The sequence below is a fragment of the Enterobacter wuhouensis genome, assembly GCF_004331265.1.
GTDB lineage: Bacteria > Pseudomonadota > Gammaproteobacteria > Enterobacterales > Enterobacteriaceae > Enterobacter > Enterobacter wuhouensis.
This window is the reverse complement of record NZ_SJOO01000005.1, coordinates 170,946-281,637: the sequence shown is the minus strand read 5'-3', so window position 1 is coordinate 281,637 and position 110,692 is coordinate 170,946. Positions and strand designations below refer to the sequence as shown.

Genomic DNA, 110,692 nt, shown 5'->3' with positions numbered 1-110,692 from the left:
CGGTGACATCGACCGCCACTAACGCCCTGGGGCTGGGGCTGGCAACCACGCTGGTGTTGACCCTGACCAACCTGTCCATCTCCGCACTGCGCCGCTGGACGCCTACGGAAATCCGTATTCCGATTTACGTCATGATCATTGCGTCGGTGGTGAGCGTCGTCCAGATGCTGATTAACGCCTACGCGTTTGGTCTGTACCAGTCGCTCGGAATTTTCATTCCGCTTATCGTGACCAACTGTATAGTGGTCGGGCGCGCAGAAGCCTTTGCCGTGAAGAACAGCCCGGCGATGTCGGCCCTCGATGGTTTCGCCATCGGTATGGGCGCAACCTGCGCAATGTTCGTGCTGGGGTCGCTGCGCGAAATTCTGGGCAACGGCACCCTGTTTGACGGTGCCGATGCGCTGCTGGGCAGCTGGGCTAAGGTATTGCGCATCGAAGTTTTCCACACCGACACGCCGTTCCTGTTGGCGATGCTTCCACCCGGCGCTTTTATTGGCCTTGGCATGATGCTGGCGATAAAATACCTCATTGATGAAAAACGTAAGCGCCGCGCGGCCGAGCGCAGCGTACAGGAAGGGATACCCGAGAAGGCTTCATGAATAAAGAGAAACGCATTGCGATCCTGACCCGTCTGCGGAATGAAGATCCACATCCCACGACGGAGCTGAATTTTAACTCACCGTTTGAGCTGCTGATCGCGGTGCTGCTTTCTGCCCAGGCCACGGACGTGAGCGTCAACAAGGCCACTGCCCTGCTCTATCCGGTGGCTAATACGCCGAAGGCGATGCTGGAGCTTGGCGTTGACGGCGTGAAGTCGTACATCAAAACCATTGGCCTGTTTAACAGCAAGGCCGAAAACGTGATTAAAACCTGCCGTATCTTGCTGGAACAACACGGTGGCGAAGTACCGGAAGATCGCGCGGCGCTGGAAGCTCTGCCGGGCGTTGGCCGCAAAACGGCCAACGTGGTGCTGAACACGGCCTTCGGCTGGCCGACCATCGCCGTTGATACGCACATTTTCCGCGTCTCTAACCGCACGAACTTCGCCCCCGGCAAAAACGTTGAGCAGGTAGAAGAGAAGCTGTTAAAAGTGGTTCCCGCCGAGTTTAAGGTCGATTGCCACCACTGGCTGATCCTGCACGGGCGCTATACCTGCATCGCACGCAAGCCCCGCTGCGGCTCGTGCATCATTGAAGATCTCTGCGAATTTAAAGAAAAAGTGTACGCCTGACGCGCGTTGCCTTTCTTTCCATGCATTCAATCCCTTATAAAAGGAAGGCCTAACTGCAGACCTTCCTGTTGACCCATTATTGTCCGCCAGGCACGCTAGTTACCTTATCGATTGTTCGGTTATTTAACACTCAAACAGGTTAATTGTTTTTTCATCACCAAAAATTTCTATACATATGTGATCAAGATCACTCTGATAACGTCATGTTGAATTTTTGTTGTTAAAAGCTTTGTAAAGCCTTTGCCAGACAAGATTTAACCGATCATACGCCGCAGATAAGACCAGTCATTTTTCAGAATATGGGCTATATCACTGCCTTTAAGGGTAAATAGCAGAACATATCGCCATACAGCCACTTTACAGGGGCTTTCGTAGTGAAAAAAACCAACAATACTCAACCAATGAGATTTAACGCTAAATAACATTTGCATGTTCGGATGATTATACCACCTCAGTTATATGTAACAGAGTATTACAAACGTATTGCCAGACGAGTCAGGATAGTGAACATTACCCGCCGTTTCCCCTCCCAATATAACTATAAAGCGGATGGACTACGGTCATCACGCTATGAACACCCCCGTTAATATGGGATGTAAAAAAAGAGGTATATGTGTCTACTGCAAACAATAAACCAACAGATGAAAGCGTGAGCCTTAACGCTTTTAAACAACCAAAAGCGTTCTATCTGATCTTCTCCATCGAGTTATGGGAGCGTTTTGGTTACTACGGCCTGCAAGGGATCATGGCTGTTTACCTGGTTAAACAACTGGGTATGTCGGAAGCGGATTCCATCACACTGTTCTCTTCTTTCAGTGCACTGGTGTACGGCCTGGTTGCCATCGGCGGCTGGCTGGGCGATAAAGTCCTCGGGACCAAACGCGTCATTATGCTGGGCGCTGTTGTCCTGGCAATTGGTTATGGTCTGGTTGCATGGTCCGGGCACGATGCGGCTGTGGTCTATATGGGTATGGCGACGATTGCCGTCGGTAATGGTCTGTTTAAGGCAAACCCTTCCTCCCTGCTCTCTACCTGCTATAACAAAGATGACCCACGTCTGGACGGTGCATTCACCATGTACTACATGTCCATCAACATTGGTTCATTCTTCTCTATGCTGGCAACACCATGGCTCGCCGCGAAATTCGGCTGGAGTGTGGCGTTTGCGCTGAGCTTCGTGGGTATGCTGATCACCGTGGTGAACTTCCTGTTCTGCCGCAGCTGGGTTAAAGACTACGGTTCCAAACCTGACTTCGAGCCGGTTCACATGGGTAAACTTCTGGCCACCATTGTGGGCGTTGTGGTCCTCGCTGCAATCGCGACCTGGCTGCTGCATAACCAGGGTGTTGCTCGCGCCGTTCTGGGTGTGGTTGCGCTGGGTATCGTCTGCATCTTTGCGAAAGAAGCCTTCGCCATGCAGGGTGCTGCTCGTCGTAAGATGATTGTGGCGTTCATCCTGATGCTGGAAGCGATTATCTTCTTCGTTCTGTACAGCCAGATGCCAACCTCTCTGAACTTCTTTGCCATTCGTAACGTTGAGCATTCCATTCTGGGTATCGCGTTCGAACCTGAGCAGTTCCAGGCATTGAATCCGTTCTGGATCATGATTGGCTCCCCTATCCTGGCCGCAATCTATAACAAGATGGGCGACCGTCTGCCAATGCCGCACAAGTTCGCAGTGGGCATGGTGCTGTGTTCTGGCGCGTTCCTGGTGCTGCCGCTGGGGACCAAATTTGCGTCCGACGCGGGTATCGTCTCCGTTAACTGGCTGATCCTGAGCTACGCCCTGCAGTCTATCGGTGAGCTGATGATCTCCGGCCTGGGTCTGGCGATGGTTGCACAGCTGGTGCCGCAGCGTCTGATGGGCTTCATCATGGGTAGCTGGTTCCTGACCACCGCCGGTGCGGCCATCATCGCTGGTAAGATTGCTAACCTGATGGCGGTTCCGGAAAACGTCACCGACCCGCTGCTTTCCCTGAACGTGTACGGCACCGTGTTCATGCAGATTGGTATTGCTACTGCGGTAATCGCAGTGCTGATGCTGCTGACTGCTCCGAAGCTGAACCGTATGACTCAGGACGACGACAAATCCGCAAAGGCGAACGAAACCGCAACCGCGTAACGTCATCGGGAAACGACTGAAAAGAAAAAAGCCGCTAATGCATTAGCGGCTTTTTTTTTATTCGAACGCACACTAACATAGCTGGAACCTCAGCAAAAAGGAGTTACCGATGAAACTGTTCTATAAACCGGGCGCCTGCTCTCTTGCTTCCCATATCACCCTTCGCGAGAGCGGCAAAGATTTCACGCTGGATGGCGTTGATCTGATGAAAAAGCGCCTCGAGAACGGCGATGACTTTTTTGCGATCAATCCCAAAGGACAAGTTCCGGCTCTGCTGCTGGATGACGGTACGCTGCTGACCGAAGGCGTGGCGATTATGCAGTTCCTCGCGGACAACGTGCCGGATCGTCAACTGCTGGCACCCACCGGCAGCATTTCCCGCTACAAGACGCTGGAATGGCTGAACTACATTGCCACCGAACTGCACAAAGGCTTCACGCCGTTGTTCCGCCCGGATACTCCGGAAGAGTACAAGCCGACCGTGCGTACGCTGCTGGAGAAAAAGCTCCAGTACGTTAACGAATCGCTGAAGGACGAACAGTGGATTTGCGGCGCGCGTTTTACCATTGCCGATGCGTATCTGTTTACCGTTCTGCGCTGGGCGCGCGCGGTTAAGCTGAATATGGAAGGTTTAGACCACATTGCATCTTACATGCAGCGCGTAGCGGAACGCCCTGCCGTCGCAGCGGCGCTGAAGGCGGAAGGATTGAACTAACCGAGCGGCCTGTATTGCCGGGCGGCGCTGCGCTTACCCGGCCTACAAAATCGTTGCTCTTACAGTTGCGTGGCGCTGAAATAATGCTCCGGCTTCGCGATACGATCCTGCGCCGCGACCACCTGCAACTCATATTCCTGCATATTTTTCGTTGCAATCATGACCTCATAGACTGCCGCTGTGACGTGCTCAAGGGCATCGCGCAGGCTCGCCCCCTGCAGCAGCTTCACCAGCAGCAGGCCGCTGGTAACGTCACCGACACCCACAGGCTGACGCACGCCAAAATCCACCAGCGGGCGGCTGATGTGCCACGCCTCGTCTTTGGTGACCAGCAGCATCTCAAAACGGTCCTTGCTCAGCCCTGCACGCGCAAGATGCTTGACCAGCACAATCTCCGGCCCCTGCGCAATTAACTCACGAGAAGCGCTTATAGCCTCTTCAACGCTGTTAACCGCATGCTCGCAGAGGATTTCCAGCTCGATCAGGTTTGGCGCAATGATATCGCTGGCCGGCAGCGCATGGCGGACGTGAAACTCTGCTACGCCAGGCGCAACGATGCAGCCCTTCTCCGGATGCCCCATGACGGGATCGCAGAAATACTTTGCCTCGGGGTTCGCCGCCTTCACCTGACGCACGATGCCGAGGATATGCTCCCCCTGCTCTGCGGAGCCGAGATAACCGCTCAGCACCGCGTCACAGCGCTTCAGCTGGTCGATATCCGCAATCCCCTGAACGATTTCCGTCAGATGCGAGGGCGGCATGACGCAGCCGGTCCATTTGCCGTACTGCGTGTGGTTGGAAAACTGTACGGTATTTAAGGGCCAGACGTTGGCACCGAGGCGGCGCATCGGGAATTCCGCTGCGCTATTGCCAGCATGTCCAAACACAACGTGGGACTGAATGGCGAGGATGTTCTTCATTTTTTGCTTACCAAACCCTGAAAAAACAAAAGGGGCGTGGTTTCCCACGCCCCTGAGCACTTTTATTTACTTCCAGCAGACGAGACAGTAATTTTTCTTACCGCGACGCAGCAGGGTGTAACGTCCGTACAGACGATCGCCGTCGACGAAGGTGTATTCCGGGTCAGCCTGCTTTTCACCGTTGATGGTGATCGCGTTGGAGGCGATGGTTTTACGCGCCTGGCCGCGAGACGGTTGCAGCTCGGAGTCCACCAGCGCCTGCATAAGATCTGCGCCTTTTTCCATCTCAACCATTGGCACGCCGTCCTGCGCCAGCTGTTCGAAGTCCGCTTCGCTTAAGTCGCTCAGCGTACCGTTGAACAGGCTCGCGGTGATGCGTTTTGCCGCAGCCAGCCCTTCCTCACCGTGAACCAGTTTGGTCACTTCGTCCGCCAGCACATACTGCGCGCGCGGGGCTTTACCGCTGTTTTTGTCTTCTTCTTCCAGAGCATTGATGGCCTCAATGTCCATAAAGGTGAAGAACTTGAGGAAACGGTAAACGTCGGCATCCGCCGTGTTGATCCAGAACTGGTAGAACTTGTACGGGCTGGTTTTCTTCGGATCGAGCCACACCGCGCCGCCTTCGGTTTTACCAAACTTGGTGCCGTCAGCTTTGGTGATCAGCGGTACGGTCAGGCCGAAGACCTGATTCTGGTGCAGACGGCGGGTTAAGTCGATACCGGACGTAATGTTGCCCCACTGGTCGGAACCGCCAATCTGCAGGGCAACGCCGTGCAGTTTGTTCAGACAGGCAAAGTCATAGCCCTGCAGCAGGTTATAGGAGAACTCGGTAAAGGAGATGCCCTGGTCGTCACGGTTCAGACGCTGCTTAACGGCTTCTTTGTTAATCATCTGGTTAACAGAGAAGTGCTTGCCGATATCACGCAGGAACGTCAGTACGTTCATACCGCCAAACCAGTCGTAGTTGTTTGCGGCAATCGCAGCGTTATCGCCACAGTTGAAGTCGAGGAACGGAGCCACCTGCTTGCGGATTTTATCTACCCACTCCTGCACGGTGTCTTCGGTGTTCAGTTTACGCTCAGCGGCTTTGAAGCTTGGGTCGCCAATCAGACCGGTCGCGCCGCCAACCAGTGCAACAGGCTTATGGCCCGCCATCTGGAAGCGTTTCAGGCATAACAATGGAACAAGATGCCCCAAATGCAAGCTGTCAGCGGTGGGGTCGAAGCCGCAATAGAGCGCGATCGGGCCTTGCGCCAGTCGCTCTGCTAACGCTTCCTCGTCCGTCACCTGAGCCACGAGGCCCCGCTCTTGCAATTGTTTAATCAAGTTACTGCTTGCCATCCAATTCTCCATGTATAAACGACTGCACCTTTGCCGGTACACGACTTTTCGCCTGATGCGAAAGGACCATAGAATAAAGCGCTGGCGCACGTAGCGCTAGCGCTTAACACAACAAATTTCGGGGATTAGGGTGCCAGTCTGTCGATTTTCCAGCCGCTGTTCTCGCGCTGGTATAAAAAGCGGTCGTGAAGGCGATGTTCGCCCCCCTGCCAGAACTCCATCTGTTCAATCGGGATGCGGAAACCGCCCCAGAAGCTGGGCAGCGGAACCTCACCCTGCTGGAATTTCTGTTTCAGCTCGAGGAATTTGCTTTCCAGCACGCCGCGGGCCGAAATGCGGCTGGACTGTTTTGACACCCAGGCGCCAATCTGGCTGTCGCGCGGGCGGCTGTGGAAATACTTCACGACTTCCAGGGTGGAGAGCCGCTCGGCTTTGCCCGTCACCATGACCTGACGCTCCAGCATATGCCACGGGAACAGCAGGCTAATGCGCGGATTGTTTTCCAGGTGGTGTGCTTTGCGGCTGCCGAGGTTGGTGTAGAACACCAGCCCTTTCTCATCATAGTGCTTGAGCAGCACGATACGCTGATAGGGTTGGCCGTTTTCATCAACCGTTGCGACGACCATCGCCGTGGGATCGGCGAGCTTCGCTTCACAGGCCTGTTTCAGCCAGCGTTCAAAAAGCACCAGCGGTTCGGCGGGAAGATCCTGGCGACGCAGGCCGCCTTTGGTGTATTCACGGCGCAGATGCGCAATTTGCTGCAGTTCGTCGTTATCTGACATGGCGTTAGCTGAAATTGACATTGGGTGGCGCTATTGTGCGCCGCCCCTGTGAAAATCTCAACGCTTCGGGTTTTCTAACTGGCAATTGTTCAGCACGATGCGGTCGCGTTTATAGACCGTTGCGCTGTCGCCTTTAGACCAGAACACGTAGATACCGTCCGTATAGCGAGCGCCGGAGGCCGACATCCCCTGCTTAAGGGTCAGCAGTTTGTTGTCATAGACAAAGCTTGCTTCCTGACGCGGATTATTCACTTTTACGGTCAGCGGCTTTTCATCGCAGCGATACGCCAGGGTATCGGTCTGCATGCGCTCAACGAGTTGGTTATAGGCGCTGCACCCTGTCATCAATAGAGGGAGAGCAAGAAGAAGATATTTTTTCATGGGCGTATTCCGAAGACTATCCTGGTCCTGGAGGACATTCCTGCCCTCCTGTTTTTGGTCCATTTTAACGGCAGAAAGCGGTCCTGAATTTCAGTTAACTCTGATTATGGCGGGGGTTTGCCGGGAAAATAGCGCCCAGCACGCTGGCATCACGCGCGCCGGTGACCGAAGGAAGGTTGCCGGGCAGCCCGGCTACGGTACGCCAGGCAAGCCATGCGAACGCCAGCGCTTCCATATCATCACCGCTGATCCCGGCGTCGTCCGTGGTGGTCACTTCGGTACCCGGTAGTAACCCCGCCAGGCGCGCCATCACCAGTGGGTTTCGGCTTCCGCCGCCGCAGACCAGCAGGCGCTCGCATCCTCCGCTCAGGAGAACCTGTTCCGATATGGACACCGCGGTTAACTCGGCAAGCGTGGCCTGCACGTCCTGCGGCGCAAGCGCGGGGAATGGCGCAAGCTGGCGTTCCAGCCAGCCATAGTTGAAATATTCTCGTCCGGTGCTTTTCGGTGCCGGCAGAGAAAAATAGGGGTCGCTAAGCATGGACTGCAGTAAAGGAATGATCACTTTACCTTCGCTGGCCCAATCAGCATCTTTATCGTAGGGCTTACCGCACTGCCGCCAGATCCACGCATCCATCAGCATGTTACCCGGGCCGGTATCGTAACCGCGCACCGGCTGGCCGGGGATCAGCATCGACAGATTTGCAATGCCTCCTATGTTGAGCACCATTCGGCGCTCAACCGGGTGCGCCAGCAGCGCCTGATGGAATGCGGGCACCAGCGGCGCTCCCTGCCCCCCAAGGGCGATATCACGACGGCGGAAATCCCCCACGACCGTAACACCCGTTTTCGCCACAATCTGGTTGTTATCACCAATCTGCAGGGTATGCGGCGCGTCACCGGTGGGTTCATGCCAGACGGTTTGCCCGTGGCAACCGATGGCGACCACGTCCTGCGGCTGCAGGTTTTCTTTGCGCATCAGCGCCAGCACCGCGTCAGCAAACAATGCCCCCAGTCGTACATCAAGCTGGCCAAGTTGAGAAAGCGTAAGTTGCTGGCCCTGACAGATACTCAGGATGTCCTCTTTCAAGGAGACGGGTATCGGCCAGGTCAGGCTCGCCTGCTGTGCCACCATGTTTTCATCTATGGCGGCCAGAACAACATCGACCCCATCAAGACTGGTACCTGACATCACACCAATGTAGCGACCCGATTTCATGCGCTTTCCTTACGTTATGTGGGCTTAAGATAAACACTCCAACATAAACAGCGCCGCTTTGCTATGCGGAGATAATATTTTTTAACAATGTCAGGGAGGTCACAGCGGAATTTTTGTTTATATCTCGTTAAGCCAAATTCAAGTACACTTTTCCTATTGTTAGTGCAAAGGTAGGAATGATGGCCGTTAATGCCATATAATTTAGCCATAACGGATGCCCGAACCGGGCGTTTTTGGTGAACAGGAGATTCAAATGATTTTACGTGTACTGGGCGTTTCGCTGATTGGTTTAACACTGGCTGGTTGTGTGAATGACAGTTCACTTTCTGGCGACGTTTATAGCGCTTCTGAAGCTAAACAGGTTCAGAACGTGACTTACGGTACTATTGTTAACGCGCGTCCTGTTCAGATCCAGGGTGGCGATGAAAACAACGTTGTCGGCGCTATCGGCGGTGCTGTGCTGGGTGGCTTCCTGGGTAACACCGTAGGGGGTGGTACAGGTCGTTCTTTGGCAACGGCGGCAGGTGCGGTTGCGGGTGGCGTTGCGGGCCAGGGCGTTCAGGGTGCGATGAACAAATCCCAGGGCGTAGAGCTGGAAATCCGTAAAGACGACGGTAACACCATTATGGTCGTGCAGAAACAAGGTAACACCCGTTTCTCTGCCGGTCAGCGTGTTGTTCTGGCGAGCAACGGAAGCCAGGTCACCGTTTCCCCACGCTAATCTCTTTCTGGATGTGGCCTCCGGGCCACATCCATTTACATTATCAATCATTTTAAAACATTGTTTTACAAAAATCCTAACTGAGCAATTAATAAACCCTTCCGACATTGTTCGCGCGCAAGGTATTCATTTGTTAACGCATTAAACTATTCGAATTCAACTTACCTATTAATGCAACTTTAGTGCATTGTTAAAAACATGTATGAATCCGATTAGCTCTTATTTAAAAAACCGTTATATCTCTTTCTGCCTGGGTTGCATTGCAGTGGTTGGGCTGATGCAGGGTTTATTTCTCCATCTTGTTGAAGCCATCCCATCCTTTTCCCCATTATTATTCCCAACGCTGACCATTTTTTTACTCGTCTTTCATATGTTTATTGCCTGCTTTATGGCAATGAAATACTGGTGCGACCGCAAGCGATTATATTTGGTCGCGATTGCATTTGCGTTTGCAGGTTCAATGCTCCTGATGGTCGGTACGCTTTTAAGCTTCCCGGCATGGCTTCACCTGTACTCCTTCAGCATGGTGGACTATAACGATGCGATGATCTTCTTTATGTTCCGCCACCTGTTGATGGCGGTGCTGTTTATCATTTCAGGGCTGCTGTATACCCTTCGGGACTACCCGCTCTCGCGCTCTGGCCACATTTTTTCCGTCATCGGTATGTTTGTGTTCACCGTCGTTATGGTTGTGCTGGCCTGGCTTTATTCCGGCCACTCCTCGCTGCTCTCGTTAGATCTGGTGGATAATGAAACGCGGGAGTTTATGGTGCTCTGGCACCAGTTTATCAATATTATTTTAATTATCTTCTGGGTCGTAACATTAGCTGTTCTGATGTTTATTACGCGATTGCGGAATCTTTTTTGGGTTGGCGGTAACTTTTTATGCGTCTGTTATGCGGTGACGCTGACAATGCTGCTGATGGGCGGTCACGCAGAAGATATTGCCTGGTACCGTGCCCGTTTGTTTGAAACCACGGCAACCCTGCTTATTATTTTCGTGCTCCTGTATGACGTATTTAATCTTTATCGTGACTCGCATTTAAAGTACCAACAGTCTTATCAAAACTCGATTCGCGATCCGCTGACGCGCCTCTACAATCGCAGTTATTTTTATGACGCATTAAACCAGGCGCTGAGTCATGCTACCGCGAGCAGGCCTGTTTCAATTATCGTTAGCGATCTCGACCGCTTTAAGCGCATCAACGATAACTACGGCCACCTGCAGGGCGACAAAGTGCTGCAGTTTGTTGCCAATCTGCTGATGGATTCCGTTCGTCCACAGGACATTGCGGCGCGTATTGGCGGCGAGGAGTTTGTCCTGATGCTGGCGAATACCCCTTCAGACGCCGCCCTTCAGGTCGCGGAGCGTATAAGACTGCACTTAAGCAGTTTCGATAAATCAAGCAGCGCAGGACACCTGCCCGAGCAGATCACCATCAGCATGGGCGTCTTTACCGCAGCGTCACCAGAAATTACCGCCGAAACCTGCGTGGAGAGCGCCGACAAGGCAATGTACGAGGCAAAAGAAACCGGTCGAAACCGGGTGGTCGTCTTTGGTTGAAAAAAAGGCCTTGCAGATGCAAGGCCTTTTTATGATATCAATCGCGCGACTGCAGCTCATGGATATTTTGCTCAAGGCGGGCGATGAGGCTGATGAGCAGTTCAAGCTCCTCAGGCGAAACGCCAGAAAGAATTTCGCCCCGCGTTTTACTGATGACAGCTTCCATCTCAGTGATGATTGGAGCCGCTTTCTCCGTGAGTTTAATGCGCTTAGCGCGACGATCGCTGGCGCAGGTTTGCCGGGAGATCAGTCCCTTCTCCTCCAGCTGATCGAGCGTACGCACCAGCGACGGCTGTTCAATTCCGATCGCTTTTGCCAGTTGGATCTGCGACTGTTCGGGCGGAAGCTGATGAATGTTATGCAGCGTAACCCAGTGCGTCTGTGTCAATTCCAGAGGTTTCAGGCGATGGTCAATCAGAGCACGCCAGACGCGTACTAACCTTGCCAGATCAGAACCTAATGGCGATTCCAATTTCATCTCCTTATAATTAGCTTGCTAAGTTATTATACTGATTTTAGAATAGTGTGCAGCATTTATATTGCCAAAACAAATGTAATACTGCATCCAACGTTGTTAATAGGATGATTTACACTGAGTAATGATGTTTCATCATTTTAACAACAGGCCATCGTGGCTATGTGTTCACTGCAAAGGATCTCTGCTCGTGAAGTTCTCTTTAAGCTCCGCGGGGTTACCCCTTCAAGACCTGATCTTTGGTGCATCAGTCTACTTTCCTCCCCTGTTTAAAGCCGTTCTGGTGGGCTTTATGATCTGGCTTGTCGCACATCGACTACTCCGTGACTGGATGTATTCCGGCGAGATCTGGCACCCTATGCTTATGGATCTCTCCCTGTTTGCCCTCTCCGTGAGCCTGGGCCTGGCCATTTTGATTATGTGGTAAACATGTCGCTAAAAACAGTAAAGTACTTTTCCACCCTTTTTGTCCTTGCCCTGGCGCTGATTGCCGGATGGTGGCTCTGGAATTTTTATATGCAGTCCCCCTGGACGCGTGACGGAAAAATCCGCGCGGAGCAGGTCAGCATCACGCCACAGGTTTCCGGAAGCATCACGACGCTTTTAGTTAAGGATAACCAGTTCGTTAAAAAGGGTGACGTTTTATTCCGCATTGACGAAACGCCCTTTCATATCGCCGTGCTCAACGCGCAAGCTCAGCTGGCGAAAGCCCAGTCCGATTTAGCGAAAGCGAACAACGAAGCAAACCGCCGCCGCCATTTGTCGCAAAACTATATTTCCGCTGAAGATTTAGATACGGCCAATATCAACGTAAAAGCCATGCAGGCCAGCGTAAACGTGGCGGAAGCCTCGCTCAAGCAGGCGCAGTGGGAACTGACGCAAACCGTGGTCGCCGCGCCGGTAGACGGGTGGGTGACTAACCTCACTGCCCGCGTGGGCAACTATGCCAGCACCGGACAGCCCGTCTTTGCCCTCGTCGACAGTCACTCCTTCTACGTCGTGGGGTATTTTGAAGAGACCAAGCTGCGTCATATCCGCGAAGGCGCTCCCGCCACCATCACGCTTTACAGCGGCTCGCAGACGTTACAGGGTCACGTTTCCAGCATTGGCCGCGCTATCTACGATCAGAGCGTTGAAACCGATTCTGGTCTTGTCCCGGACATTAAGCCGAACGTGCCCTGGGTTAGACTGGCGCAGCGCGTACCGGTTCGCGTGGAATTCGATCGCTTGCCGCAGGATATCACCCTGGTATCCGGCACCACCTGCACCGTCTCTGTCGGAACACGCTGATGAACCTGCAGGCGTTTTCCTGGCGAAACATGCCGTGGATTAAAGCAACGCGCCCGCAGTGGCGGTATGCGCTGCGAAACGGTATTGCCATGTGCCTGGCGCTGAGCATCGCCTACTACCTGAATCTGGACGAGCCATACTGGGCGATGACCTCTGCGGCGGTGGTGAGCTTCCCGACCGTCGGCGGCGTAATCAGCAAGAGTCTGGGCCGCGTGGCCGGCAGCCTGCTGGGCGCCACGGCGGCGCTGATCATCGCGGGCCACACGCTGAACGATCCCTGGCTTTTTTTGCTGAGCATGGCGGCGTGGCTTGGGTTTTGCACCTGGGCCTGCGCCCACTTTACCAATAACGTCGCCTATGCATTCCAGCTGGCCGGGTATACCGCCGCCATTATCGCCTTTCCGGTCGTCAACGTCCTGGACACCACCGAGCTGTGGGATATCGCCCAGGCCCGCGTCTGCGAAGTGATTGTCGGCATTCTTAGCGGCGGATTTATGATGATGATCCTGCCCAGCACGTCAGACGGTACGGCGCTTATCACCGCCCTCAAGACCATGCATGCCCGACTGCTGGAACACGCCAGCCTGCTCTGGCAGCCAGACATCAACGATGACATCCGGCTTGCGCACGAGAAAGTGATCGGTCAGATCCTGACCATGAACCTGTTGCGTATTCAGGCCTTCTGGAGCCACTACCGCTTTCGTCGCCAGAATACCCTGCTTAACTATTTGCTGCACCAGCAGTTACGGATGACCAGCGCCATCTCCAGCCTGCGCCGAATGCTGCTGAACTGGCCGACGCCGCCGGAAAACACCCGCGCAATAATTGAAACGCTGCTCGCAGCCCTTGCCCGTCCAGATGCGGACATCTATACCGTGGCGCGAATTATCGCCCCCCTGGCCCCAGCGGATGAGTACGACTACCGCCATCGCGCCTTCTGGCAGCGGCTGAACTATTTTTGTCGCTTATATCTGCGCAGCAGCCGCTGGATCGAAGCGGTTGAGAACGCGACGCCGATTACCGAATTCAACGTTCCGGGCAGCCCCGCGCTGACGCGGCATACAGATTATCTTGAAGCGCTGTGGAGCGGTTTTCGCACCTTCTGTGCCCTGATGCTGGTTGGCTCCTGGGCCATCATCACGCAATGGGATGCCGGCAGCGCGGCCCTGACGCTTGCCGCCATCAGCTGCGTGCTTTACTCCGTCGCCGCATCGCCCTTCAACTCCCTCACGCTGCTGCTGCGCACGCTGGTCCTGCTGTCCCTGTTCAGCTTTGTGGTGAAATTTGGCCTGATGGTGCAGATAAGCGATCTGTGGCAGTTCCTGCTGTTTCTGTTTCCTCTCCTGACGACCATGCAGTTGCTCAAGCTGCAAATGCCCAGGCTGGCCGGCCTGTGGGGACAGCTGATCGTCTTTATGGGGTCGTTTATTTCGGTCACCAATCCGCCCGTTTATGATTACGCGGACTTTCTAAACGATAACCTGGCGAAAATTCTGGGCGTGGGCCTGGCGTGGCTGGCCTTCGCCGTGCTGCGCCCCGGTTCGGATGCCCGTAAAAGCCGCAGACATATTCGGGAGCTACGCCGCGGTTTTGTCGACCAGCTCAGCCGTAAACCCCATCTTCGGGAAAATGAGTATGAATCGCTGGTGTATCACCATGTCAGCCAGCTCAATAACAGCCAGGACTCCCTTTCCCGCCGTTGGCTGTTGCGCTGGGGCGTCGTGCTGTTGAACTGTTCACACGTGGTGTGGCAGCTTCGCGCCTGGGAAACGCGTTCCGACCCGCTGTCGCAGGTGCGAGATGTCTGTATCGCCCTGCTGCGTGACGTCATGAGCGAGCGCGGAGTCCAGCAACGACCGCTGGAGGCCACGCTGACTGAACTTCAGCGCATCTGCGATACCCTCGCGCAACACCATTTGCCTGCCGCGCGCGATCTCGCCTCAATCATCTGGCGACTGCACTGTTCACTGTCGCAGCTGGAGCAGGCGCCGCCGCCGGGTACGATTGGCGATCAGATAACGCCGCAGGCATAGCGTGCCCCGCCGCCGCCGAGCGGTTTGGGCCGATCGGACATGTTATCGCCGCCGACGTGGATCATCAGCGCTTTGCCTTTGACCTCTTCAAGCTTTTTGAGGCGCGGGGCAACGACCGGATCGGTAGCTTTGCCATCGTTGTTCACCACCAGCACCGGCAGGTCGCCAAGATGTCCCATACCTTCAGGGCCTTCGTGTTTGCCGGAGTGCTGTGGATCGAGGTGGCCCCCCGCCGCTTCTGCCGCTGAGGCCTTACCCTCTTTCAGCGCGGGCTGACAGCTGCCTTTTGCATGAATATGAAAGCCATGTTCGCCGGGAGGGAGAGCTTTAAGATCGGGGGCAAACTCCAGCCCCTTATCGGTTTCAGTGATTTTCACCGTACCAATGGACTGGCCCACACCCTGAGAGGTGACAAGATTGATTTCCACTTCATCGCTGGCCGCCTGCGCCCCTGCGCAAACAGCCAGCGTAATAACTGCCAGAGCAAAACGCTTCATATGACCTCCGTTGGTTATTTTTTGCCCCTTAAGTGTATACCAGGGGCAGAGATTTCACCGGAGAGGCCTCTTTTTGCGGATTAAGGCACGTCGTAGCCCAGCGCGGCTTTGCGGATGCGGAACCACTGCTGGCGGGTCATCTGCAGCTCTTCGGCCGCCAGCGCGGAACGGACGCGCTCAATTTTACCCGAACCAATAATCGGCAGCGGTTTAGACGGCAGGCGCAGGATCCACGCGTAGACAACCTGCTCGATGCTCTCGGCATTGAGCTCGCGGGCGACGGTTTCAAGCTCGTCGCGCAGCGGCTGGAATTCATCATCGTTGAACAGACGACCGCCGCCCAGACAAGACCAGGCCATCGGGCGGATGCGCAGCTGCTGCAGCTGATCGAGCGTGCCGTCCAGCAGCAGAGGCTGGTGCACCGGGGAAATTTCAACCTGATTGGTTGCCAGCGTAAACGGCAGACGCGACTGCAGGAGCGCAAACTGCGCGGGTGTGAAGTTAGACACGCCGAAATGGCGGACTTTGCCGCTCTGGTGAAGCTCCAGGAAGGCTTCTGCCACCTCATCGGCATCCATCAGCGGATCGGGACGGTGAATCAGCAGCAGGTCGATGTGGTCCGTCGCCAGGTTCACCAGAGATTGCTCAGCGCTTGTGACGATGTGGGCACTGTCGGTGATGTAGTGTCCGAGCGCGTGCTCGGGTTTTGCCGTGGTGGCGATACCGCATTTGGTGACGATCTCCATACGCTGGCGAAGCGCAGGAACCAGCTTGAGCGCTTCCCCAAACGCGGCTTCGCAGTGATAACCGCCGTAGATGTCAGCATGATCGACAGTGGTAATGCCTAAGTCGAGATGCTCTTCAATGAAGCTCGCCAGCTGAAGGGGGGACATATTCCAGTCCATCAGACGCCAGTAGCCCATGACGAAGCGGGAGAACTCAGGGCCCTGGGGGGCAAGGGTAATACGCTGAACCATAACAAATTCCTCAAGGAAGTGATGTTATGAGTATACGCAATTACCGGCCTAAAACAGTGAAGGTTGCTGCGGTTCTTCCGATTCATCCGCTTTGTTTGCGCGGATTTTGCGCAGGAGCCGCTGTCGACAGAGACGAAGTACGTCCTGCTTTTGCGTATCGCTAAAGTTTTGCCAGTTGAAACGCTCGTCGCGGGTACGCATACACCCGCGACAATATCCGCGCTCGTCCACCTGACAAATACCCCGGCACGGGCTCTGGATGGGGAAAAACTCCAGCTGCTCTGCCACACACACCTCCAGAAACCGACTATCACCTACAGTGAAGACGCTAAATGCCCTATGCGCAAGGGCTTTACCACAGATTTATGGCATTAAGGTTTCACTAATCTTGCGCCTCTATACTCGCTTCATCATTAGAATGACGGGTTTATTAATCGATGTGGTCAATCAAGAAGTTACAGTGTAACGACATAAAATTCACTCTGGGCTGCGCGCTTTTCTTTACGCTCTTAAACGCGCTGTTTATTCAGCGCAGCTGGGCCATCATCGCCCCGGCACGCTTACACGACATGCTCTTTGCCGCATCCGTACCGCTGGTGCTGTTTTGCGGCTGGGTGATTGTCTTTAGCGTGCTTAATATCCCCTTTATTCGCAAGCCGCTGCTGATTGTCCTGACCGTAGGCTGCGCCGCCGCGACTTACTTTATGTATACCTATGGCGCGGTTATCGATCAGAACATGATTGTGAACGTGTTTGAGACAAACTCTCAGGAAGCGACCGCGCTGGTCACGCCGCAGATGATTCTGTGGATAGCCGTCGCCGGTCTCGTTCCGTCCGTGGTGCTTGCCCTGACGCGCATACGCACGGGAAAATGGTGGTATGCCCTGCTGATGCGCTTTGCCGCCATGCTCGGCGCGCTGCTGGTGATTATTTTGGTTGCGGCGGTGTTCTATAAGGATTACGCCTCGCTGTTCCGTAACAACAAAAGCATCGTCAAGATGGTCACCCCGGCCAACTACGTCAGCGCCGTGGTGAAATACAGCAAAATGCGCTGGTTTGCCGGCGACCAGACGCTGGTACGTATCGGCGAAGACGCCCATAAAGGCCCGCTGATTGCCGGGCAGCAGAAAAAAACCGTTCTGGTCCTGGTTGTGGGCGAAGCGTCGCGCGCGGCGAACTACTCCCTCAACGGTTATGGCCGCGAAACGAACCCTGAGCTGAAAAAGCAGGATGTCATTAACTTCCCGAAGGCGTCCTCATGCGGAACGGAAACGGCGGTCTCCGTTCCGTGCATGTTCTCCGGCATGCCGCGTAAAAAGTACGATGCCGATCTGGCCCGCCATCAGGAAGGCTTGCTCGACGTGCTTAAGCACGCAGGGATTAATCTGCTGTGGCGCGACAACGATGGCGGCTGTAAGGGTGCCTGTGACCGCGTACCGCATACGGACATGACCCAGTGGAAGCTGGATCAGTTTTGCAAAGACAAATCGTGCATTGACGACGTGAACCTTTACCGTCTGGATAACGTGCTGGACGGTCTGAAGCAGGACACCGTTTTGGTGATCCACCTGATGGGTAGCCACGGCCCGGCCTACTACAACCGTTATCCGGGTACGTTCCGCAAGTTCACCCCGACCTGTGATACCAACGAAATTCAGGACTGCGATCATCAGGCGCTGATGAACACCTACGACAATTCCATTCTGTATACCGACAGCGTGGTCAGTAAAACCATCGACGCGCTGAAAGCCCGTCAGGCCAGCATGAATACGGCCCTGATCTACCTTTCCGATCACGGGGAGTCGCTGGGGGAAAGCGGTATTTACCTGCACGGCACGCCGTATATGCTCGCCCCAGAGCAGCAAACGCATATTCCGTTTATGTTCTGGCTATCGCCGGACTACACCAAAAACTTCGGTGTTGACGAACGGTGCATGCGCGATTTTGCTGCAAAAAATGCGGTTTCACAGGACAATCTTTTCTCGACCGTGCTTGGCATGATGGACGTAAAATCAACGGTTTATAAACAGCAGCTGGATATCATGAACGCGTGCCGCCGCTAAACCTGCTTGCATTAGACCGAACGGTCTATTAGAGTACGGCCATGAGCAGAAATACTGAACACGATACGCGCGAACATTTACTGGCGACCGGCGAGCGTCTTTGCATGCACCGTGGATTCACCGGTATGGGTCTGAGCGAGTTACTGAAAACCGCTGAGGTGCCGAAGGGCTCTTTTTACCACTACTTCCGGTCTAAGGAAGCCTTCGGTGTGGCCATGCTGGAGCGGCACTATGCCGGATACCACCAGCGGCTGGCCACCCACTTCGCCAGCGGTGAAGGTAACTACCGCGATCGTGTTCTGAATTACTATCAGGAAACGCTGACGCAGTTCTGTCAGCAGGGCATCATCAGCGGTTGCCTGACGGTAAAACTGTCCGCTGAAGTGTGCGATCTGTCAGAAGATATGCGCACGGCAATGGATAAAGGAGCCACCGGCGTAATCGCGCTTCTGGCGAAGGCGCTGGAGAAAGGACGCGACGAAAAAACGCTGGCCTTTATCGGCGAGCCGTTAACGCAGGCGCAGGTGTTGTACGCCCTCTGGCTGGGCGCTAACCTGCAGGCCAAGATTTCTCGCAGTGCCGTGCCGCTTGAAAGCGCGCTGGCACATGTGAAAAGCAGCATTACAGCGCCTGGCGTGTAGCAGGCGTTTTTATTTACTTAATCACTAGTCGACTGGTCTACTCAGGAGTCTTTATGTCCGCTGAAAAATTATTTACCCCACTGAAAGTAGGCGCCGTAACCGCGCCAAACCGCGTGTTTATGGCTCCTCTCACCCGCCTTCGCAGCATTGAGCCGGGTGATATTCCGACCCTTCTGATGGGTGAATATTACCGTCAGCGCGCAAGTTCTGGCCTGATCATCTCTGAAGCCACCCAGATTTCCGCCCAGGCGAAAGGCTATGCGGGTGCGCCAGGGCTGCACAGCCCGGAACAGATTGCCGCGTGGAAGAAAATCACCGCGGGCGTGCACGCTGAAGATGGCCGCATTGCGGTACAGCTGTGGCATACCGGCCGTATCTCACACAGCAGCATCCAGCCTGGCGGTCAGGCGCCGGTTTCAGCCTCAGCCCTGAGCGCGAATACCCGCACCTCTCTGCGTGATGAAAACGGCAACGCCATCCGCGTCGATACCTCCATGCCGCGTGCGCTGGAGCTGGACGAGATCCCGGGCATCGTTAACGATTTTCGTCAGGCGGTCGCCAATGCCCGTGAAGCCGGCTTCGACCTTGTTGAGCTGCACTCTGCCCACGGTTACCTGCTGCACCAGTTCCTGTCGCCGTCTTCCAACCATCGTACCGACCAGTACGGCGGCAGCGTTGAAAACCGCGCGCGCCTGGTGCTGGAAGTGGTCGATGCGGTATGTAAAGAGTGGAGCGCAGACCGTATCGGTATTCGCGTCTCGCCAATTGGTTCTTTCCAGAACGTGGACAATGGCCCGAACGAAGAAGCCGACGCCCTGTACCTGATCGAAGAGCTGGCGAAGCGCGGTATCGCCTACCTGCACATGTCCGAGCCGGACTGGGCTGGCGGCCAGCCTTACACTGAAGCCTTCCGCCAGAAGGTGCGCGAGCGCTTCCACGGTGTGATCATCGGTGCGGGTGCATACACTCCAGAGAAAGCCGAAGATCTGATCGGCAAAGGCCTGATCGACGCGGTAGCGTTTGGTCGTGACTTCATTGCCAACCCGGATCTGGTTGCTCGTCTGCAGAAAAAAGCCGAGCTAAACCCACAGCGTCCGGAAAGCTTCTACGGCGGCGGCGCAGAAGGCTACACCGACTACCCTTCTCTCTGATCCCCGTTTGTCATTGATAGCGGCGACATTTCGCCGCTATACTAAAACATCGTTTCTGTTCAAAAAGATAATCCATTCCATTGGTTAATGAGGAAATTATGCGCCTACTTCACACCATGCTGCGCGTTGGCGACCTGCAACGTTCTGTCGATTTCTACACTAACGTCCTGGGCATGAAGCTGCTGCGCACCAGCGAAAACCCGGAATACAAATATTCACTGGCATTTGTTGGGTACGGTCCGGAGTCTGAAGAAGCGGTTATCGAGCTGACCTACAACTGGGGCGTTGACAGCTACGAGCTGGGCACCGCGTACGGCCATATCGCGCTGGAAGTGGACAACGCAGCGGAAGCCTGCGAGCGTATCCGCAGCAACGGCGGCAACGTCACGCGTGAAGCGGGTCCGGTAAAAGGCGGCACCACCGTGATTGCCTTTGTTGAAGATCCAGACGGCTATAAAATCGAGCTGATTGAGGCCAAAGACGCCGGTCGCGGCCTGGGCAACTGATCCCACCGGGCGCAATATGCGCCCGTCGTTTTACTTCCCCTCTCAAAATTTGCCATAATGCGCACTGCTTTTTCCCCTTGTAAGAGACCCTGATGTCCGATAACGCTCAACTTACCGGTCTGTGCGACCGTTTTCGTGGTTTTTATCCCGTTGTCATTGATGTAGAAACAGCCGGATTTAACGCTAAAACCGATGCGCTGCTAGAAATTGCCGCCATCACGCTGAAGATGGATGAACAGGGCTGGCTTATACCGGACACCACGCTGCATTTCCATGTTGAACCCTTCGAAGGGGCAAACCTGCAGCCAGAAGCACTGGCCTTTAACGGTATCGACCCGAAAAACCCGCTGCGCGGGGCGGTGAGCGAATATGATGCGCTTCACGCCATTTTCAAAATGGTGCGCAAAGGCATGAAAGAGAATGACTGTAGCCGCGCGATCATGGTGGCCCACAACGCCACGTTCGATCACAGCTTTACGATGGCCGCCGCCGAGCGTGCGTCGCTCAAGCGTAACCCCTTCCACCCGTTTGTCACCTTTGACACCGCGGCGCTGAGTGGCCTGGCGCTGGGACAAACGGTCTTATCAAAAGCCTGCATCACGGCAGGTATTCCGTTTGACGGCACGCAGGCGCACTCGGCGCTCTACGATACCGAGCGCACGGCAGAATTGTTCTGTGAAATCGTGAACCGCTGGAAGCGCCTTGGCGGCTGGCCGCTGCCGATGGGCGATGAGGCCGATGGCCAATCGTAGGCCGGTAAGCGCAGCGCCACCCGGCAAAAAAAAGCGACCACGCTAAGCGGGTCGCTTTTTTATTTCCGCAGAAAATTACTCTGCGTCCGGCTCTTCAGTTTTGTACTTTGCCGCCGTCTCTTTGATCAGCTGCTGCAGTTCGCCACGCTGATACATCTCGATCAGGATGTCGCAGCCGCCAACCAGTTCGCCGTCAACCCACAGCTGCGGGAAGGTCGGCCAGTTGGCGTATTTTGGCAGCTCAGCGCGAATATCCGGGTTCTGCAGGATATCGACGTAAGCAAAACGTTCACCACAGGCAGAAAGCGCCTGAACCGCTTGTGCGGAGAAACCGCAGCTTGGCAGCTTTGGAGAACCTTTCATGTACAGGAGAATCGGGTTTTCTGCGATCTGGGTCTGAATTTTTTCGATAGTGGTGCTCATGTCTTGCTTCCTTTAACTTCTGTTACGGCATTCGTCTGACATTGTAGCGGGTCAGAGCGACATCGGAAAATAACATTTTTGTCACGTCTATATATTCTAACGTTTGGCACCATAAGTTGCATTGTAAATATAGCTTAACCCTATTCCCGATAAGGTTTTGCTTAGGGAGTGAACAATTGTGCGTCAGAACGATGCATTTTTTTGCACTTGCTAACGAAACAGGTTTTTAGATTGAAAAATGCTATTAACTTCCAGGCTTTTTATAGATTAGAATCGACGGGCTTTGTAAATCATACGCGGGTATTAGCGATAGCCTGCATTAATCAGGGGAATGCCCAGTGGCGCGGATAAATAAAATCTCGATCACGCTCTGTGCTTTACTGTTTACATCATTTATTTTCACGCCAGCGGCGAACGCCTCACAGCAGGCGCGGCATTCTGCCGTACAAAAAACGCATCTGGCGAAAACCACAGAACGTAAGAAAAAAACCTCCAGCAAGACCGTAAAGAAAAAAACAACGACAGAAACGAAAAAGACCGTCTCCAGCAAAACAAAAACGAAATCTTCCCGCACCGCCCACGCCACCCGGAGTAAAGCCTCGCAAACCGCCGCTAATCTCGTTACTGAAAAATGCACCCCGCGGAAAGGCCATAAGGCGAAATGCACGAAAGTCACGAAAATAGCGGAAGTGCATAAGGTTCGCGTGCAGAAAGCGCAAAAAACGGCGATGAATAAGCTGATGGGGCAGATTGGTAAACCGTATCACTGGGGAGGAACTTCCCCACGTACCGGTTTCGACTGCAGCGGCCTGGTCTATTACGCCTATAAAGATTTGGTCAAATTCCGCATTCCGCGTACCGCGAACGAAATGTATCACCTGCGTGATGCGGCGCCGGTCAACCGCGGCGAGCTGGAAAACGGCGATCTGGTCTTCTTCCGCACCCAGGGACGCGGCACGGCTGACCATGTCGGCGTCTATGTCGGTAACGGGAAATTCATCCAGTCGCCGCGCAGCGGTCAGGATATCCAGATCACCTCCCTCAGCGATGATTACTGGGTGCGCCACTATGTCGGTGCACGCCGCGTCATGACGCCGAAAACCATTCGTTAACCCCTGCCCTGCCGCATCCGTGGCAGGGTAAGTTCCTCTTTTGCATACCCTTTCAATTTGCTATTCTGTCCTTGTTGTCTGTAGGGTTATTGGCAACGTAAATATAATAAGGAGAGAAGCAATGTCGTTCGAATTACCTGCACTACCGTATGCAAAAGACGCCCTGGCACCCCACATTTCTGCAGAAACCCTGGAGTACCACTACGGCAAACATCACCAGACCTACGTCACCAACCTGAACAATCTGATTAAAGGCACCGACTTTGAAGGCAAAACGCTGGAAGAGATCGTACGCAGTTCAGAGGGTGGCGTGTTCAACAACGCCGCGCAGGTGTGGAACCATACCTTCTACTGGCACTGCCTGGCCCCGAATGCGGGTGGAGAACCAACCGGTGAGCTGGCTGCCGCCATTAGCGCCGCGTTCGGCAGCTTCGCTGATTTCAAAGCGAAGTTTACCGATGCCGCCATCAAGAACTTCGGTTCTGGCTGGACCTGGCTGGTAAAAGAAGCCGACGGCAAGCTGGCTATCGTCTCTACCTCTAACGCGGGTACGCCGCTGACCACCAGCGCAACGCCGCTGATGACCGTAGACGTGTGGGAACACGCTTACTACATTGATTATCGCAACGCGCGTCCTAACTATCTGGAGCACTTCTGGGCGCTGGCAAACTGGGAATTTGTAGCGAAGAACTTCGCTGCGTAAGAGACTCGCAGAAGGGTTCGCCCTTCTGCGTTTTGATTTACTCTGCGGTGCACACCGCGTCAGGCTGATGACGGCCCGACGCCAGCACCAGCAGCAGACCCAGCGCGGCAATGACTGCCCCCATCACCGGCACAACGCTGTACCCCAGACCGCCAGAGATCACCGCCCCACCCGCCGCGGCACCCAGGGCATTGCCCAGGTTGAATGCACCGATATTGACAGAAGACGAGAGGCCCGGCGCTTCGTGCGCGACGCGCATCACGCGCATCTGCAGCGGAGGCACCACCGCGAAGGTCGCCGCGCCCCAGACAACCATCGCCACTGCCGCACCGACTTCGCTACGCGCCAGCCAGGGGATCGCCACCATAATGACGATCAGCAGCATTAAGAAGCCTTTGAGCGTGCCGCTAACAGAGCGGTCGGCCAGCCTGCCGCCCAGATAGTTACCGAGAGAGAAGCCCACGCCTATCAGCACCAGCATCGCGGTAATAAAGAGCGGCGTTGCATGAGTGATATCGTGCAGCACAGGGGAAATATAGGTGTAGAGCGTAAACATCGCCCCTGCGCCGAGAACGGTAGTCAGCAGTGCGGAGAGCACCTGTGGGCGTACCAGCACCGACAGCTCTTTACGCACGTCAGGGCGTTCGCCTGCGCTCCCTTTTGGCAGAGAGAAGAACAGCGCCACCATCGCCACCACGCCCAGCCCGGCGGTCGCAAGGAATGACATACGCCAGCCGATCGCTTCCCCAAGCCAGGTAGCCGCAGGTACGCCGCCGATGTTGGCTATCGTCAGCCCCATAAACATGGTGGCAACCGCGCTGGCCTGCTTGTGCTTTGGCACCACGCTTGCGGCTACAACGGAGCCCAGGCCAAAGAACGCGCCGTGATTAAGACTGGTCAGGATACGCGACAGCATCAGCGTGGTGTAATCCGGCGCAATGGCGGAGAGGACGTTGCCCAGCGTAAAAATCGCCATCAGAAATATCAGCGCGTTGCGGCGCGCGCGGTGAGAAAGCAGCAGCGTCATCAAGGGAGCCCCCACCATCACGCCGATCGCATAGGCGCTGATCAGCATACCAGCAGCCGGGATTGAGACGTCTACGCCCCGGGCGATAACGGGCAGTAACCCCATAGGGGAGAATTCAGTGGTGCCGATCCCAAAAGCGCCAATCGCCAGGGCCAGCAGAGGAAAATTGATTTTCATGGGTCAACTCCGGATGCCGTGTCGGAGTGCGACACAGGAATAAGAAGTCAAAAGCATGACATCAATCACAAAAAATGAGAAGTTAACATTTTGGCAAAATATTTTTGCCGGAGGAGTAACAATCGGGGCAAGTTCGGAGAGAGCAAGCGCTCCCCCCGATTAAATCAGTGCAGTACAGCCGTCAGACCCGCAGCAACAATCAGAGCCAGCACGATAACGGTGGTGGTCAGCGAAAACTTAAGATCGGTACTCATCAATTTTTCTCCTTTTAATCACCCTACGAAAAGTGAGCCTGCTCATTTTTACACAGTTTACGTCAAAAATCTTCCAGGATTTAAACTGATATCCACTTTAGCTCTTCCCCTTTTCATCAAGATAGGACAAAATTCCACGCTAAATTTATTAGCGTACCGGCCATTGACCCCCTCCTGACGTCCTGTGTCGTTTTCCCGGCGTGTCGCAATTCCAGATTGCGTAATAAGGGTGAGAGAAGGCAAACGTTTACCTTCATGTTTTTCAGGAGCTTAGGATATGGTCTGGAGTGACATTTAATGGCAACAATAAAAGACGTAGCAAAACGCGCAAACGTTTCCACTACAACCGTATCACATGTAATTAACAAAACCCGCTTTGTTGCTGAAGAGACGCGCAATGCGGTCTGGGCCGCTATCAAGGAACTGCACTACTCGCCGAGTGCGGTGGCGCGCAGCCTGAAGGTGAATCACACCAAATCTATCGGCCTGCTGGCTACCAGCAGCGAAGCGGCCTATTTTGCCGAGATTATCGAAGCGGTTGAGAAAAACTGCTTCCAGAAAGGCTATACCCTCATTCTGGGGAACGCGTGGAACAACATTGAAAAACAACGTGCCTATCTGTCGATGATGGCGCAAAAGCGCGTCGATGGCCTTCTGGTCATGTGTTCCGAGTACCCGGAGTCCGTGCTTTCCATGCTGGAAGAGTACCGCCACATTCCGATGGTGGTGATGGACTGGGGCGAAGCGCGCGCCGACTTCACCGACTCGGTGATTGATAACGCGTTTGAAGGCGGCTACATGGCGGGCCGTTACCTGGTGGAACGCGGCCACCGCGAGATTGGCGTGATCCCGGGCCCGCTGGAGCGAAATACCGGCGCAGGCCGTCTGGCCGGCTTTATGAAAGCCATGGAAGAAGCGCTCATTACCGTGCCGGAAAACTGGATCGTGCAGGGTGACTTTGAGCCAGAATCGGGCTATCGCGCCATGCAGCAAATTGTCTCCCAGCAGCACCGCCCGACTGCGGTCTTCTGCGGTGGGGATATCATGGCAATGGGTGCCCTCTGCGCGGCGGACGAGCTGGGTCTGCGCGTGCCGCAGGATATTTCCGTGATCGGGTATGACAACGTGCGTAACGCCCGCTTCTTTACGCCGGCGCTGACCACTATCCACCAGCCGAAAGATTCGCTGGGCGAAACGGCCTTCAACATGCTGATGGACAGGATCGTCAACAAGCGTGAAGAATCCCAGTCCATCGAGGTCCACCCGCGCCTTATCGAGCGCCGTTCCGTTGCGGATGGCCCGTTCCGCGACTACCGTCGTTAATCCTTTACGGAGCCAGCTACGCTGGCTCCCGTAACCACTCCCGATTAAGCGTTTCGCTGTCGCCCAGGTAATCCAGCAGCCAGGCCATCGCGGGCGACACGTCATTTTGCTGCCAGGTCAGGCAGCAGGCCGCATCCGGGAACGGGTTCTCCAGCGTAAGCGCCACCCATTCTCCGGTATCGATACGCGGACGCGCAAAATGAACCGGCACCATTCCCACGCACAAACCGGCGGAAAGGCAGGTTGCTGAGGATCCCCAGTCAGGGGCAACGACGCGACGCTGGTTGTCCAGCAGCCAGGTAATACGCTTCGGCAGCGAGCGCGACGTATCCTCAAGCACCAGCGACGGCCAGCTGCGCAGCGTGTCGTCGCTCAGCGGCCCTTCCATCGCCGCCAGCGGATGATGGCTCGCCACCACGCAGTTCCAGCTCAGCATGCCCATATCACGAAACGCATAGCGTCCGCCCACGGGGATCGCCTGCGTTGCGCCAATCGCCATCTCTGCCCTGCCGTCTGCCAGCGCGTCCCAGACGCCGTTGAACACCTCCTGCGACACGCGCAGCTCGACGTCCGAAAAATGGCGATAGAAATCAACAACCATCTGCCGCGTACGTTCGGGTTTGACGATGTTATCCACGGCGATTGAAAGATGCCCCCGCCAGCCATTGGCAATCTGCTGGCACTGTTCGCGGGTGATCTGCATTTTTTTGATAACAGACCGCCCTTCTTTCAAAAACCACGCGCCGGCTGGCGTTAACTCAACGTCCCGATGCCGTCGTTCAAACAGGGGAACCGCCAGCCACTCCTCCAGCTGACGCACGGTGTAGCTGATGGCCGAAGGGACGCGGTGTAGCTCCTGCGCCGCGCCGGTAAAGCTGCCGTTGCGCGCAACGGCATCCACCACTTCAAGAGAATAATCTGACCACATTTTCTGCCTGCAAAAAATTTGAATGCACTTTCCAAATATTAGCGTTTCACAAGCCGCTTTGCACTCCCTACACTCTGCGCCAACGTACACCTGCCTCCTCAGGAGAAAAAAAGAATGCAACCCAGGAAAGGATTTTTAGTCTGGCTCGGCGGCCTCAGCGTGCTGGGCTTTTTGGCGACCGATATGTATCTGCCCGCGTTCGCCGCGATGCAGGAAGATTTGCAAACCCCTGCTGCCGCCATCAGTGCCAGCCTGAGCCTGTTCCTTGCCGGCTTTGCCTTCGCGCAGCTGCTGTGGGGCCCCCTCTCCGACCGCTTTGGTCGTAAACCGGTACTGCTGCTCGGCCTGGCTATTTTTGCCCTGGGCTGCGTAGGGATGCTGTGGGTACGCGATGCGACCTGGCTGCTGGTGCTGCGCTTCGTGCAGGCCGTCGGCGTGTGCGCCGCCGCCGTGACCTGGCAGGCGCTGGTGACCGATTACTATCCGGCATCGCGCACCAACCGGATCTTCGCCACCATCATGCCGCTGGTGGGCCTGTCGCCTGCCCTCGCCCCGCTGCTGGGCAGCTGGATACTGGCACACTTCGACTGGCAGGCGATTTTCGCCACCCTTTTTGCCATCACTCTGGTGTTGATGCTGCCTGCGTTCTTCCTTAAGCCAGCGCATAAGAAGGAGATGCCCCCGGAAGCGAAGCCAATCACCTTTACCTCCCTACTGCGTACCCAGGCGTATCGCGGCAACGTGCTGATTTACGCCGCCTGCTCCGCAAGCTTCTTCGCCTGGCTGACCGGTTCGCCGTTCATCCTGCACGATATGGGCTACAGCCCGGCGGCCATCGGCCTGAGCTATGTGCCGCAAACCATCGCGTTTCTGGTAGGCGGTTACGGCTGCCGCGCGGCGCTGCAGAAATGGGAAGGCCAGCAGATGCTGCCGTGGTTGCTGGTCCTGTACGCGTTCAGCGTAATCGGAACCTGGGCGGTGGGCTTTATTCCGGGCGCAGGCCTGACGGAAATTTTGATTCCATTCTGCGTGATGGCGATCGCTAACGGCGCTATTTATCCTGTCGTTGTGGCTCAGGCCCTGCGTCCGTTCCCTCAGGCAACGGGCCGTGCGGCTGCGCTGCAAAATACGCTCCAGCTGGGTCTGTGCTTCCTGGCAAGCCTCGTGGTATCCGCCCTTATTGCCACGCCGCTGCTGACCACAACCAGCGTGATGCTGGTGACGGTTGCCCTGGCAGGCCTGGGATACCGCATGCAATCCTCCGCCCCGAGCGCGGAGAGGCAGACGGAAACCTCGCACGCATAATCGCGCGGGGGATTATGTTGCATTTCAGTGATTAGGTTGCTAACAATTTTCTATTGAATCACCAAATTTTGAGGCCTATACTAAATTTGGTTCGATTAAATACGATAAATATTATGTGTTAACGGGAGCCGGAGTGCTCCCGTTTTACCATGGAAGGCTTTTCGGCAAGGGTTATCTCCCTTCCTCTGTTCTACGTCGGATATTAGCCTCGCGGGCATTTACCGTGAGATTTCTCACAAACCAAAAAAAGCGTCTACGCTGTTTGAAGGTTCTGATCACAGCAAGGTGATGGAGAAGCTATGAGTTCATCGTGTATAGAAGAAGTCAGCGTTCCGGACGATAACTGGTCCCGGATCGTCAGTGAACTGTTAGGTCGAGCAGGCATCACTATTAACGGATCATCACCATCCGATCCGCAGGTCAAACATCCCGACTTTTTTAAACGCGTGTTGCAGGAGGGATCGTTAGGGCTGGGCGAAAGCTATATGGATGGCTGGTGGGACTGCGAACGGCTGGATATCTTTTTCGCCAGCGTTTTGCGTGCGGGTCTCGAAAATCAACTTCCTCGTCATTTCAAAGATACGCTGCGCGTGGCCTCCGCCCGCCTGTTCAACCTGCAAAGTAAGAAGCGGGCATGGATTGTCGGCAAAGAGCACTACGACCTTGGCAACGATCTGTTCAGCCGCATGCTGGACCCCTTCATGCAATATTCCTGCGGCTACTGGAAAAAAGCCACCACCCTTGAAGAGGCACAGCAGGATAAACTGCGTCTGATCTGCGAGAAACTCCAGCTACAGCCGGGCATGCGCGTGCTGGACATTGGCTGCGGCTGGGGCGGCCTGGCCTATTTTATGGCGAAACACTACGGCGCCAGCGTTGTGGGCGTAACCATTTCAGCCGAACAGCAAAAAATGGCGCAGGCGCGCTGCGAGGGTCTGGACGTCGACATTCGTCTGCAGGATTACCGCGACCTGAACGAACAGTTCGATCGCATCGTGTCGGTGGGGATGTTTGAGCACGTGGGGCCGAAGAATTACAAGACTTACTTCCAGGTGGCCGATCGTAACCTGAAGCCTGACGGCATTTTCCTGCTGCACACCATTGGTTCCAAACGTACCGACAACAACGTAGACCCGTGGATCAACAAATACATCTTTCCGAATGGCTGTTTACCGTCCGTTCGCCAGATTGCCAACGCCAGTGAACCTCACTTCATCGTGGAAGACTGGCATAACTTTGGGGCGGATTACGACACCACGCTCATGGCATGGCACTCACGTTTTCAGGAGGCCTGGCCCGAGATTGCGGACAACTATTCCGAACGATTCAAACGGATGTTTAGCTACTATCTGAATGCCTGCGCAGGTGCGTTCCGCGCGCGCGATATTCAGCTCTGGCAGGTTGTTTTTAGCCGCGGGATTGAACACGGCCTGCGGGTTGCTCGCTAAAAAACTAACCCCGGATATCCGGGGTTAGTTATTATTCTTCCTCAACCGCTTTAATTATTGCAGCCTCTTTCGCTGCCAGCACGCGCTCGACGGTATCCACCACCGCCTGAGTTTGCGGATCAATTTCAATATTTACGCGATGCCCCAGTTTTTTCGCCCCCAGCGTGGTGCGCTGAAGCGTCTCCGGAATTAAATGCACGCAGAAACGCGTTGGCGTAACTTCCCCAACGGTCAGGCTAATCCCATCAATACCAATAAATCCTTTATACAGGATGTATTTCATTAATGCCGGATCCTGAACCTTAAACCAGATTTGACGGTTATTTTCAGAGGTCACGATTTTCGCAACTTCAGCGGTGGTCATAATGTGGCCCGACATCAGATGTCCGCCGATCTCATCGCTGAATTTGGCCGCGCGCTCAACGTTGACGGTGTCTCCGACCGCCAGCTCGCCCAGGTTCGTGATGCGCAACGTTTCCTTCATTAAATCAAAGCCAATCTGATTGCCGTTAATCTCTGTCACCGTCAGGCAGCAGCCGTTATGCGCAATCGAGGCCCCGGTTTCGATACCGTCGAGCATATAGTCGGGCAGCTCAACCACATGGGTGCGGAAATTGGGTTTTTCATCAATTGACACCACCTTGGCGGTGCCTTGCACAATACCAGTGAACATGCTTACAACTCCTGTTTTTTCCGGACGGTGGCGACACCGTTTAATCCCATCACAATAACAGTTGGAAAAACAGGTTGCCAGCGGAGCGCATTTTCTGGCGATTTTTTCACTAGATAATTAGTTAAACCCCGCTACAATAGCTGGCACCCCTCTGCTTTTTCTTCTTGCTGCCAGTTTGGCGGCTTTTTTAGTCTCTCAAATAACAACAAAATATAGGTGTTCACGTGCAGAAGTACATGAATGAAGCGCGCCAGCTATTGGCACTGGCTATACCAGTGATCGTCGCGCAGGTGGCCCAAACCGCAATGGGATTTGTGGATACGGTCATGGCGGGTGGCTACAGCGCCACCGACATGGCAGCCGTCGCCATCGGAACCTCCATCTGGCTGCCAGCTATTCTCTTCGGGCACGGCCTGCTGCTGGCGCTGACGCCGGTTATTGCACAGCTAAACGGTTCAGGACGACGCGAGCGTATCGCGCACCAGGTCCGTCAGGGCTTCTGGCTTGCAGGCTTTGTCTCTTTGCTGATTATGGTCGTGCTCTGGAACGCCGGGCATATCATCCGCGCCATGCATAACATCGATCCCGCGCTGGCGGACAAGGCCGTGGGCTATCTGCGCGCCCTGCTTTGGGGAGCGCCAGGCTATCTTTTCTTCCAGGTCGCGCGTAACCAGTGCGAAGGTCTGGCCAAAACCAAGCCCGGCATGGTGATGGGGTTTATCGGTCTGTTGGTCAATATTCCGGTGAACTACGTCTTTATCTATGGTCACTTTGGGATGCCCGAGCTTGGCGGCGTAGGCTGCGGCGTGGCAACGGCGGCGGTTTACTGGGTGATGTTCTTCAGCATGATCACCTTCGTTAAGCGCGCCCGCTCGATGCGCGATATTCGGAACGAAAACCGGTTCAGCACGCCGGACTGGAGCATCATGAAGCGTCTGGTGCAGCTAGGGCTCCCTATCGCACTGGCGCTGTTCTTTGAAGTGACGCTGTTTGCCGTTGTGGCCCTGCTGGTTTCGCCGCTCGGGATTATCGACGTGGCAGGCCACCAGATTGCGCTAAACTTCAGCTCCCTGATGTTCGTTCTGCCGATGTCGCTGGCGGCAGCCGTGACGATCCGCGTGGGCTTCCGCCTGGGGCAGGGATCTACGCTTGATGCGCAAACGGCTGCGCGCACGGGTTTAGGCGTTGGCGTGTGCATGGCCGCCTGCACCGCGCTCTTTACCGTCGCGCTGCGCGAGCAAATTGCCCTCCTTTATAATGACAACCCGGAGGTGGTTATCCTGGCGTCGCACCTGATGCTGCTGGCCGCCATTTATCAGATCTCTGACTCCATCCAGGTGATCGGCAGCGGCGTGCTGCGCGGGTATAAAGATACGCGTTCGATCTTCTTTATCACCTTCATCGCCTACTGGGTGCTGGGCCTGCCGACGGGTTACGTGCTGGCGCTCACCGACCTGGTGGTCGATCGTATGGGGCCAGCCGGATTCTGGATGGGCTTTATCATCGGCCTGACCTCGGCGGCCATCATGATGATGCTGCGCATGCGCTACCTGCAGCGCCAGCCATCGACGGTGATTTTGCAGCGCGCCGCACGTTAAATATGCAGTAGCCGCCAGCTGGCGGCTACTTTCTCTTCACTTTGCGCGGTAATGAAGCAATCGCGTGAAATCAGAGAGAAAAATGCATTTTGCCTCTTGCCTGTTCGAGGCTCTGCCGCTAATATTCGTCCCCGTTGTCACCGACAACACGTTGCGTTCATAGCTCAGTTGGTTAGAGCACCACCTTGACATGGTGGGGGTCGTTGGTTCGAGTCCAATTGAACGCACCATTCTGCGTCCGTAGCTCAGTTGGTTAGAGCACCACCTTGACATGGTGGGGGTCGGTGGTTCGAGTCCACTCGGACGCACCATTTCAGTCCTGAAATGGTGCAAATCCTCTCTTAGTATCCTGAATAATCTCAATATCCTGATTTCCTGGCGTTTCACCTGCTACGCTTTTCTCATGGAAAAAATACAGGAAGACTGTCGATGAAGAAGATAGCGATTATCGGCTCCGGCCCCACAGGGATTTACACCTTTTATTCACTACTGAAAAACCGCACCCCTCTCGCCGTCTCGGTATTTGAAAAAGCAGAAGACGCCGGCGTGGGTATGCCCTATAGCGACGATGATAACTCTCGTCTGATGCTGGCGAATATCGCCAGTATTGAAATTCCGCCTTTATTCATGACCTACCTCGACTGGCTGAAAGGCCGGAGTGACGCCCATCTGGCGCGCTTTAAGGTGGATAAAGCCAGCCTGCACGACCGACAATTTTTACCGCGAATTTTGCTGGGCGAATACTTTCGCGACAGCTTTCTGACCGTTGTCAAAGAGGCCAAAAAGCGGGGGTTTCAGGTCACAACCCACGAGTCCGCGGAAGTCACCGATATCGACGCCGCCGAAAACGGCGTAACGCTTTCCGTTAACGGTGCCCCGCACCCCGAGCGGTTTGATCTTGCCATTGTCGCCACGGGGCACGTCTGGCCGGACGAAGAGGAAGCCACGCGAACCTTCTTCCCAAGCCCCTGGTCCGGGCTGATGTGTGCCCGCATTCCCGCCTGTCGCGTTGGAATAATGGGAACCTCCCTAAGCGGGCTGGACGCCGCCATGGCGGTGGTTATGCAGCATGGGGATTTTACAGACGGCAAGTTCATTCTCGATAAAGGCAGCGAAGGCTTAAGCATTGTGCTGATGTCCCGGACGGGCATTCTGCCCGAGGCCGATTTCTACTGCCCTATTCCTTACGAGCCGCTCTCGGTTTTGACCGAGACCGTGGTTGAAAACGAGATAGCAAAAGGCGCTGATGGCCTGCTTGACCGTATATTTGCCCTGATCGTTAAGGAGCTGGAGCTGTCCGACACGGCCTGGTGCAAGAAGGTATCGCTACATACGCTGACCGCAGACAGCATCCGCGACGCATGGTTTGAGGAGCGCAAACAGCACGGGCCCTTTACCTGGGCCGAAGAGAACCTCAGGGAGGTTGAGCGTAACAAGCGCGAGCGCCGCACCGTGGCCTGGCGCTATACCGTCCTTCGGCTCCATGAGGTGATTTCCGGGATCGTTCCGGTCCTCAACGAGCGCGACAGGGAGCGGTTCAAAACGGGGCTGGAGCGCGTGTTTATTGATAACTATGCCGCCATTCCGCCGCAGTCTATACGCCGATTACTTGCGCTTCGCGAAGCCGGTATCATCAGCGTGGCGGCACTCGGCGACGACTACGATCTGGATATCGGCACCGCTCAAACCGTGATTACCAGCAATGAGCAAACCTGGCGCTTCGACGTGTTCATTGATGCGCGCGGGCAAAAACCGCTCAAAACGAAGGATCTGCCCTTCCCTACGCTGCGCAGGCAGCTGATGGAAACGGGAGAGGATTTACCCGATCTGGGAGAGGATTACACCTTAAAGGCCCCCGATAAGCTGCGTGGGCGCATCGCGTTCGGCGCGATACCCTGGCTGATGCACGATCAACCCTTCGTTCAGGGGCTGGAAGAGTGCGCCGTAAGGGGGGAAGCGATGGCCAAAGCGGCGGAAAGACCCGCCTCCCGGTCGCGCAGAAAACTGCCCTTCGTGGAGGACTGACGGGGCTTCCGTGCCCCGCCGGGTCTGATTATTCGAAGAATACGTCAGGATTTTCAGACAGTGAAATGAAGGTTTTCGTCTCTTTATCCAGCGCGCGAATGTCGCCGCTTTCAATGTCATACACCCAGCCGTGCAGGCGGATCGCGTTGTTGCGCAGGCCAACCGCAACGGACGGATGGGTTTTGATGTTGCTCAGCTGCGCAAACACGTTTTCCTGGACCATCGCGTTCACTTTGTCGATTGGTCGATCCCAGGTTTTCTTCTCAACCACGGCCTTCGCCGCATCGGAGTAGCGCAGCCAGTGGGAAACCGCGGGCATCGGCTCAAGGTTGGCGTTGTCGGCAATTGCCTTCATCGCGCCGCAGTTGGAGTGGCCGCAGATGACGATGTCGGTCACGCCCAGCGCCACCACCGCGTACTCAATCGTCGCCGAGACGCCGCCAGGCTCTGGCCCGAACGGTGGCACAATGTTACCAGCATTTCGAATGACAAAGAGCTGTCCCGGCTCTTGCTGGGTTACCAGCTCTGGCACGAGACGGCTGTCGGAGCAGGAGATGAACAACGCTTTGGGATTCTGGCTGGACGCTAAACTGCGGAAGAGCTCTTTACGTTGCGGGAAAATCTCTTTTTGAAAGCTGAGAAAACCTTCAATGATATGTTGCATAGCAATTTCTCTTTTATCTGTTTTAGTTTAGGCATGATCAAGATCACGCTCCTGAAGTTTACCCACCGTACTTTACCCGAGACAAGCAATATATTTCTGGCCCGACCGCTGCACAACGTCATCGGCGTTGCTCAGGATGTTCTGCCCTTCAAATGCGCCGTACAGGCGTGAAAATCTCATGCCCCGCAGGCAGCCGGTCATCCGTTCAATTTCACTGGCCGGCAGCGGAAGCATATTAGGATAGCTCCACATAAACGAAACGGCATTTTTACCCGGCGTGACCTGCAGGATATCGCCCGCCAGCAGCGCGCCCTCCCCCTCCTGCCAGTGTAGTACCGTTCCACCCGCAAAGTGTCCGCCAAGACGCAGGAGCGTCACCGCCGGCGCGAGCTCCAGCGAATCTCCCTCCCAGAAGCGTATTGCCGGGCTGTCGCGCATCACCCACTCCCGATCGCTGGCATGAAGGTAAACCGGCGCGTCAAACGCCTTCGCCCAGTCCTGCATCGTGCTGTAGTAGTGCGGGTGAGAAATCGCGATCGCGCGAATGCCGCCCAGCGCAGCCACCAGCGACTGGGTTGCCGGATCGAGATTGGGAATGCAGTCCCACAGGATATTGCCCTGCGGGGTTCGCAGGAGTAGCGCACGCTGGTTAATGGCAAACGAGGGAACCGTTTTGATGCTCAGCAGCTGCGGCTCAAGCTGTTGCCATTTATTGACGTGCGTGGCGGTGAGGGCGTCAAAATCAATCCACGCCTGGCCGGTGATAGGCACATACTGACGATCGTCTTCACAAACCGGGCACGCTTCTGGCCGCTTCGCATACGAGGTACCGCAGGTTTTACAGAGTGTAATCATGAGCTTTCCTCAGCAATAAAGCACTGAGTATGGCAGGGATTATCCTTATGTGCTGCGAGGTGCATTGCGCGGTTTTTTTGGCTTATACTGTGCCAGTATCACAAACTGAATAACGCAGGTAACACATGGAAATTGATCTCGATAACCTGGTCTTTAACGGACTGGATGAAGCGGAAGAGCGTAACGCGGAACGTCTGGACGATGCGGACAAAAAAGCGCAGGCGATTATCGCCGATGACGACTGCGGCGATGCCTGCAAGATCTGATTACGAAGCACCGGGCATCCCGGTGCTTTTTTTATGCCCTATTTTTTCAACCCGTCAATGGCCGCCTGAGCGCAGGCTTCATCAAGATTGCCGCCCGGCGCTCCGCCAATACCAATCGCCCCGATAACCTCGTCGCCCTCTTTCACCGGCAGGCCACCGGCCAGCAGCAGGAAGCCCGGCACGTCACGCATATTCTGCGCGCCCGGGTTGCCCTGCGCCGCTTCCATCACCTTGCCTGAGGCATTTTTTGTACTGAGCGCGGTATACGCCTTCATTTCACTGGCTTTTACCGTATGCGGACCGGCGTTATCCGTTCGCTGCACCGCTTTAACGACGCCCGCCCGGTCAACCACCGTCACCGTGACCTGATAATGTTTAGCCATGCATGACTGAATGGCGGAGGTAGCCAGGGCATTTGCCTGCGCCAGAGAGAGCGTTTTCTGGCTCAGCGCGTCGGCCTGCGCATTCAGCGTTACGCCGCCTGCGACCAGCGCCGCAGCCATCATTAATTTTTTCATCATATATCCTCGAGAAGGGGGAGACATCCCGAGGTTACCGTGATGCGCAACGACAGGTAATTCGGATGACTACGCAATCGTCCAGGTAGTTATACGGATTGCAATTTGTCGTATTCGCGTATCGCCTGAACCAGGCTGCTGACGCCAAGCTTTGAAAATGCCGCAGCGCGATGGGCTTCCACCGTTCTCGGCGACAGGTTGAGCTTCGCCGCCACCTCTTTGTTGCTCAAGCCTTCCATCAGCACGGTCAGCACCTCGTGCTCCCGCGCGGTGAGCTGTTCAAAACGCGCCGTTACTCGCGACGTTTCCTGCCAGGCAACGAACCGCCGCTGACTCTCCTCAAAGGCCAGCCCCACCGTTTCGATCAGTTTGTCAGCATCCAGCGGCTTGGTGAAAAACTCGAATACGCCGCTACGAAATGCCCGGCGGCAGGCGTCGACGGTACCGTGCCCGGTCATGATGATGACGGGAAGCATCGGCCACCGCCATTTCCCCTCTTCGAGCCACGTCAGCCCGCCCTTGCCCGGCATACGCATATCCAGCAGCAGGCAGCCGACTATCCCCGTGCTCTCACCCTTCGCGGTTACGAAGGCCTCAATACTTTCATACGCCTTCACCTCCCAGCCCATCCCCGAGAGTAAAAAAATCATCGATTCTCTGATAGATTCATCGTCATCAATCAGCCAGATCGTATTAACCATGCGGCGCCTCCCTTCCGTTTGCCAGTTGAAGAACGATTTGCGCCCCGCCCTCCGGAGCGTTGCCCAGGGTTATCGACCCGTTCATGCGCGTCATCAGCGACTCGATTAAGGTCATGCCGAGGCCAATCCCCGCCTTACGTCCGCTGTAAAACGGCATAAACGCGTGCTGGAGCGCCTCCTGGCTAAAACCGGGGCCGCCGTCGGTAACCGTAATGCAGACGCCATCGTCACTCTTTTGGCTTTCAATCCGAATCCAGCCCTTAGCGCACGTCTGCTGCGACTGAATCGCGTTGCTGAGCAGGTTATGCAGCACCTGCTCAAGCCATAGCCTGTCGGCCAGTACGGTGCTCGCCCCGGCGGCAAAAGCATGGCTAACAGCAATATGTTCGGCTTTGCGCTCATGCTCCAGCAAATTCACCACGTGCTGCCAGCACTGCGCCAGATCGGTCTCGCGCAGCGTCACTTTCTCCTGCACGACGTGCTCGCGGAAACGGGTGAGTAACGCGCCGATACGCTGCGTTTGCGTCAGCGCTGCCGCCAAAGCCTGCGATACCGCCTGCGGATTGTCCTGCTGAAGCTGGCGCTGTGCCCCCTGCACCCAGGTCTGTACGGCGGTGAGCGGCTGGTTGATTTCGTGCACAATCCCTGCCGTGATCTCGCCGAGCGTGTTGAGCCGGGCGTGCTGATAATAAAGGGCGCGCTGTTCCGCCTCTTTGCGCGCTTGACGCTGCCACAGCGCCGCGCTGGCCACGGCGATTGCCATCGCCCATCCCAGAAAGAGTAGCGGGAAGCTAAGCCAGGCGACGCCGAGCCAGTCGGGTTTTGCATCCGCCGTCAGCGTGAAGGGTTGAGTATGCTGGGGGAAGGAACGCTGCCAGTACCAGAAGTCTGCTGCGGATTTCTCCTCGCGGCTGCCCGTCAGCAGAAGGCTCAAGTGCGCGAAACGATGAGGAGGCGCGAGCAGAGGCGTCAGGTCGATAAGGACGCGGATTTGCCGCCAGGGGTTATACAGCCAGTACTGCAGGTCGCGGTAGGGTTCAACCCGCGCGGCATCCAGCGCGCGCCCGCTCGTTTTCTCAAGCATCAGAATATGCGGGAATTTTTTGCGCAGGGCAGAGAGATCTTCGTCGCCGTTCAGCAAAGGAAGCACGGACTCATTTTGCGTCAGAACGGCGCTAATACCCGAGTAAAGCGCCGAAAATTCGCGGTCGCGCTCCCAAAACTGGCGACGAATATTCTCGGCGTACAGCAATGCACCGCTCGCCAGGCAGACCATCGCCCAGATCGCGACGCTGCGCCTAATCATTTTTTTGATGCTCATGTCGTTAACGGGGGCAGTCATTCGGGCTGTCGACATTACCAGCTAACGACGATGAGGACAAAATAACGCGCGTGTTATCAGATCTCTGGCGTCTTTTTGAATCCGGTCAGCATCAGGATCAGGCTTTGAGGCGAAGCTGAGGTCTCAAATTGATAATGGTTTCCCTGACGATCGCCGCCGATGTACCATGAAATCTCGGTTTTACCTTCCGCCAGCGCCCTGCGAACGGCTTTGTCCACGTCCACCATGCGGTACTCCCGGGAGTGGTTCAGATACAGCACGGCATCCGATTTATAATTGCACGCCGGGCGGGTAGCCCAGCTGACCGTCGCGGGGTTCCAGTCGCTGCGGGCCGGATAGAAGAAGATTTGATCGGCACCGTTAGTTTCTACCTTACCGCCGTAGAGGCGTACGCGATATTTAAACAGAGAAGGATCCTGCCCTGCCGGTAATGGCGGGATTTTAAACTTCACCAGCGAGAGGGTTTCACTGTTTTTGCTACGGCCTCCGGTCTGCCAGTTATCCTGCACCAGCAACACCTGCGGCTGCGGCTGAGCGTGGTCAGGCTCCAGGCTGCTTAGCCAGACGTTCGCCTGCGCTTTCGAGTAACCGTAAGGCACGGTCGTGCCGCAGTCTATCCCCCGGTTCATGCACAGGTCGGTCATAAAGCGCGCCGCATCGTCGGTCCAGCCGTTCATAAAGTCAGCATGCGCGGTATAGAGGCTTCCCCAGCGCTCTTCGCGTTCGTCCCCATGCATAATGGGATCGAGCGAAAGCTGGGCTTTGGCGGTATCCAGCGACGAGACCGTCGGGAGCACGTAGGCGATATTCATGTTCACCGTTGGGATTTTCACCGGAAACGCCGTCGGGCATTGCCCATGGGTATCGTATGCCGCGTTGGTCATGCCGTGAGCGGGCTTGAGGTTCACGCCGTCCCAGCAGTTGGGGAACTGGATCCCGATATTAAACTGCACGGCATCTCCCGCCTTACGTAACCTGCAAATTTCACCCGTTTTGGTGGTGTAACCTTTGCCGTTGGCACATAAGAAGGAGATGTGCGGGTTAGGCGCGGTGCCGTGGTGATCGCCCGCCAGCAGCGATAGCCCCGCCGGGAACGGCTGCAGCGGCCAGGTTTCCACGTTCGAAGCCTGATAATAGGTTTTTTGATACGCCGGTTTTACGACGGTGCCGTCAGGCAGCCGCAGCGAAGGCGCCCAGTATGCCGAGCTGTCCGCTTTGTTATCACAGGTTGTGTCTTCAAGCTTGCGCAGGCTTTCACGGCCTGAACCCGCGTCGGTGTGCGCGTTGCCGAAGAAGTCATGCAGCATGGCCTCGTTGGGCATGCCGAACATCATGATGGCGTCATCGCCAAGGGTGTGGGAATAGCCGCAGACAACATGTGCCTGAGGCGCGGCATAGGCCGCATGAAGTGCAAAAAATAGCGCGGGGGTCGAAAGTGCCGTTGCTAACGTGGTCCGTTTCATCATTTTCTCCATGAGTGAAAGGACACATTGGTAACAAAAGCAGGTTGGTTAACCGAATGATTTGCAGCGTACTTTTCCGTTTATCGTCACTTTACATACGTAACGCACAGCTCATTCCAGTAAATTTTGCGCGTGAGGCGCAGTTCAGCGTGACGTTTTATCATGGAACCACTCCGGGTCGATGTTGGCAACGTCCACGCCGTAAAGGCTGGCGACTGGCAGGACAGACTCAAGAACACGTTGCGCGCTGTTCTCCGCGTTGACCTGCCGGGTCGCAAAAAACCGCCGTAACGTGCTGATCCATTTTTTCATCGTCTTTACCCTCTTCGCTTCACCTGTCCTCAGTAAAGCACCCAACGTATCCGTCTGGAAATATCAATATCGACTGTTGATGTGCAGGATCTGCAAATAGCAGCCCCTGTCATTAACCTGTTGGTAACACCTTGTTCACTAATGCTTTTTCTCTCATAGCAAAGAACGATTTGGTATTTGTCGATAGGGTTTGCTTATGGGAGCGTAACGGGACACAACAAAAATGACGGGATGACCTATTACTATGGCAGCAGACAAAAAATCGTATCAAAAACTGGCGCTGGCGCTGGGCTTACTGGCAGCAGGCGGCATGCTTTCGACGACGGTCCAGGCGGACCAGCTGGCGGATATTAAGGCCGCGGGCGTGGTTAAAGTCGCCACCTTCGACGCCAACCCGCCGTTTGGCTCCGTTGACGCAAAAACGCATGACATTGTGGGCTATGACGTCGACTTTGCCAGGGCGCTGGCAAAAGCGCTCGGCGTGAAGCTGGAGCTGGTTGCGACCAATCCGGCCAACCGCATCCCGCTGCTGCAGTCCGGCAAAGCGGATCTGATCGTGGCCGATATCACCATTACGCCGGAGCGTGCCCAGGTGATTGATTTTTCCACTCCCTATTTCGTGACCGGGCAGCAGTTTCTGGTACCGGCGAAATCCCCTGACAGGCTGGATGAGTACAGCCGTGCGCGCATTGGCGCGGTAAAAGGAACAACGGGCGAACAGGCGCTGCACCAGCGTTTCCCGCAGTCTCGCGTGCTCTCCTATGACGACATCCCGCTGGCGCTAACGGCGCTGCGCAACGGCAACGTCCAGGCCATCACCCAGGACAGCACCATTCTGGCCGGCCTGCTGGCGCAGGCCCCGGATAAGGCGAACTTTAAAATCCTGCCCGATCTGCTCAGCAAGGAAGAGATCGGCGTTGGGGTGAAAAAAGGCGAAACGGCGCTGCTGAAGGTTGTGAACGATGAGCTGGTTAATCTCGAGAAGAACGGCCAGGCGGCAAAAATCTACGATGTCTGGTTCGGCCCAAACACGCCCGCTCCACAGCCTCGCGCCTTTGAAATAGAAGCCCAGTAATATGCTCTCAGGTTTATTTTCACACTCCGCGGCCGGTGCCGCGGATTTTTCACATCTGGAACAGGCCAGCGTCGAGTTTCGTGACGTCGTAAAACGCTACGGCGACCATGAGGTATTAAAAGGCATTAACCTCAGCATTGCGCCTGGCGAAGTCGTTGCCATCCTCGGCCCGTCCGGTTCAGGGAAATCAACGTTGATCCGCCTGATCAACCAGCTTGAAACCCTCAGTGACGGCGACATCCTGATCGATAACAAACCCACCGCCCGGCTTGCCACTGCGGCACTGCGCCAGCTCCGCAGCCGCGTCGGCTTTGTGTTCCAGCAGTTCAACCTTTACGCCCACCTCACCGCCAGCCAGAACATCACCCTGGCGCTGGAGCATGTGCACGGCTGGAAGCCGCTGCCCGCGCAGGAGCGCGCGCTGGCGCTGCTGGAGAAGGTCGGGATGCTGGAAAAAGCCCATCATTTTCCCGCGCAGCTTTCCGGCGGCCAGCAGCAGCGCGTGGCGATTGCCCGCGCGCTGGCCTCGTCGCCGCAGATCATTCTCTTCGATGAGCCAACGTCAGCCCTCGACCCTGAGATGATTGGTGAAGTGCTGTTTGTGATGAAGGCTCTCGCCCACAGCGGGATCACCATGATTGTGGTGACGCACGAGATGCAGTTTGCCCGGGAGATTGCTGACCGGATCGTCTTTATCGACGGCGGGCACATTCTCGAAACCGCCCCGCCTGCGCAATTTTTCAATCAACCGTCGCATCCGCGCGCGCAGCGGTTCCTGCAAAAAGTGCTCGACCCGCTTCACCAGGAGCAGCCGTGATGCCCGCGCTCGACTGGCAGGGAGTGCTGACCGGGCAGCCCCTGCAGTGGATAGTATCCGGCTTCATCACTACCCTGTGGGTTACGCTCGCGGGGATAATGCTTGCCAGCCTGCTGGCGCTGCTGTTTCTGCTCCTGCGCCTCTCCGCAGGACGGTTCGGGCATGCCGTCGTCAGCGGCTGGGTTTCGCTGTTTCGCAATACGCCGCTGCTGGTACAGCTCCTGTTCTGGTACTTCGCCGCCTGGAACGGGCTGCCGCTCGGGTTTCGGGACGTCGTGAATGCCGATCACGCATGGTCGATTTTGCCCGGCGACGTCTGGTGGTTCACGCCGGAATTTTTATGTTCTGCCTGGGGTTTAGGGGTGTTCACTTCGGCCTTTTTGATTGAAGAGGTGGCGTCCGGGCTACGCTCGGTGCCCGCCGGACAGCAGGAAGCGGCGCTGGCTCAGGGGTTTTCCACATGGCGACGCTTTCGCTACATCCTTCTGCCGCAAGGGCTGGCCAATGCCTGGCAGCCCGTCGTCGGGCAGTACCTTAACCTGATGAAGCTCTCCTCGCTCGCCAGCGGCATTGGTTTTGCCGAACTCACCTATCAGGTGCGGCAGATCGAAAGCTACAACGCGCACGCGCTGGAGGCCTTTACCGTAGGCACCGCCCTGTACCTGCTTACCGGCGTGGTGCTTGGGATGGTACTGGCGCGCTTCGGCCCCCACGCAGGGAAGAACATATGATTGCCGGACTGCATGTGATTACTGAAAACCTGGACTACCTGCTGTGGGGACGCATGGCAAGCGGTGAGCCTGGCGGGGTATTGCTCTCGTTGATGATGGCGGCAGGTGCGGCGCTGCTGGCCCTGCCCGGCGGGTTTGCCCTTGCCTGCCTGGCATGGCGATATCCAGGACTCGTGCGCAGAGCGCTGTTTCTGTGGGCAGAGTTGATACGCGGCATTCCGCTCATCTTCGTGATTTTCTGGATGTGGTATCTGCTGCCGCTGATAACGGGCGGCGATCTGCCGGGTGCCCTTACCGTGACGCTGGCGCTGGCCTGGTTTACGGCAGCGTCGGTGATGCACACCGTGCTCGCCGGGCTAAACGCCTTGCCCAGAGGCCAGTACGAAGCGGCACTGACGCAAGGGTTCAGCACCGGGCAAACCCTGTGGCGCGTGCTGCTGCCGCAGGTGATGCGCAATATTCTGCCGTCACTGGTGGGGATTTTTATCAGCCTGCTGAAGGATACGTCGCTGGCGTTTATCGTGAACGTGCCGGAACTGACGACGGTGGCGGGTCAGGTGAACAACCGGGTGCAGATTTACCCGGCGGCCATTTTTATCTTTACGGGCGTGGTCTATTACCTGCTCTGCTGCTCGCTGGAGCAGCTGGCGAAACGCCTGCGGTTCAGCCAGCCAGCGCCTTAACCACCGTTTCCATCGCTTCGGTTGTCAACTCACTGCGCTTAACGCGCTGGTTCGCCAGCGCGGTACGCAGCACGCCGGCAATGACAATATGCTTTGGCTCCTGCCCTAAATCACGCATCTCAAGCACCACCTTCCCGACGACCCGGCACATCTCCTGGTACAGCGCTTCGTCTTTAGTCACATTGCCCATTGCCTTCACTCCATTGCCCTAAAGCATTCAGCTTAAATGATTCATCGGCCGGATACAAAAAAGAAGCCCGGCGAGAGACTCACCGGGCTTCGTCTGTTAAATCAATTAATTAGTTGTTTACGGGAATGACCGCGCCTTTGTATTTGGTGCGGATCCAGTCCTGAATCTCTTTAGAATGCAGCACGTTCACCAGCGCGACGATATCTTTTTTCTTCTCATCACCGCGGTGCACGGTAATGATGTTGGCGTACGGGTTGTTTTCACCGCTTTCTACCGCAATCGGATCGTGAACCGGGTCCAGACCGGCATCAATCGCGTAGTTGGCGTTGATCACCACCGCCGCGCCTTCGTCGTTGTTGTACATCTGCGGCAGCAGAGAGGCTTCAACGTTAGGCGTGAACTGCAGCTTTTTCGGGTTCTCAACGATATCGCTGATGCGCGCGGTCACTTTATCGATGCCCGGCTTCAGCTTGATGACGCCCTCTTTTTCAAAGATGGAGAGAATACGGCCCTCTTCGGAAACGGCGTCACGCATGATGATCTTGCCGCCTTCAGGCAGATCCTTCAGCGACTTGTATTTTTTGGAGTAGATGCCGATAGGCTCAATGTGGATCGCACCGGCGCTGACAAAATCGTAGTCCTTGTCGCCCGCATGATCTTTCAGCACGCTGTTCAGGTAAGGGATGTGCTGGAAGTAGTTGGCGTCAATGTCACGGCCTGCCAGCGCGGTGTTGGGCAGAATGTAGTCCTGGAACGGTTTGATCTCCAGATCGATACCCTGCTTCGCCAGAATCGGCTTCGCCTGCTCCAGAATTTCGGCATGAGGCGTGTTGGACGCGCCTACGGTCAGCGTGTCGGCCCAGGAGGCAAAGCTCAGGGCGCTCAGGGTTGCGGCGGCGATCAGCGTCAGTGTCTTTTTCATGATGTGGTTCCTGTGTGTATTTATTAGCGTTTATCTAACAGTGAAGTAATGACATCGCCGCAGAACTGGATAATGAAAACGATGATTAAAATGGTCACCGTTGCCACCAGCGTGACGTCACCATGGTTGCGCTGGAATCCTTCCAGATAAGCCAGATTTCCCAAACCGCCGGCGCCAATCACCCCCGCCATTGCGCTGTAGCTCACCAGCGCAATCAGCGTCACCGTAATACCTGAAACCAGTGCAGGTGATGATTCCGGCAGTAAAACCCGAAACACGAGCGTGCTCAGTCGTGCGCCCATCGAGCGCGTTGCCTCAATAACCCCTTTGTCCACTTCACGCAGGGCGATTTCCACCAGGCGTGCGTAGAACGGTGCTGCGCCCACAATCAGCGCTGGCAGAGCCGCGTTTGCCCCGAGGATGGTCCCCACGATGGTTTTCGTGAACGGGATCAGCAATACGATCAAGATGATGAACGGAATGGAGCGGAACACGTTCACCACAATCGAAATGACGCTGTAGACCGTTCGGTTGTGGAACAGGCCGCCGCGCGCGGTCAAAAACAGCGCCAGGCCGAGCACAATCCCAAGAACGAACGTCGCTACGCCGGAGAGCGCGGTCATGTACAGCGTCTCGAGCGTCGCCGCCCAGAGCTGATCCCACTTGAGATGCGGAAAGAGATTCTCAGCCATGTTTAATCACCTCGCCTTCAATATCGCTTTGCTGCAGGTCGGCGAGGATATTGTTCAGTTGTTCATCGGATGCCACGACGTGCACCCAGAGCAGCCCAAAAACGCCGTGGGCGGTTTGCGTCATCTTCCCGTGCAGGATGTTAAACGGCAGGCCGTAGCGCAGCGTTAGCTCTCCGACAATCGGCCTGTGCGTGCTGTGTCCGGTAAAGGTCAGCTTGATCACCGCGCCTTCCAGCTCGGTTGCCAGCTCGGTATTAAAGGTTTCGTCTTCGGCGTACTGGCTCACCTGACGCACAAACTGTTGCGTAATGGGCTGCTGCGGATGGGTAAAGACGCTCAGCACGTCGCCCTCTTCCACGACTTTTCCGTTTTCCATCACCGCCACGCGGTCGCAGATTTTGCGCACCACGTGCATCTCGTGGGTGATCAGCACGATGGTGAGTTTGAACCGGCGGTTAATGTCCAGCAGCAGATCGAGGATCTGATCGGTGGTCTGCGGGTCAAGCGCGGACGTGGCTTCGTCGCAGAGCAGCACGTCCGGGTTATTCGCCAGCGCGCGCGCAATGCCGACGCGCTGTTTTTGCCCGCCGCTCAACTGGGACGGGTAAGCATTCTCACGCCCCGTCAGGCCAACCAGCTCCACCAGCTCGGCAACGCGGGCCTGAATGTTGGCCTTTGGCACGCCCGCGATCTGCATCGAGAACGCGATGTTCTCGTTGACCGTGCGTGACCACAGCAGGTTGAAGTGTTGAAACACCATGCTGATTTTCAGGCGCGCCTGACGTAAGGCTTCGCCCTTAGCGGCAGAAATATTCTGCCCGTTGATGGTTACGCTGCCGGTAGTCGGTTTTTCCAGACCGTTCAGCAGGCGGATAAGCGTACTTTTACCGGCGCCGCTGTAACCGATAATCCCGTAAATTTGTCCCTGTGCGATCGTCAAATTGACGTTATCAACGGCTGTGAGCGCCACCTTTCCGTTGTCAAAAACCTTAGAAATATTGCTCAGTACAATCATTCTTATTCGTTATCCGTTCCGCACATGGCGGTTTAGCAGTATGGATGTCCAAATGAGTGTAAACAGGCGTTATCAGGTTTTAAATGAACAAAAAAGAATTTGTTATAACTTCCAGAAATAAACAGCGGATTTAACGGGCGGCAAGCATTTAGATCATTTTCAGCAATGATTATCTGCCCTACGCATATTCATTGGCTGACACTCTAAAAAAATGGTTATTTTTGCAGCATTTTATCCCGATATAGCCATCCCCACATCCAGACAACTTTACGTCTTGCTGTCCTTACATCCGAAAACAGGCTGAATATTCCTTTCTGTTCTAAAAGGCAGTGAAACGTTCTTTATTGAGAAATTTTCATGGTCCTATCATCCGGTCATGACCTCACCAAAGGAAATGACCATGACGATCTATCACTCCGTCACCGAACTGATTGGCCGCACGCCGCTTATCCAGCTGCACAAACTGGATACCGGTCCCTGCTCCTTGTTTCTGAAGCTGGAAAACCAAAATCCCGGCGGCTCGATTAAGGATCGCGTTGCGCTGTCGATGATTAACGAAGCCGAGCGCAAGGGCCTGTTGCAGCCGGGCGGCACGATTATTGAAGCAACCGCGGGGAATACCGGTCTCGGCCTGGCGCTGATCGCCGCCCAGAAAGGCTACTCGCTGATCCTGGTGGTGCCGGACAAAATGAGCCGCGAGAAAATTTTCCACCTGCGCGCGCTGGGTGCCCAGGTGGTGCTGACCCGCTCCGACGTGAATAAGGGGCATCCGGCCTATTACCAGGACTACGCTCAGCGCCTGGCCAACGAGCTGCCCGGCGCGTTTTACATCGACCAGTTCAATAATGAGGCCAACCCGCTGGCGCACAGCACCACGACGGCACCGGAACTGTACGAGCAGCTTGACGGCTATATCGACGCCATCGTGGTGGGGGTGGGTTCAGGCGGTACGCTGGGCGGCCTGCAGGCGTGGTTCGCCGAGCACTCACCGCATACCGAATTCGTCCTTGCCGACCCGGCGGGATCCGTGCTGGCCGACCAAGTTGAGACCGGGCAGTACCGGGAGGCCGGTTCCTGGCTGGTGGAAGGGATTGGCGAAGACTTCATTCCGCCGCTGGCGCACATCGAAAGGGTGAATCGCGCCTGGCGCATCACCGACCGCGAAGCCTTCACCACCGCGCGCGATCTGCTAAAAACGGAAGGCATTCTGGCGGGCTCCTCCAGCGGCACCCTGCTCGCGGCGGCGCTGAAGTACTGCCAGGCGCAGACCACGCCGAAACGCGTCGTCACCTTCGCCTGCGACAGCGGTAACAAGTATCTCTCAAAGATGTTTAACGACGACTGGATGCGCCAGCAGGGGCTGATTACGCGCCCGCAGGCGGGCGACCTCTCCGACTACATTGCCCTGCGCCACGATGAAGGCGCCACCGTCACCGCCGCCCCGGACGATACGCTTTCCACCGTGCTGGCGCGCATGCGCCTGTACGACATTTCCCAGCTGCCGGTGCTGGATAACGGCAAGGTCGTTGGCATCGTTGACGAATGGGATCTGCTGCGCCACATCGGCGGCGACGGCGATCGCTTCTCGCGTCCAGTAACGGCGGCCATGACGCGTCAGGTGGAGTTCCTTGATAAACGGGCACCGGAAAGCGCCCTGAACGCCATCTTCGACCGCGGCCTGGTGGCCGTGATTAATGACAATGACCGTTTTCTCGGTCTGATTACGCGCAGCGACGTCCTCACCGCCTGGCGCAACCGTCTACAGCAATAAAGGAATAGATGATGAAAAACCTGGCTACCCTGAGCGTACACAGCGGCGAGTTCAACGACCAGCACGGCGCGGTGATGCCGCCGATATACGCCACCTCGACGTTTGCGCAACCCTCGCCGGGGGAACATACCGGCTACGAGTATTCCCGCAGCGGCAACCCCACCCGCCACGCGCTGGAAACGGCGATTGCCGAGCTGGAGGGCGGCACGCGCGGCTACGCCTTTGCCTCCGGCCTGGCGGCCATCTCCACCGTGCTCGAGCTGCTGGACAAAGACAGCCATATCGTCGCCATTGATGACGTTTACGGCGGGACGTACCGCCTGATTGAAAACGTGCGCAAGCGCAGCACCGGCCTGCAGGTAAGCTGGGTTAAACCGGACGATTTAGCCGGGCTGGAGGCCGCCATACGCCCGGATACGCGTATGGTCTGGGTGGAAACGCCAACCAACCCGCTGCTGAAGCTGGCGGATCTGGCGGCAATTGCCGACATTGCCCGTCGTCATCACGTCATCAGCGTGGCGGACAATACCTTCGCCTCGCCGGTCATTCACCGTCCTCTGGCGTCGGGATTTGATATCGTCGTGCACTCCGCCACCAAATACCTGAACGGCCATTCCGACGTGGTGGCCGGGCTGGCGGTTGTCGGGGATAGCAAGGAACTGGCGGATAAGCTGGGCTATCTGCAAAACGCCGTCGGCGGCGTGCTCGATCCCTTCAGCAGCTTCCTGACCCTGCGCGGGATCCGCACCCTTGCCCTGCGCATGGAAAAGCACAGCGCTAACGCGCTGGAGATTGCGCAATGGCTTGAACAGCATCCTCTGGTCGAAAAGGTTTTCTATCCCGGCCTGGAATCGCATCCGCAATATCAGCTTGCCCGCACGCAGATGGCGCTGCCCGGCGGCATGATTTCCGTCGTGGTAAAAGGTGATGCGCAACGCGCCACCGAGGTGATCCGCAACCTCAAGCTGTTCACCCTCGCAGAAAGCCTGGGCGGCGTGGAGAGCCTGGTGAGCCAGCCCTACAGCATGACCCACGCGTCTATTCCGCTTGAGCAACGGCTGGCAAACGGCATTGTGCCGCAGCTAATCCGCCTGTCCGTGGGCATCGAAGACGCAAAAGACCTGATCGCCGACCTTAGCCAGGCGCTGCAAAAATAAGCAAAACGCGGCAGGTCACTCCCCTGCCGCCATAAGTTGTCATTATGCCTTAACGCCTTGATAACAATATTATGTGAAACTGCACAGATTATTTCTGAAACACCGTTTCCATTTTCCTTTTATCTTAAAATCAGCGTATAATGCGCGCCAAATCCCTGGTGAATGGTTTCAGCGCTTGGAATACAAAAAACAACGTACAACTTCTCCACTCCTTCGTTGGGCTGTCACTCAGGCACACTTTCTTCTGCACGCTCATTTGATGTCTCCTATCCTTAGTGCGTGTCATATACTCTTTTGCAACACAGGTTTGACTCCGCGGCACTGCGCCCCTGGAGCGAGATTTCCATATCCTTCCCAACTTAAAGACTAAGACTGTCATGAAAAAGACGAAAATTGTTTGTACTATCGGCCCGAAAACCGAATCTGAAGAGATGCTGACCAAAATGCTGGACGCTGGCATGAACGTGATGCGTCTGAACTTCTCCCACGGCGACTATGCTGAGCACGGTCAACGTATCCAGAACCTGCGCAACGTGATGAGCAAGACCGGTAAGAAAGCAGCGATCCTGCTGGACACCAAAGGTCCTGAAATCCGCACCATCAAGCTGGAAGGCGGCAACGACGTTTCCCTGAAAGCGGGTCAGACCTTTACCTTCACCACCGACAAGTCTGTTGTGGGCAACAACGAAATCGTTGCCGTGACTTACGAAGGCTTCACCAGCGATCTCGCCGTTGGCAACACCGTTCTGGTGGATGACGGCCTGATCGGTATGGAAGTTACCGCTATCGAAGGCAAAAATGTTGTTTGTAAAGTGCTGAACAACGGCGACCTGGGCGAGAACAAAGGCGTTAACCTGCCGGGCGTTTCCATCGCACTGCCGGCGCTGGCTGAAAAAGACAAACAAGACCTGATCTTCGGCTGCGAGCAGGGTGTTGATTTCGTTGCGGCATCCTTCATCCGTAAACGTTCTGACGTCGTTGAAATCCGTGAGCACCTGAAAGCACACGGCGGCGAAAACATCCAGATCATCTCCAAAATTGAAAACCAGGAAGGCCTGAACAACTTCGACGAAATCCTCGAAGCGTCTGACGGCATCATGGTTGCGCGTGGCGACCTGGGCGTTGAAATCCCGGTTGAAGAAGTGATCTTCGCGCAGAAGATGATGATCGAGAAATGCGTTCGCGCGCGTAAAGTGGTTATCACTGCAACGCAGATGCTGGACTCCATGATCAAAAACCCACGCCCGACCCGCGCAGAAGCAGGCGACGTGGCTAACGCCATCCTCGACGGTACCGATGCCGTGATGCTGTCCGGCGAATCCGCAAAAGGTAAATACCCGCTGGAAGCCGTGTCTATCATGGCGACCATCTGCGAGCGTACTGACCGCGTGATGACCAGCCGTCTGGACTACAACAACGACAGCCGCAAACTGCGCATCACCGAAGCCGTGTGCCGCGGTGCGGTAGAAACTGCTGAGAAACTGGAAGCACCGCTGATCGTGGTTGCCACTCAGGGCGGTAAATCTGCGCGCGCTATCCGTAAATACTTCCCGGATGCCACCATCCTGGCGCTGACCACCAACGAAACCACCGCGCGTCAGCTGGTGCTGAGCAAAGGCGTGGTTCCACACCTGGTGAAAGAGATCGCGTCTACCGATGATTTCTACCGTCTGGGTAAAGAAGTTGCCCTGCAGCTCGTTGACCAGGGTCTGGCACAGAAAGGTGACGTTGTGGTGATGGTTTCAGGTGCACTGGTACCAGCCGGTACAACCAATACCGCATCTGTTCACGTGCTGTAATAATTCCCGAACGAATTAATTTTTGATAAAAAGCGTCCTGCGGGGCGCTTTTTTTATTCCCGGCATTAGCCAAATCTATTCAAAAAGCAAATCGGGTTTTTCTATTTAATCGCGATTTATCTAAGATGAATCCGATGAAAAATGCCTTTTTTAACATAGCTTTTTCGACAAAAATGCCGAATTCGTTGTTTCTTTGAGCGAACGATCAAAAATAGGCGTATTCCCATCAAAAAAATATTCTCAACCTAAAAAAGTTTGTGTAATACTTGTAACGCTACATGGAGATTAACTCAATCTAGAGGGTATTAATAATGAATCGTACTAAACTGGTACTGGGCGCGGTAATCCTGGGTTCTACTCTGCTGGCAGGTTGCTCCAGCAACGCTAAAATCGATCAGCTGTCTTCTGACGTTCAGACTCTGAACGCTAAAGTTGACCAGCTGAGCAACGACGTGAACGCAATGCGTTCCGACGTTCAGGCTGCTAAAGACGACGCAGCTCGCGCTAACCAGCGTCTGGACAACCAGGCTACTAAATACCGTAAGTAATAGTACCTGTTAATAAAATGGCGCACATTGTGCGCCATTTTTTTTGCCTGTCGTAAACCGCTACTGCGTCACCCTCTCCCCTTCGTCTTCAGCTACCGCGGCTGACGCCCTACTGTTCTGTACCGACAACACGCTATTGCTGGCTGACGGGCCGCTACCGGCCGATACCGCAACCGGGATCCCCGCGCGACGTGATAAGGCTTTTTCAATGAGCGCTTTATCGCTGCCCGCCTGGGACACAAAGGTCGCAAAGTCAGCGGAATGGGTTATTGGCGAGATTTGCGGGTTTTCGCCTTCAACCTGCGCCAGCGGACGATGGACTTCGATATAACGTTTACCGTCCGGCTCGGTGGCGTATTTCACCGGCTCGTTGATAATCTGTACCCGCGTCCCCACGCGCACCTGTTCAAACAGGGCTTTGATATCCGGCGCGTTCATGCGCATACAGCCCGAGCTGACCCGCAGGCCCACGCTGTCCGGTGCACTGGTCCCGTGAATAAGATATTCCCCATTACCGATGCCTAAACGCAGTGCAAAGCGCCCTAACGGGTTATTGGGCCCTGCGGGTACTACTGGCGGTAATTTTATTCCCTGCTCCAGCGAGCGGGCTCTGATGCCCGCTGTCGGCGTCCAGGTAGGATTGGGGATTTTCTGACTCACGCGCGTGGTGCTGACCGGCGTTTCCAGCCCAAGCTGCCCGATACCGAGCGGGAACACCTGAACGATATTCTCCCCGGGCGGGAAATAGTACAGCCGTAGCTCCGCGAGATTGACCACGATGCCTTCACGCGGCGTGTCCGGCAGCAGCATTTGTGAAGGGATGGTAATGACGGTACCCGGCGCAGGGTTGACCGGTGCAATAGTATTATTGGTTTCAAGGATAAGCTGCGCTGCAGTATTAAACCGCCGGGCGATGGCCTGCAGCTTATTGTCGCCTTCCTGGATCGTGTAGGTCTGATTTTGCCCAATCAGGCGGCTGCCTGCGGGCGGCAAGGGATAATCTACCGCTCTGGCCGAATTAAGAGCACCGAGCGAACCAAGGAGTAATAGAGTTATTAGAGACGCGCGCTTCATGCTGAGATTCCTTATTCACTGACAGGACGCCAGAAAGCTGAAAAACCAGCGAGGCGGGAACCACCTCGCGAAACAGAATGAATGCTGTCCTGTAAGTCTAGCTAATGATTGCGGCTTTAGCGCGAATGCCGCGAATCATCGCTTCCAGACCCTGCGACCGGGAGGGAGTGAGGTGTTGGGCCAGCGCCATTTTTTCAAACCACGGGCGAACGTCAAACGCGACGATATCCTGCGCCGACATCTGGTGATAGAGAATAAACACGACGGCGATAAGCCCTTTTACAATGGCGGCATCGCTGTCGCCCTGCAGCTCAATCACGCCGTCTTGTCCCTGCTCCATCACAATCCACACCTGGCTCTGGCAGCCCTGAATAATATTCTCCGGGCTGTGCGCCGCTTCGCTGAGAGGCGGCAGGCGTTGCCCCAGCTCAATAATGTAGAGGTATTTTTCTTCCCAGTTTGCGCAACGCCCAAAGTTGCGCAGCAGTTTGTCTCTGTCCGGCAGTTCTGCCATCGTGTGCCTCTCCGTTAGCCCAGCAGCTGGTGAATACGCTTCAGTCCCGCCACCAGCCGATCGACCTCTTCCGTTGTGTTGTACATCACCAGCGATGCGCGGCACATTGCCGGCACCTGGTAAAACGCCATTAGCGGCATCGCGCAGTGGTGGCCCGTACGCACGGCGACGCCGTAGTTATCCAGGAAACTGCCCACGTCATAGGCGTGGTGTTTGCCCAGGTTGAAGGCAATAACGCCCTGCCTCTCGGCCGGACCGTAGAGCGTCAGATCCGGCACGCCGGCAAGCGCCTGCAGCGCATAGCGCATCAGCTGCTGCTCGTACGCCTGAATGGCATCCAGGCCAATGGACGTAACATATGAAATTGCCGCGCCCAGCCCGATGATACCGCCGGTATTGGGCGTGCCGGCTTCGAAGCGCCACGGCGCGCGCGCGTAGGTTGTCCCTTCCGACAGGCTGACGGTGGCAATCATCGAACCGCCCCCTTCCCACGGCGGCATTGCCTGCAGGATATCTTCCTTCACATACAGAACGCCAATCCCGGTCGGCCCGTACAGCTTGTGGCCAGAGAAAACGTAAAAATCACAGTCCAGCACCTGGACGTCAACCGCGTGGTGCATCACCGCCTGAGCGCCATCAATCAGCACCTTCGCGCCCGCCCGGTGCGCCTTCTCGATAATCTCCGCTACCGGGTTTTCCGTGCCCAGCACGTTAGAGACGTGCGTCACCGCCACCAGGCGCGTCTGCGCATCCAGCAGGGCGTCCAGCTGCTCGAGCTGCAGGGTTCCGTCTACATTTAGCGGGATCACCCGCAGCTGGGCACCCACGCGCTCACAGAGCATCTGCCACGGCACGATATTGGCATGGTGCTCCATCTGGGTGATGACGATGTTATCGCCCGCGCGAACCTGCGCGTTGCCCCAGCTGTTCGCGACCAGGTTGATCCCTTCGGTGGTGCCGCGCACGAACACCAGCTCTTCCGGCGAGCGAGCATTCAGGAAAGCGGCCACCTGCGTGCGCACGTTCTCCATACGCTGGGTCGCCTCGGCGCTCAATGTATGAATACCGCGATGCACGGCGGCGTAGCCGTGGCGATAGAATTCTGCCTCGGCGTCCACCACCTGATTCGGTTTCTGAGCGCTGGCAGCGCTGTCGAGATAGGCCAGCGGCAGACCGTTCACCTCACGGGTCAGAACCGGAAAACCTGCCCGTACTTTCTCTACGGGAAAACTCATGCTTCGCCTCCAAGACGCTGGCCTATGCGCGCCAGCACCTGCTGTTTTAATACGCCATCGTGCAGCGCTTCCGTCAGCTCGGCGGCAAACGCGTAGATAATCATCTTCTGCGCCGCCTGCCGATCGATGCCGCGGGAGCGCAGGTAGAACATCTGTTCGTCATCGATCCGCCCAACCGTTGCGCCGTGGCTGCACTTCACGTCATCGGCATAGATTTCCAGCTGCGGTTTTGTGTCCACCTCAGCCAGACGCCCTAACAAAAGATTGTTGTTGGTCATCTGCCCGTCGGTTTTGATCGCGTGCTGGGCCACGTTTATCAGGCCGTTAAACACCGCACGACCTTTATCGCTGACGATAGTTTTGTGCAGCTGGCGGCTGTTGCAGTAGCCTTTGTTGTGTTCAAGCCAGGTGCGGGTATCGCACACTTCCGATTTCACCGGCATCGCCAGGCTGTTGATGCGCAGCGTGGTGTTTTCGCCGTTAAGCTGGGTGCTGGTGTTGTGACGCAGCACCGCGCCGCCGAGCAGAAAGCTGTGGCTAAAGGCCGCCGCATCCTGCCCAAGCAAAATATCGTTATGGGCGAAGTGGTGGCTGACCGGATTCTCAAACGCCAGCTTGATATGGTGAAGCTGGGCATTGGCGGCCACGTTCATCGTCAGGCGCGCCCCGGTAAAGTGACGGGTCTCGTTGAGGCTGACGTAATGCTCCAGCACCGTCGCTTCCGCGCCCTCTGCCAGCTCAAGGTGATGACGATAGTGCGCCGTGTTGATCTCATCCCCGTCCAGCCCCTGGGTGATGTGCATCAGCAGCAGCGGTTTTGCGGGGCGCTGATTACGCTTCACGCGGATATGGGTTACGGACCGCGCCAGGCTTTCGGTAAGGTGAAGAAACACGTCTGGCTGGACTGCCGTAGTCAACCCCTGGCGCTCGTCGTTAACGGCGATCTCAAACCCGCTCTCCTGAGCGTCGTCGCTCAGCTCCGGGCGGTACGCACCGTCAACGAACACCAGACGCACCGCGTCCACGGTCAGCGCCAGGGCGTCACGCTGGCTTTGACCAATCATCGCCGTGCGGGTAACAAATTCGCCGTTCAGCAGGCCGTCAAGCGGCGTATATTTCCAGTTCTCGTGCTTGCGCGTTGGCAACCCCAGGCGCAGCACCTGCTGAAGATGCTGCTGAGCCTGTTCAGACCGGTTTTCACCCTGCGCTTCAAACAGACGATGCCACTGCTGGAGCGCATTACTGCTGTTCGGTAAGCCAGCCATAACCCTGCTCCTCCAGTTGTTTAACCAGCGTGAAATCGCCGGATTTCACAATACGCCCCTGGTAAAGCACGTGGACGTAGTCCGGCTTGATGTAGTCCAGAATACGCTGGTAGTGCGTCACGATAATGAACGAGCGCTTGCCGTCGCGCAGGGCGTTCACCCCGTCGGCGACAATTTTCAGGGCGTCGATATCCAGCCCGGAGTCAGTCTCATCGAGAATGCACAGCTCGGGCTCAAGCACCGCCATCTGCAGAATATCGTTACGCTTTTTCTCGCCGCCAGAGAAGCCGACGTTAACGGAGCGGGTCAGCAAATCTTCCGGCATTTTCAGCAGCTTGATCTTCTCTTCCATCAGGTCCTGGAAGTCGAAGCGGTCCAGCGCGTCCAGGCCGCGATACTTCCGCACCGCGTTCAGCGCCGTCTGCAGGAAGAACTGGTTGCTGACGCCCGGGATTTCCACCGGATACTGGAAGGCCATGAAGATGCCCTCACCGGCGCGATCTTCCGGCGACATGTCCAGCAGGTCTTTGCCGTTAAACTCGACCGTGCCGCTCGTCACTTCATAATCTTCACGTCCTGCCAGCGTCGCCGAAAGCGTACTTTTCCCGGAGCCGTTTGGCCCCATGATGGCGTGAACTTCACCCGGCTTGACCTCAAAATTGAGACCGCGCAGGATCTCTTTGTCTTCCACGCTAACCTGTAAATCTTTAATACTTAACATGTACTTTCCTTAACCGACGCTGTGTTCAAGACTAATGGCGAGGAGTTTTTGTGCTTCAACGGCGAATTCCAGCGGCAGCTCAGAAAATACGTCCTTACAGAAGCCGTTCACAATCATTGAAATGGCATCTTCTTCGCTGATCCCGCGCTGCAGGCAGTAGAAGAGCTGGTCTTCACCGATGCGCGACGTGGTCGCCTCGTGCTCAAGCTGGGCGCTGTTGTTGCGGCATTCCACATACGGGAAGGTATGCGCGCCGCAGTCAGCGCCTATCAGCATGGAGTCACACTGGGTGAAGTTACGCGCGTTGGTCGCCGTCGGCATGATTTTCACCAGCCCGCGGTAGCTGTTCTGGCTATGCCCGGCTGAGATCCCTTTCGAGATGATGGTCGATTTGGTGTTTTTACCGATGTGGATCATCTTGGTGCCGGTATCGGCCTGCTGATGTCCGCTGGTCAGCGCCACCGAGTAAAACTCGCCGATAGAGTTATCCCCGCGCAGAATGCAGCTCGGGTATTTCCAGGTGATGGCGGAGCCGGTCTCGGACTGCGTCCAGGACATCTTGCTGTTTTCGCCTTCGCACAGCGCGCGCTTGGTGACGAAGTTCAGGATGCCGCCGGTATTACCATCGCCCGGGAACCAGTTCTGCACGGTGGAGTATTTTACTTCAGCATCCTTGTGAATGATGACCTCCACCACCGCCGCGTGCAGCTGATAGCTGTCGCGTACCGGAGCGGAACAGCCCTCGATATAGCTGACGTAGCTGCCTTCATCGGCCACCAGAATGGTGCGTTCAAACTGGCCGGTTTTTTCCGCGTTGATGCGGAAATAGGTCGACAGCTCCATTGGACAGCGCACGCCTTTGGGCACGTAGATAAAGGTTCCGTCGGACGCCACCGCCGCGTTGAGCGCCGCAAAGAAGTTATCGTTGCTCGGTACGACGGTGCCGATGTACTTTTTCACCAGTTCCGGGTGGTCGTGGATGGCTTCACCGAAGGAGCAGAAAATGATCCCCTGCTCCGCCAGCTTCTCGCGGTACGTTGTTGCCACCGAGACGGAGTCAAAAATGGCGTCAACCGCCACCTCTTTCCCCTCTCGTACGGGCACGCCAAGCTGGTTAAAGGCCTCTTCAACCTCTTTGCTCAGGAAGCTGTTGTCGGCTCCGGTTTGCTGCACCGCGCCGGGCTGCGAGGCGCAGGTGTCGTCACAGCTGCCGCAGGACGGCGCGGAGTAGTAGCTGTAATCCTGATAGTTCAGCTTGTCATAGTGCGCCTTCAGCCAGTGCGGCTCGTCCATTTCGAGCCAGGCTCGGAAAGCGCTCAGGCGAAATTCGAGCATCCACTCTGGCTCGTTGCGTTTAGCCGAGATGGCGCGCACGACATCTTCGTTGATGCCTTTCGCCAGCTCGTCGGTCTGCAGCTGCGTGAAGAACCCTTCTTTGTAATTAAGGTGTCCGCCGCCCCAGGTATTTACATCACTCGTTGCTTCAGTATTACGAGACATAGTACCGCCTATACCCCAAAGCTTTCGCCGCAGCCGCATTCGTTCTGGGCTTTCGGGTTATGAAATTTGAATAATTGATTTAAGCCTTCACGCACGTAGTCCACTTCAGTGCCGTCAATGAAGGGCATCGCCTGAAGCGCGACGTACAGCTTTGCGCCGTCGGTTTCAAAGACCAGATCGTCTTTTGCGGGCTCTGTAACCGTATCCAGCACGTAGCCAAAACCCGCACAGCCGGTTTGCTTCACGCCCAGACGCACGCCAAGGAGATCGGGGTTTTTCGCTACCAGCTCGTGGATATGCGCCGCAGCCGATGGCGTGAGCGTGAGGCCGCGCCAGGCGAAATCGGCCGGATTGAAGGTTTCTGAATGTAATTCCATAGGTCCACCTCGTGTAATAAGCCTCAGGGGCATAACACCATGTTAGTGATAACGATTATCACTTCAACCCCTTACGAGCAGGGGCTTTAGGCTAAACCGCCCTTTTTGGCTGCTTTTACTAAGCATAGACCCTGTCAGAAGATGCGGGCGGGATGGACGTAATTGTTCAATGCATTGATAAATAATGGATTTTGTTAACTTAATCGGCGTGATATGTAGAAAGGTAAAATATGCATCGGAAATGCCTATTTTTGAGATAGATTTTTGACTTTCTGCGAAATCAGGCAAGTACTGTTAAATCAGCAGGTTAGTTTTTACGGGTGCGGATAATACCGGACAAAAGTACCACCAGCCATGATTGCAATAATGAGTAATGCTTCTGACGGGTTCGCGTATAGCATCGCCAGCACTTCAGGCAGTCAGCGTTTGTTCAGAAAAAAGCCCGCGGGATGGCGGACACAGAGAGAATGAAAAACCCCGGTATGTAAAACCGGGGTTGATACTGACTACGATTTAAAGTCCGCTTTCTGCTGCGGCCTTTGCCTGGGCAACTGCCCCGGCACTAAATATTGGATGCTCGTGATTGTTCGTGACGTCACGAACGCGATAGATTTTCCATGCATCATCTTCCCGACGAAGAAATACTTCAAGGTGTATGCTTCTCCCGCCGCCAGTTCCCTCAGTTACCTGGACGACTTCACCGTTTAAAAATGGCCTTCCGTCTTCCACGCGTAATGCAGGTATCCATTGGCGAGAGTAATCCTGGGTATACGTAAAATAGTCAGACTCAATTAACTCTTGTTCAGAGATTTCCTGTATGGCGCAGATGCGAGCAACAGTATCAGCAGAAACATATTTACGCAGTTCGTCGGCAGGATAAATCCTGGCTTCATCGCTGCCGAATGCGGAAAGATAGGATCTATAAAATGATTCGGTAACGTCTTGCGCACTCCGATCTCGATTGGCAGCCGAACTACATCCCACCAACAAAATAACGAATGATAAAAATACTCTTTTCATCAATGCATCCTGTAAATTTTAAAGGATGGTTGCATTTTGCGGTACCCAGGCCCCGGATACATGCTTTTTTGAATAAAGTCGGAAATCCAACGCGTGCCGTCATACATGGTCATGTGACCTATGCCATTTCCACCGGGGTAAGGCTGTATCACAGCCACATCGCCAGAAATTAACGTTGAACCGGGCGGCAGTTCACTGAATCCTGCACGCAATAACTCCGCCCCAAAATCTTTTGCGTAATCTGTGTTAGATACTTTAACCCCCCCAGCCAGGATGGCCAGGCGGGTAAACTTAGCGCATTCACTATGCGAGTGCCCCAGGGCGTGCGATCTGAGATACGAAATAGCAACGTCTTTATTCCAACTCATTCTTAGTTCCTTTAAGTAAGTAAGAATGAAATTATCACGTTAACCCTTTATTTATTGTGGATAAAAAATGCCTATTCTTTAGATAGATTTTGCGCAGGTTAATCGAGGAGGAGTAAAAACAAAAAAGGCCCTCACGGACCCCTTAAATCAATGGTGGAATGAAACCGAGAACCCCTGTTCGCGCCAGTGGTCAAGCTGTTCCTGCTGACGAGGCGAAGGCGGCTGTCCCGTCCAGACAAAGATATTTTGCCCAGGGAAGAGTTCTGGTCGAGGTGAATCGATAGGTTCAGCCAAAACGTCAATATGCCAGCCTTTATGGGCAAGGCGCGCAGCCTCGAGCCACAGATGGGTGCGGTCATCACACTCCCAGCCAATCAGCAGCGCATCTTTTCCGGCCTTTTTGCGCGATTCCGCAAGGCTGGCAATGGCAAACTCAATCAGCACGCCGTCAAGCAGGCTCGCCATATGACGTACCGTATTTTGGTCCTGATTCATTCGCTGACGAACGGGAGTGATAATATTATCGATAAGCGCATCCATCGAATGATCGCGACGAAACTCACCTATTTTGGCACGCAGCCTCGCCGGGCTGGCGTAACGCAGAACCGTTAACATCTCCTCCTGGAACGTTGCCCAGTTGCCCTGGGTCATCACTTCCTTGTTTTCCAGCAAGGCTTTTACTTTTCCGACCGAGACGCCGCTTTTCATCAGGCGCTTGATCTCTTCAATCCGCAGGATATCCTCGTCGTCAAACTGACGATGACCCCCTTCGCTGCGTTGCGGCTTCAACAATCCATAACGGCGCTGCCAGGCACGCAGCGTAACGGGGTTGATACCGCATCGTTCGGCCACTTCGCCGATACTGTAATAGGCCATTAACTCCCTCACGCTCAATACTTCCATACCCAACCAAACCAACCTTATCAGATTGTACAAACCATTTGTATAACTAACGCCTCGTTCTGAGACAAGGGGATGGTGGATAAAACCATCCACTCGTTAATACATTGTTGTATAAATTTGACCGTTCGTACAGATACCCCGGAAGGATAACGTACAACTTAGTCAAAATCCGAACTTTTTCTCAGGCCAGGCAATGGCAGGAATACCGCCCAGCCGAGGGCTGGCAAACAGGTTGCCCTGAAACTGCGAAATACCCGCCGACTCGAGCCACATCCACTCTTCAGGCTTCTCTACGCCCACGGCGCAGAACTGAATTTCAAGCGACGCGCAGCATTTGATGATCGCCTGAACGATCGCCTGCCGTGGGCCGCTCTTGTGGACATCGGCAATCAGATCGCGATTAATCTTAATTCTGTCCGGCTGGAACTGCGCCAGCAGCTGTAGCCCGGCAAAACCCGCCCCGAAGTGGTCGATCGTCACGCTGATGCCCGCGCTTTTTAACTGTCGTACGGAGTGGGTGAACTCGTCGAAGCGCGAAATGGCTTCGCTTTCCGTAAACTCCACCACGATCTGCTCCGGCACAAAGCCATTCGCTTCGATGGCAGTCAGCAAAAAGTCCGCTGCATTTGGCACATTTACGATCGTCATCGGCAGCAGGTTGAGCGAGAGCGTTTGCTCCTGCAGGCCAAGCGCGCTGGCCATCGAGAGCGCAATCTGTTTGCTTTTCAAATCCGCTGTATACACATCTTCACGCGGCAGAGCGTCAAAATAGGCGGCAGGCGATTCGCCGGAACGGGTGCGAATAAGCGCTTCCCAGGAGACAACCTGCTGCATGAAGGGATCGACAATAGGCTGGAAAGCAAAACTGCAGTCCGCCCCTTTCGCAACCACTTCCGGCTGTAAGGACAGCGGCGTCTCCTCAGGGATAAAGTCCCAGGAATTTGCCTCAGGCAGCTCAAAATAGTTCGCTTTTTCTGTCGCTTCGACAAAGGTACGGAAAAACTGCAAAGCCCGATCGTTATAGGTCAGCTGATACTTTGTCGTGCCCTTATCCAGCACCTGCTGCAGCACTTCGTCTCTGTCGTACTTACGCAGATCGAACAGCTCCATTCCCACGTTGCCGAAGCGGCGGTTAGGACCATGATCGCTCAATAATTCCACCACATTGTGATGGCGCGTATCGCGGCAAATATTCTGATAGATTGCCGTTACGTCTTCCAGCGGTCCTTCGAGCAGTTGAAAAAAATGTGTGCCGTTAAAAAGCAGGATCCCCGTGACATTGGAATGCCGATTTTTACTGTTTGCAGCAGCTACCATTTCTTCCAGCGCTTTCACTGGAACGTCCTCGCAGATATGACTGCGGTAAATGATGGTCGTTAGCATGCTATTCCTGGGGGTTAATAGGATAAGCCACGATTTTTCGTGGGTAGACTTCTTTTATAGCACATTAGTTACCTAACAAATAATTTACATCTCAACAAGTTACCGCAGGTTGGTATGTTTACAATTGGCGTGTACAACTCTTTATCGCAACCCACTGTTGTACAATATATCCTGTAACGATACCGTAAAACAATACAACTTTAACGCAATGAAAAATAACAATATTATAAAATATATCCAAATAATTCTAAAAATCTGTACATTTTACATGTACAGATTTAAAAAAAGTGTATACCTTAAATGTAACGTTACTGATTACAGATTTTTACAGGAGCGAAACATGAACCAGAACGGTTATGTCGCAGATTCAGCAGCAGCTATCGCGCAGTACTTCGAAAAAGCCGCGCTTCCTACTCAGCAGGAGACGCTGGGCCAGGTGGTTGTTGAAATTCTTAGCGACGGGCGAAACCTCAATCGCAAATCGCTCTGCACCAAACTTTTAAGTCGACTCGAAAAGGCCGATGGCCCTGACGAGGAACAGCATTATCACATGCTGCTTGGCCTGCTCTTTGAACGGTAACGTATGAACAGCAGTGACGCAGACCGACTGATCGACCAGCTAATCGGTGAAGCCGTTCTTTCATTACTGAAAGAGCGCGGGCCTGTTACTACCGATGGTCTTGTTCAGCGTCTGCGTAGCATGAAAGCGCATGAAACGGATCCCCTGCGGCGGGAGACACTTGCGATGGTGATTGCCGAAATTGGATCAAGCACCATCGACTTTAAACGTCACAGAACCGCACAAGGACGAAACGTAAGAGAGGGATCTCTTAAACATAACAGAGACAATGTAGTGCCTTTATTTGGAAAAGGAAAACCGTCCGACCCCAAGAAAATACATTGACTACAACCTTACAGCTACGGTGAGAACAAATGAGACAAAATATTCAGCTTCAACCCGAATACCATTCCGCTTTCCTGGATAGTGCGTTATCGGAATATTTTCGCCATGCTGGCGAGCGATTTGCTGAAGAGTCCGCTGTTTTTTCTACTGCAGTACGCTGTGTCCTTGCCTCGGAAGGACATTTAACCAATAAGGCCATTATTCTGTGGCTGATCCAGACGCTGGAAGTGACGGACGATGTGGTAAAGGCCGACGTTATCCGCAAAACCTTAGAGATTGTCGTGGGCTATACGATGGACGATCTTTAACGTTTCGTCTTTCACCGTCTGCTACGTGTCATCGTCACTTCTGACGACCCTTCTGACGATGACACGCTCTCCCCTCCCGTAACGCCCCGCTAAACCTGAAAAGTCAATGTGGCATAGATCCTGCTTAGTACCCTTTACGGGACTGGGCTATCCAGTTATTTATCGCTTCATTTCTTAACAGGTCTGTTATTGATGAAAAAAATCGCCACCGTCTGCCCCTACTGTGGAGCGGGCTGCAAACTCAATCTCATCTTGGAAAATAACCGTATTATCCGTGCCGAAGCGGCAAACGGCGTGACCAATCAGGGTACGTTATGTCTGAAAGGATTTTACGGTTGGGACTTCCTTAACGATACTCGCCTGCTGACTCCCCGCCTGACGCAACCGATGATCCGCTACAGCAAAGGAGAGGCATTGACTCCCGTCACCTGGGAAGAGGCTATCCGCTATACCGCCCAGAAACTTAAAAGCATTAAGGAACAGTTTGGCCCGCGGTCAATCATGACGACGGGCTCCTCCAGGGGCACGGGGAATGAAACTAACTTTGTGATGCAGAAGTTTGCCCGCGCGGTGCTCAACACCAACAACGTCGACTGCTGCGCCCGCGTCTGTCATGGCCCTTCCGTGGCGGGTTTACAGGAAACGCTGGGCAACGGTGCGATGAGCAATTCAATCAACGACATCGAAAACTCAAAATGCCTGCTGGTGTTCGGCTATAACTGCGCCGATTCGCACCCTATCGTTGCCCGCCGCGTGCTGAAAGCCCGTGAAAACGGCGCAAAGATCATCGTCTGCGATCCGCGCCGCATTGAGACGGCACGCATTGCCGACCAGCATTTGCAGCTCAACAACGGCAGCAATATGGCGCTGGTGAACGCGTTTGGCTACGTGCTGCTTGACGAGGAGTTATACGATAAAAATTATGTTGCGCGCTTTACGGAAGGGCTTGAAGCCTATCGCCAGACGGTTAAAGACTACGCCCCTGAAAACGTCGAACATCTGACGGGTATTCCGGCGCGCGACGTGCGCCAGGCGATGCGTACCTTTGCTGCCGCACCGTCCGCCACGGTGATGTGGGGCATGGGCGTCACGCAGTTTGGTCAGGCGGTGGATGTAGTGAAAGGCTTGTCCAGCCTGGCCTTACTGACCGGCAACCTCGGCCGCCCGGCGGTGGGCGTTGGCCCGGTCCGCGGCCAGAACAACGTTCAGGGCGCGTGCGACATGGGCGTGTTGCCAAACATGTTTCCCGGCTATCAGGAAGTTACCGACCTGGCGGTCAGGCAAAAATTTGCCGATGCCTGGAAGATAGACGTTAGCAAAATGGACGATCGCGTCGGCACGCGCATCACCGAGGTCCCGCACCTCGCGCTTGAGGGTAAAATTAAAGCGTACTACATCATGGGGGAAGATCCGCTGCAGACGGAGGCCGATCTGGGCCTGGTTCGTCGCGGGTTTGAGGCGCTCGATTTCGTGGTGGTTCAGGACATCTTTATGACCAAAACGGCAGAGGTGGCGGACGTTCTGTTCCCCGCCACGTCATGGGGGGAACACGGCGGCGTCTTTACCTGCGCCGATCGCGGCTTCCAGCGTTTTGGCAAGGCTGTTGAAGCCAGCGGCAACGTGAAGCGCGACTGGGAAATCATTTGCCTGCTGGCTGCCGAAATGGGCTACCCGATGCATTACGATTCTGACCAGCAGATCTGGGATGAGATGCGCGAGCTGTGTCCGCTTTTTTACGGCGTGACCTACGAAAAGATGGGCGAGATGGGCCACGTTCAGTGGCCGTGTCCGACGCTCGATCACCCCGGCACGCCGTACCTGTACAAAGACAATCAGTTCGACACCCCGACGGGCAAAGGTCAGCTGTTTGCCGCCGCCTGGCGCGCGCCGGCTGAAACGCCGGATGAGGACTATCCGCTGGTGCTGTGTACCGTCCGCGAGGTCGGCCACTACTCCTGTCGTTCAATGACCGGCAACTGTGCCGCGCTGCAAAGCCTGGCCGACGAGCCGGGACGCGTTCAGATGAACCCTGCCGACGCGGATAAGCTGGCCATTGCCGACGGCCAGCTGGTGTGGGTGCGGTCACGCAGGGGCAAGGTCATTACCCGGGCCAGCATCAGCGAGCGTATTAACGCTGGGGCCGTCTATATGACCTATCAATGGTGGATCGGCGCCTGCAACGAGCTGACGCAGGATAACCTTGACCCTGTATCCAAAACGCCGGAAACGAAGTACTGCGCGGTGCAGCTGGAGGCGATTGAGGATCAGCGCTGGGCGGAGGATTTTGCGGCGTCAGCCTATCAGACGATGAAGACGCGGTTAATCAGCGCGGTAAACGTTTAAGGCAGAGGCTCGCAGTGCGAGCCTCTTTGCATTGGCTACCTTGTTAAGCAGCGATACCAGTTCATAGTCGCTGCGCAGCCTGAACTTATTCATAATTATATATTTATGCGTAAATACGGTTTTATCACTGACGCTTAATTCATCGGCTATTTTGGCGACCGACAGCCCTCGATAAAAACCAAGGATAATGCGGGCCTGCTGAGGCGATAATTTATTCTGCTGGCAGTCGATGCACGACATCATCGATCCTGAGTCACTCTGAACAATGCCTCTCTGCCAGGCGTGCGTAAGAGCCTCGGTAAACTCAGAAAGCGTCGCTCGACGCGAAATGAAAATGACGTCCTGAAAGCAATCCGGCAGCGCATTCACCAGGTTAAGGTCTTCAACAAGCCCAATCACGAACCCTTTTTTTCGTTCCTGTAGCTCAGGAAAACAGGTCAGATACTCTCCCGCACAGAGGGAGAGAACGATAACGTCAGCCGCTCTTACGCCTTTGGCGGTAAAACAAGAGTCAAAACACAGGTCTTGTTTTGTTAATTGTGACAACGTATCCGTAAACAGTTTCGTAAGCCCAAACTGTAAAAACATATTGGACTCATTGATAAGTATATTCACCATTCATCGCGCCCTTACGCTGGCAAAGTAACGCCGGAACGTTCAGTTGTACTGCAGAGTGAGAACCACGACGGCACGAATAGTGCCCGGCGTTGCGCCGCCGGTAACCGATTTAACCCAGGCCTCCATCGCCATGGTTGCCGTTCTGTCTGCAGCAATATTTTGTGTGATACGGGTTCCCGTTCCCTTAAGTGCACCGCTTCCTGCTTCCTTCATGGCAATCGCCACGTTTGTCGCAGTGCCGCTATTCATGTAGTAATCCGCCCCGGCGACCGGATCGGGTGCGCCAGCGAATGACGCCGTTACGCTCCGGGTGCCTGACGGGCAACGGGTAAATAACAGGTTGAAAGACACCGGATCGGACGCCGATCCCGGCGTCGCCATATTAGTGGCCTGAATGTTGCCGAGATCAATATTGAGGTTTGAATTTCCGCCATTGAAAATACAGGGTGATGCCACAACGCGCCCTGTAATATTAACATCAACATTATCACTCGCGGCTCCGGATAATGAGAATATAATGGTCATCAAGAAAATAAATATTTTTATATTCATCGTCGCCCCTATTGATAGGTTAAGTTAAGCGTTGCGGAAGCGTTCGCGATCCCGGTAGATACAGAGGTATTCGTCTGATAATAACGCGCGGTCAGAGGAAACATTTCGACGCCACCGGATGACTGTTTCAGCACAATATTCGTGTTTAAACTGAGAGGCGCATTATTATAAAGTAGCTGAACGCCTAACCCGCTTGCCATCCCCACGCTCCCCCGATCGGTTAAGGCCAATACGCTGGTATCACTGGCGTCGGGATCTTGCACTCCCGTTAATGTCAGATTGATATTTGCACCCGCGTCACAGTCCAGAATAAGGCTCTGCGTCTTTTGGGGCACCTGAGTAGCGGGTCCAACATTGTTTCCAAATGCACTCTCAGCAATATCCCCCATTTGAAATAAAATATTTGACGTTTTAACCGCACAGGCAACCTGGGTAACGGAGCCCGTTCCCGCATTGATCGGAATTTCTCCTGCCAGTTCCCCGCCGCGATACTGTTCGGTGTAGGCAATAAAAGAGGCTAACTGTCCAGTCAGTGAACCCGACGTAATATTTCCGGTTTTCCAAAGCTGGATGACGGGCTGGAAATTACTGATATCAAGATCGTCTGGGTTGGAGCTCCAGCTGAACGTGAGCAAATTACCGCCGTCCATATAGCTCACGCCGGAGAAGCTGGAACTGCCTGCCATACTGTTTTCATTATATCCAAATGAAATACCTACTCCCGCCAGGTTGGTATTATAGACTCTGCGCCCACTCGATGACGTAAACGCATAGGTCAGAACGACGCTTTTCATCCCGGCGGTTGAGCCCTCATTGCCCGTCGCCTTACACGTAAAGGCATGCGCCATCGCCCCATAGATTTCGTTACTGATCGCCTGGCCGACGGCTACATCGCGCTGAACAACTATATCGCCATAGTTAACGGTAAAGGGTGAACCGATAAAACTAAAGGTACAGGCATAACTCAACGTAGGGAATAAACACAAAAACACCCACAGTTTATTTTTAATAAATGACATATTCGTACCCGTGTTCATAATGCATCGATAATTTTCATCAGCGGCACTGCAGATTTGTGAGAACAATATCCTGCTGTTGCTCTTCCTTGCTGACTAAATACCTTACGCGACAAGTTTGTTCTGTCTTATCTTTCCACTGCACGCTGACCTCTACATTAGGGTCTAATCCCGTTAAGTAGACCTGACCATTATCTCCAACAATTGATTCGCTATTATTCACACCTGTGGCATTGGCTATCGCGCCAAAAGGAACACGTTTACCGTTCTGCTGTGTCAGGGTGATGAGCATACGGATCCCCATACTTGTCTTGTAATCTGCCCGAACGATAGCCCCTCGCGTAGGGATAACCGTTTTTATGGTCTGGTTCAGCTCAACATGTGTTGGTACCGTCTCGGTCATCAATGAAACATCATTTTTTCGATAAGGCATAAGATTTTGGCCAACGGCATAGCCACGGTAATCGGTCGTCACCCCAGTCATATTCGTCACTCCAACGTCAGGCGCGCCGCGGGTATTTATGAGCACATTCGTTTCACCCAGAGGTTGTGCCAACGTGACGCCTTCTGAATGCGCAACGATTCCCCCCTGAAATCCATAATTTAGGCGTTCACTGTTTCGGTCGTAGCCGTAACCGGCCGTCATTTCGCCATACTTGCCTTTGTAGGTTCCGTTTATATTACCGGTATCCCCGGCGGAATTTGTTCCATATCCCTGTTGGATATTCCAGCTCAATGCGTTATTCGCTAGCGCCACGCCATTCAGACCAACATTGTGCGTGGTTCCGTTATTCTTGCTGGCATTCATGCCGTAGTTAGCCCACGTCTGCGGCAAAAATCTGTCCAGGGGGATGCTGACGGTAAAGGCCAGAAGCCGATCTTCGTCGTACCGTTTCTGGCTGTCATGTGAACCGGCGCTGGCGTTTTTACCGTATGTCCAGGTCAGCCCGTAGCTGATATTTCGCCAGTAATTGTTATACCCAAGGCTGTATGACGACATCGACCGGCCGGAATTCCAGTAGTCTTCCCGTGCTGCACTCAGCGTTAGCGATCCAAAACCGCTGCCCAGCGCCTGGCTCATCGTCAGCTCTGCCCGATTTCGACGCCGGTCCTGAAGCGCGCTGCTGTCACCGTATGAATCCAGCACCTCCTGCATGCCGTAATAACCGCTGGTGGAGTAGCGATAGCCGGCAATCGCAAAGTGGGTGCCTGTTTCGACAACGTTTTTACTGTACCGGGCACGCCACGACTGCCCGCTGGATTTCTCAACTCCTTGCGGCGTTGACCAGCCCTGCGTCACGTCTGCGGACAGGGCGCCCAAACCGCCCATATTTTTGCCGACACCCATTGCGATCGATTGGTATTTACTGGATCCCTGCAGGCCGCCGTAAAGGGTTATACCGTACGGCAAGCCGTAAATTCCCGCGATCTGCCCAAAAGGCGTCTTTTCAACACGGTGGTTATAGGACCGGTATTGCCCGCCGGTAAAGGCATACTTGACCCGTCCTTCCCGCTGCAAAACCGGTAACGATGCATAGGGTATCGTGAAGCGCTGTTCGCTCCCGTCGGCTTCCTTAACGGTGACATCCAGATCGCCTGCCCCTCCCGTGGGGTACATATCCGTAATCTCGAAAGCGCCAGGCGCCACATAGGTCTGGTAGATCTGATATCCGTTCTGTCGGACAACCACCTGAGCATTGGTTCGGGCAATACCGCGCACCACCGGGGCATAGCCTTTCAAGGAGTCAGGCAGCATGTCGTCATCGGAAGCGAGCTGTCCGCCGCGAAAGGGCATACTGTCGAACACGTCGGCAGGCGCCGAGCTGTCGCCTAAGGTGAGCTGTGCTTTCAGGGGGATAACGGCGCGTTGCGCATAGGTATAAACCGTATCCCACGCGTTCTGACCGGCATCATCACGCGACCAGGTGGTGTAGTTGCGCAGCCGCCACGGTCCGATATTGATCCCGGGACGCAGGTTGGCATACCGGCTGTCGCTGGTAGCGGCTTGCCCCCCTTTGCTCCATGCGTTCGCGCCGCTCAGGCTGTAGTTCAGCATCGCGGCGGCGATCCTCTCATCCCATAACTCCGGTGAAACATATCCTCGGGCAGGAAGATCAATTGCCGCCTGTGGAATGCCGATCAGCAGTCGCTGCGCGCCAAACTGAAATTCAGTGCTGGCCTGCGGGATGGCCTGCAGGTTTGCGCAGGGAGGATCTCCACGCGCCAGGTCGGGAAAAAGCGCGGTTTTGACTCCCCATTTTTTGAGCTGCGCTACGCTCAGGCAGGGCTGCAGGCTTCCCACCTCGTCTTCCCCTTTTGCGGAGGTAAACTCGATATCAGTTGTCTCCATGAGCTGGTCGTCAAGGATGATGTCAACGTGGTATTTCCCCGGTGCCTGAGATCCCATTTCGAACGCAGATAAATCAGCTTTACCTGCGCCAGGATTGTCCAGCTCAACCAGTTCGGCATTAAACACATCACGCGCATTCACTGCATGCGTTGTGTTCACCAGCGCCAGGGCGATATATATCCCCAGACGCGCGGGCTGCATCTTATTATTTATCGTTGCCATCATCGTAAACCTGACTCAATAAAAGAGGCCGCTTGCAAAATTACAGGCTGGCCTGATGCGCGACGCCGGGGCTGCCATAGTCGTTAATCACCTTGAACGTGATCTGATTGCTATTAACTCCTGCGGGCAGTGCAAATACCGCTACCGCGCCGGGTGCGACCCAGGTAACATTCTCCAGCTGTTTAGCCCCCACGCTTATTTCATTAAAGTTAATGACGTAAGGCGATGGATTGGTGACCTGGAGTTTATTCCCGCTACGCGACCAGGTTAATTTATCCGCCTGCTCTTCAGGCGTAGAACCTTTCAGGCTGTCTGGCCGGTAGATGAGCTTAATGCGGGTTTTAACGGCAATTTGTAGTGCGTTAGCCTGCTTTGATGCTGAGGGTATGGCTTTAATATTCAGCCAGAACAGGCTTTCCTTATCCTGCGGCAAAACACCCGTAATCAAAATACGCTCGATATTTTGCTGACCGGCATCCAGACGATATAAAGGCGGCGTAACAATAAATGGGGCTTTATTAGCATTACCCTCCGGCATATCAACCCATGACTGGATTAAATAAGGGGTCGCATCTGCGTTATTGACGCCGATAGACGCCTCTTTTTTGGCACCGTCGAAGATGACCCGCGTGCCGCCAATAATGACGCCGGCGCAGGCATTCGTCAGCGACGCTGTGAGAGCCGCGGCAATCAGCAAGGTTTTGCTAATAAAATTCATTTCATACCTCAAAAACAGGGGGCAGCGAATGCCCCCCTTCAGCGCGGGCAGGCGCGAGCGCTGATTACTTAGTTATAAACAACGGAGAAGTTAGCAACAGAGTTAGCAGGACCGGCAGTCACCGATGACGCCGTTGAAATATACTGAGCATAAAAATTCAGCGTATTGTCAGCCGTGCTGCTCAAGGCGTAGCTGTAGCTGTTACTTCCGTGCAGCGGCAGGTCTGCCTTATCTGCGGTCATCAGGTTGATGGCAACGCCGGTAGCCGCACCTGCGACGGACGTATCGATAGCCAGCAGGCTGGCGTTGGAGAGGTCAGGCGTACCGTCAAAGCGTACTTTGGCATTCGTCACCGTCACCGGGCAGTTTTTCAGCACGATGTCGAACTTCGTGGCCGCCGTTCTTGCGCCTGTTGTTGGAAATTCTGTTTTATTGTAATCGCCCAATACCACAACCTGGTTCTGGGAAGCCACGTCCACGTCACAGGCAGTATCCAGAATATTGCCGTTAAAATTAACGGTTCCTGCCGCGGCAAAAGCATTGCCCGTCATTAGCGCAGAAGCGGTTGCGACCAGAGCAACGATAATGTTCTTTGTCATTTTCTTCATTTTCCTGTTTCCTCTATCACTTTATTTATTATTGAAATTCACGCAGCAGATAAACCATAAAAGAATGCGCGATGATTCTTTTATTCACGGTTCACTAAATTAAAGGTCCTACTGGCTGATTAAAATTTATATAATCATTTTATTGAACACAACCTGTTTCATGGTCTAGCTGTAGACTCAAATTTAACGTACATGCAACAAATTGCCCCCCTCTTTTTATTCACGACCTCCATGAGTCTATTTTTAGACCTGAATACCAACAACCCTTAATTCAATGAGTTATATAAAAACAGAGGATAAGTCTACTTTTAGACCTGCCCGGAACATTCCCTGAGTCATTCATTTTCAAGATAATTCAGCCAGAAGATCAAAAAATGATCATGTAAGCAGGAGTGAGGTATCACATGAATACGCGTCTAACCGCCCCCCTTAACAATAATGACTCTTCGGTGCTTGAATTAAAGCCTTTTCCCCATATTGAAGCACTGATGAAAGACGTACTCCCTGCTGCGGACAGAATGATTATCAGTCGCGGGGAAGCCGTGCATTATTATAAGGATGATATACGCCAGTGTTTTTTACTTTTACAAGGTAGCGTGGCGTTACATCGCCGTGGCGATGGTATTGTATTAAACTCAGAATCAGCCCCTTTTATTCTTGGCGTTAGCAGTCAATTTTCTACGGAGCATCTGTATGTCCGGGCGCTGGAAACCTCAGAAATCGCCAGGGTTTCACTGGATCGTTTCAATCAGATTGTCTCGCAACAGGATCTCTGGGAGCATTTTTCAAAGCTGCTGATATACACCGCTTCCCGGGTATATGAGCATTGTGCGCAGATATCGCAGATGTCAGCCTACGACATCATCCGTTTTCAGCTGGTTGAGCTAATGCAGGAGCCGGAGGCGATTCGGCAAAATATTACGGCGGCGGCCTATATCAAAAGCCGAACCTATCTTTCACGCAGCGGCATTATGCGGATTCTGGCCGAACTGCGGACCGGAAAGTACATCACCATGGAACGTGGCGTCCTGCTTGACATCCACCATCTGCCACGAAAGTACTGACAGCAAACGTGCCTGCGGCGAGGAGTAACGCTATAATTAGACAGGTCATTATCAATGGTTAGCGGCTATGTCCCCTTCAGAAAAAACTCACCGTGGTTCTCCCTACGCACAAGAGCTAATTCAACACCTACAGCCTTATTGCACAACGCGCAAAATGGGCCGTGGCGAACAGCTGGATCTCCAGGTTAACGGTCAGGGTTTCTGCTATTTGATCCTGGAAGGGACCATCGCCGTTTATCGCCGCAGCGACAATATGATGCTTTCAACGGCGCGCAGCCCCGCCCTGTTTGGCCTGGCGAACCTGACGGATATTTACTTCAACGACTACCTGAAGACGGTAAGCCCATGCGTGATCGGCGTGCTTACCACCGCGCAGGTGGGGGAAATTATTAAAGAGAAAGCGCTGTGGGGACTTCTCTCGAACCAGCTGATGTTTGTTTATAATCGGCTCTACCACAACGTGATGCCTCAGGGTGCCCCCACGGCGTATGAGATGATCCGCCAGCAGCTTATAAAGCTGATGGATGAAGACAACGCTTACAGAGAGAGCGTGACGGCGGAACGTTACATCCGTGATAAAACTCAGCTTTCCCGCAGCGGCGTCATGCGCATTCTGGCTGATTTAAAAACGGGGGGATTTATTGAAATGGAAGAAGGTCGGCTAATGAAGATCCACAAACTCCCTGCCAAATACTGAATTCGAAAGACAAAAAAGGCCGCAGTCGCGGCCTTTTTACCCACACTCAATGGACGTGAACGCCCAACCGCCAGGCAAAGTAGATCTCTTCTTTCAGTTCGTTAGAAGAGAGCGCCAGCAAATCTGCAAATTCCAGCTCAAGCTGTTTCAGCTTTTTCAGGTACTGCGCCGGAGACAGGTTGCTCTTATCGCGACGTATATATTCAATTGCCAGCTGCGTTGGGGTTATTTCAGTATCCATGATGTCCTCGCTTATGTACAAAACCTGACCAGTATATCACAGAAGACTGGCTAGATTTTGACCAAAGGCAAAACTTCTGGAAACTTTACACCACCGCCGTCGTCAGCCTGGACGAACAGCACAGGCGATCCTGCTCGTCGAGAATATCGATCTGCCACACCTGATGGCGGCTTCCGGCGTGAAGCGCGCGGCAAATGCCGCGCACGCGCCCGCTGCGCACCGAGCGAATGTGGTTGGCGTTAACCTCCAGGCCCACTACCTTGTGCTCTCCTTCGGTGCATAAATAGCCCGCCACCGAACCCAGCGTTTCAGCCAGCACGACGGAGGCCCCGCCGTGCAGTAAACCAAACGGCTGATGGGTACGGCCATCGACGGGCATTGTCGCTTCCAGCTCGTTCTCGCCAATGCGGGTAAACTGAATATCCAGCAAACCTACCATGTTCCCTTCGCCCATGGCATTTAGCGCCTGAAGCGTCACTGCACGTTTCCAGATCATCCGATAATCTCCAGTAAAGCCTGTAATGGGTGGCGTACGCCGTTACCTTCCACGCGCTTCACCTGGCTGCGGCAGGAGTAGCCGGTTGCCAGACAGCGGCTGCGCGGCAGGCGCTGCATCGCCTGGTGCCACGACAGCTCGTATATGCCAAGCGAGCTGGCGTGGTTTTTGACCTCATGCCCGTAGGTTCCCGCCATACCGCAGCAGCCCACGCTGACGCTCTCAAGCTTCGCGCCGAAGCGAGCGAAAATCGCCGCCCACTGCGCAGGCGCGCCCGGCAGCGCCGTCACCTCGGTACAATGGCCAAACAGATACCACGGCTCGCCGCTGACGTCCCGGGAGGCCGTGCCCTGCAGCGCAGCAGGCAGCCACTCGTGCACCAGCATGACGTGGAAATCGCCGCGTTTGTCGCCCAGCGTTTGCTTGTACTCATCGCGATAGCACAGCACCAGCGCCGGATCGACGCCGACCATCGGTATCCCAAGCTGCGCCACGCGATTCAGGAAGTCAGACGTTTTCTGCGCGGTTTTCGCAAAGCGGTTCAGGAACCCTTTAATGTGCTGGGCCTTACCATTGGGTGAAAACGGCAGCACCACCGGCTGATAATCCAGCTTTTCGGCCAGACGGACAAAATCGGCCACCACCTGCGCGTCGTAGTAGCTGGTGAACGGGTCCTGTACCACCAGCACCACCTTCGCCTTTTGCTCAGGGCTTAACGCCTCAAGCTGCTCCAGCGTCATGTTCGCAGAGCGATGCCCCACCAGCTGGCGCTGCAGAGACGGCACCGACAGCAGCGGAAGGTCCACCATGCCGATATGTTTTTCGGAAAGTTTGCGCACCAGCGGCTGGTTGATAAAGAAGTTAAAGGTCTTCGGCGCGCGCGCCATCAGCGGGGCGTAGCTTTCCACCGTCGCCACCAGATGGTCGCGCATCGGGCGCAGATAGCGCGTGTGGTAGAGCTGCAGGAAGCGCGAGCGGAATTCCGGCACGTCGATTTTGATCGGACACTGGGTTGAACAGGCTTTGCAGGCCAGGCAGCCGGACATCGCCTCCTTCACTTCGTGCGAGAAATCGTATTCGCCTTTGTTCGCGTGCCAGCTGTTGCGGGTGCGTTCGATAAGCGAGCGCAGGCTGGCGCGTTTTTCCGGCAGTTCCTGCTCGAGCTTCAGCGGATCGACTCCGCGATCGGCGAGCAGGCGCAGCCATTCGCGCACCAGCGTGGCGCGCCCTTTTGGCGAGTGAATGCGGTTGCTGGTGATTTTCATCGACGGGCACATCGGGCTTTTCACGTCGAAGTTGAAGCACAGGCCGTTGCCGTTACACTCCATCGCGCCGCGCCAGGAGGAGCGTACCGCGATCGGGATTTGCCTGTCGTAGGTCCCGCGCTTGACGGCGTCGACCTGCAGCATCGGCGCATCGACGCCCTCAGGCGGGCAAATTTTACCCGGGTTGAGCCGGTTGTCCGGGTCGAAGGCCGCTTTAATCTTGCGCAACTCGCCGAAAAGCTGCTCGCCGAAGAACGCCGGGCTGTACTCCGCGCGGAACCCTTTCCCGTGCTCCCCCCACAGCAGGCCGCCATATTTCGCCGTCAGGGCCACCACGTCGTCGGAGATCGCCTTCATCAGGATCTCCTGCTGCGGGTCGCACATGTCCAGCGCGGGGCGCACGTGCAGCACCCCGGCATCGACGTGCCCGAACATGCCGTAGCTCAGGCCGTGGCCGTCCAGCAGCGCGCGAAACTCAACGATGTAGTCGGCAAGGTGTTCCGGCGGCACGCAGGTATCCTCGGCAAACGGAATCGGCTTCGCCGCCCCCTTCGCGTTGCCGAGCAGTCCTACCGCTTTTTTACGCATCGCGTAGATACGCTCAATGCCGGATAGATCGTTACACAGCTGCCAGCCAATGACGCCGCCCTCGCCCTGCGCGATGAGTTCGTCCAGGCGCTGGCAGAGCGCGTTCACCTGGCTTTCGATCAGCGCCTCATCATCCCCGGCAAATTCCACGATGTTGAGGCCAAGCATCTCTTTATCCGGCACGTCGGTAATCAGCTCGCTCACGGAGTGCCAGACAATATCTTCCCGCGCCAGATTGAGCACCTTAGAGTCGACGGTTTCCACCGAAAGCGCCCGCGCCTCCACCATAAACGGGGCATTGCGCAGCGCGGAATCGAAGGAGTTGTACTTTACGTTCACCAGACGGCGCACTTTCGGCAGCCGGATGATATCCAGACGGGCTTCGGTGATAAACGCCAGCGTCCCTTCAGAGCCGGTCAGCACGCGGGTTAAATCAAACCGGGTAAGATCGTCGTTAAAGACGTGGCGCAGATCGTAGCCGGTCAGGAAGCGGTTTAGCTTAGGGAATTTGTCCAGGATCAGCTGGCGGTTGTCGCGACAGCGTTCCAGCACCGTGCGGTAAATTCTCCCGCTTGTCGTGCTCTCTTTGCCCAGCGTTTCGGCCAGCTCGACCGGCATCGGCTGGGTATCCAGAATATCGCCCCCCAGCAGTACGGCACGCACGCCCATGACGTGATCGGAGGTTTTGCCGTAGACCAGCGACCCCTGCCCGGAGGCATCGGTGTTGATCATTCCACCAATCGTGGCGCGGTTGCTGGTGGACAGCTCCGGGGCAAAGAAATAGCCGTAAGGCTTTAGGTATTGGTTAAGCTGATCCTTAATCACGCCCGCTTCAACCCGCACCCACCCCTCTTCAGGGTTAATCTCAATGATGCGGTTCATGTAGCGAGACATATCGATGATGATGCCCTGGTTCAGCGCCTGCCCGTTGGTTCCGGTGCCGCCGCCGCGCGGGGTAAAGATCAGCGAAGCAAAGCGCTCCTGCGAGGCCAGACGGGCAATCAGCGCCACGTCCGCCGTTGAGCGAGGGAAAACGACGGCATCGGGAAGAAGCTGGTAGATACTGTTATCGGTCGCCATCGTCAGCCTGTCGGCATAGTTCGTGGCGGTATCACCTGTAAAACCCTGTTGCTCCAGTGCTTGCAAAAAATTAAGCACCAGCTGGACGACGCCGGGTGCCTGAGAAATCTGTGGGATCATTACTGTCGACCCTAATTAGAGTAATGTGAAATCGTTTGCGTTGTGTCTGGAAAGTTTTATCACATTTTTTTCTTATGTGCTTCGTAGAATTACGGGCAAAATCCGCCTGTCAAAAATCGCTGAAATCACCAATGATTAGAGGAAAGCGGTTTACGTTATCGTCGGCCATGCTGGCGTTCATTTAAGGAAAGTTTCATTTATGGTCAATCTTCGTCAGCCCAGGGATGTTGCGCAAATTTTGCTGTCGGTGCTGTTTTTAGCACTGATGATTATTGCGTGTCTGTGGATTGTTCAACCTTTCGTGCTCGGTTTTGCGTGGGCCGCTACCGTGGTCGTTGCAACCTGGCCTCTGTTATTACGGCTGCAGAAATTGCTGTTTGGCCGTCGCGGCCTGGCCGTGCTGGTCATGACGCTGCTGCTGTTCCTGCTGTTTATCATTCCGATTGCCCTGCTGGTGAACAGCCTTGTCGACTCCAGCGGCCCGGTGATCCGCGCCGTGACCAGCGGTGAAATGACGCTGCCGGATCTCGCCTGGCTGAACAGCATTCCGCTGGTTGGTGAAAAACTCTACAGCGGCTGGCATAGCCTGCTGGAGATGGGCGGCAGCGCATTGATGGCGAAAGTGCGTCCATATATCGGCACCACCACCACCTGGTTTGTCGGGCAGGCGGCGCATATTGGCCGCTTTATGATGCACTGCGCGCTGATGCTGGTCTTTAGCGCCCTGCTGTACTGGCGCGGTGAGCAGGTCGCTTTAGGGGTTCGTCATTTTGCCACCCGTCTGGCGGGCAAGCGCGGCGACGCGGCGGTACTGCTGGCTGCGCAAGCGGTGCGCGCGGTTGCGCTTGGCGTGGTGGTTACAGCCCTGGTGCAGGCGGTACTGGGCGGTATTGGTCTGGCGATTTCCGGCGTGCCTTATGCGACCGTCTTTACCGTGGTGATGCTGATGACCTGTCTTGCCCAGCTGGGGCCGCTGCTGGTGCTGGTTCCCTGCATCATCTGGCTTTACTGGACGGGGAATACCACCTGGGGCACCGTGCTGCTGGTGTGGAGCTGCGTGGTCGGCACGATGGATAACGTGATTCGCCCTATCCTCATCCGCATGGGCGCCGATCTGCCGCTGATTCTGATTTTATCCGGCGTTATCGGCGGGCTGATTGCCTTTGGGATGATCGGCCTGTTTATTGGCCCGGTGCTGCTCGCGGTGACATGGCGTCTCTTCTCGGCCTGGGTGCATGAAGTGCCGCCGCCGGGAACCGATCCGGACGTAATTCTGAGCGAGCTTGAAGAGCTGGAAGACAAGAACAAGCAGTAATGTTTGTGCCGGGTGGCGCTGCGCTTACCCGGCCTACATTATTTCGCACAATACTTAAATGTTGCTAACGTATTTATTCATTACTCACTGGTCAGACCCGCCATTTCAGCAGTAAGTCCGCTGCTAACCTCAATCAATCTTTACGTCTCTTTAACTATTGAGACGAATCTGATCGACGCTAAAAGCCGACATGCCTACTATTAGGACACGGTTATAAATCAACACCTTGATTTATAAGCATGGAAATCCCCTGAGTGAAACAACGAATTGCTGTGTGTAGTCTTTGCCCATCTCCCACGATGGGCTTTTTTTTTATCCTTTTATCCGCGCGTCACGTCACAGCGACTCACCATCTTCCACTCACCCGGTAATACCCGCGTTTCCCCGGCCACCTTCACCGTCAGCACGTCGCGTATATCCGCCGACGATGCGCCAACCTGCAGCTCAAATTCGCCCGGCTCCACAATGCGTTTCCCGTCGCGACGGGTAAAGTTGAGCATATCCACCGGTAGCGTAAAGGTGAGCGTTGCGGTTTCACCCGGCGAGAGTGTGACGCGCTGGAAGGCCTTCAGCTCCTGAAGCGACCGCACCTGCGTGGCGACCTTATCCCTGACGTAAACCTGCACCACCTCGCTGCCGCTGCGTTCACCGGTATTAGTGATGTCCACACTCAGCGTCACCTCGCCGTCGATCGGCACGCTGGATGCCACCGCTTTCGCCGCCCCCCAGCTAAACGTCGTCCAGCCAAGGCCAAAACCGAACGGATAGCGCGCGCCGAAATGGAACGCGAACGGCGTGCCGCCGCTTTTGAGCTTGTGGTTATAGTAGAACGGCATTGCGCCCGCGCTCTTGGGCACGCTGACCACCAGCCTGCCCTGCGGCTCAGCGCGTCCGGTGAGCACATCGGCAATCGCCCAGCCTCCTTCCTGCCCCGGCGCCCAGGCCATCATCAGCGCGGCGACTTTATCTTCCAGACCCTGAAGGTTATAAGGGCGCCCGCCCGTCATCACCACGATTACCGGCTTGCCGGTTGCCACCAGCGCCTCCAGCAGCTGCTGCTGCACGCCCGGCAGGTTCAGGGAATCGGTATCGGACCCCTCCCCTACGGTACCGCTCTGGAACAGCCCGGCAAGATCGCCCACGCAGGCGACGACCACGTCACTCGCCTGCGCCGCGTTTACGGCCTCGGGTATGAGCGCGGTGCTTTGTGAAACCGGCGACTGCTGCATGGGCTTACCGCCGCTGTCGCCCGGGAAGACCGGCGCACCCGCCATCCGCTTTTCGATAATGTGGCAGCCTTTGGCGTAACGCACCTGCGATGCGCCAAGATACTGCTCCAGCGCCGCGCGCGGGGTCGTCACCTGCGAGGTCTCCTCCACCATATCGCTGATGATCAGGTGCACCGGGAAGCTGTAGCCGCTCAGCAAGGCAAGCGGATCGTCAGCCGTCGGGCCGACCACCGCCACGCGCGGTTTGCCGCCCAGGGGTAAAATGCCGTTGTTTTCCAGCAGGGTGAGGGATTTCGTCGCCACCTCCCGCGCGACCTGACGGGTCATGGCGTTTTGCAGATCGATACCGTTTTCATCCGCGTACGGCTTCTCAAACAGCCCCAGACGGAATTTTTCGGTCAGCGTGCGCGCCACGATCTCATCCACTTTCGCCATCGACATCAGCTCGCGATCTACCGCTTCCGCCAGATGGCGCGCGCAGTCATCTTTCGGCAGCTCAACGTCCAGCCCGGCGTTGAAGGCCAGCGCGGCAGATTCCGCCGCATCGTGAGATATGCCATGGTGCTGATGCAGCAGGCTGACGCCGCCGTAGTCCGCCACGACGATCCCGTCGAAGCCCCACTGCTCGCGCAGGACGGTGGTCAGCAGGAAGCTGTCGCTGTGCCCCGGCTGATTATCAATATCGTGGTAGGCGGGCATGACCGAACCGGCGTTCGCCAGCTTCACCGCCATCTCGAACGGCAGCAGGAAGGTGTCGTTCAATTCGCTAAACCCGAGGTGCACCGGCGCGTGGTTGCGCGCCCCTTCGCTGAACGAGTGCCCCACGTAATGCTTGAGGGTCGCTAGGAGGTCGCGTTTCTCGCCCTGTAAGCCTTTCACGTAGGCGGTCGCCATCACGCCCACCAGCCAGGGATCTTCCCCGAAGGTCTCTTCGGTACGCCCCCAGCGCACGTCGCGGGAAACGTCCAGCACCGGCGCCAGCCCCTGCTGGCAGCCCACGGTTCGCGCCTCTATGCCGATTTGCTCTGCCGCGCGCTGCACCAGTTCCGGGTCCCAGGTCGAGCCGTAGTTGAGCGATGACGGGAACAGCGTGGCGTCTTTGCACAGCAGCCCCACCAGGCACTCCTCATGGAACAGCGCCGGAATGCCGAGCCGCGTCTCTTCCATCATCATGCGCTGCAGCCGGTTGGCCGCACGCACGCCGGTTCTGGCATCGACAATATGGGTGCCCAGCGGACGGGTGATTTGCCCGACGCCCAGCTTCAGCCGCTCGCTGAGCGCCGCCTGCTCGCTCACGCCCGCAAATTCATCGCTCAAATCGCTGCGCTCGCGATGGTTGCCGTTTTCATCGAGGATCAGCCAGTAGGCGTGCATTTGGGCAAACTTCTCTTCCGGGGTCATACGCGCCAGCAGATCGGCGACGCGCTCGTGTACCGGACGTCCCGCGTCCTTATAGATAGCCGTCATGTTTTACTCCTGTATTGCGGAAGGGGTTGCCGGGCTGAGCTGCCCCGCGTCGGGGCGCACGTCGCGCTTGCCCGCGAGTTCCCGGGCGATGGCATCCACCAGCCGACTGTTGAGTTTGTAGATGGAAAGCAGCGCCACCATGCAGAGGAAAAGCGCACAGGGGATAAGCGTAAAGAGCGCGTTGATGGTCGAGAGCACGTGCGGTGCCTGCGCTGCCTGCCCGGGGACGTAATCCACCGTTCCCAGCACCCAGCCGACAACGGCCCCGCCCAGCGCCAGGCCAAACTTGATGGCAAACAGGGCGGTCGAGAAGACCAGACCGTCCAGACGGCGGCCGCTGCGATGCTCTTCATAATCGACCACATCGGAGAACATGGTCCACTGGAGCGGCGTAGTGAGGTTTTGAATAAAGCTAAAAACGATGTTGAGGCCGAATATCAGCCACACCTGCGAAGGAGGAATGAAAAATATCAGCGCGCCGAAAATAACAAAGGAAATAATCGTCCACTGATAGGCGCGCACGCGGTCAAATTTGCCGAGCAGGCGTTCCGATAATAATGCCCCGCTCAGGGATGCCACCATGCCTGAAACAATAAAGGCAAAAACCAGCTCCGGGCGCAGCAGCACATAGTTGACGTAATACATGGTTGCAGAGCCACGCGTCACCACGGCGGTTAACAGCAATATATTAAACAGGAACACAATTCGCCACTGGCTGTTTCCGGCCAGCAGTTTTAAATCGGTGAGCATGGAGCCGGAGGTGTCATTACGCGGAGAATAACGCTCGCGGGTCATAAAGAAGCAGCAGAAGAATAAAACAATGCCCAGCAGCCCCATCAGGTTCATGGCATAGAAGTAGCCTTTCTGCACGTTTCCCTGCCCCAGATGCGACACCAGCGGCAGGGCAATCACCGTCACGATCAATCCGCCGATGAACGACAGGCCAAAGCGCCAGGACTGCAGCGAGTGGCGCTCGCGCGGGTCCAGCGTCAGCGCGCCGGGCATGGCGCAGTAAGGCACGTTAATTGCGGAGTAAATCAGGCTTAAGATGGCGTAGGTCACGCAAGCATAGACGATTTTCGCCATCGGCCCGACGTCCGGTACGTAGAAGGTAATCAGGCAGCTTACGCCAAACGGAATGGCGAACCACAGCAGCCAGGGGCGAAAACGGCCGTGACGCGTCTGGGTGCGATCCACCAGCGCGCCGATACAGGGATCAACAAAGGCATCCACCACGCGCACCACTAAAAACATGGTGCCCATGATCGCCGCCGGCAAACCGAAAACGTCCGTATAAAAATAAGCAAGAAATAACGTTGCCGTTTGCCAAACCAGCGCGCTGGCCATATCGCCTAAGCCATAGCCTATTTTATCTTTGGTACGCAAAACAGAGGAGAGTGTCATTTGTTATTTGCCTTTTTATCAGGTTAAAACGTATTTCAACCAGTCGCACATCATGTAGGGTAATGCGCGGTAAGGCTCAAGTATTAGCAACGGTTTGCGCGCTAACAATTGTCTAAATTAACAGACAAATTATGATATTTGGTTTTTTGCTTTATTTGTGATGGGGAGCATATTCGCAGGGAAATAAAAAAGGCGAGGAATAATTCCTCGCCTTTTTACTGAGTATTCGCGGTTACTTATTCAGTTCCGCCAGGCTCAGCCAGGTTTGCACCACGGTGTCCGGGTTCAGGGAGAGGCTGTCAATTCCCTCCTCCATCAGCCAGGCCGCAAAGTCCTCATGGTCGGATGGACCCTGACCGCAGATCCCGACGTATTTGCCCTGCTTTTTCGCCGCGCGGATGGACATGGAGAGCAGCGCTTTTACCGCCTCGTTGCGCTCATCGAACAGCTCAGAGACCACGCCGGAGTCGCGGTCCAGGCCCAGCGCCAGCTGCGTCATGTCGTTCGAGCCGATAGAGAAACCGTCGAAGTGTTCCAGGAACTGGTCGGCAAGCAGTGCGTTGGATGGGATCTCACACATCATGATGATCTTCAGCCCGTTCTCGCCGCGCTTAAGCCCCTGACGCGCCAGCTCGTCTACCACCGCTTTTGCCTGGTCCACGGTACGGACAAACGGGATCATGATCTCCACGTTGGTCAGCCCCATGTCGTTGCGCACGCGTTTCACCGCGTCGCACTCCAGCGCGAAGCAGTCGCGGAAGCTCTCAGACACGTAGCGTCCCGCCCCGCGGAAGCCCAGCATCGGGTTCTCTTCTTCCGGCTCGTAGCGCTCGCCGCCCACCAGGTTGGCGTATTCGTTGGACTTAAAGTCCGACAGACGCACAATGACGCGTTTCGGGTAGAAAGCTGCGCCGAGGGTGGCGATCCCTTCGGTCAGGCGGCCCACGTAGAACTCTCTCGGCGAGTCGTAGCCCTTCATCATCTCGCGGATTTCGTTTTGCAGCTTCGCGTCCTGGTCGTCGAACTCCAGCAGCGCGCGCGGGTGAACGCCAATCATGCGGTTGATGATGAATTCCAGACGCGCCAGGCCAACGCCCTCGTTCGGCAGGCAGGCGAAGTCAAACGCGCGGTCCGGGTTGCCGACGTTCATCATGATCTTCAGCGGCAGGTCCGGCATGGTGTCCACGCTGGAGCTTTTCACGCTGAAGTCGAGGATATCGGCATACACGTAGCCGGTATCGCCTTCCGCACAGGAGACGGTCACGTTCTGTCCGTCCTTCATGCGCTCGGTGGCGTCGCCGCAGCCGACTACCGCCGGGATACCCAGCTCGCGGGCGATGATCGCCGCGTGACAGGTACGGCCGCCGCGGTTGGTGACGATAGCGGCGGCTTTCTTCATGATCGGCTCCCAGTCCGGGTCGGTCATGTCGGTCACCAGCACGTCGCCGGACTCGATGCGGTTCATCTCGCTGATGTCGTGGATCACTTTCACCGGCCCGGCACCGATGCGGTGGCCGATGGCGCGGCCTTCCGCCACGATTTTGCCCTGCGCGTGCAGCGTATAGCGCTCCATTACCTGACCGCGAGAGCGGACGGTTTCCGGGCGCGCCTGCACGATAAACAGCTTGCCGGTGTTCCCGTCTTTCGCCCATTCGATATCCATCGGACGGCCATAGTGTTTTTCAATCTGCACCGCCTGCTTCGCCAGCTCTTCCACCTCGGCGTCGGTCAGGGAGAAGCGGTCGCGCTGCTCCTGCGGCACATCTTCAATCTTAACCTGCTTGCCATGCTCCTGAGTCGGGGCATAGATCATGCGGATTTTTTTCGAGCCCATGGTGCGGCGCACCACCGACGGACGGCCAGCGGCCAGCGTCGGCTTGTGGACGTAGAATTCGTCAGGGTTTACCGCACCCTGCACCACCATCTCACCCAGGCCCCACGCGGAGGTGATAAACACCACCTGGTCAAAGCCGGATTCGGTATCAATGGAGAACATCACGCCGGATGAGCCCACGTCCGAGCGCACCATGCGCTGCACGCCCGCCGACAGCGCCACGCCGCGATGGTCGTAGCCCTGGTGCACGCGATAGGAGATGGCGCGGTCGTTAAACAGGGAAGCAAACACGTGCTTCACCGCCACCAGCACGGCATCGTAGCCCTGAACGTTCAGGAAGGTTTCCTGCTGCCCGGCAAACGAGGCGTCCGGCATGTCTTCTGCGGTCGCAGAGGAACGCACGGCAAAGGAGGCCTGCGCGTCGTCAGCGGAGAGCTGGTTGTACGCGTCGTGAATGGCTTTTTCCAGTTCCGGCTGGAAAGGTGTGTCGATAATCCACTGGCGGATTTGCGACCCGGCTTTGGCAAGCTCGGTAACGTCATCAATATCCGTTTTATCCAGCAGGTCGTAAATGCGCTGGTTCACGCCGCTCTGGTCTAAAAACAGGTTAAAGGCATCGGCGGTGGTGGCAAACCCGTTCGGTACGGAGACACCCATACCGGACAGATTTGTAATCATTTCACCCAGGGAGGCATTTTTGCCCCCAACTCTGTCTACATCATTCATGCCGAGTTGGTTATACCAAAGCACCAGCGGTGACGAGCCATTGTTGGACATCGAAACAATCCTTTTGTGATATTTGATCGGAGTAAGAAACACCTGACTACGTATTTATACTGGCATATTTACTTCCGCTAAAAAAACGGTGAATCGTGTAAGCAATTTAAATTTTCAACTTTTCGGACACTTTCCCTACAATCGCTAACCCGATGATTCCTATAGATTCCATCAAAAACCACAGAAATAAAGCCGCTATTTGAAAAATGAAATCCACTTTTCAGTAAAATTAAAAACAGCATTTCATTTTAAATTAGGACAAGTTCTTTGCTGTGGTTTTTACTTTTTTAATTTATGCTTTCAGACAATTAGGTATGATATTCAGGATGGTTAAAATGGATAATGCTGTCGATCGCCACGTTTTTTATATTTCTGATGGGACGGCGATTACCGCCGAGGTGCTGGGCCACGCGGTGATGTCGCAATTCCCCGTGTCGATTAACAGCATCACGCTTCCGTTTGTCGAAAACGAGAGCCGTGCCAAAGCGGTGAAGGACCAGATTGACGCCATTTACCAGCAGACCGGCATTCGCCCACTCGTGTTCTACTCCATCGTTATTCCCGAAATTCGCAACATTATTCTGCAAAGTGAAGGCTTCTGTCAGGACATCGTGCAGGCGCTGGTGGCCCCGCTGCAGAGCGAACTGAAGCTGGACCCGACCCCAATCGCCCACCGTACCCACGGGCTGAATCCCGGTAACCTGATCAAATACGATGCGCGGATCGCCGCCATTGATTACACCCTCGCCCACGATGACGGTATCTCGATGCGCAACCTTGACCAGGCGCAGGTCATTTTGCTCGGCGTGTCGCGCTGCGGTAAAACCCCGACCAGCCTCTACCTGGCGATGCAGTTTGGCATCCGGGCGGCAAACTACCCCTTCATTGCCGACGATATGGATAACCTGGTTCTGCCCGCTGCCCTTAAGCCGCTGCAGCATAAGCTTTTCGGTCTGACTATCAACCCTGAACGCCTGGCCGCGATCCGCGAAGAACGCCGCGAGAACAGCCGCTACGCCTCCATGCGCCAGTGCCGCATGGAAGTTTCAGAAGTCGAGGCCCTGTACCGTAAAAACCAGATCCCCTGGCTGAACAGCACTAACTATTCGGTAGAAGAAATCGCCACCAAAATCCTCGACATCATGGGACTGAATCGTCGCATGTACTAATATGCTAGTACATTAATTCAGTTTCGGTTATCATCAGCAGCATCATCGGGGCAACGTTGCCCCGAACTTGAAATCAGCAGGGATTGGTTTAAGGTGATGCCCATCACTTCCCGGTAGTCTGCCGATGAAGCAAAAAATTTCTGAGACATTCCATGAATAAAACCGACGAACTCCGCACAGCCCGCATTGACAGCCTGGTGACCCCGGCTGAACTGGCGCAGCGGCATCCCGTTTCCGCAGGCGTTGCGGAACACGTGACGGCCTCCCGCCGTCGTATTGAAAAAATCCTTAACGGTGAAGACAAGCGTCTTCTGGTGGTGATTGGCCCGTGCTCTATCCACGATCTGGATGCGGCGATGGACTATGCAAAACGCCTCCAGGGGATGCGTGAAAAGTATCAGGATCGCCTTGAGATCGTAATGCGTACCTATTTTGAGAAGCCGCGCACCGTGGTGGGCTGGAAGGGGCTGATTTCCGATCCTGACCTCAACGGCAGCTATCGCGTGAACCACGGTATCGAGCTGGCGCGCAAGCTGCTGCTGCAGGTGAACGAGCTGGGCGTGCCGACCGCGACCGAGTTTCTCGATATGGTGACCGGACAGTTTATCGCCGACCTGATCGGCTGGGGCGCGATTGGCGCACGTACCACGGAAAGCCAGATCCACCGCGAGATGGCCTCCGCCCTCTCCTGCCCGGTTGGATTCAAAAACGGCACCGACGGCAACACCCGCATCGCGGTTGACGCGATCCGCGCGTCCCGCGCCAGCCATATGTTCCTCTCCCCGGATAAAACCGGCCAGATGACCATCTACCAGACCAGCGGCAACCCATACGGACATATCATTATGCGCGGCGGCAAAAAGCCGAACTATCATGCGGATGATATTGCCGCAGCCTGCGAAACGCTGGCCGAGTTCGACCTGCCGGAACATCTGGTGGTGGATTTCAGCCACGGCAACTGCCAGAAACAGCATCGCCGCCAGCTGGACGTGTGCGATGAAATCTGCCAGCAGATCCGCAGCGGATCGACCGCCGTCGCGGGGATTATGGCGGAAAGCTTTATCAAGGAAGGCACGCAGAAAATCGTTGCCGGCCAGCCGTTGGTGTACGGCCAGTCGATCACCGATCCGTGCCTGAGCTGGGAAGACAGCGAGCTGCTGCTGGAGAAGCTGGCCGCTGCGGTTGATACGCGATTCTGATGTTATTGTCGGGTGGCGCTGCGCTTACCCGACCTACGATTGATGCCCTTCTCCCCTCTCCCTCTCCCTGTGGGAGAGGGTCGGGGTGAGGGCATCAGACCGCACCTCACCCACAAATTTGATCCCGTCACCCTTTTTTCACAAAAGTGCTTGCCGTCAATTTGCAGTTTATTGATAATGATTATCATTGTTACATTGATTGTTATTTATAAACATTATGTCACCGACGGATAACAGCGCGGCAACGCCAGCAAAAACACACACAGCGCCTTCCCCTGCTCACACCGATCGTCGCATCGACAGCAAGAGCCTGCTGGGCGACGAGGGGCGGGTCATTATCGAGCATGACGGCCAGCACTATCTGCTGCGCCAGACAAATGCCGGAAAACTGATCCTCACAAAATAAACCTAAACATTCGCCAGCCACCCAGGTGTTCCCCAGGCAGCCAGCGCTTTCGATTCTTAATGGAGAGTTGCTATGCCACACCCGCATTCCGCGTCTTTACGCCCGTCACTTCTGGCGCTGGCGATTGTCAGTACGCTACCTGGAGTCGCGTTTGCTTCCGCAGATGATATTACCGTGACCGCCACGGGCAACGCCCGCAGCGCCTTTGAAGCCCCGATGATGGTGAGCGTTATCGATGCCACCGCCCCGGAAAACCAGACCGCCAGCTCGGCCGCCGACCTGCTGCGTAAAGTGCCGGGCCTGACGCTGGATGGAACAGGCCGCACCAACGGCCAGGACGTTAACCTGCGCGGTTACGACCGCCGCGGCGTGCTGGTACTGGTCGACGGCGTACGTCAGGGAACCGACACCGGGCACCTCAACAGCACCTTCCTCGACCCGGCGCTGATCAAACGTATCGAAGTGGTGCGCGGGCCGTCCGCCCTGCTCTACGGCAGCGGCGCGCTCGGCGGCGTGATCGCTTACGACACCGCCGATGCAAAAGACCTGCTGGAGCCGGGCAAAAACAGCGGCTACCGGGTATTTGGTACCGGCGCAACGGGCGATCGCAGCATCGGTATGGGCGCCAGCGCCTTTGGCCGTACCGATACCCTGGACGGCGTTGTCTCCTGGTCCAGCCGGGATCGCGGGGATATCCGCCAGAGCGACGGAGCCAGCGCGCCTAACGACGAATCCATCAACAATATGCTGGCAAAGGGCAGCTGGAAGCTCGATCCGGCCCAGACGCTGAGCGGCTCCCTGCGCTACTACAATAACGACGCGCAGGAACCGAAAAATCCGCAAACCACGGACGCGTCCGACAGCAGCAACCCGATGACCGACCGCTCCACCATTCAGCGCGACGCGCAGCTCGGCTATAAAATTGCGCCCGAGGGGAACGACTGGCTGAACGCCGATGCGAAAGTCTACTGGTCCGAAGCGCGCATTAACGCCCAGAACGTTGACGGCAGCGGTGAGTTCCGCAAGCAGACGACCAAAGGCGGCAAGGTAGAGAACCGCACCCGCCTGTTTAGCGACTCCTTTGCGTCACACCTTCTGACCTACGGCGGCGAATACTACCGTCAGGAACAAAGCCCGAGCGGTATGACCACCGGCTTCCCGGACGCAAAAATCGACTTCAGCTCCGGCTGGCTGCAGGATGAAATCACCCTGCGCGATCTGCCCGTCACGCTCCTCGGCGGCACGCGCTACGATAACTATCGCGGCAGCAGCGACGGCTACGATGATGTGGATGCCGATAAATGGTCCTCTCGCGCCGGATTAACCGTCAGCCCAACCGACTGGCTGATGCTGTTCGGCTCCTACGCGCAGGCCTTCCGCGCGCCGACGATGGGCGAAATGTACAACGACGCGAAACACTTCTCCATCGGCAGCTTCTACACTAACTACTGGGTACCAAACCCGAACCTGCGTCCGGAAACCAACGAAACCCAGGAGTACGGCTTTGGCCTGCGCTTTGACGATCTGATGCTCGCCAACGACGCGCTGGAATTCAAGGCCAGCTACTTTGATACCAAAGCCAAAGACTACATCTCTACCACCGTCGATTTTGCGGCGGCAACCACCATGTCCTATAACGTCCCGAACGCCAAAATCTGGGGCTGGGACGTGATGGCGAAATACTCTGCCGACCTCTTCAACCTTGACGTGGCCTATAACCGCACGCGTGGAAAAGATACGGACACCGGCGAGTATATCTCGAGCATTAACCCGGACACCGTGACCAGCAAGCTGGACATTCCGGTAGCGCAAAGCGGCTTCTCCGTGGGCTGGATCGGCACCTTTGCCGATCGTTCAACGCACATTAGCAGCAGCTACAGCAAGCAGCCGGGCTACGCGGTCAATGACTTCTACGTCAGCTATAAAGGCCAGGAGCAGCTCAAGGGGGTGACCACCACGCTGGTGCTGGGCAACGCCTTCGATAAAGAGTACTGGTCACCGCAGGGCATTCCGCAGGATGGCCGTAACGGTAAGATTTTTGTGAGTTATCAATGGTAATTCCCGACGGGGCAACTATTCAAAAGGATCGGACAATGAATCACTACACACGCTGGCTTGAGCTAAAAGAAGAAAACCCGGGTAAGTACGCGCGTGACATTGCAGGCGTAATGAACATCAGCGAAGCGGAATTGACCTTTGCGCGCGTGGGTCACGACGCGTGGCGTCTGCACGGCGAAATTCGCGACATCCTGAGCGCGCTGGAAGCCGTGGGTGAAACCAAATGCATCTGTCGGAACGAATACGCCGTTCACGAACAGGTAGGCACCTTTGCCAATCAGCACCTCAACGGCCACGCGGGCCTGGTGCTGAACCCGCGCGGGCTGGATCTGCGCCTGTTCCTTAACCAGTGGGCGAGCGTGTTCCACATCAGCGAAACTACCGCACGCGGCGAGCGTCAGAGCATTCAGTTCTTCGACCGCCAGGGCGATGCGATCCTGAAAGTTTACACGACCGACAATACCGACGTGTCCGCCTGGGGCGATGTCCTGACGCGCTTTATCTTTGCCGATAACCCGCCGCTGGCACTGCAGGCAGCAGAAGCGCCGGCTCACGCCGAACATGCCGATGCAGATACCGTGGATAAAGAGTGGCGCGCCATGACCGACGTGCATCAGTTCTTTAGTCTGTTGAAGCGCCACAGCCTGAGCCGCCAGCAGGCGTTCCGTCTGGTGGGCGACGACCTCGCCTGCAAAGTTGAGAACGGCGCGCTGGGGCAGCTGCTGGAAACGGCGCGCCGGGACGGCAACGAAATAATGGTCTTCGTGGGCAACCGCGGCTGCGTGCAGATCTTCACCGGCGCGGTGGAAAAACTGGTGCCGATGAAAGGCTGGCTGAACGTCTTTAACCCAACCTTTACCTTGCATCTGCTTGAAGGATCCATTGCGGAAACGTGGGTCACGCGCAAGCCGACGGCTGACGGGCATGTCACCAGCCTGGAGCTGTTTGCCGCCGACGGTACGCAAATCGCCCAGTTGTACGGCCAGCGTACCGAAGGCGAACCGGAGCAGAGCCAGTGGCGCAGCCAGATTGACGCCTTAACGGCGAAAGGGCTGGCCGCATGAAACGGTGGTTTGCCCTGCTTAGCGCCCTGCCCCTGCTGGCGCTTGCTGCGCCGCAAGAGAAAATCGTTACCCTCGGCGGCGACGTCACGGAGATTGTCTACGCCCTCGGCGCGGCGTCCTCGCTGGTGGCCCGCGACAGCACCAGCCAGTGGCCGCAGGCGGCGAACGACCTGCCTGACGTGGGCTATCTGCGCCAGCTCAATGCGGAAGGGATCTTATCCATGCGCCCCACGCTGGTGCTGGCGAGCGCTCAGGCGCAGCCTTCTCTGGCGCTCAGGCAGGTTGAGCAAAGCCATGTCAGGGTGGTTACCGTACCCGGCAGTAACGACCTGAACGTGATTGACGAGAAGGTCCGGGCGATAGCCGAAGCAACGCACCGGCAGGCGCAGGGGGAACGCCTGCGCAAAACGCTGCGTGAGGAGCTGGCCGCACTGCCCGCTTCGACGCTGAACAAGCGGGTGCTGTTTATCCTTAACCACGGCGGGATGACCGCGATGGCCGCCGGACAGCAGACCGGCGCGGATGCCGCTATCCGTGCGGCAGGGCTACAGAACGCCATGCAGGGCTTTACCCGCTTTCAGCCGCTTTCGCAGGAAGGCGTGATTGCCAGCCAGCCCGACCTGGTGGTGATTTCGCAGGACGGCGTGAAGGCGCTGGGTGGCGAGGATAATCTCTGGAAGCTGCCAGGTCTGGCGCAAACCCCGGCCGGGCGGAACAGGCAGGTGCTGGAGATTGACGATATGGCGCTGCTGGGGTTTAGCGTGCGAACGCCGAAGGCCATCCAGCAGCTGCGCGCCAAAGCGGAGCTGCTGCCCTGATGACCCGGCGCGTCACCCTTTCCCTGTGGGTGCTGGCCGCCCTGCTCACCGTGATGACGTTAACAGCGACCGGTTTTGGCGCGCTGCGCCTGCCGGTCAGCCTGCTCTGGCGCCACGACGATGAGGCGCTGCGCCAGATCTGGTTGACTATTCGCCTGCCCCGCGTGCTGCTGGCGCTGGTTATCGGCGGTTCCCTGGCGCTGGCCGGTTGCGTGATGCAGGGGCTGTTTCGCAACCCGCTTGCCGACCCGGGCCTGCTCGGGATCAGCAGCGGTGCGGCGCTGGCCGTTGCCTTCTGGGTCGTCATCCCGCTCTCTCTCCCTGCCCTGGTCATGCTCTACGCGCCCATGCTTGCGGCGTTTCTCGGCGCGCTGGCGGCTACCGTGATCATTTTCCTGCTCAGCCAGCAGCGTGACGGTTCGCTGTCGCGCCTGCTGCTGGTGGGGATAGCCATTAACGCCCTGTGCGGTGCGGCGGTGGGCGTGCTCTCCTGGGTCAGTAACGACGCCCAGCTGCGTCAGCTTTCCCTCTGGGGTATGGGAAGCCTCGGACAGGCGCAGTGGTCTACGCTGCTGGCCGTCGCCTCGCTGATGGTGCCAACCGTCCTGGTTATCTGGCGTCTTGCCAGTACGCTGAATTTGCTGCAGCTGGGCGAGGAGGAGGCGCACTACCTCGGCGTGAACGTGGGGGCCGTGCAGCGTATCTTGCTGTTGTGCAGTGCTTTGCTGGTCGCCGCTGCGGTGGCCGTCAGCGGCGTTATCGGGTTCGTTGGCCTCGTGGTGCCGCACCTGATGCGCATGTGGCTGGGCGCCGATCATCGCGCCACGATCCCCGGCTCCGTTCTGGCCGGTGCCTTCCTGCTGCTGGTGGCCGATACGGTGGCGCGTACGCTGGTTGCGCCTGCGGAAATGCCCGTGGGCCTGCTGACCAGCATTCTCGGCGCGCCGTGGTTCCTGTGGCTTATCTTTCGTCGTGGAGGGCAGCATGGCTGAAGGCTATAGTGCGGAAAATATCGTTTTTCATACGGGCCAGCGCGCCATTATCCGCGACGTCTCCCTGTCGCTGTCTCAGGGTGAGCTGGTGGCGCTGATTGGTCCCAACGGTGCCGGAAAATCCACCTTACTGCGGCTGCTCACCGGCTATCTCAAGCCCGTTCGCGGACGATGCCTCCTGGGGCAGATGCCCCTTGATGCATGGGACCCGGTAACGCTCTCGCGCACGCGCGCGGTGATGCGCCAGAGCACGCAGCTTGGGTTTGACTGGCCGGTGGAGGCGGTTATCGGTATGGGACGGGCCCCCTGGACGCGCAGCCCGGAAGCGTCCGTGATTAAGGACGTGATGCACATCACCGGCTGCCTGCCGCTGGCCGGCAGATCCTTTGCGGCGCTTTCCGGCGGCGAACAGCAGCGCGTCCAGCTTGCCCGCGCGCTGGCGCAGCTCTGGTTTGAGGGTGCGCCTCGCGGGTGGCTGTTTTTGGACGAACCGACCTCCGCGCTGGATCTTTACCACCAGCAGCACCTGCTGCGGCTGTTAAAAACGCTGACCGGGCAGGGAGAACTGCACGTCTGCGCGGTGCTCCACGACCTCAACCTGGCGGCGCTGTGGGCAGATCGTATCTTGCTCTTGCACGACGGCAGGATGGTATCCCAGGGTACGCCGGAGCAGGTTCTGCAGGCCGACGCGCTGGCGCGCTGGTATGGCGCTCAGGTGCACGTCGGCAGCCATCCGGTACACGCTGCGCCGCAGGTTTTTCTTGCCCCTTAGCTTGAACAGCTCACCTCCAGCCGCTTGCCCCAGTCAGGCGGGCGGCTGACATAGTCATCGTCCCGATCGGCAAACGGCGTGCGTAATGCCGCGTGCAGCCGGTGCAGTTCGTCATACTCGCCCCGTTCAGCCTGCTCGATCGCACGCTGTGCCAGCCAGTTGCGCAATACCATTGCGGGGTTTGCCGCCTTCATTTTCGCCTGGCGAATGGCGTCATCGACCTGCTCGTGCTGCAGTCGCGTGCGATAGGCCGCAAACCACTCGTCAAAGCCCTGTCGATCGATAAACTCGTCGCGCAGCGGCGACGCGGCGCTGTGCTGCTCGGCCAGGCTCAGCATCCGGAAGGTGCGCGTGTAGTCGCTGCCTTCCCGCGCCATCAGCGAGAACAGCGCGTTAAGCAGCTCATTATCGCCCTTCTCCTGGGTCAGCAGCCCAAGTTTATTACGCATCAGCGCGCCATACTCGCGCAGCAGGACCTCCTGATAGCCGTCGAGCGCGTCGTTAAGGCCCTCTACGTCAATAAAAGGTGACAGGCTTTGCGCAAGACGCTGAAGGTTCCACAGGCCAACGGCAGGCTGGTTATCGAAGCTGTATCGCCCCTGGTAATCCGAATGGTTACAGATATAGCCCGGCTGGTAATCGTCCAGGAAGCCGTACGGGCCGTAGTCGAAGGTCAGACCCAGAATAGACATGTTGTCAGTGTTCATGACGCCGTGGGCGAATCCGACGGTCTGCCAGCGGGCAATGGTGGCGGCGGTTCTGGCGACAACGTCGCGGAACCAGAGAATGTACCTATCGCCCTCATCCTGCAGGTGCGGCCAGTGGCGGCGTATCGCATAGTCGGCAAGCTGACGCACCTTCTCCGGCTCGCGGCGATAGTAAAAGTGCTCAAAATGCCCAAAGCGCAGATGGCTTTGCGCAACACGCATCAGCATCGCACCCGTTTCCATCGTTTCGCGGGCAACCGGCGTATCGCTGGTCACAATCGACAGCGCGCGCGTAGTGGGGATCCCCAGGGCGTGCATCGCTTCAGACGCCAGGCATTCGCGGATCGTTGAACGGAGCACCGCGCGACCATCGCCCATGCGTGAATACGGCGTCAGACCAGCCCCTTTAAGATGCCAGTCACGCGTTTCGCCGTTGGGAAGCTGCTGCTCGCCGAGCAGGATACCCCGGCCATCGCCCAACTGCCCCGCCCAGACGCCAAACTGGTGTCCGCTGTAGACCTGCGCAAGAGGCTGCATGCCTGGAAGGAGGGTTTCGCCTCCCCAGACGCCCGCGCCCTCCGAAGGATGGAACAACGCGTCAGGGATCGCCAGCTCGTCCGCCAGCGGTGCGTTGTGCCAGATGAGACGGGAATTTTGTAGTGGTGTTGGCTTAAGTGCAGTGTAAAAACCAGGCAACTCGTCGTGCCAGTGAGCGGTAAAAGACAGGGTCATAGGTCCTCCTGCTTTTAGTGTAGAGGGTTTACCCGATCTTAAACACGGGCGAAGACAAGGGTTATCACTGAACCAGGGTAGTGACCTGCTCGGCCGAGACAACCGGCCAGAGCGTTCCCTGCATGGCGCCAAAGTTAAAAGGCAGCACGTGCTGCAATATGCCGTGGTCATCGATTCCGGAAACCATCACCGACTGGCAGTGCGGCGTTATTTGCCACAGGATTGCCCGCATGAAGGGTTCGAAAGAAAGTTCAGCGGCCCGCTGCTGGATAAAGCCTCTATCAAGTATGACGCGTTTAAATAAACCGTCATAAATCGCTTTCAACGATGCAGCACCCGCGCCAAAGTTGGCCAGCACCAGCGGGAAATGGATTGCCATTCTCGCCAGCTGCAAATCGTCCTTTCCGTTATTTAAACCTGGATAGTTCTCATTAACAGTAAACTCAAGGAACGGGTAGCGGTCGAGTAATGAAACAGCGTTCTCGTCTGATAATAAAAACTCAACAATGACAGGTGAAATATTGATCCACGCAATTAACTGATGCTGAATAAAGAACAGTTTGCAGGAATCAAGCAATTGCAGTTTTTCGTTAAACAGCGCCAGCTCTTCAGCCGGTGTCATTCGCGGGATAACCAGTTCAGTGGGGATCCTTACAGCCGTGCCAACGCCAGAAAAGTTCGCTATAACTTCCAAACCTTTAAGCTCACCAGCACTATTACGTGCAGGCTGAAGCATAAGTTCAGACTGGTAAGCATTATCTAGCGTTATAATCATTGCACTCGGCTCGCTTTAAAGATGAGAGAGAACATCCTGGAGCAATTGCAGGCACAATTCCACTGTATTGATTTTAATAAGATTAATTTCATTCTTTCCGTATTAATTTTCAGATTTATCCCTGAATCTAAATTAATCTTATCCTGGTTATTGAATAATAGCCAGTTTTAGATAAATCAGACACATATAGACATAACTCATTCGCCAAAAATTTAACTTTAATCATCTTTATTCCGAAAAAACGGCATGGTTTATTCGTCACCATGCCGTCGCAAGAGATTTTTCAGAGGCGAACTATATACGTCGGGCCTGCCAGAAATTTTTACGCCAGTAAACATTATCCAGCGAAGAACGCATCACCCCACGGCTGGTCGAGGCATGTATAAACTGGTTATCCGTATCATAAATGCCGACGTGGAGACCGCTTTCGCCGGAGCCCGTTTTGAAAAAGACCAGGTCACCGGGGAGTAAATCATCTTTGTCGATCTCGGTGCCAATTTCTGCCTGCCTGCGCGTCTCGCGAGGTAGCTGTAAATCAAACTTATCGCGAAACGTCATGAGGACAAAACCGGAGCAATCCACACCGCCGCGGCTCATGCCGCCATAGCGATACGGCGTTCCGCGCCAGTTGCTGAGCTGATCGTTCAGGCTCGCAATGACGGTTATCGAATCCGAAAGCCGCGCGTTAGGCGGCGGCGCACGATGGCTACTGCATCCCGCAAGAAATAGCGTTGCCGCCAGGAGAAACCAGAATCGCATTTTCAGACGAATCCTCTGCTTTTATTGTTCTTTTCGTAATTTAGCGTGCAATTGTGCTCGCAGGCAAGAAACGCTTAGTCCACCAGCGTAGAGATCAGCATCTTATGCCCCTCAATATCCAGCCTGCGGAAGGACATTTTGTAGGCGCGGGCCAGATTTTGCGGCGTGAGGACATCGTCGCGCGCGCCGCTGGCAATCAGCTTTCCGCTCGCCAGAAGCCAGACCTTGTGCGCATGACGCAGCGTATGATTCAGGTCGTGGCTGCTCATCACCACCGCAATCCCGCGATGCGCCAGCGAGCTTAACAAGGCATCAAGTGCCGCCTGCTGGGCGACATCCAGACCGCTCATCGGTTCATCCAGAAGCAGCAGGCGCCCGTGCGGATTGCCTGCCGGATGGATCTGAAGAATGACCGCCGCCAGGCGCACGCGCTGCCATTCACCGCCGGAGAGCTGGCCGGCGGGTCGCGAGAGCTTGTCTTCCAGACCCAACGCGGCGGCCACGTCCTTAAGCAGCACCGCGTCTTTTTTATCGTGAAGATGCAGCGTCAGGTAGTGCCAGACGGGCATCGCAAAAGGCGGCACCTGCTGTTGCACCAAATAACCGCGCCGGTGTGCCAGCGATACGGGTGACCAGTCGGTAAGGGCGTGATCCAACAAAACAACCTCCCCCTGCCCGGCTGTCAGGCCCGCCATGCGGGCAAGCAGCGTACTTTTCCCCGCACCATTTGGCCCTACAAGATGCACTATTTCGCCGGGGCCAATCGCACCCGTTACCGGCTCAAGACGCCCCTTCTCGGCGACGTCCGTGAGCTGCATCAGCACGGTCATTATTTCGCCAGCGCCAGCTTGATTGACTCCATAACGATTGGATCTTCAGGAGTCATATCCGGCGAAAAACGCTGGACGACCTGCCCGTCACGCCCAATCAGGAATTTTTCAAAGTTCCACAAAATATCGTCCGGATAGAGCGGAGCACGTCCTTTGCTTGCCATGCGCTCGTAGAAGCCGCTCCCTTCTGGCGCAACGGCGGTAGGCGCGGCGGCAACGAGTTTCGCATACAGCGGATGGCGATCGTCGCCATTAACGTCGATTTTGCTGAACATCGGGAACGTCACGCCGTAGGTGGTGCTGCAGAACGTTTTGATCTCTTCGTCACTGCCCGGCTCCTGGCCCAGGAACTGGTTGCACGGGAAGCCCAGCACGGTAAAACCGTCTTTTTCCCACGCCTTCTGGATGTTCTCCAGCTGCTCGTACTGCGGCGTCAGGCCACATTTCGACGCCACGTTCACGATGAGCAGCACGTTGCCCTTATAGCCTTCCAGCGTGGTCTTCTCGCCGTCAATGGTGGTCACTTCGGTATTCAGAATATCGGTCTGCATAGCATTCCCTCAGGTTGTCTTACGGGTAGTGAGTTAACGTCCAGCTTTTAAGAGTAGCCAGATAAATACCGGTGCGCCCAGCGTAGCGGTTACTACACCGATGGGCAATTCGGCCGCCGTCAGGGCCAGCCTGGCGATGATATCGGCAACCAGCAGCGTTGCCGCCCCGGCAACCGCCGAGGCAGGAAGTAAGAATCGATGGTCGGTGATGCCGCACAAACGCAGCATATGGGGAATAACCAGCCCGATAAAGCCAATTGCCCCCGCCAGCGCGACGCTCACGCCGACCATCCAGCCGATGGCGACCACCAGCAGATTGCGCCAGAAGCCTATCGGCATACCGAGCTGACGGGCGGACATTTCGCCGAGCGCGAGAACGTTTAGCGGATGTGACTGGCAGGACGCCCACAGGATAACGGGTATCAGGAGCAGCATCAGCCAACCCTGCCGCCAGTCAACGCCGCCAAAGCCGCCCATCATCCAGTACATGAGCTGGCGCAAATCGAACGACGTGGAAAAATACACCGCCCAGGTCATGAGCGCGCTACAGATGATCCCCAGCGCGACCCCGGCAAGCAACAGCCGGCTGGTCGATAGATGTCGTCCGGCGAAGCGGAGTAAAATCACGGTTATCAGCAGCGCGCCGACGATGGCGCTGAGGCTTATACCCCAGGCAGAAAGCTCGCCGCCACCCAGCATGACCGCCGCGATTAGCCCCACGCCAGCGCCGTTCGATACGCCCAGCAGCCCAGGCTCCGCCAGCGGGTTTTCGAACAGCGCCTGCATAATCGTTCCGCACAGCGCCAGTGCGGCACCGACCAGGATCACCGCCAGCGTGCGCGGCAGACGAATTTGCCAGACAAAAAGCTGGCCTTCTGGGCCAAACCAGCTTTCTGGTCCCAGCCATCTGTCCCCTGCGCACAGGCTGAGGGCCGTGGCGACAATGAGCAGCAGCACCAGCAGAAGCAGGCGGCGACTATCGGACTGACGTTGGCGATGGGCGAAATCAAGCATGGACAGGATTTTAATTAGCGGGAGATGTAATTGATTTTACGGTGGGTTTGGCGATTAGCGCAAAGAAAAAAGGCCGCGTTAGCGGCCTTTTTGGTTAGTTCGTATTACTCTGCTTTGGGCGTTGCGTTTTCGACACGGCTTTTTAACTTCTGGCCGGGTCTGAAGGTCACCACGCGGCGGGCTGTAATGGGAATATCTTCCCCCGTCTTCGGGTTACGGCCCGGACGTTGGTTTTTGTCTCGCAAATCAAAATTGCCAAAGCCGGAGAGTTTTACCTGCTCACCATTTTCCAGAGCACGACGGATCTCTTCGAAAAATAGCTCTACCAGCTCTTTGGCATCCCGCTTGCTAAGCCCAAGCTTATCAAACAGATATTCTGACATTTCAGCTTTTGTAAGCGCCATAGGTTCAATCCCTCAATGATGCCTGGAATCGCTCTTTTAATGCCTCTACACATTTGGCGACGGTAGCGGCAATCTCCTCTTCTTCGAGTGTACGGCTGGTATCCTGAAGGATAAGGCTAATAGCGAGGCTCTTGAAACCTTCTGCTACGCCCTTGCCGCGGTACACGTCAAATAAGTTTACGCCAACTACCTGATTTACGCCAACTTTCTTACATTCGGCCAAAATATCTGCTGCGGGAACGTTTTCTGCGACCACAACTGCGATATCGCGGCGGTTCGCCGGGAAGCGCGATACGTCCTGCGCCTGAGGAATGACGCGGTCTGCAACCGGATCCCACTCCAGCTCGAACACGATGGTACTACCATTAAGATCCAGCTTACGCTCCAGTTCCGGGTGTACAACACCAATGAAACCAACGCGTTTGCCCTCTAAATAAATGGCCGCACTCTGGCCCGGATGCAGGGCTGGAATGGCTTCAGCGCGGAATTCAATTTCAGACAATTTACCGGTCAGATCCAGAATCGCTTCCAGATCGCCCTTCATATCGTAGAAATCAACCGTGCCTTTTGCCAGATCCCAGTGCTCTTCGTAGCGGTTGCCGCTGATAGCGCCGGCCAGCATGAGATCCTGACGGATGCCTAAATTCGCCTGAGTATCCGGTACAAAGCGCAAACCGCTTTCGAAAATGCGCACGCGGTTCTGCTGACGGTTCTGGTTATAGACGATGGTGCCCAGCAGGCCGGTCCACAGAGACAGACGCATCGCAGACATTTCGCTGGAGATTGGGCTTGGCAGGATCAACGCCTCCTGTCCCGGGTGGATCAGCTGCTGCAGCTTAGGATCGACGAAGCTATAGGTGATCACTTCCTGATAGCCTTTGTCGTTGAGCATGGTTTTCACACGCTTAAGGGACAGGTCGGCTTCACGGTGGGTGCCCATCACCAGACCTGCCTGCACAGGCTCGTCTGGAATGTTGTTGTAGCCGTACACGCGGGCCACTTCTTCCACCAGATCTTCTTCGATCTCCATGTCGAAACGCCAGGATGGCGCAACGGCCTTCCACTCGTCCTGGCCTTCGGTCACTTCGCAGCCCAGGCGGCGCAGAATGTCGGTCACCTGTGCATCGGCAACGTGATGACCAATCAGGCGATCCAGCTTGCTGCGGCGCAGGGTAATGGTGGCACGCTTAGGCAGCGTGGCTTCGTTGGTCACGTCGATAACCGGGCCGGCTTCGCCGCCGCAGATGTCGATCAGAAGGCGCGTTGCGCGCTCCATTGCCTTGTACTGCAGCGCCGGGTCAACGCCGCGCTCGTAGCGGTGGGATGCGTCGGTGTGCAGGCCGTGACGACGCGCGCGGCCGGTGATGGAGAGCGGGCTGAAGAACGCGCATTCCAGCAGGACGTTTTGCGTTTCATCGTTCACGCCAGAGTGTTCGCCACCGAAGATGCCGCCCATTGCAAGCGCTTTGCCGTGGTCGGCGATCACCAGCGTGTCGGCGTTCAGCTTCGCTTCGCTGCCGTCCAGCAGAACCAGGGTTTCGCCCTCTTTCGCCATGCGCACGACGATGCCGCCGTCGATACGATCTTTATCGAACGCGTGCATTGGCTGGCCCAGCTCGAGAAGGACGTAGTTGGTCACGTCAACCACGGCATCGATAGAGCGGATACCGCAGCGGCGCAGCTTCTCTTTCATCCACAGCGGCGTTGGCGCCTTAACGTTAATACCTTTCACCACGCGGCCCAGGTAGCGCGGGCAAGCGTCAGCGGCGTCCACCTGGATTGGCAGCGTGTCGCTGATGGTAGCGGCAACCGGGGCAATCTCCGGCGCGTTCAGCTCGGTCTGGTTCAGCACGGCCACGTCGCGCGCCACGCCGATGATACCCAGGCAGTCGGCGCGGTTTGGCGTCACGCTGATTTCGATGGTGTTGTCATCAAGCTTCAGGTATTCGCGAATATCGGTCCCGATTGGCGCATCCAGCGGCAGCTCAATGATGCCGTTGTGGTCGTCGGAAATACCCAGCTCGGAGAAGGAGCACAGCATGCCCTCAGACGGCTCGCCGCGCAGCTTCGCTGCTTTAATTTTGAAATCGCCCGGCAGCACTGCACCGACGGTCGCCACGGCCACCTTCAGCCCCTGACGGCAGTTTGGCGCGCCGCAGACGATGTCCAGCAGGCGGTCGCCGCCCACGTTCACTTTTGTTACGCGCAGTTTGTCGGCGTTCGGGTGCTGACCGCACTCAACCACTTCACCTACAACTACGCCGGTGAAAGCACCGGAAACCGGCTCAACGCCATCAACTTCCAGACCCGCCATGGTGATCTGGTTGGAAAGCGCGTCGCTGTCCAGCGTGGTGTTCACCCATTCGCGTAACCACAGTTCACTGAATTTCATTGTTCTGTCCTGCCCTTATTTAAACTGTTTGAGGAAACGCAGATCGTTTTCGAAGAAAGCGCGTAAATCGGTGACGCCGTAGCGCAGCATGGTCAGACGCTCCATGCCCATACCGAAGGCAAAGCCGGAGTAAACTTCCGGATCGATACCCACGTTGCGCAGCACGTTTGGATGCACCATGCCGCAGCCCAGCACTTCCAGCCATTTGCCGTTTTTACCCATCACGTCAACTTCTGCAGACGGTTCAGTGAACGGGAAGTAGGATGGACGGAAACGAACCTGCAGATCTTCCTCAAAGAAGTTGTTCAGGAAGTCGTGCAGCGTGCCCTTCAGGTTGGTAAAGCTGATGTTTTTGTCAACAATCAGGCCTTCCATCTGGTGGAACATTGGGGTGTGCGTCTGGTCGTAGTCGTTACGATACACGCGGCCCGGTGCGATAATGCGGATTGGCGGTTCCTGTTCCTTCATCGTGCGGATCTGAACGCCGGAGGTCTGGGTACGCAGCAGACGCGTAGCGTCGAACCAGAAAGTGTCGTGGTCAGCGCGTGCCGGGTGATGGCCAGGAATGTTCAGGGCATCGAAGTTATGATAGTCATCTTCGATTTCCGGGCCGGTCGCCACGGTAAAGCCGAGCTCACCGAAGAAACTTTCGATGCGGTCAATGGTGCGGGTAACCGGGTGCAGGCCGCCGTTCTCAATACGACGACCCGGCAGAGAAACGTCAATCGTTTCCTGTGCCAGACGGGCATTCAGCACCGCGCTTTCGAGCCCGGCCTTACGCGCGTTCAGCGCCTGCTGTACCTGCTCTTTGGCTTCGTTAATTACCGCGCCCGCTGCCGGGCGTTCTTCTGGCGGCAGCTCACGCAGGGTAGTCATTTGAAGGGTCAGGTGCCCTTTCTTGCCCAGATATTCGACGCGGACATTGTCTAACGCGGCAACATCTGAGGCCTGGTTAATGGCGGCCGTTGCACTGGCAACCAGCTCTGCGAGATGTGACATGGTTTTCCTCATTATGTCGGTGCAGACACCGATTTGGTGGACTTATTCTCTCGAATTTAGACACAAAAAAAGCCTCCATCGGGAGGCTTAATTGGCGCTGTTTTTCGTTTCATCTTTCACGCGCTAGCCTCCTGAATTCAGGTGCTAAAGTAAAAGAAGAAGCGGAAAATAGCAGCAGTCATGCTTGCGTTACCTTGTGTGGTAAAAACCGTAAGACCTTATTGAAAAGCCTGGACGGGTAAATGTCAATCTTATGATAGCGTTAAATGAAAAGAGGAGGCAAAGCCCCCTCTTTCAACTGGCTTATGCCAGTGCTGCTTTCGCTTTTTCGACCAGAGCGGTGAACGCTACTTTGTCGAATACTGCGATGTCAGCCAGGATCTTACGGTCGATTTCAACAGAGGCTTTTTTCAGGCCGTTGATGAATTTGCTGTAAGAAATACCGTTCTGACGTGCTGCTGCGTTGATACGCGCAATCCACAGTTGACGGAACTGACGCTTACGTTGACGACGGTCACGGTAAGCATACTGACCTGCTTTGATAACAGCCTGGAAGGCAACGCGGTAAACGCGTGAACGCGCACCGTAGTAGCCTTTAGCTTGTTTCAAAATTTTCTTGTGACGTGCACGTGCAATTACACCACGTTTTACGCGAGCCATATGTGCTCTCCTGTATCTATATTCTTAGTAAAAAAATTAAACGTTAACGGCTTATGCGTACGGCAGGCACGCGATAACCAGACCCAGATCGCCTTTAGAAACGAGGCCTTTTGGACGCAGGTGACGTTTACGCTTAGTAGATTTTTTGGTCAGAATATGACGCAGGTTTGCGTGCTTACGCTTAAATCCACCACCACCGGTTTTTTTGAAGCGCTTAGCAGCACCGCGTACGGTCTTAATTTTTGGCATCTTAATAACTTCCACTTCGCATTGTTAAATAAACGAAACATAGGCGAACAAAACCTATGAAACCCGAAGGCTCCACAGATTTTGCTGCTTGAAGGCCTTACTGTTTCTTCTTAGGAGCGAGCACCATGATCATCTGGCGGCCTTCGATCTTCGTAGGGAAGGATTCGACTACTGCCAGTTCACTCAGATCGTCACGGACGCGGTTAAGCACTTCCATACCGATCTGTTGGTGGGCCATCTCACGACCGCGGAAACGCAGTGTGATCTTGGCCTTATCGCCATCTTCCAGAAAGCGAATCAGGCTGCGGAGTTTTACCTGATAATCGCCATCGTCGGTACCAGGACGGAATTTGATTTCCTTAACCTGGATAACTTTTTGCTTCTTCTTCTGTTCCTTAGAAGACTTACTCTTTTCATAAAGGAACTTGCCGTAGTCCATAATACGACAAACTGGCGGTTCGGCGTTAGGGCTGATTTCAACTAAATCTACTCCAGCTTCTTCAGCTTTTTCGATCGCTTCTCTCAGACTCACAATCCCCAGTGGTTCGCCTTCCAGATCTGTTAAGCGAACTTCCTGGGCGCGAATCTCGCCATTGATACGATTCGGACGTGCCGTTTGAACTCGTTTTCCGCCTTTAATACCTTATTCCTCCAGTTGTTGAAGACTGCGGCTGCGAATCTCTTGTTGCAGCTTCTCAATCACTTCACTTACGTCCAGGCTCCCCAGGTCTTTACCACGGCGGGTGCGAACGGCAACTTTGCCTGCTTCCACCTCTTTATCACCACAGACCAACATATACGGGACACGACGTAAAGTGTGCTCGCGGATTTTAAAGCCAATCTTCTCATTTCTCAAGTCTGCTTTTACGCGAATGCCCGCATTTTGTAGTTTCTGCGTCAATTCTTTAACGTAATCCGCCTGAGAATCGGTAATGTTCATCACCACGACCTGCACTGGCGCAAGCCAGGTTGGGAAGAAGCCGGCGAACTCTTCGGTCAGGATGCCGATGAAGCGCTCCAGAGAACCGAGAATCGCACGGTGAATCATAACCGGTACCTGACGCTCGTTGTCTTCGCCAACATAAGAGGCGCTTAAACGCTGCGGCAGGGAGAAGTCCAGCTGTACAGTACCGCACTGCCATGCGCGATCGAGGCAGTCATACAGGGTAAATTCAATTTTCGGACCGTAGAATGCGCCCTCGCCCAGCTGGTATTCAAACGGGATACCGTTCTCTTCCAGCGCCACGGCGAGATCCGCTTCTGCGCGATCCCATGTCTCATCGCTACCGATACGTTTTTCCGGACGCGTTGAGAGTTTGACCACGATCTTCTCGAAGCCAAAGGTGCTGTACATATCGTAGACCATACGAATACAGGCGTTAACTTCATCACGTACCTGATCTTCAGTACAGAAGATATGCGCATCATCCTGAGTAAAGCCACGAACGCGCATCAGACCGTGCAGCGCACCTGATGGCTCGTTACGGTGGCAGCTACCGAACTCCGCCATACGCAGCGGCAGGTCGCGGTAGGATTTCAGACCCTGGTTGAAGATCTGAACGTGGCCCGGGCAGTTCATTGGCTTGATGCAGTATTCACGGTTCTCAGACGAGGTGGTGAACATCGCATCTTTGTAGTTGTCCCAGTGGCCGGTTTTTTCCCACAGCACACGGTCCATCATGAACGGGCCTTTCACTTCCTGATACTGATACTCTTTCAGCTTGGAGCGTACGAAGGTTTCCAGTTCACGGAAGATGGTCCAACCGTCGTTATGCCAGAACACCATACCCGGCGCTTCTTCCTGCATGTGGTACAGGTCAAGCTGTTTACCGATTTTACGGTGGTCACGCTTCGCCGCCTCTTCCAGGCGCTGCAGGTACGCGTTCAGGGCTTTCTTATCAGCCCATGCGGTACCATAGATACGCTGCAACATCTTGTTGTTGCTGTCGCCACGCCAGTAGGCGCCCGCGATCTTCATCAGCTTGAAGTGATGACAGAAGCGCATGTTCGGCACGTGCGGCCCACGGCACATGTCGACGTATTCTTCATGATGGTACAAGCCTGGCTTGTCATCATGGGAAATGTTTTCGTCAAGAATAGAGACTTTATAGCTCTCGCCGCGCTTCACGAAGGTTTCACGCGCTTCGTGCCAACTGACTTTCTTCTTGATGACGTCATAGTTGGTTTCGGCGAGCTCGTGCATACGTTTTTCGAGCGCGTCGATATCTTCCTGGGTCAGGGTATGGTCGAGATCGACGTCGTAGTAGAAACCGTTGTCGATAACCGGGCCGATCGCCATTTTGGTGTTTGGCCACAGCTGCTTGATAGCATGACCTAACAGGTGCGCACAGGAGTGACGAATGATCTCAAGACCGTCTTCGTCCTTCGCGGTGACGATCGCGAGCGTTGCGTCGCTTTCAATCAGATCGGACGCATCAACCAGTTCGCCGTTTACACGGCCAGCGATGGTCGCTTTCGCGAGTCCAGGACCGATGTCCAGGGCAACATCCATTGGGCTTACAGCGTGGTCGAAATGGCGTTGGCTGCCATCAGGAAGAGTAATAACAGGCATTTTATATCCTTATTTGCAGTGATGCCCCACACATAAGAGCATATACAAAGAAAATAATCGTGATTAAACAGTAGATTACGACACCATCTGACCAACAATCGTCAAATTGGCTCGTCATCCTTCACCCACCGAAATCAGACAAAGGCGCATTTACGGCAAGCCTTGCAATGTTAACACTAACAAAAGGGAGAATGCACCCTCTGCGACCAGAATGATGTATTGGCACTTTTGTATGAATTTTCAGAGACGCAACTCCCCTGTGCTCGCATTCATCCGATGCTGGGCTACCCTTGAACAGGTCCTTAAACCCAAAGGTGCATACCATGAACGTATCCAGCCGCACGGTCGTGATCTTGAACATACTTTCAGCCACCGGTTTATTGCTGATCCTTGCCGAAAGGTTCCACTGGTTCTGACCTGAACCGCGTTGTGGCATAACCCGATCTTTCTGAGAGGGGCATAACATCGCCCTTTTTGATAGACTGTCTGTATCAACTGACAAGGATTAGGTTATGCCAACAAAACGATTTGCCGTTAAACACTGGAAAATGGTATTGGTGCTGATTGCTATCTGTGGCGCAATGCTGCTGTTGCGGTGGGCTGCAATGATTTGGGGTTAAACGGCGAGATGTATTAAATCATGACCTTTTGCCTGTAAATAATATACGGGCTAAAAAACGTTAAATATCTTTGCATCCCTACGACCGAAAAAACCGGTACATCAAAATCCGGTTTTATGACGGTTGGTTGAGTGACTCAATCACAACGCGATAATAAACCTGTCAGGACCATTCCCCTGCCACCAGCTTATGGACATCGAAGGCATCATTCATTGACTGTCCGGTTGACTTCGAGCCCGGCGCAATATTTGATCCAGCCTCAACGTCTGAGGCGTGGGTAATGCCGGTTTGAGCGGTAGTGTTACTGGCAGGTTGTGTCGCTTCGTCAGCAGCAAAAACGCCAAAAGAAAGTGCGGAAAGCACCATTGCTGCTGCAGCTGTTTTGATTGTTTTCATCATCGTTATTCTCTTACTGAATTAATGCAGAACGACTTAAGGCGAAATCATGCCTGTGTTAAGAGTGTAGATCCAGATCACACTTTTGCCCAGCCGGTTAATTTATCAATTTGTGTGAAATAACGTATTTGTGTATCGCAAAGGGGAATTATGAAGAAATTAAGGAGATAGGATTGGACCATTTAATTTAAAACAGTGTTCACTTAAAAATAGCACAGTTCCGGAAAATAAAAAACGGGCCGATATTATTATCGGCCCGCCAGCATTACATTTTATACCCTAAGGAAATCGTGGTTCTGCGGTCGGTATGATCCGGCGCAGTCTCTGGCGGTGAGGAGTTCCAGGTCACGTTATACGCCACTTTCAAACCAAAGTGTTCATTGATAGCCACGTTCAGCGCCGTTTCGGAGTTAAGCGTTGTATCGTCGGCGCCAAACACGGAAACACCCTGCGTGAATTTGGTGTTATCGGTCATCTGCCAGGCGTAAGTACCGGAGGCATAGCCGAGCGCCTGCGTTTTAGTGTCGCCGTTGGTGAATTCGTCATAACGAACGCCCGGACCGAATTCAAAACGGAAGCTGTGAACAGGTCCGTTCAGGAACTGACGACCGTAACCGGCGGTGAAGACATCGCGCTCACGATAGCCGTTGTAACGATCGGTAAGCCAGCTGGCCTGACCAAACAGGTAGTCATAATCCGTCATGTTGTAACGGCTACGTCCGCCTACTGCATATTTCTCTGAAGAACGTTCGTCGTTAGCGGAGGTGTTGCTGGCATTCCCCCACAGTGACCAGCCGGTAGTGTTTCCGTACCAGGTCAGCGTGGTGTCTGCGGTCAGGGAAGAGCTTTTCGTATTACCGGATTGCGCCAGATAGCCTGCGTTAAGGTTACCTTCAAACGGTTTTTGCGCGGCGCTTGGATCGTCCATGACAGTAAAAACGGAATCATCGGCGGTTGCGTTCAGTGACGCAAACACACCACCCGCCAGCATCAGTGCAGCAGGAACTGTCTTCAAAAGCTTCATTTTATTAAGGAGTCCATACAACAAAAAAAGAGACCATCACGGTCTCGGAAACTTTCTTGAGGATCAATGACAAGGCGTCCAGAGAAAGGTAACAAATTATAAAAAGGCGCTAATAACATAGCAATGATTTCTTATTTCATTTTTTGAATAAGAACGATCCCAAAACGACTTTTATTTTATATGAAGCACATCGATTCTTTGTCAGTATTCATATTTAAAATCATACTGTTATTTACATTGCCTTCCTGCCAATCGGTGCCAGACTTAAAGCAACCCATGCTAAAAGGAGGTAATGATGGTTCCTATCTATACCCTAACGCTCTCTCCTTCACTCGATTCCGCGACCCAGACGCCCCAGATTTACCCGGAAGGTAAACTGCGGTGCAGCGCCCCGGTGTTTGAACCCGGCGGCGGGGGTATCAACGTAGCGCGAGCCATTACCCACCTGGGTGGCAAAGCGACGGCCATCTTCCCGGCAGGCGGCGCAACCGGTGAGCACCTGGTGTCTCTTCTGATTGACGAGCAGGTCGCGGTGCAGACGGTCGATGCCCGGGACTGGACGCGACAGAACCTGCACGTCCACGTAGGGTCCAGCGGCGAGCAGTACCGCTTTGTCATGCCCGGGGCAAAACTGAGCGACGATGAATTTCGCCAGCTGGAAGAGAAAGTCCTGACAATCGAAAGCGGTGCAATTCTTGTGATAAGCGGCAGCCTGCCGCCCGGCGTAAGCACGGAAAAACTGACCGCGCTGATACGGGCAGTGCAGCAGCGCGGCATCCGCTGCATTATCGACAGCTCCGGCGAGGCGCTCCATGCCGCCCTGGCGCCGGGCAATCTTGAACTGGTAAAACCTAACCAGAAAGAGCTGAGCGCGTTAGTCAACCGGGAACTCACCCAGCCTGATGACGTGCGTACCGCCGCCCAGGAGCTAGTGCGCAGCGGCAAGGCGCATCGCGTGGTGGTCTCTCTTGGTCCGCAGGGGGCGCTGGCGGTGGATGCCACCGATTCGGTTCAGGTGGTTCCCCCACCGATGAAAAGCCAAAGTACCGTGGGTGCAGGTGACAGTATGGTTGGCGCAATGGCGCTTAAGCTGGCGCAGGGCGCGTCGCTGCTTGAAATGGCGCGCTACGGCGTAGCGGCAGGCAGCGCTGCAACCATCAATCAGGGAACTCGACTGTGTTCACTCGCAGACACGCGTAAAATTGTCGATTATCTGTCCCGCAGCTAATGCCCTCTCCCCTTCTCAAGGAAGGGGAATTACCCTTCATGGTCGCCAAACGCAAACTATCGACTATGCTAAGAAAACTTTCATGATAACAACGAGGTGAATTATGGGCAGTGGTGACCTCACCCGCTACGTCGTAACCGTCAACATTCATGAAGCGTCGTTGACCGAGCTCAATGAGCTGAATAACGCCTTTACCCGGGCAAATTTCCTGCTCACGCTCACTGACGATGACGGCCATATCCACGATCTGGGAACGATGACCTTTGGCCTGATTAGCGCCATCAGTGAAGAAGAAGTTCGCGCCCTTGCAGCCAGCCTGGTTGAAGGCGTGACCGACAAGCGTAGTGAAATTGATATAGACACCTGGGAAAGCTGGCAGAAAAAAGAACAATAAGTGCCCTGCATGAATTAAAACCGCTCAGGTGTGCGTTAGTTCGTATTTTTTTACCGCAATTATGCGCTAACTTTATGATCTGGCAGACAACATGGGAGAGATATCATGTGGCAGGCTATCAGTCATCTTTTAAGTGAGCAGCTGGGCGAAGGTGAAATTGAACTGCGTAACGAACTGCCAGGCGGAGAAATCCACGCCGCGTGGCATTTACGCTACGCTGGTCGCGATCTTTTCGTTAAATGCGATGAACGGGAATTACTTCCCATCTTCACCGCCGAAGCCGACCAGCTGGAATTGCTGTCACGCAGCAAAACGGTCACCGTGCCCGAGGTTTGGGCAGTGGGTACCGATCGGGACTACAGTTTTCTGGTCATGGAATACCTACCCGCCCGTCCCCTGGATGCCCATAACGCGTTTATTCTCGGACAACAGCT

General features: G+C 55.5%; 115 protein-coding genes, 2 tRNA genes, 1 other RNA gene and 1 other annotated feature (2 of these 119 only partly in view). Of the genes, 54 read left to right on the top strand and 64 right to left on the bottom strand.

Annotated elements, in window-relative coordinates; translation table 11 throughout:
• The 4 genes from E0L20_RS14085 to gstA form a co-directional block, all read left to right on the top strand.
• Positions 1 to 599: the 3' portion of an electron transport complex subunit E gene (locus E0L20_RS14085; RefSeq protein ID WP_131634480.1), read on the top strand. Its footprint begins 88 nt before the window's first position; 599 of the gene's 687 nt are visible here — the last part of the coding sequence; the start codon falls outside the window, past its left edge; its stop codon occupies positions 597 to 599.
• Positions 596 to 1,231 (top strand): endonuclease III, encoded by a 636-nt coding sequence (nth, locus tag E0L20_RS14080; protein ID WP_131634479.1) that lies wholly within the window; start codon positions 596 to 598, stop codon positions 1,229 to 1,231. Before E0L20_RS14085 ends, nth begins: the two co-directional genes overlap by 4 nt.
• A 613-nt stretch (positions 1,232 to 1,844) precedes the next feature.
• On the top strand, positions 1,845 to 3,353 hold the full coding sequence (gene dtpA / locus E0L20_RS14075) for a dipeptide/tripeptide permease DtpA (protein ID WP_131634478.1): 1,509 nt from the start codon (positions 1,845 to 1,847) through the stop codon (positions 3,351 to 3,353).
• 109 nt (positions 3,354 to 3,462) lie between these two features.
• Positions 3,463 to 4,068, top strand: coding sequence for a glutathione transferase GstA (gene gstA / locus E0L20_RS14070; RefSeq protein WP_131634477.1), 606 nt, complete (start codon positions 3,463 to 3,465; stop codon positions 4,066 to 4,068).
• Positions 4,069 to 4,127: 59 nt separating this feature from the next.
• Here the strand turns inward: gstA and pdxY are convergent, their stop codons facing one another.
• From pdxY to anmK, 5 genes are all read right to left on the bottom strand, one after another.
• The gene (pdxY, locus tag E0L20_RS14065) at positions 4,128 to 4,988 is read right to left on the bottom strand and encodes a pyridoxal kinase PdxY (protein WP_131634476.1); all 861 of its coding nucleotides are present in this window, start codon (positions 4,986 to 4,988) and stop codon (positions 4,128 to 4,130) included.
• Positions 4,989 to 5,054: 66 nt separating this feature from the next.
• Positions 5,055 to 6,329: a tyrosine--tRNA ligase gene (gene tyrS / locus E0L20_RS14060; protein WP_131634475.1), complete on the bottom strand. Its 1,275-nt coding sequence runs from the start codon at positions 6,327 to 6,329 to the stop codon at positions 5,055 to 5,057.
• Between the two features lie 125 nt (positions 6,330 to 6,454).
• Positions 6,455 to 7,111, bottom strand: coding sequence for a pyridoxamine 5'-phosphate oxidase (pdxH, locus tag E0L20_RS14055; protein WP_131634524.1), 657 nt, complete (start codon positions 7,109 to 7,111; stop codon positions 6,455 to 6,457).
• 57 nt (positions 7,112 to 7,168) lie between these two features.
• Positions 7,169 to 7,492 carry a C-type lysozyme inhibitor gene (mliC, locus tag E0L20_RS14050; RefSeq protein WP_131634474.1) on the bottom strand — a complete coding sequence of 108 codons (324 nt, stop codon included), beginning with the start codon at positions 7,490 to 7,492 and terminating at the stop codon, positions 7,169 to 7,171.
• A gap of 94 nt (positions 7,493 to 7,586) precedes the next feature.
• Positions 7,587 to 8,711 (bottom strand): anhydro-N-acetylmuramic acid kinase, encoded by a 1,125-nt coding sequence (gene anmK / locus E0L20_RS14045; protein WP_131634473.1) that lies wholly within the window; start codon positions 8,709 to 8,711, stop codon positions 7,587 to 7,589.
• A gap of 253 nt (positions 8,712 to 8,964) precedes the next feature.
• Here anmK and slyB point away from each other — a divergent pair, with 253 nt between their 5' ends.
• Together slyB and E0L20_RS14035 are read left to right on the top strand one after the other, a co-directional pair.
• On the top strand, positions 8,965 to 9,432 hold the full coding sequence (gene slyB / locus E0L20_RS14040; RefSeq protein ID WP_131634472.1) for an outer membrane lipoprotein SlyB: 468 nt from the start codon (positions 8,965 to 8,967) through the stop codon (positions 9,430 to 9,432).
• A 202-nt stretch (positions 9,433 to 9,634) separates the two neighbouring features.
• Complete coding sequence (locus E0L20_RS14035; protein WP_131634471.1) at positions 9,635 to 10,996, top strand: sensor domain-containing diguanylate cyclase; 1,362 nt, start codon at positions 9,635 to 9,637, stop codon at positions 10,994 to 10,996.
• Between the two features lie 37 nt (positions 10,997 to 11,033).
• Here E0L20_RS14035 and slyA read toward each other — a convergent pair whose 3' ends face one another.
• A complete protein-coding gene (slyA, locus tag E0L20_RS14030; RefSeq protein ID WP_131634470.1) occupies positions 11,034 to 11,474 on the bottom strand; it encodes a transcriptional regulator SlyA in 441 nt (146 codons plus the stop codon).
• Between the two features lie 187 nt (positions 11,475 to 11,661).
• Here slyA and E0L20_RS14025 point away from each other — a divergent pair, with 187 nt between their 5' ends.
• The 3 genes from E0L20_RS14025 to E0L20_RS14015 are packed head-to-tail and all read left to right on the top strand — an operon-like array spanning position 11,662 to position 14,794.
• Positions 11,662 to 11,898: a DUF1656 domain-containing protein gene (locus tag E0L20_RS14025; RefSeq protein ID WP_131634469.1), complete on the top strand. Its 237-nt coding sequence runs from the start codon at positions 11,662 to 11,664 to the stop codon at positions 11,896 to 11,898.
• A 2-nt stretch (positions 11,899 to 11,900) separates the two neighbouring features.
• Entirely contained in the window at positions 11,901 to 12,761 is an 861-nt protein-coding gene (locus E0L20_RS14020; protein WP_131634468.1) for an efflux RND transporter periplasmic adaptor subunit, read from the top strand.
• The gene (locus tag E0L20_RS14015; RefSeq protein WP_131634467.1) at positions 12,761 to 14,794 is read left to right on the top strand and encodes an FUSC family protein; all 2,034 of its coding nucleotides are present in this window, start codon (positions 12,761 to 12,763) and stop codon (positions 14,792 to 14,794) included. The genes E0L20_RS14020 and E0L20_RS14015 overlap by 1 nt, the downstream gene beginning before the upstream one ends.
• On the opposite strand, the gene sodC is transcribed toward E0L20_RS14015, so the two are convergent.
• The 3 genes from sodC to E0L20_RS14000 form a co-directional block, all read right to left on the bottom strand.
• Positions 14,773 to 15,291, bottom strand: coding sequence for a superoxide dismutase [Cu-Zn] SodC (gene sodC / locus E0L20_RS14010; RefSeq protein WP_131634466.1), 519 nt, complete (start codon positions 15,289 to 15,291; stop codon positions 14,773 to 14,775). The genes E0L20_RS14015 and sodC overlap by 22 nt on opposite strands.
• An 80-nt stretch (positions 15,292 to 15,371) precedes the next feature.
• A complete protein-coding gene (locus E0L20_RS14005) occupies positions 15,372 to 16,268 on the bottom strand; it encodes an aldo/keto reductase (protein ID WP_131634465.1) in 897 nt (298 codons plus the stop codon).
• A 48-nt stretch (positions 16,269 to 16,316) separates the two neighbouring features.
• Positions 16,317 to 16,556: a DUF1289 domain-containing protein gene (locus tag E0L20_RS14000; RefSeq protein WP_131634464.1), complete on the bottom strand. Its 240-nt coding sequence runs from the start codon at positions 16,554 to 16,556 to the stop codon at positions 16,317 to 16,319.
• 149 nt (positions 16,557 to 16,705) lie between these two features.
• Between E0L20_RS14000 and eptA the strand changes: the two genes are divergently transcribed.
• The 5 genes from eptA (at position 16,706) to rnt (ending at position 21,381) form a co-directional block, all read left to right on the top strand.
• On the top strand, positions 16,706 to 18,331 hold the full coding sequence (gene eptA / locus E0L20_RS13995; RefSeq protein ID WP_131634463.1) for a phosphoethanolamine transferase EptA: 1,626 nt from the start codon (positions 16,706 to 16,708) through the stop codon (positions 18,329 to 18,331).
• Positions 18,332 to 18,372: 41 nt separating this feature from the next.
• Positions 18,373 to 18,972 (top strand): TetR/AcrR family transcriptional regulator, encoded by a 600-nt coding sequence (locus E0L20_RS13990; protein WP_131634462.1) that lies wholly within the window; start codon positions 18,373 to 18,375, stop codon positions 18,970 to 18,972.
• A gap of 53 nt (positions 18,973 to 19,025) precedes the next feature.
• Positions 19,026 to 20,123 carry an alkene reductase gene (gene nemA / locus E0L20_RS13985; RefSeq protein ID WP_131634461.1) on the top strand — a complete coding sequence of 366 codons (1,098 nt, stop codon included), beginning with the start codon at positions 19,026 to 19,028 and terminating at the stop codon, positions 20,121 to 20,123.
• A gap of 98 nt (positions 20,124 to 20,221) precedes the next feature.
• Positions 20,222 to 20,629, top strand: coding sequence for a lactoylglutathione lyase (gene gloA, locus E0L20_RS13980; RefSeq protein WP_131634460.1), 408 nt, complete (start codon positions 20,222 to 20,224; stop codon positions 20,627 to 20,629).
• A 92-nt stretch (positions 20,630 to 20,721) separates the two neighbouring features.
• Positions 20,722 to 21,381: a ribonuclease T gene (gene rnt, locus E0L20_RS13975; protein ID WP_131634459.1), complete on the top strand. Its 660-nt coding sequence runs from the start codon at positions 20,722 to 20,724 to the stop codon at positions 21,379 to 21,381.
• Positions 21,382 to 21,456: 75 nt separating this feature from the next.
• Here the strand turns inward: rnt and grxD are convergent, their stop codons facing one another.
• A complete protein-coding gene (gene grxD, locus E0L20_RS13970) occupies positions 21,457 to 21,804 on the bottom strand; it encodes a monothiol glutaredoxin 4 (RefSeq protein WP_131634458.1) in 348 nt (115 codons plus the stop codon).
• A 338-nt stretch (positions 21,805 to 22,142) separates the two neighbouring features.
• Here grxD and E0L20_RS13965 point away from each other — a divergent pair, with 338 nt between their 5' ends.
• Both E0L20_RS13965 and sodB read left to right on the top strand, forming a co-directional pair.
• Positions 22,143 to 22,916: a C40 family peptidase gene (locus tag E0L20_RS13965; protein WP_131634457.1), complete on the top strand. Its 774-nt coding sequence runs from the start codon at positions 22,143 to 22,145 to the stop codon at positions 22,914 to 22,916.
• A gap of 121 nt (positions 22,917 to 23,037) precedes the next feature.
• Positions 23,038 to 23,619 carry a superoxide dismutase [Fe] gene (gene sodB / locus E0L20_RS13960; protein WP_131634456.1) on the top strand — a complete coding sequence of 194 codons (582 nt, stop codon included), beginning with the start codon at positions 23,038 to 23,040 and terminating at the stop codon, positions 23,617 to 23,619.
• A gap of 37 nt (positions 23,620 to 23,656) precedes the next feature.
• Here the strand turns inward: sodB and E0L20_RS13955 are convergent, their stop codons facing one another.
• Complete coding sequence (locus E0L20_RS13955; RefSeq protein WP_131634455.1) at positions 23,657 to 24,823, bottom strand: MFS transporter; 1,167 nt, start codon at positions 24,821 to 24,823, stop codon at positions 23,657 to 23,659.
• A gap of 164 nt (positions 24,824 to 24,987) precedes the next feature.
• Positions 24,988 to 25,077 carry a cytochrome bd-I oxidase subunit CydH gene (gene cydH, locus E0L20_RS13950; protein WP_041162048.1) on the bottom strand — a complete coding sequence of 30 codons (90 nt, stop codon included), beginning with the start codon at positions 25,075 to 25,077 and terminating at the stop codon, positions 24,988 to 24,990.
• 297 nt (positions 25,078 to 25,374) lie between these two features.
• Here cydH and purR point away from each other — a divergent pair, with 297 nt between their 5' ends.
• Entirely contained in the window at positions 25,375 to 26,400 is a 1,026-nt protein-coding gene (gene purR, locus E0L20_RS13945; RefSeq protein ID WP_131634454.1) for an HTH-type transcriptional repressor PurR, read from the top strand.
• A 16-nt stretch (positions 26,401 to 26,416) separates the two neighbouring features.
• Here purR and punR read toward each other — a convergent pair whose 3' ends face one another.
• Complete coding sequence (gene punR / locus E0L20_RS13940; RefSeq protein WP_131634453.1) at positions 26,417 to 27,328, bottom strand: DNA-binding transcriptional activator PunR; 912 nt, start codon at positions 27,326 to 27,328, stop codon at positions 26,417 to 26,419.
• 114 nt (positions 27,329 to 27,442) lie between these two features.
• On the opposite strand from punR, the gene punC reads away from it, so the two are divergent.
• Together punC and cfa are read left to right on the top strand one after the other, a co-directional pair.
• Positions 27,443 to 28,633 (top strand): purine nucleoside transporter PunC, encoded by a 1,191-nt coding sequence (gene punC, locus E0L20_RS13935; protein WP_131634452.1) that lies wholly within the window; start codon positions 27,443 to 27,445, stop codon positions 28,631 to 28,633.
• 299 nt (positions 28,634 to 28,932) lie between these two features.
• Complete coding sequence (gene cfa / locus E0L20_RS13930; protein WP_131634451.1) at positions 28,933 to 30,081, top strand: cyclopropane fatty acyl phospholipid synthase; 1,149 nt, start codon at positions 28,933 to 28,935, stop codon at positions 30,079 to 30,081.
• A gap of 31 nt (positions 30,082 to 30,112) precedes the next feature.
• Here the strand turns inward: cfa and E0L20_RS13925 are convergent, their stop codons facing one another.
• Complete coding sequence (locus tag E0L20_RS13925) at positions 30,113 to 30,754, bottom strand: riboflavin synthase subunit alpha (RefSeq protein WP_131634450.1); 642 nt, start codon at positions 30,752 to 30,754, stop codon at positions 30,113 to 30,115.
• Positions 30,755 to 30,978: 224 nt separating this feature from the next.
• On the opposite strand from E0L20_RS13925, the gene mdtK reads away from it, so the two are divergent.
• From mdtK to E0L20_RS13905, 4 genes are all read left to right on the top strand, one after another.
• A complete protein-coding gene (gene mdtK, locus E0L20_RS13920) occupies positions 30,979 to 32,352 on the top strand; it encodes an MdtK family multidrug efflux MATE transporter (RefSeq protein ID WP_131634449.1) in 1,374 nt (457 codons plus the stop codon).
• A gap of 153 nt (positions 32,353 to 32,505) precedes the next feature.
• Positions 32,506 to 32,582, top strand: a tRNA-Val gene (locus E0L20_RS13915).
• Positions 32,583 to 32,586: 4 nt separating this feature from the next.
• Positions 32,587 to 32,663 (top strand) — tRNA-Val (locus tag E0L20_RS13910).
• 118 nt (positions 32,664 to 32,781) lie between these two features.
• Positions 32,782 to 34,377 carry an FAD-NAD(P)-binding protein gene (locus E0L20_RS13905; protein ID WP_131634448.1) on the top strand — a complete coding sequence of 532 codons (1,596 nt, stop codon included), beginning with the start codon at positions 32,782 to 32,784 and terminating at the stop codon, positions 34,375 to 34,377.
• Positions 34,378 to 34,405: 28 nt separating this feature from the next.
• Here the strand turns inward: E0L20_RS13905 and E0L20_RS13900 are convergent, their stop codons facing one another.
• Positions 34,406 to 35,041, bottom strand: coding sequence for a carbonic anhydrase (locus tag E0L20_RS13900; RefSeq protein ID WP_131634447.1), 636 nt, complete (start codon positions 35,039 to 35,041; stop codon positions 34,406 to 34,408).
• Positions 35,042 to 35,113: 72 nt separating this feature from the next.
• Positions 35,114 to 35,896, bottom strand: coding sequence for an MBL fold metallo-hydrolase (locus tag E0L20_RS13895; RefSeq protein WP_131634446.1), 783 nt, complete (start codon positions 35,894 to 35,896; stop codon positions 35,114 to 35,116).
• Positions 35,897 to 36,021: 125 nt separating this feature from the next.
• On the opposite strand from E0L20_RS13895, the gene E0L20_RS13890 reads away from it, so the two are divergent.
• Positions 36,022 to 36,162 carry a hypothetical protein gene (locus E0L20_RS13890; protein WP_008500607.1) on the top strand — a complete coding sequence of 47 codons (141 nt, stop codon included), beginning with the start codon at positions 36,022 to 36,024 and terminating at the stop codon, positions 36,160 to 36,162.
• Positions 36,163 to 36,200: 38 nt separating this feature from the next.
• Here the strand turns inward: E0L20_RS13890 and E0L20_RS13885 are convergent, their stop codons facing one another.
• The 5 genes from E0L20_RS13885 to E0L20_RS23885 form a co-directional block, all read right to left on the bottom strand.
• Positions 36,201 to 36,680 (bottom strand): GlcG/HbpS family heme-binding protein, encoded by a 480-nt coding sequence (locus E0L20_RS13885; protein WP_131634523.1) that lies wholly within the window; start codon positions 36,678 to 36,680, stop codon positions 36,201 to 36,203.
• An 89-nt stretch (positions 36,681 to 36,769) separates the two neighbouring features.
• Positions 36,770 to 37,381 carry a response regulator transcription factor gene (locus tag E0L20_RS13880; RefSeq protein ID WP_131634445.1) on the bottom strand — a complete coding sequence of 204 codons (612 nt, stop codon included), beginning with the start codon at positions 37,379 to 37,381 and terminating at the stop codon, positions 36,770 to 36,772.
• On the bottom strand, positions 37,374 to 38,687 hold the full coding sequence (locus E0L20_RS13875) for a sensor histidine kinase (RefSeq protein WP_242673407.1): 1,314 nt from the start codon (positions 38,685 to 38,687) through the stop codon (positions 37,374 to 37,376). The genes E0L20_RS13880 and E0L20_RS13875 overlap by 8 nt, the downstream gene beginning before the upstream one ends.
• Before the next feature lie 92 nt (positions 38,688 to 38,779).
• Positions 38,780 to 40,186, bottom strand: a complete 1,407-nt coding sequence (locus E0L20_RS13870) for a DUF1996 domain-containing protein (RefSeq protein WP_131634522.1) — start codon at positions 40,184 to 40,186, stop codon at positions 38,780 to 38,782.
• A 144-nt stretch (positions 40,187 to 40,330) separates the two neighbouring features.
• On the bottom strand, positions 40,331 to 40,498 hold the full coding sequence (locus tag E0L20_RS23885) for a hypothetical protein (RefSeq protein WP_165500716.1): 168 nt from the start codon (positions 40,496 to 40,498) through the stop codon (positions 40,331 to 40,333).
• Positions 40,499 to 40,742: 244 nt separating this feature from the next.
• Here E0L20_RS23885 and E0L20_RS13865 point away from each other — a divergent pair, with 244 nt between their 5' ends.
• From E0L20_RS13865 to E0L20_RS13850, 4 genes are read left to right on the top strand one after another with little or no spacing between them, the layout of a single operon-like run.
• Positions 40,743 to 41,573: an ABC transporter substrate-binding protein gene (locus tag E0L20_RS13865; protein WP_131634443.1), complete on the top strand. Its 831-nt coding sequence runs from the start codon at positions 40,743 to 40,745 to the stop codon at positions 41,571 to 41,573.
• A 1-nt stretch (position 41,574) separates the two neighbouring features.
• Positions 41,575 to 42,390, top strand: a complete 816-nt coding sequence (locus tag E0L20_RS13860; RefSeq protein WP_131634442.1) for an amino acid ABC transporter ATP-binding protein — start codon at positions 41,575 to 41,577, stop codon at positions 42,388 to 42,390.
• Positions 42,390 to 43,121, top strand: a complete 732-nt coding sequence (locus tag E0L20_RS13855) for an amino acid ABC transporter permease (protein WP_131634521.1) — start codon at positions 42,390 to 42,392, stop codon at positions 43,119 to 43,121. The genes E0L20_RS13860 and E0L20_RS13855 overlap by 1 nt, the downstream gene beginning before the upstream one ends.
• The gene (locus tag E0L20_RS13850; protein ID WP_131634441.1) at positions 43,118 to 43,804 is read left to right on the top strand and encodes an amino acid ABC transporter permease; all 687 of its coding nucleotides are present in this window, start codon (positions 43,118 to 43,120) and stop codon (positions 43,802 to 43,804) included. Before E0L20_RS13855 ends, E0L20_RS13850 begins: the two co-directional genes overlap by 4 nt.
• Here the strand turns inward: E0L20_RS13850 and fumD are convergent.
• The 4 genes from fumD to E0L20_RS13830 form a co-directional block, all read right to left on the bottom strand.
• A complete protein-coding gene (fumD, locus tag E0L20_RS13845) occupies positions 43,785 to 43,994 on the bottom strand; it encodes a fumarate hydratase FumD (protein ID WP_008500615.1) in 210 nt (69 codons plus the stop codon). The two genes, E0L20_RS13850 and fumD, sit on opposite strands and share 20 nt — an antisense overlap.
• A gap of 109 nt (positions 43,995 to 44,103) precedes the next feature.
• The gene (locus E0L20_RS13840) at positions 44,104 to 44,916 is read right to left on the bottom strand and encodes a MetQ/NlpA family ABC transporter substrate-binding protein (protein WP_010430254.1); all 813 of its coding nucleotides are present in this window, start codon (positions 44,914 to 44,916) and stop codon (positions 44,104 to 44,106) included.
• Positions 44,917 to 44,939: 23 nt separating this feature from the next.
• Positions 44,940 to 45,608, bottom strand: a complete 669-nt coding sequence (locus E0L20_RS13835; RefSeq protein WP_028017271.1) for a methionine ABC transporter permease — start codon at positions 45,606 to 45,608, stop codon at positions 44,940 to 44,942.
• Positions 45,601 to 46,623, bottom strand: a complete 1,023-nt coding sequence (locus E0L20_RS13830) for a methionine ABC transporter ATP-binding protein (RefSeq protein ID WP_131634440.1) — start codon at positions 46,621 to 46,623, stop codon at positions 45,601 to 45,603. Before E0L20_RS13830 ends, E0L20_RS13835 begins: the two co-directional genes overlap by 8 nt.
• 400 nt (positions 46,624 to 47,023) lie before the next feature.
• Between E0L20_RS13830 and E0L20_RS13825 the strand changes: the two genes are divergently transcribed.
• From E0L20_RS13825 to lpp, 5 genes are all read left to right on the top strand, one after another.
• Complete coding sequence (locus tag E0L20_RS13825) at positions 47,024 to 48,394, top strand: pyridoxal-phosphate dependent enzyme (RefSeq protein ID WP_131634439.1); 1,371 nt, start codon at positions 47,024 to 47,026, stop codon at positions 48,392 to 48,394.
• Positions 48,395 to 48,405: 11 nt separating this feature from the next.
• Positions 48,406 to 49,551: a trans-sulfuration enzyme family protein gene (locus E0L20_RS13820; RefSeq protein WP_131634438.1), complete on the top strand. Its 1,146-nt coding sequence runs from the start codon at positions 48,406 to 48,408 to the stop codon at positions 49,549 to 49,551.
• 73 nt (positions 49,552 to 49,624) lie between these two features.
• Entirely contained in the window at positions 49,625 to 49,921 is a 297-nt protein-coding gene (ynhH, locus tag E0L20_RS24285) for a protein YnhH (protein WP_427854509.1), read from the top strand.
• Positions 49,922 to 49,928: 7 nt separating this feature from the next.
• Positions 49,929 to 51,350: a pyruvate kinase PykF gene (gene pykF / locus E0L20_RS13815; RefSeq protein WP_131634437.1), complete on the top strand. Its 1,422-nt coding sequence runs from the start codon at positions 49,929 to 49,931 to the stop codon at positions 51,348 to 51,350.
• 311 nt (positions 51,351 to 51,661) lie between these two features.
• Positions 51,662 to 51,898, top strand: a complete 237-nt coding sequence (gene lpp, locus E0L20_RS13810) for a murein lipoprotein Lpp (RefSeq protein WP_001082307.1) — start codon at positions 51,662 to 51,664, stop codon at positions 51,896 to 51,898.
• 60 nt (positions 51,899 to 51,958) lie between these two features.
• On the opposite strand, the gene ldtE is transcribed toward lpp, so the two are convergent.
• The 11 genes from ldtE to E0L20_RS13755 form a co-directional block, all read right to left on the bottom strand.
• Complete coding sequence (gene ldtE / locus E0L20_RS13805) at positions 51,959 to 52,972, bottom strand: L,D-transpeptidase LdtE (RefSeq protein WP_131634436.1); 1,014 nt, start codon at positions 52,970 to 52,972, stop codon at positions 51,959 to 51,961.
• A gap of 97 nt (positions 52,973 to 53,069) precedes the next feature.
• Positions 53,070 to 53,486 (bottom strand): cysteine desulfuration protein SufE, encoded by a 417-nt coding sequence (gene sufE / locus E0L20_RS13800; protein WP_131634435.1) that lies wholly within the window; start codon positions 53,484 to 53,486, stop codon positions 53,070 to 53,072.
• Positions 53,487 to 53,500: 14 nt separating this feature from the next.
• The gene (gene sufS, locus E0L20_RS13795) at positions 53,501 to 54,721 is read right to left on the bottom strand and encodes a cysteine desulfurase SufS (protein ID WP_131634434.1); all 1,221 of its coding nucleotides are present in this window, start codon (positions 54,719 to 54,721) and stop codon (positions 53,501 to 53,503) included.
• Positions 54,718 to 55,986, bottom strand: coding sequence for a Fe-S cluster assembly protein SufD (gene sufD, locus E0L20_RS13790; RefSeq protein WP_131634433.1), 1,269 nt, complete (start codon positions 55,984 to 55,986; stop codon positions 54,718 to 54,720). The genes sufS and sufD overlap by 4 nt, the downstream gene beginning before the upstream one ends.
• On the bottom strand, positions 55,961 to 56,707 hold the full coding sequence (sufC, locus tag E0L20_RS13785) for a Fe-S cluster assembly ATPase SufC (RefSeq protein WP_131634432.1): 747 nt from the start codon (positions 56,705 to 56,707) through the stop codon (positions 55,961 to 55,963). The genes sufD and sufC overlap by 26 nt, the downstream gene beginning before the upstream one ends.
• 9 nt (positions 56,708 to 56,716) lie before the next feature.
• Complete coding sequence (gene sufB, locus E0L20_RS13780) at positions 56,717 to 58,207, bottom strand: Fe-S cluster assembly protein SufB (RefSeq protein WP_131634431.1); 1,491 nt, start codon at positions 58,205 to 58,207, stop codon at positions 56,717 to 56,719.
• A gap of 8 nt (positions 58,208 to 58,215) precedes the next feature.
• The gene (sufA, locus tag E0L20_RS13775) at positions 58,216 to 58,584 is read right to left on the bottom strand and encodes a Fe-S cluster assembly scaffold SufA (RefSeq protein WP_131634430.1); all 369 of its coding nucleotides are present in this window, start codon (positions 58,582 to 58,584) and stop codon (positions 58,216 to 58,218) included.
• A 513-nt stretch (positions 58,585 to 59,097) separates the two neighbouring features.
• Positions 59,098 to 59,604 carry a YqhG/Tai3 family protein gene (locus E0L20_RS13770; protein WP_131634429.1) on the bottom strand — a complete coding sequence of 169 codons (507 nt, stop codon included), beginning with the start codon at positions 59,602 to 59,604 and terminating at the stop codon, positions 59,098 to 59,100.
• Positions 59,604 to 59,972, bottom strand: coding sequence for a hypothetical protein (locus E0L20_RS13765; RefSeq protein WP_131634428.1), 369 nt, complete (start codon positions 59,970 to 59,972; stop codon positions 59,604 to 59,606). Before E0L20_RS13765 ends, E0L20_RS13770 begins: the two co-directional genes overlap by 1 nt.
• Before the next feature lie 147 nt (positions 59,973 to 60,119).
• Positions 60,120 to 60,848 (bottom strand): MerR family transcriptional regulator, encoded by a 729-nt coding sequence (locus E0L20_RS13760; RefSeq protein WP_131634427.1) that lies wholly within the window; start codon positions 60,846 to 60,848, stop codon positions 60,120 to 60,122.
• 189 nt (positions 60,849 to 61,037) lie between these two features.
• The gene (locus E0L20_RS13755; RefSeq protein ID WP_131634426.1) at positions 61,038 to 62,258 is read right to left on the bottom strand and encodes a diguanylate phosphodiesterase; all 1,221 of its coding nucleotides are present in this window, start codon (positions 62,256 to 62,258) and stop codon (positions 61,038 to 61,040) included.
• A gap of 340 nt (positions 62,259 to 62,598) precedes the next feature.
• Between E0L20_RS13755 and ycgZ the strand changes: the two genes are divergently transcribed.
• The 4 genes from ycgZ to fdhF all read left to right on the top strand — a co-directional run bounded on the left by ycgZ (position 62,599) and on the right by fdhF (position 65,813).
• Entirely contained in the window at positions 62,599 to 62,838 is a 240-nt protein-coding gene (ycgZ, locus tag E0L20_RS13750) for a regulatory protein YcgZ (RefSeq protein WP_131634425.1), read from the top strand.
• Between the two features lie 3 nt (positions 62,839 to 62,841).
• Positions 62,842 to 63,162 (top strand): hypothetical protein, encoded by a 321-nt coding sequence (locus E0L20_RS13745; protein WP_131634424.1) that lies wholly within the window; start codon positions 62,842 to 62,844, stop codon positions 63,160 to 63,162.
• Between the two features lie 29 nt (positions 63,163 to 63,191).
• A complete protein-coding gene (locus E0L20_RS13740) occupies positions 63,192 to 63,470 on the top strand; it encodes a biofilm development regulator YmgB/AriR family protein (protein ID WP_131634423.1) in 279 nt (92 codons plus the stop codon).
• 192 nt (positions 63,471 to 63,662) lie between these two features.
• A complete protein-coding gene (gene fdhF, locus E0L20_RS13735; protein WP_131634422.1) occupies positions 63,663 to 65,813 on the top strand; it encodes a formate dehydrogenase subunit alpha in 2,151 nt (716 codons plus the stop codon).
• Here the strand turns inward: fdhF and E0L20_RS13730 are convergent.
• From E0L20_RS13730 to E0L20_RS13705, 6 genes are all read right to left on the bottom strand, one after another.
• Complete coding sequence (locus tag E0L20_RS13730; protein WP_242673406.1) at positions 65,790 to 66,401, bottom strand: helix-turn-helix transcriptional regulator; 612 nt, start codon at positions 66,399 to 66,401, stop codon at positions 65,790 to 65,792. The two genes, fdhF and E0L20_RS13730, sit on opposite strands and share 24 nt — an antisense overlap.
• Positions 66,402 to 66,470: 69 nt before the next feature.
• Positions 66,471 to 66,956: a fimbrial protein gene (locus tag E0L20_RS13725; protein WP_427854510.1), complete on the bottom strand. Its 486-nt coding sequence runs from the start codon at positions 66,954 to 66,956 to the stop codon at positions 66,471 to 66,473.
• A gap of 35 nt (positions 66,957 to 66,991) precedes the next feature.
• Positions 66,992 to 68,002, bottom strand: coding sequence for a fimbrial protein (locus E0L20_RS13720; RefSeq protein WP_131634419.1), 1,011 nt, complete (start codon positions 68,000 to 68,002; stop codon positions 66,992 to 66,994).
• A 37-nt stretch (positions 68,003 to 68,039) separates the two neighbouring features.
• Positions 68,040 to 70,571, bottom strand: a complete 2,532-nt coding sequence (locus tag E0L20_RS13715; protein ID WP_131634520.1) for a fimbria/pilus outer membrane usher protein — start codon at positions 70,569 to 70,571, stop codon at positions 68,040 to 68,042.
• Positions 70,572 to 70,611: 40 nt separating this feature from the next.
• Positions 70,612 to 71,289 carry a fimbrial biogenesis chaperone gene (locus E0L20_RS13710; protein WP_131634418.1) on the bottom strand — a complete coding sequence of 226 codons (678 nt, stop codon included), beginning with the start codon at positions 71,287 to 71,289 and terminating at the stop codon, positions 70,612 to 70,614.
• 68 nt (positions 71,290 to 71,357) lie between these two features.
• The gene (locus E0L20_RS13705; protein ID WP_131634519.1) at positions 71,358 to 71,888 is read right to left on the bottom strand and encodes a fimbrial protein; all 531 of its coding nucleotides are present in this window, start codon (positions 71,886 to 71,888) and stop codon (positions 71,358 to 71,360) included.
• A gap of 413 nt (positions 71,889 to 72,301) precedes the next feature.
• On the opposite strand from E0L20_RS13705, the gene E0L20_RS13700 reads away from it, so the two are divergent.
• Together E0L20_RS13700 and E0L20_RS13695 are read left to right on the top strand one after the other, a co-directional pair.
• Complete coding sequence (locus E0L20_RS13700) at positions 72,302 to 72,961, top strand: winged helix-turn-helix transcriptional regulator (RefSeq protein WP_131634417.1); 660 nt, start codon at positions 72,302 to 72,304, stop codon at positions 72,959 to 72,961.
• A gap of 67 nt (positions 72,962 to 73,028) precedes the next feature.
• Complete coding sequence (locus tag E0L20_RS13695) at positions 73,029 to 73,658, top strand: helix-turn-helix domain-containing protein (protein WP_131634416.1); 630 nt, start codon at positions 73,029 to 73,031, stop codon at positions 73,656 to 73,658.
• Between the two features lie 46 nt (positions 73,659 to 73,704).
• Here E0L20_RS13695 and E0L20_RS13690 read toward each other — a convergent pair whose 3' ends face one another.
• From E0L20_RS13690 to ydiJ, 3 genes are all read right to left on the bottom strand, one after another.
• Positions 73,705 to 73,899: a YdiH family protein gene (locus E0L20_RS13690; protein WP_131634415.1), complete on the bottom strand. Its 195-nt coding sequence runs from the start codon at positions 73,897 to 73,899 to the stop codon at positions 73,705 to 73,707.
• Positions 73,900 to 73,984: 85 nt separating this feature from the next.
• Positions 73,985 to 74,395 carry a 1,4-dihydroxy-2-naphthoyl-CoA hydrolase gene (gene menI / locus E0L20_RS13685; protein ID WP_131634414.1) on the bottom strand — a complete coding sequence of 137 codons (411 nt, stop codon included), beginning with the start codon at positions 74,393 to 74,395 and terminating at the stop codon, positions 73,985 to 73,987.
• Positions 74,392 to 77,448: a D-2-hydroxyglutarate dehydrogenase YdiJ gene (gene ydiJ / locus E0L20_RS13680; RefSeq protein WP_131634413.1), complete on the bottom strand. Its 3,057-nt coding sequence runs from the start codon at positions 77,446 to 77,448 to the stop codon at positions 74,392 to 74,394. The genes menI and ydiJ overlap by 4 nt, the downstream gene beginning before the upstream one ends.
• A gap of 199 nt (positions 77,449 to 77,647) precedes the next feature.
• Here ydiJ and ydiK point away from each other — a divergent pair, with 199 nt between their 5' ends.
• A complete protein-coding gene (gene ydiK / locus E0L20_RS13675; protein ID WP_131634412.1) occupies positions 77,648 to 78,763 on the top strand; it encodes an AI-2E family transporter YdiK in 1,116 nt (371 codons plus the stop codon).
• Positions 78,764 to 78,970: 207 nt separating this feature from the next.
• An RNA gene (rprA, locus tag E0L20_RS13670) (antisense sRNA RprA) lies at positions 78,971 to 79,078 on the top strand.
• 5 nt (positions 79,079 to 79,083) lie between these two features.
• Here rprA and E0L20_RS13665 read toward each other — a convergent pair.
• The 3 genes from E0L20_RS13665 to ppsA form a co-directional block, all read right to left on the bottom strand.
• Complete coding sequence (locus E0L20_RS13665; protein ID WP_131634411.1) at positions 79,084 to 81,459, bottom strand: glycoside hydrolase family 3 N-terminal domain-containing protein; 2,376 nt, start codon at positions 81,457 to 81,459, stop codon at positions 79,084 to 79,086.
• 3 nt (positions 81,460 to 81,462) lie between these two features.
• Positions 81,463 to 82,863 (bottom strand): MFS transporter, encoded by a 1,401-nt coding sequence (locus tag E0L20_RS13660; protein WP_131634410.1) that lies wholly within the window; start codon positions 82,861 to 82,863, stop codon positions 81,463 to 81,465.
• Positions 82,864 to 83,095: 232 nt separating this feature from the next.
• Positions 83,096 to 85,474, bottom strand: coding sequence for a phosphoenolpyruvate synthase (gene ppsA, locus E0L20_RS13655; protein WP_131634409.1), 2,379 nt, complete (start codon positions 85,472 to 85,474; stop codon positions 83,096 to 83,098).
• 335 nt (positions 85,475 to 85,809) lie between these two features.
• On the opposite strand from ppsA, the gene ppsR reads away from it, so the two are divergent.
• From ppsR to E0L20_RS13615, 8 genes are all read left to right on the top strand, one after another.
• Positions 85,810 to 86,643, top strand: coding sequence for a posphoenolpyruvate synthetase regulatory kinase/phosphorylase PpsR (gene ppsR, locus E0L20_RS13650; RefSeq protein ID WP_131634408.1), 834 nt, complete (start codon positions 85,810 to 85,812; stop codon positions 86,641 to 86,643).
• 152 nt (positions 86,644 to 86,795) lie between these two features.
• Positions 86,796 to 87,842, top strand: a complete 1,047-nt coding sequence (aroH, locus tag E0L20_RS13645) for a 3-deoxy-7-phosphoheptulonate synthase AroH (protein ID WP_131634407.1) — start codon at positions 86,796 to 86,798, stop codon at positions 87,840 to 87,842.
• Between the two features lie 217 nt (positions 87,843 to 88,059).
• Positions 88,060 to 88,248 (top strand): hemin uptake protein HemP, encoded by a 189-nt coding sequence (gene hemP, locus E0L20_RS13640; RefSeq protein WP_131634406.1) that lies wholly within the window; start codon positions 88,060 to 88,062, stop codon positions 88,246 to 88,248.
• A gap of 72 nt (positions 88,249 to 88,320) precedes the next feature.
• The gene (locus tag E0L20_RS13635) at positions 88,321 to 90,306 is read left to right on the top strand and encodes a TonB-dependent hemoglobin/transferrin/lactoferrin family receptor (protein WP_131634405.1); all 1,986 of its coding nucleotides are present in this window, start codon (positions 88,321 to 88,323) and stop codon (positions 90,304 to 90,306) included.
• A 35-nt stretch (positions 90,307 to 90,341) separates the two neighbouring features.
• Positions 90,342 to 91,370, top strand: coding sequence for a hemin-degrading factor (locus E0L20_RS13630; RefSeq protein WP_131634404.1), 1,029 nt, complete (start codon positions 90,342 to 90,344; stop codon positions 91,368 to 91,370).
• Entirely contained in the window at positions 91,367 to 92,188 is an 822-nt protein-coding gene (locus E0L20_RS13625; protein WP_131634403.1) for a heme/hemin ABC transporter substrate-binding protein, read from the top strand. Before E0L20_RS13630 ends, E0L20_RS13625 begins: the two co-directional genes overlap by 4 nt.
• On the top strand, positions 92,188 to 93,180 hold the full coding sequence (locus E0L20_RS13620; RefSeq protein ID WP_131634402.1) for a FecCD family ABC transporter permease: 993 nt from the start codon (positions 92,188 to 92,190) through the stop codon (positions 93,178 to 93,180). Before E0L20_RS13625 ends, E0L20_RS13620 begins: the two co-directional genes overlap by 1 nt.
• Entirely contained in the window at positions 93,173 to 93,952 is a 780-nt protein-coding gene (locus tag E0L20_RS13615) for a heme ABC transporter ATP-binding protein (RefSeq protein WP_131634401.1), read from the top strand. Before E0L20_RS13620 ends, E0L20_RS13615 begins: the two co-directional genes overlap by 8 nt.
• Here E0L20_RS13615 and selO read toward each other — a convergent pair.
• The 14 genes from selO to thrS form a co-directional block, all read right to left on the bottom strand.
• On the bottom strand, positions 93,949 to 95,391 hold the full coding sequence (gene selO / locus E0L20_RS13610) for a protein adenylyltransferase SelO (RefSeq protein ID WP_131634400.1): 1,443 nt from the start codon (positions 95,389 to 95,391) through the stop codon (positions 93,949 to 93,951). The two genes, E0L20_RS13615 and selO, sit on opposite strands and share 4 nt — an antisense overlap.
• Before the next feature lie 64 nt (positions 95,392 to 95,455).
• Positions 95,456 to 96,166, bottom strand: a complete 711-nt coding sequence (locus E0L20_RS13605) for an EAL domain-containing protein (protein ID WP_131634399.1) — start codon at positions 96,164 to 96,166, stop codon at positions 95,456 to 95,458.
• Positions 96,167 to 96,460: 294 nt separating this feature from the next.
• Positions 96,461 to 96,925 (bottom strand): C40 family peptidase, encoded by a 465-nt coding sequence (locus tag E0L20_RS13600; RefSeq protein ID WP_131634398.1) that lies wholly within the window; start codon positions 96,923 to 96,925, stop codon positions 96,461 to 96,463.
• Positions 96,926 to 96,999: 74 nt separating this feature from the next.
• Positions 97,000 to 97,755 carry a vitamin B12 ABC transporter ATP-binding protein BtuD gene (gene btuD / locus E0L20_RS13595; protein WP_131634397.1) on the bottom strand — a complete coding sequence of 252 codons (756 nt, stop codon included), beginning with the start codon at positions 97,753 to 97,755 and terminating at the stop codon, positions 97,000 to 97,002.
• Positions 97,755 to 98,306 carry a glutathione peroxidase gene (locus tag E0L20_RS13590; RefSeq protein ID WP_131634396.1) on the bottom strand — a complete coding sequence of 184 codons (552 nt, stop codon included), beginning with the start codon at positions 98,304 to 98,306 and terminating at the stop codon, positions 97,755 to 97,757. Before E0L20_RS13590 ends, btuD begins: the two co-directional genes overlap by 1 nt.
• A 33-nt stretch (positions 98,307 to 98,339) precedes the next feature.
• Complete coding sequence (btuC, locus tag E0L20_RS13585; RefSeq protein ID WP_131634395.1) at positions 98,340 to 99,320, bottom strand: vitamin B12 ABC transporter permease BtuC; 981 nt, start codon at positions 99,318 to 99,320, stop codon at positions 98,340 to 98,342.
• 104 nt (positions 99,321 to 99,424) lie between these two features.
• On the bottom strand, positions 99,425 to 99,724 hold the full coding sequence (gene ihfA, locus E0L20_RS13580; protein ID WP_003857805.1) for an integration host factor subunit alpha: 300 nt from the start codon (positions 99,722 to 99,724) through the stop codon (positions 99,425 to 99,427).
• A 4-nt stretch (positions 99,725 to 99,728) separates the two neighbouring features.
• Entirely contained in the window at positions 99,729 to 102,116 is a 2,388-nt protein-coding gene (gene pheT / locus E0L20_RS13575; RefSeq protein WP_131634394.1) for a phenylalanine--tRNA ligase subunit beta, read from the bottom strand.
• A 15-nt stretch (positions 102,117 to 102,131) separates the two neighbouring features.
• Positions 102,132 to 103,115 (bottom strand): phenylalanine--tRNA ligase subunit alpha, encoded by a 984-nt coding sequence (gene pheS, locus E0L20_RS13570; RefSeq protein WP_131634393.1) that lies wholly within the window; start codon positions 103,113 to 103,115, stop codon positions 102,132 to 102,134.
• A 62-nt stretch (positions 103,116 to 103,177) separates the two neighbouring features.
• Positions 103,178 to 103,302: a sequence feature (Phe leader region), on the bottom strand.
• A complete protein-coding gene (gene pheM / locus E0L20_RS23880) occupies positions 103,253 to 103,297 on the bottom strand; it encodes a pheST operon leader peptide PheM (protein WP_165500720.1) in 45 nt (14 codons plus the stop codon). Its footprint overlaps the feature before it by 45 nt.
• Before the next feature lie 116 nt (positions 103,303 to 103,418).
• The gene (rplT, locus tag E0L20_RS13560; protein WP_000124850.1) at positions 103,419 to 103,775 is read right to left on the bottom strand and encodes a 50S ribosomal protein L20; all 357 of its coding nucleotides are present in this window, start codon (positions 103,773 to 103,775) and stop codon (positions 103,419 to 103,421) included.
• Between the two features lie 51 nt (positions 103,776 to 103,826).
• Entirely contained in the window at positions 103,827 to 104,024 is a 198-nt protein-coding gene (rpmI, locus tag E0L20_RS13555; RefSeq protein ID WP_003030583.1) for a 50S ribosomal protein L35, read from the bottom strand.
• 97 nt (positions 104,025 to 104,121) lie between these two features.
• Complete coding sequence (gene infC, locus E0L20_RS13550; RefSeq protein WP_014069901.1) at positions 104,122 to 104,664, bottom strand: translation initiation factor IF-3; 543 nt, start codon at positions 104,662 to 104,664, stop codon at positions 104,122 to 104,124.
• A 3-nt stretch (positions 104,665 to 104,667) separates the two neighbouring features.
• Positions 104,668 to 106,596: a threonine--tRNA ligase gene (gene thrS / locus E0L20_RS13545; RefSeq protein ID WP_131634392.1), complete on the bottom strand. Its 1,929-nt coding sequence runs from the start codon at positions 106,594 to 106,596 to the stop codon at positions 104,668 to 104,670.
• A gap of 323 nt (positions 106,597 to 106,919) precedes the next feature.
• Between thrS and yncL the strand changes: the two genes are divergently transcribed.
• Together yncL and yniD are read left to right on the top strand one after the other, a co-directional pair.
• Positions 106,920 to 107,012: a stress response membrane protein YncL gene (gene yncL / locus E0L20_RS13540; RefSeq protein ID WP_021241082.1), complete on the top strand. Its 93-nt coding sequence runs from the start codon at positions 106,920 to 106,922 to the stop codon at positions 107,010 to 107,012.
• Positions 107,013 to 107,108: 96 nt separating this feature from the next.
• The gene (yniD, locus tag E0L20_RS13535) at positions 107,109 to 107,216 is read left to right on the top strand and encodes a small membrane protein YniD (RefSeq protein ID WP_008500658.1); all 108 of its coding nucleotides are present in this window, start codon (positions 107,109 to 107,111) and stop codon (positions 107,214 to 107,216) included.
• Positions 107,217 to 107,378: 162 nt separating this feature from the next.
• Here the strand turns inward: yniD and E0L20_RS13530 are convergent, their stop codons facing one another.
• The gene (locus E0L20_RS13530) at positions 107,379 to 107,612 is read right to left on the bottom strand and encodes a YdgH/BhsA/McbA family protein (RefSeq protein ID WP_131634518.1); all 234 of its coding nucleotides are present in this window, start codon (positions 107,610 to 107,612) and stop codon (positions 107,379 to 107,381) included.
• Between the two features lie 265 nt (positions 107,613 to 107,877).
• On the bottom strand, positions 107,878 to 108,636 hold the full coding sequence (locus E0L20_RS13525) for a DUF481 domain-containing protein (RefSeq protein WP_131634391.1): 759 nt from the start codon (positions 108,634 to 108,636) through the stop codon (positions 107,878 to 107,880).
• Between the two features lie 295 nt (positions 108,637 to 108,931).
• Here E0L20_RS13525 and pfkB point away from each other — a divergent pair, with 295 nt between their 5' ends.
• From pfkB to E0L20_RS13510, 3 genes are all read left to right on the top strand, one after another.
• Complete coding sequence (gene pfkB / locus E0L20_RS13520) at positions 108,932 to 109,864, top strand: 6-phosphofructokinase II (protein ID WP_131634517.1); 933 nt, start codon at positions 108,932 to 108,934, stop codon at positions 109,862 to 109,864.
• 103 nt (positions 109,865 to 109,967) lie between these two features.
• Positions 109,968 to 110,258, top strand: a complete 291-nt coding sequence (gene ghoS / locus E0L20_RS13515) for a type V toxin-antitoxin system endoribonuclease antitoxin GhoS (RefSeq protein WP_131634390.1) — start codon at positions 109,968 to 109,970, stop codon at positions 110,256 to 110,258.
• A gap of 105 nt (positions 110,259 to 110,363) precedes the next feature.
• On the top strand, positions 110,364 to 110,692 hold the beginning of the coding sequence (locus E0L20_RS13510; RefSeq protein WP_131634389.1) for a fructosamine kinase family protein. It continues 532 nt past the right edge of the window; 329 of the gene's 861 nt are visible here — the first part of the coding sequence; its start codon is at positions 110,364 to 110,366; the stop codon falls past the right edge of the window.

What these genes read in the sequence shown, in the direction of transcription:
- nth (WP_131634479.1), top strand. Translation starts at nt 596, where the DNA reads ATGAATAAAGAGAAACGCATTGCGATCCTGACCCGTCTGCGGAATGAA.
- gstA (WP_131634477.1), top strand. Translation starts at nt 3,463, where the DNA reads ATGAAACTGTTCTATAAACCGGGCGCCTGCTCTCTTGCTTCCCATATC.
- pdxY (WP_131634476.1), bottom strand. Translation starts at nt 4,988, where the DNA reads ATGAAGAACATCCTCGCCATTCAGTCCCACGTTGTGTTTGGACATGCT.
- tyrS (WP_131634475.1), bottom strand. Translation starts at nt 6,329, where the DNA reads ATGGCAAGCAGTAACTTGATTAAACAATTGCAAGAGCGGGGCCTCGTG.
- pdxH (WP_131634524.1), bottom strand. Translation starts at nt 7,111, where the DNA reads ATGTCAGATAACGACGAACTGCAGCAAATTGCGCATCTGCGCCGTGAA.
- mliC (WP_131634474.1), bottom strand. Translation starts at nt 7,492, where the DNA reads ATGAAAAAATATCTTCTTCTTGCTCTCCCTCTATTGATGACAGGGTGC.
- anmK (WP_131634473.1), bottom strand. Translation starts at nt 8,711, where the DNA reads ATGAAATCGGGTCGCTACATTGGTGTGATGTCAGGTACCAGTCTTGAT.
- slyB (WP_131634472.1), top strand. Translation starts at nt 8,965, where the DNA reads ATGATTTTACGTGTACTGGGCGTTTCGCTGATTGGTTTAACACTGGCT.
- E0L20_RS14035 (WP_131634471.1), top strand. Translation starts at nt 9,635, where the DNA reads ATGAATCCGATTAGCTCTTATTTAAAAAACCGTTATATCTCTTTCTGC.
- slyA (WP_131634470.1), bottom strand. Translation starts at nt 11,474, where the DNA reads ATGAAATTGGAATCGCCATTAGGTTCTGATCTGGCAAGGTTAGTACGC.
- E0L20_RS14020 (WP_131634468.1), top strand. Translation starts at nt 11,901, where the DNA reads ATGTCGCTAAAAACAGTAAAGTACTTTTCCACCCTTTTTGTCCTTGCC.
- E0L20_RS14015 (WP_131634467.1), top strand. Translation starts at nt 12,761, where the DNA reads ATGAACCTGCAGGCGTTTTCCTGGCGAAACATGCCGTGGATTAAAGCA.
- sodC (WP_131634466.1), bottom strand. Translation starts at nt 15,291, where the DNA reads ATGAAGCGTTTTGCTCTGGCAGTTATTACGCTGGCTGTTTGCGCAGGG.
- E0L20_RS14005 (WP_131634465.1), bottom strand. Translation starts at nt 16,268, where the DNA reads ATGGTTCAGCGTATTACCCTTGCCCCCCAGGGCCCTGAGTTCTCCCGC.
- eptA (WP_131634463.1), top strand. Translation starts at nt 16,706, where the DNA reads ATGTGGTCAATCAAGAAGTTACAGTGTAACGACATAAAATTCACTCTG.
- E0L20_RS13990 (WP_131634462.1), top strand. Translation starts at nt 18,373, where the DNA reads ATGAGCAGAAATACTGAACACGATACGCGCGAACATTTACTGGCGACC.
- nemA (WP_131634461.1), top strand. Translation starts at nt 19,026, where the DNA reads ATGTCCGCTGAAAAATTATTTACCCCACTGAAAGTAGGCGCCGTAACC.
- gloA (WP_131634460.1), top strand. Translation starts at nt 20,222, where the DNA reads ATGCGCCTACTTCACACCATGCTGCGCGTTGGCGACCTGCAACGTTCT.
- rnt (WP_131634459.1), top strand. Translation starts at nt 20,722, where the DNA reads ATGTCCGATAACGCTCAACTTACCGGTCTGTGCGACCGTTTTCGTGGT.
- grxD (WP_131634458.1), bottom strand. Translation starts at nt 21,804, where the DNA reads ATGAGCACCACTATCGAAAAAATTCAGACCCAGATCGCAGAAAACCCG.
- sodB (WP_131634456.1), top strand. Translation starts at nt 23,038, where the DNA reads ATGTCGTTCGAATTACCTGCACTACCGTATGCAAAAGACGCCCTGGCA.
- E0L20_RS13955 (WP_131634455.1), bottom strand. Translation starts at nt 24,823, where the DNA reads ATGAAAATCAATTTTCCTCTGCTGGCCCTGGCGATTGGCGCTTTTGGG.
- cydH (WP_041162048.1), bottom strand. Translation starts at nt 25,077, where the DNA reads ATGAGTACCGATCTTAAGTTTTCGCTGACCACCACCGTTATCGTGCTG.
- purR (WP_131634454.1), top strand. Translation starts at nt 25,375, where the DNA reads ATGGCAACAATAAAAGACGTAGCAAAACGCGCAAACGTTTCCACTACA.
- punR (WP_131634453.1), bottom strand. Translation starts at nt 27,328, where the DNA reads ATGTGGTCAGATTATTCTCTTGAAGTGGTGGATGCCGTTGCGCGCAAC.
- punC (WP_131634452.1), top strand. Translation starts at nt 27,443, where the DNA reads ATGCAACCCAGGAAAGGATTTTTAGTCTGGCTCGGCGGCCTCAGCGTG.
- cfa (WP_131634451.1), top strand. Translation starts at nt 28,933, where the DNA reads ATGAGTTCATCGTGTATAGAAGAAGTCAGCGTTCCGGACGATAACTGG.
- E0L20_RS13925 (WP_131634450.1), bottom strand. Translation starts at nt 30,754, where the DNA reads ATGTTCACTGGTATTGTGCAAGGCACCGCCAAGGTGGTGTCAATTGAT.
- E0L20_RS13905 (WP_131634448.1), top strand. Translation starts at nt 32,782, where the DNA reads ATGAAGAAGATAGCGATTATCGGCTCCGGCCCCACAGGGATTTACACC.
- E0L20_RS13900 (WP_131634447.1), bottom strand. Translation starts at nt 35,041, where the DNA reads ATGCAACATATCATTGAAGGTTTTCTCAGCTTTCAAAAAGAGATTTTC.
- E0L20_RS13895 (WP_131634446.1), bottom strand. Translation starts at nt 35,896, where the DNA reads ATGATTACACTCTGTAAAACCTGCGGTACCTCGTATGCGAAGCGGCCA.
- E0L20_RS13890 (WP_008500607.1), top strand. Translation starts at nt 36,022, where the DNA reads ATGGAAATTGATCTCGATAACCTGGTCTTTAACGGACTGGATGAAGCG.
- E0L20_RS13885 (WP_131634523.1), bottom strand. Translation starts at nt 36,680, where the DNA reads ATGAAAAAATTAATGATGGCTGCGGCGCTGGTCGCAGGCGGCGTAACG.
- E0L20_RS13880 (WP_131634445.1), bottom strand. Translation starts at nt 37,381, where the DNA reads ATGGTTAATACGATCTGGCTGATTGATGACGATGAATCTATCAGAGAA.
- E0L20_RS13875 (WP_242673407.1), bottom strand. Translation starts at nt 38,687, where the DNA reads ATGATTAGGCGCAGCGTCGCGATCTGGGCGATGGTCTGCCTGGCGAGC.
- E0L20_RS13870 (WP_131634522.1), bottom strand. Translation starts at nt 40,186, where the DNA reads ATGAAACGGACCACGTTAGCAACGGCACTTTCGACCCCCGCGCTATTT.
- E0L20_RS23885 (WP_165500716.1), bottom strand. Translation starts at nt 40,498, where the DNA reads ATGAAAAAATGGATCAGCACGTTACGGCGGTTTTTTGCGACCCGGCAG.
- E0L20_RS13865 (WP_131634443.1), top strand. Translation starts at nt 40,743, where the DNA reads ATGGCAGCAGACAAAAAATCGTATCAAAAACTGGCGCTGGCGCTGGGC.
- E0L20_RS13860 (WP_131634442.1), top strand. Translation starts at nt 41,575, where the DNA reads ATGCTCTCAGGTTTATTTTCACACTCCGCGGCCGGTGCCGCGGATTTT.
- E0L20_RS13855 (WP_131634521.1), top strand. Translation starts at nt 42,390, where the DNA reads ATGCCCGCGCTCGACTGGCAGGGAGTGCTGACCGGGCAGCCCCTGCAG.
- E0L20_RS13850 (WP_131634441.1), top strand. Translation starts at nt 43,118, where the DNA reads ATGATTGCCGGACTGCATGTGATTACTGAAAACCTGGACTACCTGCTG.
- fumD (WP_008500615.1), bottom strand. Translation starts at nt 43,994, where the DNA reads ATGGGCAATGTGACTAAAGACGAAGCGCTGTACCAGGAGATGTGCCGG.
- E0L20_RS13840 (WP_010430254.1), bottom strand. Translation starts at nt 44,916, where the DNA reads ATGAAAAAGACACTGACGCTGATCGCCGCCGCAACCCTGAGCGCCCTG.
- E0L20_RS13835 (WP_028017271.1), bottom strand. Translation starts at nt 45,608, where the DNA reads ATGGCTGAGAATCTCTTTCCGCATCTCAAGTGGGATCAGCTCTGGGCG.
- E0L20_RS13830 (WP_131634440.1), bottom strand. Translation starts at nt 46,623, where the DNA reads ATGATTGTACTGAGCAATATTTCTAAGGTTTTTGACAACGGAAAGGTG.
- E0L20_RS13825 (WP_131634439.1), top strand. Translation starts at nt 47,024, where the DNA reads ATGACGATCTATCACTCCGTCACCGAACTGATTGGCCGCACGCCGCTT.
- E0L20_RS13820 (WP_131634438.1), top strand. Translation starts at nt 48,406, where the DNA reads ATGAAAAACCTGGCTACCCTGAGCGTACACAGCGGCGAGTTCAACGAC.
- pykF (WP_131634437.1), top strand. Translation starts at nt 49,929, where the DNA reads ATGAAAAAGACGAAAATTGTTTGTACTATCGGCCCGAAAACCGAATCT.
- lpp (WP_001082307.1), top strand. Translation starts at nt 51,662, where the DNA reads ATGAATCGTACTAAACTGGTACTGGGCGCGGTAATCCTGGGTTCTACT.
- ldtE (WP_131634436.1), bottom strand. Translation starts at nt 52,972, where the DNA reads ATGAAGCGCGCGTCTCTAATAACTCTATTACTCCTTGGTTCGCTCGGT.
- sufE (WP_131634435.1), bottom strand. Translation starts at nt 53,486, where the DNA reads ATGGCAGAACTGCCGGACAGAGACAAACTGCTGCGCAACTTTGGGCGT.
- sufS (WP_131634434.1), bottom strand. Translation starts at nt 54,721, where the DNA reads ATGAGTTTTCCCGTAGAGAAAGTACGGGCAGGTTTTCCGGTTCTGACC.
- sufD (WP_131634433.1), bottom strand. Translation starts at nt 55,986, where the DNA reads ATGGCTGGCTTACCGAACAGCAGTAATGCGCTCCAGCAGTGGCATCGT.
- sufC (WP_131634432.1), bottom strand. Translation starts at nt 56,707, where the DNA reads ATGTTAAGTATTAAAGATTTACAGGTTAGCGTGGAAGACAAAGAGATC.
- sufB (WP_131634431.1), bottom strand. Translation starts at nt 58,207, where the DNA reads ATGTCTCGTAATACTGAAGCAACGAGTGATGTAAATACCTGGGGCGGC.
- sufA (WP_131634430.1), bottom strand. Translation starts at nt 58,584, where the DNA reads ATGGAATTACATTCAGAAACCTTCAATCCGGCCGATTTCGCCTGGCGC.
- E0L20_RS13770 (WP_131634429.1), bottom strand. Translation starts at nt 59,604, where the DNA reads ATGAAAAGAGTATTTTTATCATTCGTTATTTTGTTGGTGGGATGTAGT.
- E0L20_RS13765 (WP_131634428.1), bottom strand. Translation starts at nt 59,972, where the DNA reads ATGAGTTGGAATAAAGACGTTGCTATTTCGTATCTCAGATCGCACGCC.
- E0L20_RS13760 (WP_131634427.1), bottom strand. Translation starts at nt 60,848, where the DNA reads ATGGCCTATTACAGTATCGGCGAAGTGGCCGAACGATGCGGTATCAAC.
- E0L20_RS13755 (WP_131634426.1), bottom strand. Translation starts at nt 62,258, where the DNA reads ATGCTAACGACCATCATTTACCGCAGTCATATCTGCGAGGACGTTCCA.
- ycgZ (WP_131634425.1), top strand. Translation starts at nt 62,599, where the DNA reads ATGAACCAGAACGGTTATGTCGCAGATTCAGCAGCAGCTATCGCGCAG.
- E0L20_RS13745 (WP_131634424.1), top strand. Translation starts at nt 62,842, where the DNA reads ATGAACAGCAGTGACGCAGACCGACTGATCGACCAGCTAATCGGTGAA.
- E0L20_RS13740 (WP_131634423.1), top strand. Translation starts at nt 63,192, where the DNA reads ATGAGACAAAATATTCAGCTTCAACCCGAATACCATTCCGCTTTCCTG.
- fdhF (WP_131634422.1), top strand. Translation starts at nt 63,663, where the DNA reads ATGAAAAAAATCGCCACCGTCTGCCCCTACTGTGGAGCGGGCTGCAAA.
- E0L20_RS13730 (WP_242673406.1), bottom strand. Translation starts at nt 66,401, where the DNA reads ATGTTTTTACAGTTTGGGCTTACGAAACTGTTTACGGATACGTTGTCA.
- E0L20_RS13725 (WP_427854510.1), bottom strand. Translation starts at nt 66,956, where the DNA reads ATGACCATTATATTCTCATTATCCGGAGCCGCGAGTGATAATGTTGAT.
- E0L20_RS13720 (WP_131634419.1), bottom strand. Translation starts at nt 68,002, where the DNA reads ATGTCATTTATTAAAAATAAACTGTGGGTGTTTTTGTGTTTATTCCCT.
- E0L20_RS13715 (WP_131634520.1), bottom strand. Translation starts at nt 70,571, where the DNA reads ATGGCAACGATAAATAATAAGATGCAGCCCGCGCGTCTGGGGATATAT.
- E0L20_RS13710 (WP_131634418.1), bottom strand. Translation starts at nt 71,289, where the DNA reads ATGAATTTTATTAGCAAAACCTTGCTGATTGCCGCGGCTCTCACAGCG.
- E0L20_RS13705 (WP_131634519.1), bottom strand. Translation starts at nt 71,888, where the DNA reads ATGACAAAGAACATTATCGTTGCTCTGGTCGCAACCGCTTCTGCGCTA.
- E0L20_RS13700 (WP_131634417.1), top strand. Translation starts at nt 72,302, where the DNA reads ATGAATACGCGTCTAACCGCCCCCCTTAACAATAATGACTCTTCGGTG.
- E0L20_RS13695 (WP_131634416.1), top strand. Translation starts at nt 73,029, where the DNA reads ATGTCCCCTTCAGAAAAAACTCACCGTGGTTCTCCCTACGCACAAGAG.
- E0L20_RS13690 (WP_131634415.1), bottom strand. Translation starts at nt 73,899, where the DNA reads ATGGATACTGAAATAACCCCAACGCAGCTGGCAATTGAATATATACGT.
- menI (WP_131634414.1), bottom strand. Translation starts at nt 74,395, where the DNA reads ATGATCTGGAAACGTGCAGTGACGCTTCAGGCGCTAAATGCCATGGGC.
- ydiJ (WP_131634413.1), bottom strand. Translation starts at nt 77,448, where the DNA reads ATGATCCCACAGATTTCTCAGGCACCCGGCGTCGTCCAGCTGGTGCTT.
- ydiK (WP_131634412.1), top strand. Translation starts at nt 77,648, where the DNA reads ATGGTCAATCTTCGTCAGCCCAGGGATGTTGCGCAAATTTTGCTGTCG.
- E0L20_RS13665 (WP_131634411.1), bottom strand. Translation starts at nt 81,459, where the DNA reads ATGACGGCTATCTATAAGGACGCGGGACGTCCGGTACACGAGCGCGTC.
- E0L20_RS13660 (WP_131634410.1), bottom strand. Translation starts at nt 82,863, where the DNA reads ATGACACTCTCCTCTGTTTTGCGTACCAAAGATAAAATAGGCTATGGC.
- ppsA (WP_131634409.1), bottom strand. Translation starts at nt 85,474, where the DNA reads ATGTCCAACAATGGCTCGTCACCGCTGGTGCTTTGGTATAACCAACTC.
- ppsR (WP_131634408.1), top strand. Translation starts at nt 85,810, where the DNA reads ATGGATAATGCTGTCGATCGCCACGTTTTTTATATTTCTGATGGGACG.
- aroH (WP_131634407.1), top strand. Translation starts at nt 86,796, where the DNA reads ATGAATAAAACCGACGAACTCCGCACAGCCCGCATTGACAGCCTGGTG.
- hemP (WP_131634406.1), top strand. Translation starts at nt 88,060, where the DNA reads ATGTCACCGACGGATAACAGCGCGGCAACGCCAGCAAAAACACACACA.
- E0L20_RS13635 (WP_131634405.1), top strand. Translation starts at nt 88,321, where the DNA reads ATGCCACACCCGCATTCCGCGTCTTTACGCCCGTCACTTCTGGCGCTG.
- E0L20_RS13630 (WP_131634404.1), top strand. Translation starts at nt 90,342, where the DNA reads ATGAATCACTACACACGCTGGCTTGAGCTAAAAGAAGAAAACCCGGGT.
- E0L20_RS13625 (WP_131634403.1), top strand. Translation starts at nt 91,367, where the DNA reads ATGAAACGGTGGTTTGCCCTGCTTAGCGCCCTGCCCCTGCTGGCGCTT.
- E0L20_RS13620 (WP_131634402.1), top strand. Translation starts at nt 92,188, where the DNA reads ATGACCCGGCGCGTCACCCTTTCCCTGTGGGTGCTGGCCGCCCTGCTC.
- E0L20_RS13615 (WP_131634401.1), top strand. Translation starts at nt 93,173, where the DNA reads ATGGCTGAAGGCTATAGTGCGGAAAATATCGTTTTTCATACGGGCCAG.
- selO (WP_131634400.1), bottom strand. Translation starts at nt 95,391, where the DNA reads ATGACCCTGTCTTTTACCGCTCACTGGCACGACGAGTTGCCTGGTTTT.
- E0L20_RS13605 (WP_131634399.1), bottom strand. Translation starts at nt 96,166, where the DNA reads ATGATTATAACGCTAGATAATGCTTACCAGTCTGAACTTATGCTTCAG.
- E0L20_RS13600 (WP_131634398.1), bottom strand. Translation starts at nt 96,925, where the DNA reads ATGCGATTCTGGTTTCTCCTGGCGGCAACGCTATTTCTTGCGGGATGC.
- btuD (WP_131634397.1), bottom strand. Translation starts at nt 97,755, where the DNA reads ATGACCGTGCTGATGCAGCTCACGGACGTCGCCGAGAAGGGGCGTCTT.
- E0L20_RS13590 (WP_131634396.1), bottom strand. Translation starts at nt 98,306, where the DNA reads ATGCAGACCGATATTCTGAATACCGAAGTGACCACCATTGACGGCGAG.
- btuC (WP_131634395.1), bottom strand. Translation starts at nt 99,320, where the DNA reads ATGCTTGATTTCGCCCATCGCCAACGTCAGTCCGATAGTCGCCGCCTG.
- ihfA (WP_003857805.1), bottom strand. Translation starts at nt 99,724, where the DNA reads ATGGCGCTTACAAAAGCTGAAATGTCAGAATATCTGTTTGATAAGCTT.
- pheT (WP_131634394.1), bottom strand. Translation starts at nt 102,116, where the DNA reads ATGAAATTCAGTGAACTGTGGTTACGCGAATGGGTGAACACCACGCTG.
- pheS (WP_131634393.1), bottom strand. Translation starts at nt 103,115, where the DNA reads ATGTCACATCTCGCAGAGCTGGTTGCCAGTGCAACGGCCGCCATTAAC.
- rplT (WP_000124850.1), bottom strand. Translation starts at nt 103,775, where the DNA reads ATGGCTCGCGTAAAACGTGGTGTAATTGCACGTGCACGTCACAAGAAA.
- rpmI (WP_003030583.1), bottom strand. Translation starts at nt 104,024, where the DNA reads ATGCCAAAAATTAAGACCGTACGCGGTGCTGCTAAGCGCTTCAAAAAA.
- thrS (WP_131634392.1), bottom strand. Translation starts at nt 106,596, where the DNA reads ATGCCTGTTATTACTCTTCCTGATGGCAGCCAACGCCATTTCGACCAC.
- yncL (WP_021241082.1), top strand. Translation starts at nt 106,920, where the DNA reads ATGAACGTATCCAGCCGCACGGTCGTGATCTTGAACATACTTTCAGCC.
- yniD (WP_008500658.1), top strand. Translation starts at nt 107,109, where the DNA reads ATGCCAACAAAACGATTTGCCGTTAAACACTGGAAAATGGTATTGGTG.
- E0L20_RS13530 (WP_131634518.1), bottom strand. Translation starts at nt 107,612, where the DNA reads ATGAAAACAATCAAAACAGCTGCAGCAGCAATGGTGCTTTCCGCACTT.
- E0L20_RS13525 (WP_131634391.1), bottom strand. Translation starts at nt 108,636, where the DNA reads ATGAAGCTTTTGAAGACAGTTCCTGCTGCACTGATGCTGGCGGGTGGT.
- pfkB (WP_131634517.1), top strand. Translation starts at nt 108,932, where the DNA reads ATGGTTCCTATCTATACCCTAACGCTCTCTCCTTCACTCGATTCCGCG.
- ghoS (WP_131634390.1), top strand. Translation starts at nt 109,968, where the DNA reads ATGGGCAGTGGTGACCTCACCCGCTACGTCGTAACCGTCAACATTCAT.